Source organism: Maribacter luteocoastalis, from assembly GCF_048890225.1.
GTDB lineage: Bacteria > Bacteroidota > Bacteroidia > Flavobacteriales > Flavobacteriaceae > Maribacter > Maribacter luteocoastalis.
In genome coordinates, this window is record NZ_JBMFZG010000012.1 from 57672 (window position 1) to 158858 (window position 101187).

Below are 101187 nucleotides of genomic sequence, written 5' to 3' on the forward strand. Positions count from 1 at the left end.
TTGTAGGTAGGGCAAGACCTTTTGCCCCATCTAAAATGGCATATTCCCCAGTGAGCAGTAATTTTCCGTTACTATAAAACTCTTCCATTACTTTTTTCTGATAGAATCCAGTTCATTGACTACGCCACTGTGCGTTACCGTATGTGTTTTAAAATGTTCAATAACCGTAACTTTTTCTTGCTCGGTAGCCCCATATTGATTTAGTATATTCATTAAATGCATTTTCATATGGCCTTTTTGAATACCGGTGGTTACTAATGAACTTAGTGCGGCAAAATTTTGTGCTAAACCAGCAACGGCCATAATTTGCATTAATTCCTTGGCAGACGGATTTTGTAAGATCTCTAGATTCAATTTTACCAAAGGATGTAGTTTCGTTAAACCACCTACGGTACCCAAAGCCAAAGGAATTTCTATATAAAATTTAAAAATCCCATCTATAATTTCAGCATGTGTTAGACTGCTATAGGACCCATTTCGTGAAGCATAGGCATGCACTCCTGCTTCAACGGCCCTAAAATCATTTCCGGTAGCAAGGACCACTGCATCAATTCCGTTCATAATACCTTTGTTGTGTGTTACTGCACGGTATGGTTCTATCTTTGCTATGTCAACAGCTCTAACTATTTTTTCGGCAAATGCTTTAGGTGAAATTTCTAGTGAAATGGTTAAAGCGTCCACAGGGCAGCTCACCTCGGCATATGCCAAACAATTAGGGACATAATTGGATAAGATACTCATTACCACTTCTATTTCCTTTTCTTTCGCATTAAACGCATCATATTGTAGCGCTTCGCTCTTGAAACTATTGGCGAACTGCTCTAAACAACTATTGATGAAATTTGCACCCATGGCATCTTGGGTCTCAAAAGTACAGTGGAGCTGATAATAGTTGTCCAACCTACTTGTTTTATCCCTTAATACAATATTTACAATGCCACCACCTCTTTTAGACATGCTGGTGGTCAATGAAAAGGCATCGGCAATTAATTTTGGTTTCGTTTTATTGAAAAATTGTTCAAGTTTTTCAAATTCGCCATTAAAAATAAAATGGACTTGGCCTACCTTTTCTGTACCAATTATTTTGGTTTTAAAACCACCCTTTTTTAACCAAAACTTAGCGGCTTTGCTAGCGGCGGCTACCACAGAACTCTCCTCAATAACCATAGGGATGGCATAAAGTTGGTCATTAATGAGAAAATTGGGAGCTATGCCCATGGGCATGTATAGATTACTGATGGTGTTTTCTATAAACTCATCGTGTAATTTTTGTAAAGAGGTGTCTTGGTTCCAATAGGATTCCAATATTCTTATGGTATCCTTGGGATCATGGGTATAATGGGTGGCAATCCAATTTATTTTTTCCTCTTTGGTGAGTTTTGAAAAACCAGCTATCGGCTTTGTCATTTATACGGGGTTTCTTCTTAAAATTGTCGTGGCTGTACTTTGTGTTTTTGTATAAAATACTAACCAGAACAGGGTCTTACTAAGGTAAAGATACTAATAATGCGAAGAAATGAAACCAAAAGGCAATCATCGATAAAATTGACCTCTTTTTTAACCTAAATTGAGGTTTTTTAGAGAAATAGTGGTAAACTTGAAAGATTTAACAATATTCAGTTTTTTATGCAGAAAATACACATTTCAGTTCTTTGTTTTATTAGTTTTCTTACGTTTTCCATTGCTCAGAAAAAACAAATATCAATAGAGGAAATATATAGAGGGGCATTTAGAACCGAAGGTTTGGATGTGCTTCGCTCCATGAATAATGGTACACAATATACCGTGTTAAATAGTAACCGTGCCAACGGTACTTCTACAATAGATAAATATGACTATAAAACCCTTGAAAAGGTAGAGACTATAGTCGCTTCGAGTAACTTGTCCGATATTAAGAACTTCACTTCATATGGGTTTAGTGATGATGAGACAAAAATAGTATTGGCTACAGATGTAACATCAATTTATAGAAGGTCAACCTTGGGGATTTTTTACGTGTATGATATTAAATCTAAAAATCTTACGAAAATAAATGATGACAAAATACAAGAACCAACTTTGTCGCCAAATGGAGCCAAAGTGGCGTATGTAAAAGATAATAATCTCTATTTGATGGATTTGAAATCGGGGAATACCACCCAGTTAACCAAGGATGGTGAAAAGAATAAAATAATAAACGGGGTTACAGATTGGGTCTATGAGGAAGAATTTGCTTTTGTAAGGGCTTTTGAATGGAATGTAGACGGTACCAAAATAGCATTTTTGAGATTTGATGAGACTAATGTACCAGAGTTTTCAATGGATGTTTATGGAACCGCAAAATATCCAACCCAACATGTTTTTAAATATCCAAAAGCTGGTGAGAACAATGCAATTGTGAGTTTACATGTTTATGATGTAAATTCAGATTCGGTTTCCGATATTAATTTAGGTGACGCATATTACGTGCCACGTATTAAATGGATGAATGATAAAAATTCTTTGAGTGTACAAACGATTAACAGGCATCAAAACCATTTAAAACTTCATATGGTTGAGGCTAAGACTGGTACTGTTTCAACCTTACTGGAAGAAAAAGATGAAGCCTATATAAAAATTACGGATAACCTTACATTTTTAAAGGATGATAGTTTTATTTGGACAAGTGAACAAGATGGTTGGAACCATATCTACCTTTACAATGCAGATGGTGGGTTAATGAACCAAATTACAAAGGGTAATTGGGAAGTGACCCAATATTATGGATATGACCAGAATGAGGATAGAATTTATTATCAATCTACAGAAAACGGCTCAATAAATAGGGGTGTTTACAGTGTTGATAGTAGGGGCAGGAAGAAAAAAGCACTTTCGGTAGAAGCGGGTACCAACAAAGCTTCCTTTAGTACTGATTTTACCTATTACATCAATACATATACCAATACAACTACACCACCAGTGTTTACCTTGCATAAAGCGCTGTCGGGAAAAAAAATAAAGGATATAAAGGATAATCAGGGGCTGTTAAACAAATTAGAAATGTACAAAACCAGTCCTAAGGAGTTTTCTACGATAAATGTCAATGGAAATGATCTAAATATGTACATGATCAAACCAAACGATTTTGATCCATCAAAAAAGTATCCTTTGTTTATGTACCAATATAGTGGGCCAGGTTCACAAAATGTCTCCAATAGCTGGATGAGTGACAGGGATTATTGGCACCAGTCACTTGTGGCACAAGGTTACATAGTTGCTTGCGTTGATGGCCGAGGCACAGGATTTAAAGGAAGGGACTTTAAGAAAGTAACCTATCTTAATTTGGTTAAATATGAAACTGAAGATCAAATAGCCGCTGCAAGGAAATTAAGTGAGCTAGATTATATAGATGAGGATAGAACGGGAATATGGGGATGGAGTTTTGGAGGCCACATGTCAACCAATTGCCTACTTAAAGGGAATGATGTTTTTGAAATGGCTATTGCGGTGGCGCCAGTGACTTCTTGGAGATTTTATGATACCATTTATACGGAACGTTTTATGAGGACTCCATCAGAAAACCCTAGTGGTTATGATGATAATTCCCCCTTTAACTATCCTGAACTTTTAAAGGGTGATTATTTATTAATTCATGGTTCGGGTGATGATAATGTACATGTGCAAAATACCATGCGCATGGTAGAGGCTCTTATCCAAGCCAATAAACAATTTGACTGGGGTATTTATCCGGATAAAAACCATGGTATCTATGGGGGTAACACGCGAATCCACTTGTTTAACAAAATGACCAATTTTGTTAAAGAGAATCTTTAAATCTTAAACCAACTCAATTTTTATATGTCTGATATCATAAAACCAGCAAGTGAAAAACAAATTTTAGGACATCCTCAAGGTTTGTTTTACTTGTTTTTTGCAGAATTATGGGAGCGTTTTAGCTTCTACGGAATGCGCGCATTGCTTACGCTTTACATGGTAGATGTAATTTTTCAAGCATTGGCCGAAAGAGATTATGCCACAGCAGCGGTATATTCTTCTTATGGATCATTAGTATATGCTTCTACAGTGATTGGAGGGAAAATATCAGACAAAATTTTTGGAATGCGAAATTCAATTTTTTTGGGTGGTATTCTTATGGCAATAGGACATTTTGTTTTAGCAATAGAAAATAACATGGCTTTTTTTCTAGCCTTGTCATTAATTATTGTGGGAAATGGATTCTTTAAGCCAAACATATCCACATTTGTTGGTACGCTATATGAAAAAGGGGACCCAAAAAAAGATTCAGGGTTTACTATTTTTTATATGGGAATTAATATAGGAGGCTGGGTGGCACCGCTTTTGTGTGGGTGGTTAGCCGCTACATATGGATGGCATTATGGTTTTGGCTTAGCAGGTATAGGAATGTTAACCGGTTTGATTTTCTTTTGGAGTGGTATTAAAAAAAATGTTTTTGGAAATAGAGGTCTTCCCCCAAATGAACAGGTAATGGAAAAAAAGGTCCTTGGTATTAAACAAGGAGTACTTATTCCAATGTTAGCGGTGCTTGCAGCGCCATTAGTTGCTTTTTTATTATCATCTTACAAAGCCGTTGCAACGGAGGGAATTTTTGCTGACCAAAATATTGTAAATATAATTTTCACAGGAATAGGGATAGCTGTTCTTGCATACTTAGCTTATGAAATGTTTAGGGCTACCCTAGTAGAACGAAAAGAATTGTTCGTAGCGGTACTGCTTACCTTTTTTATGACCATATTTTGGGGTTTTCACGAATTATCAGGTAGTGTAATTACTTTGTTTGCAGCTAGAAATATAGATTTGGATGGTATAATGTCTGCAGCTCAAACAAATTCATTGAACTCTATGTTTATTATTATCCTGGCAATTCCAATTTCTTTAATGTGGACTTGGTTAAGTAAGAGAAATTGGAATCCGAGAACACCATATAAATTTGGTTTAGGTTTGCTTTTTGCGGGTATTAGTTTTTATGTACTTGCCTTAAGTGGAGGAAGCGCCAATGAAAATGGATTTGTACCTTTTACATATCTTTTATTGATGTATTTCTTGCTGTCCGTCGGTGAGTTGTTTATGTCACCAGTAGGATTATCGAAAATGACTGATTTGGCACCATTACGGTTAATTGCGTTTATAATGGGTGTTTGGTTTTTGTCTTCTGCTTTTGCATTTCAAATAGTAGGTTTTATTGGCAAACAGTTGGCTATTGAGAGTACGGATAAAAACGTGGGCGGGTTTGACACATTAACCGTTTACACAGATGGTTTTATGTTGATTGCTAAATATGCCTTGGGTGCCGGAATAGTGGTAATTTTAGCTTCTCCCTTAATCAAAAGATTAATGGGTAAAGTACATTAATTGGTATTCTTAAAATAATAAGCTCCCTTTTCACCGGTATAGTGGAAAGGGATTTTATTTTTTAGACAGGTTTTTTTCCATCTGTCCGTGTAACTTTTGTAATTGCTGCCATCGGCAATAATCTTTTTTGGTGCTGTAGTTGCTATTAGCCTTTCTAAGTTAATTTTAGGAGATCCGGTAAGTAATATGGTTTTATCTTTCTCCTCATTGTTATATAGACCAAGACTGTCTATTATTAATAATTGTTTGTTTTTGTAGTGATAACTATTAGCTAGGGAATCTTGTTTTATGTTATTGATACGCTCACCAATTTTATAATTATCTAGTATAAACTGGGCCTTATTCAAATCCATCGCCAATACATCCATAGTGTTACCATATCTATTGATAACTATGGTGTTTTTAGTTTGATGTGGAATTAGTAGTTCTACTTTTTTGTCTGCCTTAATTTCCTGTATAATAGTCCATGTTTGAAAGCAAAGTAAACATGTCAATAAAAATATCGCTCGTTTAAAACTGGAGCGGTAAGTAATCAGAATGGCAGTAATCAAGACAAGATATATCAAAAGTAGCTGAATACCATCAAACGAAATTGATTTAAGTAAGAAACGCTCCTGTTCAGATACCCATCCCACCAAGGAATTCATATAATAAATAAGTGAATTGTAATATGTTACTAGCCAATCTGGAATTAGGTGTGTCATAGCGAGTAGTATGGCTAAAATTCCTGTTGCAAGGATTAACCCCAAAAAAGGAATTATTATAAGGTTGGATATAAAGAACAGACCTGGAAATTGGTGAAAATAGAATATACTAATGGGTAGTACGCCAAGTTGTGCTGAGATACTAACGGTCAAAAGTTGCCAAAAATAACGAACTATTATTCTTTTGGGTGTCCATAGTTTTTGAAATTTGGGGTAAATCCAAACAATTGAAAAAACAGCGGCATAACTCATTTGAAAACCTACATGAAAAAGTAAATAGGGGTTTATAAATAATAAAACAAAAAACATGGACAAGGCCAAAATGTTAAAATGGTTACTTGGCCTATTGAGGAATAATCCATAGGCAACAAAACTGAACATTGTACAAGCCCTAATAACAGAAGGGGAGAGTCCGGCAAGAAAGGCATAACCCCAAAGGATAACTACAGAAAGTATCAAGACTATCATTTTACCTTTAGGAAGATAGTTTAATGGCCTTAGTAAGAACTGGATTAACAATAATAGAATCCCGATATGTAACCCGGAAACCGCCAAAATATGTACTGCACCTGCGTTTTTATAATCGGAATAGGTTTGTTCGGTTATATTAGAACGTTCTCCAAGTAATAAAGCTTGGATAACTCCAAGCTCATTTTTGCCGAAGTTTTTTTGTTCTAGTTGTGAGATAATATGGTTTCTTGCGTTTGCTGCATAACCTATAATCGTTTTAGAAGGTGAGTCAAGTATTACATAACTATTGGTTTCACTTCTAATTTGATGATAAACACCTTGTTTTTCCATAAATGCCCTATAATCAAATTGATGCGGATTTAGCGGAGGGGCGATTAACTCAGTTTTAGAAAAAGTAATAAGCTCATCATCAACCTTTAGCACCGCAGAAGAGGAATCCAGAGTTGTATTAAAAAGAATTCTGCCTGTACAAGAAATGCCATTAACTTGCATTACATTGGCTATGTATCTATTTGAGAACCCCGTAGGTTTTAATACTTCAGTAATTTTAAGTTCCCAAGGCATTATGCCGCTAAAGGCTTTATTGCTATAATGTGATTCGTGTTGGTTGGGTTGGTTATGTATACTAATAAATATGCCAAGGAAAACTGTAGTAAGTAAGGAGGCAAAACCAAAAGGTATCTTTCTTTGATGGTCTTTTTTAATGAATAACATAACCAACACCGAAAAAAATAAAAGTAATAGTGCAAATGCCCAGTTTAAATCAAATGGGAAATAGTGCCCAATTAGAATTCCAATTATTAATAGCAGCGTTAGTTTATTGGGAACGAACGCTAATATTCTCATATTAAAGGATTCTGGTGGCCTTTACAAATGCTTGATTCCAAAATCCCTCATGAAGGGAGGAAACAGTTACGCCTCGTGATGTGGAGGCATGAATAAATTTTATTTCGTCGTTTTCTACTTTAACAACCATCCCAACATGATTTATACGTTTGGAGCGTTTGTTGGTTTTGAAGAAAAGTAAATCGCCCTTGGTTACATCTTTTATTTTTATTTTTTTTCCTTCTTCCGCCATATGAATAGATGTTCTAGGCAATTTTACATCATGTTCGCCAAATGACACATATAATAATCCAGAACAGTCCATGCCTTTATTTGTAGTACCACCAAATTTGTATCGTACACCAGAAAATGTTAGCGCTGTATTTATAACTTCATCTGCCTTGGTAAAATTTTCATGCTCAGTAATGCTAGGAGTGTCCGTTTTTGTTTCTTCTTTAGGGGTTTCACCTCTTCGTTCCTTATCCGCAGCGGCTACAGAAATGGTACGTTCAGTTATGGCCTGGCTTTTCTTGCTGGCACCACAACCAACAATAGTGAGCACCCATAAAATTAAAAGAAGTCTTCGCATAAAATTTAGGTGGTATATTTCTTACTTGAACTATAAAATTATGCAAATATTTTATAACCAGTGTATTTTGGTTATAATTTGGCATTTTCAATAATTAAGGCAGCTGCCTTTTCACTGGCTCCTGCACCACCTAGTTTTACTCTTAAATCCTGATAGTTAGAAAGTATTTCCTCTCTTTTTGCACCTGCTAAAATAGCTGTAAGCTCATTTTTTAAATTATAATAATTTAAGTCGTTTTGAATAAGCTCCCTCACCACTTCTTTTTTCATTATCAAATTCACTAAGGAAATATATTCTAAGGTAATGATGCGTTTTGCAATTTGATAGGAAACCCAATTAGCCTTATAACAAACCACTTGTGGAATGTTGAAGAGTGCCGTTTCTAAAGTGGCTGTTCCACTGGTAACCATAGCAGCCGTTGAAATGGATAATAGGTCGTATGTTCGATTATTTACAAATTTTACGTTTTCATTCGTAATAAATGGAGTGTAGAACGTCTTATCTAAACTTGGTGCACCCGCAATCACAAATTCGTACCCTTCAAAATCCTTTGTTAGCGATAACATAACAGACAGCATTTTTTGAACTTCTTGCTTTCTACTGCCCGGTAATAAAGCTATAATTGGTTTTGAGGTGTCTATTCCGTATGAATGTCGAAATTCAGCCTTATCTAAAGGAGCTCTATTGGATATGGCATCTATTAGGGGATGTCCCACGAAATTTACAGGATAACCATGTTTATTCTCGTAAAAATCTTTCTCAAAAGGAAGGATGACATGCATAGCATCAATATCCCTTTTGATTTTTTCAATACGTCCTTCCCGTGATGCCCATATCTGAGGCGATATATAGTAATTTGTTCTGAATCCGTTTTCTTTTGCCCATTTGGCAATTCTAAGGTTAAAGCCAGAGTAATCTATAAAAACAATAATATCGGGTTTAAAATGGGCTATATCCTCTTTGCAAAATGTAATGTTTTTGAAGATGGCATTTAGGTTCATTATCACTTCCAAAAAACCCATAAATGCCATTTCCTTATAATGCTTTACCAATAAACCACCAGCTAATTGCATTAGATCACCGCCCCAACAACGAATATCCGATTCTAAATCTTGTTTTTTAATTGCTTTTATGAGATTGGAACCGTGAAGGTCACCCGAAGCCTCACCCGCAATGATATAATATTTCATACTAGAATATCTTGTAATAGAGGATGAGCAAGGCCGTAAAAAGTGTAGCAATTAAAACACCCTTCGCCCTGTTGTCGCGTTTTATTCTTAAAAACCCAAAGAATGCAACTAAGTTTAAAATGGCACCGAGCGCCAGTAAACTGCCAACGTGACCTTGTGATACTGCTACGTCATAGGTTTCTATAATACCTAGGTCAGAGAATAGTAAAATATATAATAGCGTACCAAGTGTGTTTGCTATAAAACCTACAAGTATTCCTATGGCCAGTTCTTTCTTAATGTTCATTTAAATTCCAATTATTTATGTCTTGTATTACGTGGTGGGCGGTTAGGTCAAATTGTGTGGGTACTACGGAAATATAGCCGTTGGCCAATGCCCACTCATCTGTATCATCACCTTTATCCAATAACTCAAATTCTCCTGTAAGCCAGTAATAATCTTTACCCATAGGGTTGGTACGCTTATCAAACTTTTCTTTCCAATTGGCTTTTGCCTGTCTACAGATTTTAATTCCCCTAAGTTCTTTTTGTTTTATCTTGGGTATGTTCACATTGAGAACCACCCCTTTGGGAATACCATTCTTAAGAGCCTCTAGCACAATTTTTATTATATGGTTTTCAGCATGGGAAAAATCGGCATCCCAGCTATAATCGCATAATGAAAAACCAATTGCAGGAATGCCCTCAATACCAGCTTCTATAGCCGCACTCATGGTTCCAGAGTAAATAACGTTTATAGAAGAATTGGAGCCGTGGTTTATGCCGCTTACGCAAATATCCGGTTTTCGATCCAAGAGTTCCTGTAAAGCAAGTTTAACACAATCTGCAGGTGTGCCACTGCAACTATATTCCACTATATTGGCATTGCTTAAATCTACTTTCATCTTTTTAGAATAAAGTGTGCTGTCCAAAGTAATGGCATGGCCCATTCCAGATTGGGGACTGTCTGGAGCTACCACAATAACATCACCTAAATCCTTCATAAAAGACACGAGTGCGCGAAGACCGGGCGCGGTTATACCATCGTCATTGGTTATTAGGATCAAAGGTTTTGCCATTGCATATACTTTAAGGAGCAAAAATACGTTTTTATATAGATTTGAAAATTTCGGCGTTTAACAAAAAATTAAATCTGCGTTCCTAAAATGGCATGGTTTTTTCTTTATCTTAGGGAATTGTGATGTAGATACATGATTGTTAATTTCAAATTACAAGGTTTTGGGTAAAAGAGTAAAAGATAATTTTATGAAAAGAAATTTAGCATATTTTTTAGTGGTAATGTTGGTGGCGGTCGCTTCTTGCAGTTTTACCAATAAGACATTTGAAAATGATGATAAGGACAAGTTATTACTGGATTTGATAACCTATGTTCTTGAAAAAGGGCACTATGAGCCCAAAGATATTAATGATGACTTTTCGGTAAGTGTTTTTGAAGACTTTATTGATGTTGTTGATCCAACTAAAAGATATTTTTTGGCAACTGATATTGCGGAATTTGAACAATACAAGTTTCAGATAGATGATCAAATAAAAAATACGGATATTACCTTTTTTAATGTTGTTTATGAAAGGTTAATGGAGCGTATGAATGATGCTAAGGCTATTTATAAAGAGGTGCTTCAAACACCATTTGATTACTCAGAAGATGAAAGTATCAGTATCAAATATGATGAAGAACCATTTGTTTCAGACAAAAATGACTTAAAAGAGCGTTGGAGAAAGCAATTAAAGTATGCTACTTTGGGAACCTATGATTCGAAAATTTCTCATATGGAAAAGGATAATTCAGATGTATCGGATGATCATGACCATAGTGCCCATTCACCAGAGGAGGCTGAAAAGGAGTCTAGAAAATCTACAGAAACCACTTTGAACGAGTTTTTTGATTTTGTTGATGACCTTGAGCGTAAAGATTGGTTTGTACAGTACATAAATACTATTGTTGACGAATTTGACCCACATACATTCTACTTTGCACCTGAGGATAAGGAGAAGTTTGATGTTAGTATGTCTGGTAAATTTGAAGGTATTGGTGCTAGATTGCAAAAAAAACCTGAAGGTGCCAAAATAGTAGAGATTATTTCAGGAGGACCTGTTTGGAGAGATCAACGTTTAGAAGTAGGGGATGAGATTATAAAGGTAGGTCAGAATGGAGAAGAGCCAATTAATATTGTTGGTATGCGATTGGATGATGCCATTAAATTGATAAAAGGTGCTCAAGGTACAATTGTAGATTTAATTGTACGTAAGGTAGATGGATCCTTAGAAGAAGTTTCGTTAACAAGGGATGTTGTAGAACTAGAGGAGTCATATGCTAAATCTGCAAATATTATTAAAGGAAATGAGCAGTTCGGAATAATTAACCTACCTAAGTTTTATGTTGATTTTGAAGATTATAACGAACGTAATGCGGCAACCGATGTGGCCAAGGAAGTAGAAAGACTTAAACAGGAAGGTGCAGAAGGACTTATTCTAGACTTAAGGGATAATGGTGGTGGTTCCTTGAAAACTGTAGTGGAAATGGCGGGTCTGTTCATAAAGGATGGTCCAGTAGTCCAGGTTCGCTCTAGTGGAAAGGAAAAGGATATTTATGATGATAAGGATGAAAGAATTCAGTGGGAAGGCCCGTTAGTGATTCTTGTAAACGAACTTTCAGCATCTGCCTCGGAAATTTTGGCTGCAGCAATGCAAGATTATAAAAGGGCTATTGTTATAGGGAGTAAGCAAACTTTTGGTAAAGGTACCGTGCAAAATGTAATACCGTTGGACAATATTGTGAGGTCCAATGAGCATGGAGACCTTGGTGCCATTAAGTTAACAACCCAAAAGTTCTATAGAATTAACGGAGGTTCTACACAGTTAGAAGGTGTTAAGAGTGATGTAGTTGTGCCAGACAAGTATAGTTATATAGATCTTGGGGAGAGAGACCAATCCAATCCTTTAAAGTGGGATAAAATCACACCTGCAGATTACACCGTTTGGGATGGTTATATTGATTATGATAAAACTATAGCTAATAGTAAAAAAAGAATGGCAGTTAACCCTCAGATTAAGTTAATTGAGGAGAATGCAAAATGGTTGAAGTCCGAACAGGATGAAACTCAAATTTCCTTAAATTATGAAGTTTATAAGGATGAAAAAGTAAAGGACAAAGAACAATCGGATTTCTTTAAAAACATTTCTGAATATGATTCTAAGCTTACCTTTAAATCTCTTAAATATGAGCAAGAACTTTTTACAAAAGATTCAGTGCTAAGAGAGAAGAGAGACCGTTGGCACAAAAATCTGGCAAAGGATGTTTACATAGAGGAAGCGGTAAACGTACTTGAGGATTTAAAAATGAGTAATATGAAGAATATCAAATTAGCCAGTAGTGTAAAAAACTAATTATTTGATAATTACAAATAACAAAAAACCACTCCTAGGAGTGGTTTTTTTGTTTTATTAAAATAGATTATTGTTCTTAATTTCCAATCTCCATCACTTTCTTAGGTACAATTCAAAATAAGTATATTCAAGTAGAAAATTTTCATTGGTCAAATAAATCTATACGTGATGTTCTTTATTAAGAAAGTTTATCACTATGCAGCTTTCTTAATTTAGCTAATTTAGGGTTAATCACTGCTTGGCAGTAGCCTTGTTGTGAGTTGTTCCTATAGTAATTCTGGTGATAATCTTCGGCTTCGTAAAAAATCTTTAAAGGACTCAATTCTGTAATAATTGGATCTTCATAGACATTTTGTAATTGTTCTATAACATTTTTAGCAATACCCTGTTGCATTTCATTATGAAAATAGATGACAGACCTATATTGGGTACCACGATCTGCCCCTTGCCTGTTTAAAGTGGTTGGGTCATGGGTAGTCATAAACACTATCAGTATATCTGCATAGGAAACAACTTTTGGGTTAAAGGTTATCTGCACCACTTCGGCATGACCAGTTAATCCAGAGCATATTTCACGATAGGTTGGCTTACCAGGGGCATTGCCACCTGTATATCCAGAAACTACACTAATAACACCTTTTAATTCTTGGAAAACGGCTTCAGTACACCAAAAGCAACCGCCACCTATTGTAGCTACTTCAAATGTATTATCCATGAACATCCTCCTTTTCCATTTTCATTGAATCAGAATTTATACAATACCGTAATCCGCTAGGAGGCGGACCATCAGGAAACACATGGCCCAAATGGGCATCGCAAGTGTTGCACATCACCTCTACCCGTATCATGCCATAAGAAGTATCCTTGTGATATTTAATTGCATTTTCTTTAATAGGTTGGGTAAAACTTGGCCATCCGGTACCAGATTCAAATTTTATGCTAGAATCAAACAAAGGTATTCCACAGCAAATGCATTCATATTTACCTGCATCATGTATGCTACAAAGAGCACCAGAATGTGGTGCTTCAGTACCTTTTTTTCTCGTAATTCTATATTGCTCAGAAGTTAGTTGAGCTTTCCATTCTTCTTCTGTTTTTTCTACCCTTTTGTCGGGTGTTGGATTTCCATTTACAGCAAAATGAATGACGTCTTTCCAAGTTAATCCCATAAGTTCTCCCTTTCTTTATTTTGATTAAAATAACAAATGCTTAGTCGAATTTATCCATTGTTTCTTACAAAATTGGGCTAAATTTGATTGGTGCGTAGCAATAATAAAAATAGGACGATTTATTCTGTTTTAATAATCATTTGTATTGTTGGTTTTTGGATATTCGAGAATTTTTACACACCCGATACTCATTCCAATAAAAAAGTATTATTTACAGGATATGAATTTCCTGATACGTATTTACCATCTTCAAAATCTGGGGAGATTATACATCATACCTATTATTCATTATCATATAGCGAACCATATGAGCAAGCCGAGTGGGTTGCTTATATGTTAAGTTCGGCGCATTTAACCTATGATGATCGCGTGAGACCTTATTTTATTGAAGACCCGTATGTGGGGTCTAAATCTGCAGATTGGCGTAATTATAGAGGTTCCGGATATGATAGGGGGCATTTGTGTCCTGCCGGTGATCGTCGTTTTTCCGAACAGGCATACAACGAAACATTTTATACAAGTAATATAAGTCCACAGGATAGGGAGTTTAATACTGGTATTTGGAATGATCTAGAGCAACAGATACGCCGATGGGCAAAGAAGTATGATGAATTGTTTGTGTTTACCGGTGGGGTTTTAGAAAGAGGGTTGGAGGAAATTGGAGACGAAGATGTTGATGTGCCTAATTCGTTCTTTAAGATTATTGCCCGCAGACAGGGAAACAGGCTAAAGACAATAGCGTTTTTAATCCCAAACAAACCCCAATCGGTTCCTTTAAGTAAGTTTGTGGTTTCTATCGATGAAATAGAATTAGATACCGGAATTGATTTTTTTCAGCAATTAAGTATACATGAGCAAGATGCCATTGAAAAGGGAATAGATAAAAATGGATGGCAATTCTAAAAATTTTCCTTTAATCTATTGGTATCCAGTTTTAAGAAGATAAAAAGCAAAATTGTAAAAAATAATAATCCAGATCCCCCATAACTAAAAAATGGTAGCGGTATGCCTATGGTTGGTAAAACGCCAATTACCATGCCTATATTAATAAAATAGTGTATTAAAAGAATGGAAATTACACCATAGCCGTACATTCTTGCAAAATCATTTTTCTGCCGCTCTGCCAAAGATATAAGCCTTAAAAAAAGGATAGAGAACAGAATTATTACGGTGGCGGTGCCTACAAATCCCCATTCTTCCCCTACGGTGCTAAAAATATAGTCTGTATGCTGTTCTGGGACAAAATCTCCTTTGGTTCTAGTGCCTTCCAAAAAACCTTTTCCAAAAAAGCCCCCAGATTCAATTGCTTTTTCTGATTGGTAGGTGTTATACCCAATAGTTTTTCTAATTTGTTCTAATTTTTTTGGGTCTTTTTCCAATCGCAACCAAAGACTAAACCGGTCTCTATGTCTTTGTTCAAAAACATTATTGAACACGAAATTAACCGATAGGGAAAATAATATGACAATAATAAAAGTTATAGCCAATGGAATTTTTGGCACTTTTAATGTTTTACGCTTAAAAAGAAAAAACAAAATAGTAAATATAATAAGACCTATAGTTAACCAAATAGTGCCATATTTAAGTGTTATGACAAATATCAATATAAATGCAAAACCTATAGCAAGGTAAAACAGAGGTAGACCTTCTCTAAAAATAACAAATATTAGCGCAAAAAATACCAATGCACTGCCAGGGTCTGGTTGTGGAATAATGAGAAAGGCAGGTATAAGAATAATTAATAGTGCAGAAAACTGGTCTTTCTTTCTTTTTATATCAGTCTGAATATCACTTAAATACTTTGCTAATGCTAATGCTGTTGTTACTTTCGCCAACTCTGAAGGCTGAAGATTGAAAAAACCTAAATCATACCAAGATGTGGCGCCAGCAATAGTTTTTCCAAAAACAAACAGTCCCAATAAGGAAACCATTGATATTAGATAAAAAACAGAGGAAAAGCGTTCGTAAAAACTAACCTCCAACGACATAATTAAAATGATTGCCAAGAAACTGACGCCAATAAAAAATAATTGTTTACCGTGAAGTGTTCCAAAATTAAAAATGGATTCTTGGGTCTCCGTAAAAGTGCTAGAATATATGTTTGTCCAGCCAATAAGGACCAAGGAAAAGTAAATTACTACAGAAAGCCAATCTATTCTTTTTAGTATTTTACCAAACACGTTCGTTTATTTTAAATTCTTCCCCACTATAAGGTTTTGCGTATTCGTGTTCCAAGGTTTTTTCAAGCATTCTTTTTTCTAGGTCTGTTCTGGAAATTTCGCCTTTTAAATACTTCTCTATCATTAGAGAAGCAATATGACCGGCATATCTAGAGCCAAAGTAGCCATTTTCAATATACACTGCAATTGCTATTTTAGGGTTTTCAACGGGTGCAAAGGCAACAAATACAGAGTGATCAGTTAGCTGTGTGCGTACACCATCTATTTTGGTAAAATTTTCCGCTGTTCCGGTTTTACCTGCAATATCAATACCAGGAATTTGTACCCATCTGGCCGTTCCTTTTTTGTAAACATCAGCCATGCCCCTTACAACCGGTTCAAAATATTTTGGGTCTATGGTAGTGTGTTTTGCCTCTGTAAATTTTGGTTCGGTAATATCTTTTCCTTCAATTTTCTTTAGAATATGAGGTGTGTAATAAAAACCCCTATTGGCAATTGCGGCAGTCATGTTTGCCAATTGAACAGGTGTCGCTAAAATTTCTCCTTGTCCAATAGAATTTGAGATGATGAAGGAAGAACTCCATCTATTATCGCCATACCATTTGTCATAATATTCCTTGTTGGGAATCCTTCCTTTTTGTCCAAATGGTAAATCATAACCTAGATAGTCGCCAAGACCAAAACTACGCATGTGTTTCTCCCAAACATCCATGCCTTCATCAGTAGAATCGAACTTTTCAAAAATCTTTCTAAAAGTTCCCGCAAAATAGGCATTACAGGATTGGTAAATTCCACTGTTCATATTTCTAAGGCCACCACCACAATGACATCCTCTTTTCTTTTTCCCTACATAAAATCCATTATAACACCTTATTGTTGTAGATTCATCCATAACATCCTCTTGTAATGCTATCAGGGCATTTAGTGTTTTAAATGGCGACCCAGGGGGTTGTTGTGCATGTATGGAGCGATCCCATGTTGGGTTTGCAATAGTGTCATTATAGAGTTCAGTATAATTTTTAGAACGTTGTCTACCTACTAATAATGATGGGTCATAAGTAGGCCCCGATATCATGGATAGTATTTCACCGGTGGCTGGTTCTATGGCAACAATACCGCCTCTTTTTCCTACCATTAATTGTTCGCCGTATTCCTGTAAGACTTTATCTATAGTGATACTGATTTGTTTTCCTTGTTCTGGAAGGGTATCCAAGGTGCCATTTTTATAAGGCCCAATATCTCTGTTGAATCTATCTTTCTGAATATATTGAACACCTTTTCTACCACGCAGTAAATCTTCATAATAGCGTTCTACACCGGTTCTGCCTTTAAGTTCGCCTTGTACATAATATTTGTTCTTGACAAGGTCGCTTTCATTTACTTCGCTAATGTAGCCTAATACATTCGCCGCACTTGGTGTATCATAGTAGCGTAGCGAGCGCTTTTGTATATAAAAACCCTTGTACTTTCTCATCTTTTCCTGAAGCTTTGCATAATCTTCTTTTGAAAGTTGAGGTACCAAAACTGAAGGGAGTCTTGGGGAGTAGACGTAGGCTTTTCTTAATTTCTCTTTAAATTTTTCTTTATCTAAACCAATTAAACTGCAAAACTCCAAGGTGTCTAAAGGCTTAACTTCCCTAGGTATTACCATGACATCATATGCTGGATCATTACCTACTAATAGTTTCCCATTACGATCATAAATATAGCCTCTTTCAGGATAATCATAAATGGCTTTAATTGCAGGGTCTTCCATAACCTGATCTGTGGAAAAACTAAATATCTGTAAGTAGGACAATCTACCTAAGAACGAGAGCCCAATAATAATAATGATCGATGAAAGAAGAATTTTCCTCATTGTTTTTTGGTGCTGAATAAACTACTGAACAAAAGACATAAAATTAAGGTGGACAATCCTACAACTAGCGTTTTTTGCAAAATCAAGAGCATATTGCCAAGGCTGAATATTTCCAAAGTATAGTATGTAAAGTGGTGTATTACAATTAATAACGCCAAAAAAGTAAATTGTTGTGCCTTTGTAGTATTGTTTAACTTAAAACTTTGAAATTCGTAGTTAACGCCAAAAACAAACCGCATTATAGCAGGCCTAAGGTACGCAATAGTGATAGAGGAAGCTGTATTGATTGCTAATGTATCAGAAAAGATGTCTATACATAAGCCTAAGAGAAAGCTGATAAAAATGAAGGCAGTTCTGTTTTCCTTTATTGGAAACCAATACAGGAAAAGAACATAGACCATAGGATTTATATAGCCAAAGAAATTTAATTGGTTAAATACCAATACCTGTACTAGGACAAGCAAAATAAATCGCACACTATTTGTTAAAAACGAACTATTGATCATCGGCTATTGTTTCCTCCTGTAGTTCTATGATTTCCTCTCTTTTTTTATTTTTTACGATATATACATTCTTAATATTTGTCATATCATTAAAGAGTGCAACATCTATGAAATAAAAACTTTTAGAAACATCCAAATCAAATTTTTTAATGGTCCCAATAGGAATATTCTCTGGAAAAATACTACTCATGGCACCTGTCACAATAGTATCTCCTATGGTAAGGGACACCAATCTCGGTATGTCTACTAGTTGCACAGTATTATAATCTTTAGAGTCCCATTCCAATGAGCCGAAGTGATTTGAATTTTTAATTTTAGCGTTGATGCTGGAATTTTCATTAAGGATGCTTTGTACTGTTGCAAAACGATTAGAAGTGTTCTCAACAATACCAAGAATTCCTTTATTGGTAATGACACCCATATCTTGTTGTATACTATCTGAACTACCTTTATTTATGGTGATATAATTCCTTTGGTTAGAAAAACTATTCTTTACAACTTTAGCCTGAACGACGGTAAATGTACTAGAACTGTCTGTGGGATAAGTACTATTACTTATATCTTTGCTGTTGTATAGTTGGTGTCTTAATCTTCTATTCTCTTCAATAAGGGTATTGTTTTCTTCACGAAGATTAAAGTAAGATGTAAGATTGTTCGTTATATTATAAATGCCTCCTGAGAAATAATTGGCAGAATTTAAATACTTAGATTGGTGATATGAATGTGTTTGTATTGTAAAAAGCAATGAAATAAAAAGCAAAAAAATGTACAGCAAAAAAAGCTTATACCTTATCAGAAAGTTAATAATCTGTTGCATGTACTGCTAATTTTCAAATGCTTCTTTCCTTATTTAAAAAACCCTCCAAATTTAAGGATGGTGAAAAGAAACATTACTTAATCAAAATACTTTTGTAGCGTTCTAAGTTTTTAAGTGCTATACCAGTACCTCTAACTACTGCACGTAAAGGATCCTCGGCAATGTAAACGGGTAAGTCAGTTTTTTGTGATAATCTTCTGTCCAAGCCCCTTAGCATAGAGCCGCCACCTGCTAAATATATTCCAGTATTGTAAATATCAGCGGCCAATTCTGGAGGTGTCTGCGATAACGTCTCCATAACGGCATCCTCAACACGCAAAATAGATTTATCCAGTGCCTTGGCAATTTCCCGATAAGATATTTGTACTTGTTTTGGTTTTCCCGTTAATAAATCCCTTCCTTGAACAGATTTTTCGTCTGGTGGGGATTGTAAATCTTCTGTGGCCGAACCAATTTCTATTTTTATAGCCTCGGCAGTACTTTCACCAACATATAGATTATGTTGCGTACGCATGTAGTAAATAATATCATTTGTAAAAACATCACCTGCAATCTTTACAGATTTATCACATACAATTCCACCAAGGGCAATTACGGCAATTTCCGTAGTACCACCACCTATATCCACGATCATGTTTCCTTTTGGCTGCATGATATCCAATCCTATTCCTATTGCCGCAGCCATTGGTTCGTGGATTAGATAAACTTCTTTTCCGTTTACTCTTTCAGCAGATTCCTTTACAGCGCGCATTTCCACTTCTGTAATACCTGAAGGGATACAAATGACTAATCTTAATGCAGGTGGAAACCATTTTTTCTTTAATGCTGGAATATTCTTAATGAACATCATCAACATTTTCTCAGAGGCGTCAAAATCGGCAATTACCCCGTCTTTTAACGGCCTAATGGTTTTAATGTTTTCATGGGTCTTGCCTTGCATCATGTTGGCCTCTTTGCCAACGGCAATTATTTTACCACTAATTCTATCTCTGGCAACAATAGATGGACTGTCTACAACAACTTTGTCCAAGTGAATTATAAGAGTGTTAGCTGTACCTAAATCTATGGCTATCTCTTCGGTCAAGAAATCAAAAAATCCCATATAAGTTTGTTTGTTTATGGATTAGGGGGTGTATTTCATCGACAAAAATAGTGAAATTAATGCTTAAAATGACGCGTGCCTGTCATCACCATAGAAATTCCATTTTCATTGCAATAATCAATACTCAATTGATCCTTTATGGATCCTCCTGGTTGTATTACACTTGTGATACCTGCATTGCCCGCTATTTCTACACAATCAGGAAAAGGAAAAAATGCATCGCTCGCCATTACAGCTCCATTTAAATCAAAATTAAATGTACCTGCCTTATGAATTGCTTGGTTTAAGGCATCTACCCTTGATGTTTGCCCAGTTCCACTAGCACAAAGTTGCTTGTTTTTGGCTAAAACAATGGTATTGGATTTCGTATGCTTACATAACTTAGAAGCGAACAATAAGTCTTCAAGTTCCCTTTCGGTTGGTGTGCCTGTAGTGGCGTTTGATAAGTCTGAAATGGTATCGGTTTTTCCATCCTTCTCTTGTAAGAGAAAGCCATTTAAACAGGTTCTAACTTGGTTTTGAGGTAGTTCAATTTCATTTTGAACAAGAATAATCCTATTCTTTTTGCCTTTAAGAATTTCTAAGGCTTCAGCATCATAACTTGGGGCAATCACTACTTCACAAAACAACTTGTGTATTTCTTCTGCTGTAGCTATATCAATGCCCTTATTACTAATTAAGACACCGCCAAATGCAGAAACAGGGTCTCCTGCCAAAGCATCTACATAAGCTTGGTGCAATGAATTCCTTGTGGCCAACCCACAAGCATTATTATGTTTCAGTATCGCAAAAGTGGGGTCGTCGTTTTTGAACTCGCTCATTAGGTTCACCGCAGCATCAACATCTAGTAAATTGTTGTACGATAATTCCTTACCATGAAGTTTATTGAACATAGCATCAAAATCTCCAAAGAAATATCCTTTTTGATGCGGGTTCTCCCCATATCTTAAAACCTGACCTTTGGTCGCACTTATTTTTAATGCGGCCAAATCATGGTTTTGATTAAAATAATTAAAGATGGCAGAATCGTAATTTGAGGATATATTAAACGCTTTTGCTGCAAATAATTTACGCGTTTCAAGAGATGTTTTTCCTGAATTTTCCGAAATAACATTTAAAAACTCATCGTAGTCCTCCATAGAAGAGACACATAGTACATCTTTAAAGTTTTTTGCCGCTGCGCGAATTAGGGATATGCCTCCTATATCAATCTTTTCAATTATATCCTGTTCTGGAGCGCCACTGGCAACTGTCATTTCAAAAGGATATAGATCTACAATAACAATATCCAATTGTGGAATTTCAAATTCCTCCATTTGGGCAACATCACTATCGTTATCTTGACGGTTAAGAATGCCTCCAAAAACTTTAGGGTGTAAGGTCTTAACACGCCCACCTAAAATAGATGGATAGCTGGTGACATCTTCAACCGGTACTACAGGAATACCTAAATCAGTAATGAATTTCTCTGTTCCACCAGTAGAGTATAGGGTAATCCCTATCTCATTTAATTTTCTAACGATCGGTTCAAGACCATCTTTATGGAATACAGAAATTAGGGCCGATGATGCTTTTTTAATGCTACTCATTTTATGTGCTTAGTGGTTTCTATTGTAAGCGTACAAAAGTAATTTTTTTAGGGTTAAAAACGCATTTGTGTTATTAACAAAAAATGAAAAGTTTTAAAGAATTTTAGCCACTTCAGCATTTATAAATTCAAGAAACCTTTCATCTGACCTTGTAAATGGATCGGGTGTGTTTGAATCTATATCTATTTGGCCAACATTCTTGCCATTAACAAATAATGGAACCACTATTTCTGCTTTTACCGTTATACTGCAAGCAATATAATTGTCCTGTGCCTTTACATCGGGTACTACAAAATTCTGGTTACTGACTGCAACTTGCCCACAGATTCCCTTTCCAAATGGAATAATGGTATGATCTGTTGGTTCGCCCGAATAAGGCCCTAATTTTAGTTCATCTTTCTCGCCATTTTTAAAATAGAAACCCACCCAGTCATAATAAGCTACATTTTCTTTTAAAAGGTCACAAATTGCTTGAAGTTTTTCAACTACGGTATTATCCTGGTCAATAATGCTAATGACCTTTGAGCGTAAATTATCTAACATGAAAAATAATTATAGTATGTGTCAAAAGTCGAGTTTTAAAGCAAGACTTACAATACCATAAGGCTTAAATTATACATAAAAAAGTATTCGATGTGAGTGTTTGGGTACTATGTTAAAACCACTTTTGACCGAAGCTAAATGTATTAAGAACACCAGAATGCTATTCATGGCTTTTAAAATGTTGTCTTGATATGTTTATTGTAAGTTAAAACATTGATTTTCAAATGGTAGTAATTCCATATTGCTTGGGCTTAAACTATTTTAGTTAAAATTTACCTAACAAAAATATCACAGATCAAAATCTGAAATACATTAGCTTAAGTTTTATTTTAAATTAGAAAATAATGGCACAATCAAAATCAGCTGGGAAACCAGCTGCAAAGCCTCTACCTGCAAAAGCAGGCAAAAAGGCTGCTCCAAAGGCTGCTCCTAGAAAGAAGTAGTTGGTGTAGGTTTATAAGATAAGCCTAACACATTTGGACCAATGAACCACCTTTTTAAACTAAAGGTGGTTTTTTGTTTATAAAGGGGATTAAATAAAAAACCGCTCTTGAATTTTCAAGAGCGGTTTCATTAAAATTTATTTAAGCAATCAAACGAATAATTGCCTAATCGTACTATAGGTTACATCATGCCTGGCATTCCGCCGCCGCCCATTGGAGGGCCAGCTGGAGCATCTTCCTTAATATCTGTTAAAGCACACTCGGTAGTTAAGATCATGCCTGCAACGGAAGCAGCATTTTCTAATGCAACCCTAGTTACTTTCTTAGGATCAATGATGCCTGCTTTGGTCATTTCTACATACTTCTCAGATTTTGCGTCATAACCAAAGTCGCCCTTGCCTTCAAGTATTTTGGCAACAACCACGGAACCTTCGCCACCTGCATTCTCTACGATAGTTCTAATAGGTGCTTCAATAGCGCGTGCTACAATCTGCAAACCAGTGGCTTCATCTTCGTTGTCGGTAGTTACTTTGGCTAAAACGGACTTGGCTCTAACTAAAGCAACACCACCTCCCGCAACAATACCTTCTTCAACTGCAGCTCTAGTTGCATGTAAGGCATCATCTACACGGTCTTTTTTCTCTTTCATCTCAACTTCAGAGGCAGCACCAACATAAAGAACAGCAACGCCACCAGCTAATTTAGCTAAACGTTCTTGTAACTTTTCTTTATCGTAATCAGATGTAGTAGTCTCTATTTGAGATTTTATTTGATTAACACGTGTTTTAATGTCTTTGGCAACACCACCACCATTTACAATAGTAGTATTGTCTTTATCTATTTGTACTTTCTCGCAGGTACCCAACATGTCAATCGTAGTATTGTCCAAAGAAAAACCTCTCTCTTCTGAGATAACGGTACCTTTTGTAAGGATAGCTATATCTTCTAACATTGCTTTTCTGCGATCTCCAAAACCAGGGGCTTTAACTGCGGCTATTTTTAATGAACCTCTTAATTTGTTTACTACCAAGGTGGCCAATGCTTCACCATCAACATCTTCGGCGATAATCAATAATGGTTTCCCAGATTGTGCTACCGGCTCCAATACAGGAAGTAAATCTTTCATTGAAGAAATCTTCTTGTCAAACAATAGGATGTAAGGGTTTTCCAATTCGGCAACCATTTTTTCTGAGTCGGTTACAAAATATGGTGAAAGGTAACCTCTGTCAAACTGCATTCCTTCAACAACATCTACATAGGTATCTGTACCTTTAGCTTCTTCAACTGTGATAACACCTTCTTTTCCAACTTTTCCAAAAGCTTGGGCAATTAAATCACCAATAGTCTCGTCGTTGTTAGCGGAAATAGAAGCTACCTGCTTTATTTTCTCAGAAGAATCACCAACTTTTTTAGCTTGTTTGGCCAAATCTGCAACAATGGCTTCTACAGCTTTATCAATACCTCTTTTTAGGTCCATTGGGTTTGCGCCAGCAGCAACGTTTTTTAAACCTTCTTTTACAATAGCTTGTGCCAAAACAGTTGCAGTTGTAGTTCCATCACCTGCCAAATCATTAGTTTTGGAGGCAACTTCTTTTACCATTTGTGCACCCATGTTCTCAAGAGGATTTTCTAATTCTATCTCTTTTGCAACGGTAACACCATCTTTGGTTACTTGTGGCGCCCCAAATGATTTACTGATAATTACATTTCTACCTTTTGGTCCCAATGTAACTTTTACTGCATTTGCCAATGCATCAACACCTCTTTTAAGGCCGTCTCTTGCATCAATATCAAATTTTATATCTTTTGCCATTTCTGAAATATTTTTATGATTTAATTTTTAAGGTCAGCTAATAGGCTTTAGTGTGACTAATTAGCTGTGTTTGTTGTTGGATTTTAATTAGATGATAGCAAGTATATCGCTCTCTCTCATCATCAAATAGTCGGTCCCTTCAAGTTTTAATTCTGTACCGGCATATTTACCATAAAGTACGGTATCGCCAACTTTAACAGTAACTTTTTCGTCTTTTGTTCCAGGTCCAACGGCAACAACTTTTCCTTTTTGCGGTTTTTCTTTTGCCGTATCTGGAATGTAGATTCCTGAAGCAGTTTTTGTTTCAGCTGCCATTGGCTCAATAAGAACTCTGTCTGCCAATGGTTTGATATTTACTTTAGCCATAGTATTAAAATTTTAAATTGATTTTTTAAGTTTCATCTTTAACAGTCAGAAATTATGCCATTGCAATAAAACTGACATATTGTAAAATAAAAATGCCAGCTTGTCATAAGCTGGCATTTGTAAGCGTGTAATTTGATTTTTTTATAAACTATCTGAAGGTGTAGCCTCATTGGTTGTTGGAGGTGTGACTTCTTCGGGAAGTGTCTCTGGTACAGTGGTTTCTAGATCATCACCTTGTAAAAGTCTAGAATCTGCCTCTCCAAAGTTTCCTTTAAGTGCAATGTTTGATGCTAGTATCAATATAACCAACAAACCTGCCAATGTCCATGTGCTTTTGTCTAAAAAGTCGCCGGTTTTCTTTACCCCGCCTACAACTTGATTTCCACCACCGCCAAAGGAAGATGATAATCCGCCACCTTTTGGATTTTGTACCATAATTACCAAAATCAGCAAAAAGCAGACGATGATAATAAGGATCAAGAATATTGAAAATGTACTCATTATTACTTATTTGTTTTCTTGTTGAATTTTTTCTACCGCTTTAATTCGGTCTGCAAAGAAACCACTTTTTTCCGGATATTTCAAACTTAAAATTTTATAGGCCTGTATTGCTTTTTTATACTTTTTTTGTTCAAGATATACACGTGCAAGTGTCTCTGTCATAAGCTCATTTTTGTCCAATTTAATAGAGCTTTTTACATCAATAGTTGATTGTGGACTTGCTTTAGGGACTATTTTGGGGTTTTGGGCAATAAATTTATCAATCCTATCAAAATTTTGTTTTTGGACAATGCTTTTTAGAGGTGCTCTCTTATTTTCAGTGCTATCCTTAACATTTTTTTCTCCCCTTTCAATTGGTTTTTTAGAGGCTAGTTGTAGCCATTCTGTAAAAGAGTATTTTTCTTTTTTATCAAACGTAAGGGGCTGCCCTAGTTCCAAAGTTTCTTTAACTTCTTTAAGAGGTGCCTTAGATTTAAATAGTTCAGGGTCTAATATTTGTTCGGCGTCTTCTTTGTCTTGAGGTAATGGCTTGTCCTCAGATTCTTCTATTAACACCGGTTTTTGTTCAACTTTATCAAAAGTTTTGGCCTCTTGTGCTGTAACGGTATCTGAAACTGAGTTTTTTTTATTGTAGTGTAGAAAATCCTTTGAGGTTATAAAGTTGAAAAGAACATCGCGATCTGTGGTATAGGCGGCGGTGATTTTAAGCGTTTTGTTGTATTTGTAACTGTTTAGATTTTTTAAACCTTTTAAATGAAGTGACCTAGCTGCTTGAAAATAAGGATATTCATCTATGATGTCCTCCAACTGTTTGATTTGTAGAGGGTCCTTTACCTTATGAGGGTTTTCTAAGAGATATGTAAAATCAGTAATTGTCATTGTAGTTTACCAATCTGCAAGTGATGTGTTAAATATGTCCTGGGTTATACGTTCAAAGATTACCTCGTGTGCTTCACTTTTAACAGCTGCTAACTGAGAGTTGGCGGGATAATCATAAAAAAAGGAAAAGCTCTGTTCAAAGTCGGCATCTTCTTTTGTCTTATTGTAAAAACGAACCTTTACCCTTATTGAAAGTCTGTTTTGGTTAGCAGTCTGTTGTGCTGTGGCAGACATGGGTGATATCCTATATTCCGTTATCTCCCCTTCGTATAGTAAATCTGCATTGCCATTATTAACCAGGTCTAAACTTGTTTGGTTTAAAATTCGATCTTGTAATGCTAAGGTGAAATCACGGTCCATTCCTGGTTCAAAAGTAGATCCAGGGCTTTGTGTAGCGTAATTTTGGAAATAATTTACCTGAAAGGTTTGCGCGTCCCCTACATTACCACCTGTGAAATTGTAAATCCCACAACTATTTAAAAGTAGTGATGAAAACAAAAGTGTTAAAATTGTAATTGTTTTGTTCATTTTTCTAATTTCACCAGTCAACGATCCTATAAGTCGTATTGTTTAATTTTCCTGTATAACGTTCGTTCAGAAATGCCCAATTCTGAAGCTGCGGCTTTTCTTTTGCCTTTATTTCTTTCTAGGGATTTTTTAATTAATTCGATTTCCTTTTCTTGTAAAGATAAGGTTTCCTCTTCTTGAATTTCCTCTGCAAAATGGTATTTGTCTTCTTGAACAGTTGGTTTAAAAGTTCTTTCTAAAGGTGGTTCTGGTAACTGTAATACTTCTAAGGATGCATCTTGTTGTTCGATGTCATCATCTTCACCATAAATTTTTCGAATTAGATTCTCGTTTTCTTTCTGTACTTTTTGGGAATCATTGTTCTTTAAAAGCTCCATGGTGAGTTTTTTAAGATCATTAAGATCTCCTTTCATGTCAAACAATACCTTATAGAGTATTTCCCGTTCATTGCTAAAATCACTTTTAGAACTAGTGGAACTAACTACTGCGGGTAAATTAGAGCCTACATAATGAGGTAAATAACTATTAAGTGTAGCTGCAGAGATGGATCTTTTTTCTTCTAAAACAGAAATTTGTTCGGCGATATTCCTTAACTGACGAATGTTGCCTGGCCATCTGAATTTTAATAGCAATTCTATAGCATCATCCTCTAGTCTTATTGTGGGCATTTTGTATTTCTGTCCAAAATCCGATGCGAATTTCCTGAACAATAGGTGTATGTCGTCCTTTCTTTCACGTAACGGTGGAATGTTTATCTCTACCGTGCTCAAGCGATAGTACAGATCTTCCCTGAACTTTTCTTTTTTAATGGCATCGAACATATTTACGTTTGTTGCTGCGACAATACGAACATCTGTTTTCTGAACTTGTGATGATCCTACTTTTAAAAATTCCCCATTTTCAAGTACACGCAAAAGGCGTACCTGTGTGGTAAGGGGCAGCTCCCCAACTTCATCCAAGAAAATGGTACCGCCATCCGCTACTTCAAAATAACCACTTCTGGTTTGGGTGGCTCCGGTAAAGGCTCCTTTTTCGTGACCAAAGAGTTCACTGTCTATAGTGCCTTCTGGAATAGCGCCACAGTTTACCGCAATATATTTTGCATGTTTTCTGTGGGATAAGGAATGTATTATTTTAGGAATGGATTCCTTACCAACACCGCTTTCTCCGGTAACAAGTACTGAAATATCTGTTGGCGCAACTTGAATGGCTTTTTCTATGGCCCTGTTTAATTTTGGGTCTTGCCCAATAATTTCAAAACGCTGTTTTATACTTTGTATATTTTCCATGTAACTTTTCTCTTAATTGTGGAAAAATTAATTATTTGGGGAATGCCCTATAGCTTCACCGATTAACGTAGCGGAAGTACAGTCATTTATTTTAACGTTCACAAAATCCCCGATTTGGTACTTTTCTTTTGGGAAAACTACTACGGTACTTTGGGAGTTTCTCCCCATCCATTGTTGGTCAGATTTTTTTGAAGGCCCTTCAATTAACACTTCTTGTACTTTTCCTAAATGTTTTTCTGTCCTATATCTGCAATGTTCCCTTTGTAATGCAATTATTTCTGATAATCTTCTTTTTTTAACAGATTCTGGCACATCATCTTTCATTTTTCTACCAGCCATGGTACCAGGTCTTTCAGAATAGGCGTACATGTATCCAAAATCATACTTAACATAGTCCAAAGTTTTTAAAGTGGCCTTATGGTCTTCTTCTGTTTCGGTAGGAAAGCCTGATATGATGTCTTGTGAAATAGCACAATCTGGCAAAATTTCCCTAATGTCATCAATCAATTTAAAGTATTCTTCAATGGTATGTAATCTGTTCATCTCGCTAAGGATGCGATTACTGCCACTTTGAACTGGTAGGTGAATATGATTACAGATATTGTTATATTTGGCCATAACCTTAATCACATCCAGTGTCATGTCTTGAGGATTGGAAGTAGAAAATCGAATACGCATTTTAGGTTGTGCCAATGCGGCCATTTCCAATAAATTTGAAAAAGTAATAGCTGTAGCTTTTTGCATTTCAGAGGCTTTTTCAAAATCCTTTTTTAAACCGCCGCCATACCATAAATAGCTATCTACATTTTGGCCCAAAAGCGTTATTTCTTTATATCCTTTCTGCCAAAGTTCATTGATTTCCTCAAGAATCGAGTGTGGGTCTCTACTACGTTCTCGGCCCCTAGTAAAAGGAACTACACAAAAAGTACACATATTATCGCAGCCACGGGTTATGGATACAAATGCTGTAACACCATTGGAGTTTAACCTAATCGGTGCAACATCGCCATAGGTTTCGTCCTTGGATAGGATTACGTTTACGGCATCTCGACCGGAGTCTACTTCCTTGATAAGGTTGGGTAGGTCTTTGTAGGCATCTGGACCAACGACCATATCCACGATTTTTTCCTCGTCTAGTAACTTATCCTTTATGCGTTCTGCCATACACCCTAGTACACCAACTTTTAAATGGGGCCGGGTTTTCTTCACCTTATTATATTCTGTTAATCTCTTGCGAATGGTCTGTTCGGCCTTGTCCCTTATAGAACATGTGTTTACTAAAACTAAGTCCGCATCATTTAGGTTTTGTGTGGTATTGAAACCTTCGGTGGCAAGGATGGACGCCACTATTTCACTGTCGGAAAAATTCATGGCACAGCCGTAACTCTCAATATACAAATTTCGTTTATTGATGTTTTTATTTTCTGTCTGTAAAGTAGAACCTTGTATAGCTTCGTCAATTGTTTTCTCCATATACTAAACCAAATATCTATTGGGGCGGTAAAGATACCATTATATTCAAAAATATGACAAGTTGGCAGTTTATTTTAGCTTAAATTTAGGCTACATTTATAAAAATATGGACCAAAAATTATGAGTGACTATGGAATTTGAAACAACTATTCAAAAAATAAAAGAGAGGGAACGCCTTGAGTTTGGTGTTATATTCAGTCAGTCAATAGACTTGTTCAAAAAAATATGGTTACAAGGATTTATAGTTTTACTACTTACCATGGTAACTGTTTTGCCTTTTTATTTAATGATTTACATTCCTATGTTGGCCGCTGGCATTACAGATCCGGAAATATTTAAAAGCGAGGAACCACCAGTAATGGTTATCATTAGTATGTTTGTTCTTGTGCCAATTGTTTCCATTGGTGTTATGACATTTGGAATGGCCTTAAATGCGGCCTTTCTAAGAATATGCAAACAAAATGATTTAAATGAAGTTGGAAGCGATGATTATTTCTATTTTTTTAAACAAGGGAGGCTCGGTAGAATAGTAATAGTATCCTTGATAATGTTGGGATTAACTTTGGTTGGTGTATTTACCTGCGGTATTGGAATGATTTATTTAGTGGTCCCTATGTCCTTATTTCCAGCCTTCATAGCGTTTAAAGAGGAGCTATCTGCATTGGAAGTCGTAAAAGCCAGTTTTGAATTGGGAAATAAAAACTGGTTCGTGATTTTTGGTTTAATCATAGTGCTATCAATTATTGCGGAGCTAGGTGTTTTATTATGTTGTGTAGGCATATTTTTTACTGCGATGCTGTCTAAAGTACCCATGTATTTTATGTACAAGCACGGTGTTGGTTTTTCAGATAGCGAATGATTGAATTTTTGGTACTTGACGCAACTTTTTTAAAAGAGTGCATCTACTCAATACACCAATAAAATACTCAGCTATGAAAAGGATATTGTTTTTACTTGTTGTTTTGATACTAATTAGTTCCTGTGATAAAAAAGATGATGGGGATTATGAAGATTATCTAGTTGCCAGACCTTTAAAAGTTAGTATTGAGGAATTTAAAAATGGGGTTGATGTGGTTTCTCCATTACCCATAAACGAATCTGGAAAAATATATGCATACAAGGATTATATATTTATAAATGATAAATATAAAGGAGTGCATGTTATAGATAATAGAGTGCCATCTTCCCCACAAAAAATAGCTTTTATTAAAATTGCTGGAAATGTGGACATTTCCATAAAAGATGATTATTTATATGCGGATAGCTTAATGGATTTAATTGTCTTGGATGTTTCAGATATAAATAACATTTCTATAGTTAGTAGAATGGAAAATGTTTTGCGGGACAATGTGATATGGCCTGCTCAAGCAGATTTTTTTGAGAGTGGCGAGATAGATTATGCAACCGAAGTCCTGGTAGGTTGGGAACTTGTTACTGAAAGAAGGTTGAAATCTGAATATGAGGGGCGGTTTGTAGATTTTGCTTTTGCGGAAGCCACGAATGATGCATCTGTAGGGCAAGGTGGTTCATTGGCAAGATTTAAAATAGTGAATGATTACCTATATGCAGTGGATAGCCACAACATCAATATTTTTGATATCTCTGACATGGAGAACCCAAAAGATTTGGAAGACGTATATGCCGGATTTGATATAGAAACCATTTTTAATAGGGGCGAACAATTATTTCTAGGGAGCATGAGAGGTATGTATATATATGATATCTCTACTCCAGCAAGTCCAACACTAATTTCAGAATTTCAACATGGTACTGCCTGTGATCCCGTTGTTGTAGATGGAGACTATGCCTTTGTTACCTTACGTGGTGGTAATGCATGTGGTGCTACGGAAAGCGGATTATTTATCATTGATATTTCTGATATTACTGCGCCACAACTAGAAATATCCTACAGTATGGATGAGCCTTATGGTTTAGGTGTTAAAGATGAAAAATTGTTTGTTTGTGATGGCGCATCGGGCCTAAAAATATTTGATAAGACAGATGTAAATAGCTTAAAGCCTCTAAATCATTTTAAGGACATCATTGCTTTTGATGTTATTCCATTGGAAGAAAATTTACTCATGGTAGGGGATGATATCCTATATCAGTATGCTTATTTAGAAAATGATATACGCTTAATAAGTACTTTGAGATTGAACTAAGTATACTATAAAATTTACTAAAACACCCTTGGTTGCAAGGGTGTTTTTTTTGTGTATAATAGGAATTGGATAAGGCAAATTAAAAAATTCAACTACTTTTGTTGCTCATAAAAAACACTACATGGCTAAGAATTTAGTAATTGTTGAGTCACCCGCTAAAGCGAAGACTATTGAGAAGTTTCTTGGAAAAGATTTTAAGGTAGAGTCCAGTTTTGGACATATCGCAGATTTGCCATCTAAAGAACTAGGGGTCGACGTGGATAATGATTTTGAGCCTAAGTATATAGTAGACAAGGAAAAGAAGGCCTTGGTTAAAAAATTAAAGGACCTTGCCAATAAAGCGGAAACCATATGGCTGGCAAGTGATGAAGACCGTGAGGGAGAGGCAATTTCTTGGCATTTGGCTGAGGAGTTGAAATTGGATAAGAAAAAAACAAAAAGGATTGTCTTTAACTCGGTTACCAAAAGTGCAATACAAAAGGCAATTGAAAATCCTAGGGAAATAAATTACAATTTAGTAAACGCCCAACAGGCAAGAAGGGTATTGGACCGTTTGGTTGGGTACCAGTTGTCTCCCGTACTTTGGAAAAAAATAAAACCAGGACTTTCCGCTGGTCGTGTACAGTCAGTTGCCGTACGTTTAATTGTTGAGCGTGAAAGGGATATAGAAGCATTTAAGCCAGAGGCCTCATTTAAGATTTCAGCGGAATTCAAAACAAGCTCAGGGAATGTGTTTTCGGCTAAATTAAGTAAGGCTTTTGACTCAAAAGAGGAAGCAAACGCTTTTTTGGAAAAAAATATTGGAGCAGATTTTTCTGTTGCCAAATTAGATAAAAAACCGGCAAAAAAATCTCCTTCAGCACCGTTTACAACATCTACTTTACAACAAGAAGCATCTAGGAAATTATATTTCTCGGTGGGTAGAACCATGCAAGTTGCACAACGCTTATATGAAGCTGGACTTATAACCTATATGAGAACAGATAGTGTAAACCTTTCTGGGGAGGCCATTGACGCTGCCAAGGAAGCTATCATAAAGAACTACGGTGAGAAATATAGTAAGGTAAGGAGCTTTACCGGAAAATCTAAAGGTGCACAGGAGGCTCACGAAGCAATTAGACCTACAGATATGGGCAACCAGTCTCCTTCATTAGAAAGGGACCAGTCCAAATTATATGATCTAATCTGGAAACGTACCATCGCTTCCCAAATGAGTGATGCGCAATTAGAAAGGACCAACGTTAGGATCAAGGCAAACAAACATGCGGAAGAATTTACGGCTAACGGAGAAGTGATCACTTTTGATGGGTTTCTAAAAGTTTATATGGAAGGTGTTGATGACGAGGATTTAGCAGAAGAACAAGAAGGAATGCTTCCGGCAATGAAAGTAGGTGAGAGGCTTCATAACAATTATATCACCGCAACAGAACGTTTTACAAGGCCACCTTACCGATTTACGGAAGCCTCCTTGGTTAAGAAATTAGAGGAATTGGGTATAGGTAGGCCATCTACCTACGCCCCAACAATTTCTACCATACTCAATAGGGGTTATGTGGAAAAGGGGACCATTGAAGGTATAGAAAGAAAGTATACGCAGTTGGTTTTAGAATCAAATCAAATTAAGGAAAAGAACCTCGCTGAAAATGTGGGTTCCGATAAAGGTAAAATGGTGCCTACGGATATAGGTATGATCGTTACCGATTTCTTAGTGACCAACTTTGGTAATATTTTAGACTACAATTTTACGGCTCAGGTAGAAGAGGATTTTGATGAGATAGCCACGGGAGAAGAAGATTGGAAAAAAATGATGAAAAACTTTTACAAGGATTTTCATCCTACCGTTCTTGATGTGGAAGAAAATGCCGATCGTGCCAGTGGTGAGCGTATACTTGGTATGGACCCTAAAACGGGTAGACAGGTTTCTGTACGTTTGGGACGATTTGGGCCTATGGTACAAATAGGTACCGTAGATGATGAGGACAAGCCCTTATTTGCAAGTTTATTGCCAGATCAGTCTTTAAATACAATAACGTATGAGGATGCTATGGAACTTTTTAAACTACCTCGTAAATTAGGTGTTTATGAAGGTGAAGAGGTAGAGGCAAATGTAGGGCGGTTTGGTCCTTATGTACGTTTCGGTAAAAAATTCATTTCGTTATCTAAGGACGAGAGCGCTATGGAGGTTGAAATGGACCGCGCTATAGAGCTCATTAAAGAAAAACAAAAAGCAGATGCCCCCATAACTACTTATGAAGGTAAAGATGTAACTAAAGGAGTAGGTAGGTTTGGCCCTTTTATAAAATGGGATGGGATATTCATCAATGTGAACAAAAAGTATGATTTTGACAACCTTTCAAAAGAAGATATAGTTGAGCTTATAGAAGCAAAAAAACAAAAAGAGATCGAAAAGGTAGTGCAAAACTGGCCAGATGAGGGTATACGTATTGAAAAGGCCAGGTGGGGTAGACATAATATTATTAAAGGTAAGGTAAAGGTAGAATTGGCAAAAACAGTTGATGCTGCCAATATGAGTTTAAAAGAGGCGGCGGAACTTATTGATAAAAAGACCCCTAAAAAAAAGACAAAAGCCAAACCTAAATCAAAAAAGTAATCTAATTTTGAAATAAGGCCGTTTGTTGGCCATCTTATTTTCCATAAACAGCCAAAAACCAACATTTATCATGGCTTTTGATTTTTTAGTACCTGTATCAGACAAAGTTCTAGCCCACTGTGAATTATTGCCTTCACAAGCAATTGGTAGAAATACATATATACATACTGAAAAGGATGGGCTGCCAGTTCTTGCAAACGCAACCGTTGCCATATTTGGTGTTAAGGAATCTAGGAACGCTTACGAGAAAAAACTCGAAAAACTAGACGTATCCGCTATTAGGCTTCAATTGTATAGATTAATGCTTGGTAATTGGGATTCTACCATAGTGGATTTGGGGGATTTAGAGGAAGGGGAAACAGTAGAAGATACCTACTTTGTTGTTAAGGAAGTAGTGGCCGGTCTGTTGGAGGAAAATATTATTCCTATAATTTTAGGGGCAACACAAGATATAAGTTATCCGGCTTATCGTGCTTTTGATGGAATTAAGAACATGATTAATCTTGTTTCCATAGATAGTAGGTTTGATTTTGGGATAGAGGATGAGCTCATTTCTTCACATTCTTACATGAGTAAAATTATTACCGATAAACCCAATAACCTTTTCAATTTTTCCAATTTAGGGTATCAAAGTTATTTTAATGCCCAAGAGGAGGTAGATTTAATGGAGCGTCTATTTTTTGATGCTTATCGTCTTGGAGAGATTGCCAATGATATCTCTTTGGCAGAGCCTGTGCTTAGAAATGCGCATATGGTAAGTATGGATATGCGCGCTATAAGGGCAAGTGAAATGTTGCTTTCGCCCAATTTTTCACCAAATGGTTTTACTGGTAGGGAAATCTGTGCCATAGCAAGATATGCCGGTATAAGTGATAAGGTGTCGCTGTTTGGAATTTTTGAAATGGAGAACAGTACTCAATCTCAACAATTAATAGCACAAATTATTTGGTATTTTATTGAGGGCATAAATTATAGGATAAAGGAATCTCCATATTCGCGAACAGAAGATTTTATTAAGTATAACGTCCCAACAGGGGATGATGAGCTTGTTTTTTACAAAAGCCTTTTAACAGAAAGATGGTGGATAGAAGTGCCATCTATTTTTACTTCACATACTAAAGAGAATACACCTGCGTTATTACCTTGCACCGAAAAGGATTATTTGGATGCTTGTAATCAAAACGTTCCCGAACGGTGGTTTAAAGCCTATAAGAAAGGTTTTAATTAAAATTAAAATAAATTAATGCTTAAGCGATTTTAATACAATAATTTATTCAAATCGTAGTTTTAGAAGTTAGAATATATTATTGTATTTTCAGTTTATAACCATAATCGAAATTTAACCTAAAGTATGAAGAAGCTATTGTTATCATCTATAGCGTTTGTTTTTTTACTCACGAGTTGTGGGTCAAAGACTAAAGGAGAGCTAACCGGAGTCCAAGGAAAAAAGTGGTATCCGGAAAAACCTTATGGAATGGAACTTATACCAAGGGGTTCTTTTATAATGGGTAAGAGTGAGGAAGATCAAGCCAAAATTTTGAATGCTCCAACCAAAACAGTTACCGTACGTTCATTTTATATGGATGATACCGAGATAACCAACAGCGAGTACCGTCAATTTGTGGAATGGGTCAAAGACTCTATTACCAGAACAAAATTAGCAATACTTGCAGATGAATTGGGCATTGGTCCAGAAGAAGGAGGTATTGGTGACTATGCATTTAAAGATGCAGATACCACGAGAGCATCGGTTTACGATAAGTATATGTTGGATAATTACTCTGGCATGGGTGAAACGGGTTATGAAGGTAGGGCATTGAACAAGGATGAAAACTTAATTTGGGATACTTCAGATTATCCAGATGAATATTATGCAGAGGTGATGGATTCATTGTATATACCAGAAGAGGAATCTTACAATGGTCAGCGTAGTATCGATGTTACTAAATTGAAGTATAAATATAGCTGGATGGATATTGAGGCTGCAGCACGTGCCTCTAAAAAAGGGAAAGGAAGTAGGAAAGATTTTATCCGTACCGAGGAATTGGAAATTTACCCGGATACCACGGTTTGGATCAGGGATTTTGAATACTCTTACAATGAGCCAATGCATAACGATTACTTTTGGCATGATGCCTATAGTGAGTACCCAGTGGTAGGGATATCTTGGGAACAAGCAAAAGCATTCTGTAACTGGAGGACAAAGTTTAAGAACGATGATCAAAAAAGTCGTGGAAGGCAGTTTGTTAATCAATTTAGATTGCCAACAGAGGCAGAATGGGAGTATGCAGCAAGAGGTGGTATTGAAGGTGGAACCTATCCTTGGGGTGGTCCTTACGTAATCAGTGATACGGGTTGTTTTATGGCCAACTTTAAACCTCAGAGAGGCGATTACGCGGCAGATGCGGCACTTTATACTGTTGAGGCCAAGTCATATGAGCCAAATGATTTCAACTTATATAATATGGCCGGTAATGTTTCTGAATGGACAAATTCCAGTTATGATCCAAGTGCATACGATTATGTATCTACAATGAATCCTAACGGTGGAGACCAATCGAATACCAGAAAAGTTATTAGAGGTGGTTCTTGGAAAGATGTTGCCTATTTCCTTCAAGTAAGTACAAGGGATTATGAGTATGCAGATTCGGCACGCAGCTACATAGGATTTAGAACAGTACAAGATTATATGGGAGAGGAAGACTCTACCCAATAAGATAAATAGTAAATAATAATAGTATTTTATAAATAATTTCAAATCAAATTTTAACCAAATCTTTTTTATTAAACCTTAAATTAAATTAAAATCATGGCACAGTCAAAATCAACAAAAAAATTATTTAATATGGCCTATGGCCTAGGAGCATCGGTAGTAATTATTGGTGCATTGTTCAAGATTCTTCACTGGGAATTTGGCCCACTAACAGGTGGTCTATTATTAGCAGTAGGTCTTATTACAGAAGCACTTATTTTTGCAATTAGTGCATTTGAGCCGGTAGACGATGAATATGATTGGTCTTTGGTTTATCCGGAATTGGCTGGTGGAGCAACTTCTGCCCCTAAGAAAAACCAAATGTCTGAAATTAAAGAAGCTGAAACATCTTTATCTAAAAAATTAGATGACCTTTTAAAGGAAGCTGGTGTAGATGCCAACTTAATGGAAAGCTTAGGTTCTAGCATTAAAAACTTTGAAGGTGCGGCAAAAGGTATTGCCCCAACAGTAGATGCAATGGAATCAACTAAAAAATATTCTGATGAAATGGTACAGGCTGCAGCTCAAATGGAGTCTTTAAATAGTCTTTATAAAGTACAGTTAGAAAGTGCAAGCAGACAAGCTTCTGTTAACGAAGAAGTAGTACAAAACGCGAGTGCTCTTAAAGAACAAATGGCTTCTTTATCTACAAACCTTTCTTCATTGAACGGTGTATATGGTGGTATGTTATCTGCAATGAACAGAAACTAATTGGATTTTAACCAACCCAAATCAAGAATTAATTAAAATCTAATTAAATAAAAAAACCCATGGCAGGAGGAAAAGCAACACCACGTCAGAAGATGATCAACTTAATGTATTTGATCTTCATCGCTATGCTGGCGTTAAATATGAGTAAAGAAGTGCTAGCGGCATTCGGTATAATGAATGAAAAGCTAGAGACTTCTAACGCAAAGACAACCGCAAGTAACGAAGCGTTCTTAGGTAGTCTTGAGACTAAAGCATCTGAAGATGCAGCTAAATATGAAAAGCTGTACCAGAATGCCCAGAAAATCAAGTCCATGTCCCAAGAGTATTTTGAATATTTAGAGTCGCTTAAAACAGGTATGACCGAAGGGTTGGAAGATCCAAAGGACTATGCCCGTATGGACAACGCTGATTATTTGGACCAAAAGTTTTTTCAAGGTGACAACCTTTCAGATGGTGGACAGGAATTCATGAAGAGACTTACAGAGTATAGAGATCAAGTAGCTGCAATTGTTCCAGCATCTTTAAAGAGTTCTGTTATTGAACGTTTCCAAACGGGAGATGAGAACGGTAAAGTTGAAAAAAGAGATGGTACAAAGCAAGATTGGATCAACTATCATTATGAAGGTTATCCTTTAGTAGCCTCTTTGGCTAAATTAACGCAGCTTCAGGCAGATGTTAAGATTACTGAGGAAGCAGCTTTAAAATCGATGTTGGAAGGTGAGTTGACTAACCAAGTTTCTTTAAAGAACTTTGCTACTTCATTATCCGCAACAAAATCTGCTTATTACACAGGTGAAAAGTATGATGGTAAAATTATCATTAGTAAAACTGATAATTCTTCTACACCGGTGAGGGCAGAGTTAACTTTGGATGGCAGAAAACTATCTGAAGGTTCTGATTATAAGCTAGAGGCAGGTGGTATAAAAATGTTGATTGGTTCCGGTGCAGCTGGAGACCATGAAGTAAAAGGTACTATCTACTTTATGCAAGATGGCGAGGAAATTCCAGTTGAGGTTAACAATAGCTTCGCGACCATTAGTAAGCCAAACGCGGCTCTTATCGCAGCGGACAAAATGAATGTTGTTTACCGTGGCGTGGCCAACCCAATGTCTATATCGATCCCTGGTATTCCAGATAATAAGGTAAGTGCTTCTGCTCCCGGTTTAAAAGCGGTAAGTGGTAGTAAGTATATCATGAACCCTGGAACGGGTAGAACCGTAACTATCACAGCTTCTGGTACATTGCCAGATGGTCAGCGAATTTCAACTCCGGCAGAGTTTAGGATTAAAGATATTCCGAGACCAGAAGGTACATTGAGTAAGCAACCAGGTAGTGTGAAATTGCCGCGTAAAAATGTAGAGATCGCTACTATTGGAGCAGATTTGGCTGATTTCGATTTTGATCTTAACCTTGCGGTTAGTGGTTTTAAATTTAAAGTGCCTGGACAACCAACTGTTAGCGTAAATGGTAACAAAATGGATGCAAGGGCCAAGTCCGCACTTCAACGTGCAAAAAGAGGTGATGTAGTTCAAATATTTGATATTGAGGCTTATATTACAAATAACAAAAGTTATAAATTGAAAAAAGTATCTCCGGTAGTTGTGGAGATTACAAACTAATTAAGTACTATAAATATACCGGACAGGTTAACCTGTCCGGATAATTTTAAAGTGTAACAAACATGAATTGGAAGAATGTTTTAGTAATAGGAGCCGTAACAATATTGCCGGCTTCCATGATGGCCCAAGCAAATATTTTAAATGCTAAAAGGCCACAGGATGTAGGTATAAGAACCGAAGAGCAAAAAATGGTGGATAATGATGCGCCTTTAGAATACGGTTATGTAGATGATAGGGATATTCTTTGGTCTAAAACTTTATGGGAAACCATAGATTTGGATGAGCGTGTAAATTTCCCATTATACTACCCTACGGATACAATGGACATAGGAAAGGATAGAAGGTCTTTATACCAAGTGTTGATCAAAAATATTAAAAGTGGCAACCTAGAAGTTTATGCAGATTCTTATTTCACTGAAAAAAGGAAATTTAGTGACCTTTCTGCTTCTTTGCAACTAACAGATACATTGGATTATGGTTATGAGCAAATGAACGCTGGTGAGCAAGTTTCAGAAGAGTTTATAACCAGAAGGGACATCACTGCAGCGGATATTGAAGAATACCGTATAAAGGGTATGTGGTATTTTGATAAACGCCAAGGAGAATTGAAATATCGTTTGTTAGGAATTGCTCCTGTTGCACCAGATGTTAATTTTATTGATGATGAGAATCCAGATAAAGTTGAATTATTCTGGGTATGGTATCCAGATTCTCGTGAAATATTACATGAGGCAAAAGTATTTAACCAACTTAATTCTGCTCAGCCTATTTCTTTTGATATGCTACTTAATGCGAGAAGATTCAATGCAGTTATTTATAAAGAGGATAATGTGCATGGCGATCGCAAGGTAAGTGATTATATTGCTGATAATGCTTTATTTCAATTATTGGAAGCAAAACGCATTAAAGAAGCGATCCGAGATAGAGAACAAGATATGTGGGCTTACTAAGCTCGCAAAACAATTCCAATTCAATAAAACAAAGGCTCCGATAATTTTATCGGAGCTTTTTCTTTATACTTACCTTTGCAAAATGGTAGATTATATTGTCGTAGGATTAGGGCTTGCAGGTACTTCTTTTTGTGAGACCCTCAGGAAAAACAATAAAGAATATGTTGTTTATAATGATGATTCGCAGACTTCTTCGTTGGTAGCTGGGGGGATTTCCAATCCAGTAATCTTAAAGCGATTCACACTTGCTTGGCATGCAAAGGAATTATTGCCTATTGCAAACTCTTTTTATGCAAAATTTGAAAAAGAGTTTTCAGTTAAACTTAATTCTGAACTGCCAGTGTTAAGAAGATTAAACTCAATAGAAGAACAAAATAGTTGGTTTCAGGCAACTGACAAACCTAGTTTAAAACGGTTTCTCGCAACTACCTTAGTTCATAATAAAAACCTAAACATAGATGCCCCATTTGATTTTGGGGAAGTGTTATGTACTACAAAGTTGGACACACGTCTACTCATAGAAACCTATAAAAAATATTTGCTAACCAACCATCAATTGGTAACAGAATCTTTTGAACATGGTAAGGTGGTTATCAATAATGATTATGTTGAATATAAAGAATTGAAGGCTAGAAAAATTGTCTTTGCGGAAGGTTATGGCCTCAAGTTTAATTCCTATTTTAATTATTTACCACTTCAAGGCTCTAAGGGGGAATACTTAATTATAAAATCCAGTGCACTCAAAGAGATCAATGCTGTAAAATCTTCCATTTTTATTATCCCTTTAGGTGATGATTTATATAAAATAGGCGCAAATTATGAAAGGTGGGACAAAACCAACCTTCCAACAAATGAAGCTAAAATGGAATTGTTGAATAAGTTAGACGCAACTATAAAATGTTCATATGAAGTTGTTGGTCACGAAGCTGGGATAAGGCCAACTATTAGCGATAGAAGACCATTGTTAGGAAAGCATCCAGAACATGATAAGTTTGCAATCTTAAACGGCTTTGGTTCGCATGGTGTTATGATTGCACCTTGGGCATCAGAACATTTATATCACTATTTGGAAAACGGAAAACATTTAAATCAAGAGGTGGACATTGAAAGGTTTAAGTCCAAATCTAATCTCTAGTTTTCACTGCATTTTTATCGTAAGAAATAAAGAAGTTTATCCAAATATTTCTAGATAGTCTTATAATAATAGGCATAAACGCTATCATTGTAATCACAATGGCTATAAAAGCAGTAGTTAATGTAGTGCCTAATACTAACCTAGCTATTACAAATGCCGCTACCGCAAACGCAATTCCTACTCCGTAACTTACATACATAGCTCCATAAAAAAAGGAAGGTTCAATTTTGTATTTGGTATTACAATGACTACATCTGTCATGCATTTTGAACAAGTTGCCTATATGATAGGGTTTTTTATCCACATACATGCTTTCTTCATGACATTTAGGACAACTTCCTGTTAAAATACTGTAGAGTTTGTTTCCTTTTTTTAACATTTGCAAAACTTTTTACAAAAGTACAGGATTGACCTGTTATTGAATTAATTTCTACATTAAAATGCTAAACATTCACAATCTCTCGGTTTCCTTTGGAGGCGAATATTTATTTGAGGAAATATCTTTTAGGTTAAATGCCGGCAATAGAGTGGGGCTTGTGGGTAAAAACGGGGCTGGTAAATCTACATTGCTTAAACTGCTTTCTAAGGATATGCAGATAGATTCAGGTACCATTGCTATTGAGAAGGACATAAAAATAGGGTTTTTACGTCAAGATATAGATTTCGTACAAGGTAGGACCGTATTGGAGGAGGCATACCAAGCATTCGAGGAAATTAAGGTCTTAGAGGAAAAACTAGACCATATTAATCATCAATTGGCAGAACGTACAGATTATGAAAGTGAATCATACAACCAACTAATTATAGACCTTAGTGACATAACCAGTCATTATGAAATTTTAGGGGGATATAATTACCAAGGGGAAACAGAGAAGATACTTCAGGGTTTAGGTTTTAAGCGAGAGGATTTTGATAAAAAGACCGAAACTTTTTCTGGTGGTTGGCGCATGCGAATTGAGCTTGCAAAATTATTGCTTCAAAGTAATGATGTTTTGTTGTTAGATGAGCCAACAAACCATTTGGATATTGAGTCTATTATTTGGTTTGAACAATTTTTAAATGGGTATACCGGTGCGGTAATGATTGTTTCGCACGATAAAATGTTCTTGGATAATGTGACCAACAGAACCATAGAAATTTCTTTGGGCAGGATTTATGATTATAATAAACCGTATACCCAATATTTGGTTTTGCGTAATGAAATCAAACAGCAGCAGTTAAATGCACAAAAAAATCAAGAAAAAGAGATACAGCAGGCAGAGCGCTTAATCGAAAAATTCAGGGCCAAATCCACCAAAGCCTCTATGGCTCAGTCACTAATAAAAAAATTAGATAAAATAGAGCGTATAGAGGTAGATGAGGATGACAATAGTGTAATGAGCCTTCGCTTCCCTGTATCCGTAACTCCAGGTAAGGTTGTCGTGGAAATCGAGGAGCTTGCAAAAAGTTATGGCGAAAAACATGTATTGAGCGATATTAATCTATTGATAGAACGTGATAGTAAAACTGCTTTTGTGGGTCAAAACGGACAAGGTAAATCTACGTTGGCCAAAATTATAATTGGTGAGCTGGAGCATAAAGGGCATCTGAAACTCGGACATAATGTGCAAATTGGATATTTTGCACAAAACCAGGCAGAATATTTAGATGGAAATAAAACCATTTTAGATACTATGATTGATGCTGCCAATGAAAAAAATAGAAGTAAGGTCCGGGATATTTTAGGTTCCTTCCTGTTTCGTGGAGATGAGGTAGAGAAATATGTAAAAGTGCTTTCTGGGGGTGAGCGCAATAGGTTGGCATTGGCCAAGATGCTATTACAGCCATTTAATGTCTTGGTAATGGATGAGCCAACAAACCATTTGGATATTAAATCTAAGAATGTGCTAAAACAAGCTTGCCTTAATTTTGAAGGTACTTTAATATTAGTTTCTCATGACAGGGATTTTTTACAAGGACTTACTAATAAAGTCTATGAGTTTAAGGATCAAAAGATTAGAGAATATTTAGGGGATATAGATTTTTATCTTGAGCAAAGAAAGGTCGATGATTTTAGGGCTATAGAAAAAAAGCAGACGGTTATCCCTGAAAAAAAACCGCAACAAAAGAACAACACTTTTGAAGAGCAAAAAAAAATAAAAAGTTTAAAAAATCAATTAAGTACCTTAGAAAGTAAAATAGCCAGTTTAGAAAAAGAGATAAAAACTATTGATCATGAGCTATTGTTGAATTATGATAAAACAATTGCCAAACCAAATTTCTTTGATAAATACCAAGCAAAGAAAGCATCGTTGGAGGAGAAGATGCAAAAATGGGAAAATCTTACTATTCAAATAGATGGCCTAGGATAACCTTCACATACATTTTTATTGTGTTCACCACACATTTATAGGTTTTTACAACAATCAAATCGCATTCAACGATAATTTTTGACTTTTAGACGTTATTACAATAGATTTGTAGGATAATTCCTAAAAATATGTTTAAAGCAGGTCTATTCCTAAACTGATTTAAGATGAAGAAAATTTACGTAATACTTTTATTGACGATGTTCGCTACTAGTGTAGGCTATGCTGAGGTGTCCAAAGCGGAGAAGAAAGCCCTTATTGGCTTATATAATAGCACTAATGGAAACCATTGGGTAAAAAAATGGGACCTAAATGCTCCTGTAACAAAATGGTACGGGGTAAAGGTTGTAGAGGATAAGGTTGTTGAGATCAATTTGTTCCACAACAATTTAATGGGCCAAGTCCCAAGCGTTATAGCTGAGCTTAAACATTTGGAGGTCCTTAATCTTGCTTTTAATTCACTTACCGGGGAATTGCCGTCAGAGATCGCATCGTTATCAAAACTTAAGGTATTGAAATTGGAAATGAATAGAATTAAAGGCGAAATTCCTACATCAATAGGTAATTTGGTGGTCTTAGAAGAATTTTCAGCTTTCAACAATTTTCTTAGCGGTGAGATACCTGAGAGTATTGGTAATATCAAAAATTTAAAAATATTAAATCTTTCAAGTAATACGCTTAAAGGTGATATACCCAGCTCGTTAGGTGAGTTAACATCTCTAGAATCATTAGGTCTTTTTGAAAATACCTTAGAGGGTGCAATACCTAAAGAAATGGGTAACCTTAAAAATTTGAAGGAACTCGTATTGGCAAATAATAGTCTTAATGGTGAAATTCCTAAGGAATTTGAACAGCTGGCAAGTTTAGAAGTATTTCAAATACAGAACAATAAATTCTCTTCCTTCAAGAATTTGGAAATGATGGAAACTAAGGAATATTTGGTGTTTGATTATGACAAAGAAGACAGGAAAATAGACTTTAGGGATCTTAAGTTTAAGGAGACAAGAATGGCCGATACAAAATTTGAAGATATTGAAGAATAAGAGTAGTTTACACTTTTAGTTAGTTTGGTTAAAAAAGAGATATGTTAAATATCTCTTTTTTTTTATTGCTAAGTCATATTTATGAAAATGTCACGTTATAGATAAGTATGTGTCATTTAGATTGGCACCCATAAAGAATTACAGCCAAAAATAGGTTTTGTATGGTTAAGGTTAGTTTGTTAATTATGTATAGTATGAAACGTTTTTTAAGTTATTTTCTATTCTTTGGTTTTTCACTTTTTACTATTTCCCTTAGAGCCCAGGTATCACAGTTAGAAAAAAGTGTCCTTAAAGAATTTTATAAGAAGACAGACGGAGACAACTGGCATGTGAAATGGAATTTAGAGGCTGGCATAGAAACATGGCATGGGGTTGTATTAGAAAATGGACATGTATCGGAAATTAATCTACACAGAAATGGCTTAAAAGGTAATATTCCAAAAAGTATAGGGGGATTAAAGCACTTAAAGGTGCTAGATTTATCTTTTAATAATTTGACTAGTAGTATTCCACCATCTTTGTTAAGTATTAAAAGTCTAACAACGGTCAAATTAGAAATGAACAATTTAACTGGTGAAATTCCCAAAAATTTTGACAAAGACAATAGTTTACAGGAATTAACACTATTCAATAATTCTTTGAGCGGAAAAATTCCGGAGCAAATAGGTGAAGCCATTACATTAAAAGTATTGAATCTTTCAAGTAATTTCCTAGAAGGTAGTCTGCCAAAATCAATAATGAATTTAGAAGATTTAACAATGTTGGAGGTTTTTGGTAATAAGTTGCATGGAAGCATAGAAATAGATTTTGAGGGATTGAAAAAACTTGAAGACTTAGTGCTTTCAAATAATCAATTTGAAGGGAATTTACCCCAGAGTATTGCAAGGCTTAAAAATTTAAAGTTTGTTCAATTACAAGGGAATAACTTCAAATCTATCCGCTCATTATTAAATTCTAGGTCTGAAGGTATTGCCACTTTTGAGAGTGATGATGAGTTTTTGAATATGAAATTTAAAAATGATGCCATCAATCGCACTAGACTGGCAAAAACACAATTTGAGGATTCTAATAATTAATTCCGTTAGCATATTGGTAAAAGGGATGTACACGCATCCCTTTTTTTGTGCCTGAGTTTTAGAAGATGTTAAATTTTTATGAAATTTTTAACCTAGCATCTTCCGTAGTGCAGTACTGTTTTTTTGTAGCTTCGCCCATTGATTGTAAGGTCAAACCAATATTTATAGAGTATTGTGCCATACGCGGGCAAATTATTATTTGGGAAGATTTGAATGTTAATAAGGTTCGTCCTAATTGTTTATATATCCGCATAGATTCAATAGGAACAATGGTTATAATGAACGTAGGTCTTTTATAATTCCAATTAACATGAAATTAATTTGATTCTGCATTTAAACCAAATTTGTTAAGCGTAGTCATAACTAAAGTTTTAAACCAAAACCAAATGCGAAAAATTATCTTTACCGGTCTAGGTATTGTACTGATTGTGTTATCATTATTCATGGCTAAAATGATTGTAGATAACAAAAAAACATTTAAACCCAGAGCTCAAAAAGTGGTAAAAACAGTTTTTACCGAAGTGGTAGAAAATAAGACTGTGCCCATTATTGTTACTGCCAATGGGAATTTATCTGCTAAACAGCGTGTTGAGCTTTATGCTGAGGTGCAAGGTGTTTTTAGAAAGGGAGGTAAGTTATTTAAAGAAGGTCAATCTTTTGTCAAAGGGGAGACTGTAATAAAGATTGATGCTGAGGAATATGCGGCAAGTGTCCAATCTGCAAAAAGTAATTTTTACAACGATCTAACATCAATAATGCCAGATTTAAGATTGGATTACCCAGCAATATATCCTAAATGGCAAGAATACTTAAATTCATTTGATTTAACCAAAAGTGTACCTAGCCTTCCAGAAATGTCCACAGAGAACGAACGATTTTTCATTTCGGGCAGAGGAATTTTAACAAGTTACTATAATGTTAAAAATTTAGAACAGAGGCTTTCAAAGTACAGAATAGTCGCCCCGTTTACCGGTGTGTTAACTGAAGCTTTGGTAACAGAGGGGACCTTGGTTAGGTCTGGTCAGAAATTGGGAGAATTTATTAATCCAGATGTATATGAGTTGGAAGTTTCCGTTAGTAAAACATACACCGATCTACTTAAGGTAGGGGAATCTGTGGAACTAACCAATTTAGATGACAATAAAACCTATACTGGTACGGTTGCCAGAATAAATGGTAGGGTAGACCAAGCGTCACAAACAACAAAAGCCTATATAGAAGTAAAAAGCAAAGATCTTAAAGAGGGTATGTATCTAGAAGCGAACCTGGATGCAAAAAAAGAGGAAAATGCTATAGAAATAGATAGAAGTTTATTGCTAGAGGGCAATAAAATATTTGTTGTTCGGGATTCCATACTTGATTTAATAGATGTTAAACCGGTTTATTTTTCTAATAAACGTGTTGTTCTAAAAGATGTTCCAGACGGTCTTACCATAATGTCCAAGCCCTTAATAGGTGCTTACACCGGTATGTCTGTAAAAGTATATGAAGACAAAACTGATAACACCAAAGGTTGATGCGAAAAATTATTGAATACTTCATTAGGTACCACGTTGCTGTAAACGTTGTGGTCATCTCGTTTGCGTTGTTTGGAATTGTTGGGGCAAGATCACTTAAGTCTTCTTTCTTCCCATTGACGGATTCTAAAAACATTTCTATAAGCATAACTTACCCAGGAGCTTCGCCGCAAGAGGTAGAAGAAGGAATCGTCTTAAAAATTGAGGATAATCTTAAAGGGCTGGAAGGAGTAGATAGGGTAACGTCAACTTCAAGGGAAAACAGCGGTACTATCAATATAGAAATTGAGAAAGGCAGGGATATAGATTTTATGCTACTAGAAGTGAAAAATGCAGTAGATAGGGTGCCCACTTTCCCAACAGGTATGGAGCCACTGATTGTTTCCAAATTAGAGGCTGTTAGGCAAACCATAAATTTTGCTATTAGCGGTGAGGATATACCTTTGGCAACTTTAAAAAGTGTTGGTAGGCAAATAGAAAATGACCTAAGGGCCATAGATGGTATTTCACAAATTGAGATTTCTGGTTATCCTGCCGAAGAAATTGAAATTGCGGTTAATGAAAACAGTTTGTTGGCATATGGAATTTCATTTTCTGAAGTTGCCCAAGCCGTTGGCAACGCTAATATTTTAGTGACCGGTGGTAATATAAAGACAGATGCTGAAGAGTACTTAATTCGGGCAAATAACCGTTCTTATTATGGCGATGAACTATCTAACTTGATAATTAAGGCAGATCCATCTGGTAGTACCATCCGATTAAAGGATATTGCCGATATAAGGGATAGGTTTGCAGAGAATCCTAACGCCTCATATTTTGATGGTAATTTATCGGTCAACACCTCTATTACCAGTACAAATACTGAAGATTTAATTGGTTCTGCTGATAAGGTAAAAGAGTATATAGCAGATTTTAACCAGAAATATAACAATGTCACTTTAGATATAGTATCGGACCAATCCACTACTCTGGTGCAGCGTACTCAGCTATTAACCGAGAACGCTATCATGGGTATGATTTTGGTGCTTATTTTCCTTTCCCTGTTTCTAAATACCCGTTTGGCATTTTGGGTTGCCTTTGGTCTTCCGGTGGCTTTTTTAGGGATGTTTGTTTTTGCAGGATTTTTTGATGTTACCATAAACGTACTTTCCTTATTCGGTATGATTATCGTAATAGGTATTCTGGTAGATGATGGTATCGTTATCGCGGAGAATATTTATCAACATTATGAAAAAGGCAAATCACCTGTTCAAGCGGCGGTAGATGGCACTTTAGAGGTATTGCCTCCAATTATTTCTGCCATCATCACCACAATTTTGGCATTCTCTATTTTCTTGTTTTTGGATAGTAGGATTGGTGAGTTTTTTGGAGAAGTGTCTGTAATTGTAATCCTAACACTGGTAGTGTCATTAATAGAGGCGTTGATTATTCTACCGGCTCACTTGGCACATTCAAAAGCGCTACAACCATTGAATAATAGGCCAAAAAAAGGCTTGGCAAAAGCTTTTGCCAAGCTTCGAATTATCAATGAGTCTGGAGATCGTTTTATGACTTGGATGCGAGATAAGTTATACGCCCCTTCCTTAAGGTTTGCCATGAAGTACAAGGTACTTACGTTCAGCTTTTTTGCAATGGCCCTTATATTGACTTTTGGCTCAGTAGGTGGTGGTATTATCAGAACTGCATTTTTTCCGCGTGTTGCCAGTGATAGGGTAAGTATTGAGTTGCAGATGCCTAATGGTACTAATGAAAAGATTACAGATTCTATTATTACTCTGATTGAGGATAAAACGGAAATTGTAAACCAGGAATTAACGGAGAAATATCTGAAGGGAACGGGCAAGGTGCTTTATGAAAACATTATTAGGCGATTAGGTCCAGGATCTTCTACCGCACAACTTACAATTAACCTGTTGCCTGGTGAAGAAAGACCAGATGAAATCGTATCTGATATGATTACAAATAGGGTGCAAGAATTAGTTGGCCCTGTGATAGGTGTTGAGAGTCTAATATATGGTTCTGGTGGTAATTTTGGAGGTTCACCTGTATCTGTGTCCCTTTTGGGGAATAATATTGAGGAATTAAAGGCGGCAAAAAGTGAGTTAAAGGGTGTGTTGCAAAATAATTCAAGATTAAAGGACATATCGGATAATGATCCTGCGGGAATAAAAGAAATTCGCTTACAGTTAAAGGAAAATGCGTACTTGTTGGGCTTAGATTTAAGAACGGTCATGAACCAAGTAAGGTCTGGTTTCTTTGGGGTACAGGCACAGCGTTTTCAAAGAGCTCAAGATGAGATTAGGGTTTGGGTGAGGTATGATCGTGAAGATCGATCTTCTATAACCAATTTGGATGATATGCGAATTGCAACACCTACCGGCGAGCGTGTGCCACTTAAGGAAATCGCGGACTACACGATAGAAAGAGGCGATGTTGCGATTAACAGATTGGAAGGGAGAAGGGAAATCCAAGTTTCGGCCGATATGAAGGATATTAAGGATAGTCCGACTGAGATTATGACTGAGATCCAAAATGTAATTATGCCAGATATACAATCTAGATATCCTACGGTTACGGCATCCTATGAAGGTCAGAATAGGGAGTTGGGTAAGCTTACAGGTTCTTTAAAGCTTGTTGGCTTTACTGTAATATTACTCATTTACATCACCATAGCCTTTACATTTAGAAGTTTTAGTCAACCGCTTATGTTATTGCTTTTGGTGCCATTTAGTTTTACGGCTGTAGCCTGGGGGCATTGGATACACGATTTTCCAATTAATGTAATTTCACTTTTAGGTATTATAGCACTTGTTGGTATTATGGTAAATGATGGATTGGTGCTAATAGGTAAATTTAATAGTAACTTAAAAGAAGGTATGACTTTTGACAATGCTATTTTTGAGGCAGGCAAATCTAGGTTCCGTGCCATTTTTCTAACTTCAATAACAACCATTGCCGGTTTGGCACCATTGATGGCGGAAACTAGTAGACAGGCGCAATTTCTTAAACCTATGGCCATATCCATAGCATATGGCATTGGTATCGCAACCATCTTAACCTTACTTATGTTGCCTCTTTTCTTATCATTTAGTAATAATCTAAAATCTAAAAATAGAATGTTGGCCTCAGGGCATAAGATTACCAAAGAGGAAGTGGAACGTGCCATTAAGGAACAGGTGGAAGCTGCTCATTTAGAGGGTCATAGCAAACATGGTTCTAACGGTGTTACTGGCGTAATTGGACAGCATTCAAAATCACAAAAAGAATTAGAAGGAAAATTGTAATGATAAGAATTAAAATTACTGCCTTAATTTATTTGGGCACACTTTATAGTGCATCCGCACAAGAAGATTTACTTTCTAAAGAAGAGGCGGTTGCTAAGGCTTTGGAAAATAATTTTGGTATTGAGATTGCTAAGAATCAAGTAGATATTGCAGAGAATAATGCAAGCATGTTAAATTCTGGGTATTTACCAACATTAACGGCCACCGCTGGAGCTAATTATAATAGAGATGATTCTAATATTGAATTTCCAGGTAGGTTTGTTTTGGATTCACTAAATAATGTGGTTACGGACCCAAATACAGGGGGACCACTTCCGTTTCCTGATGTAGAAATTAATAAAGCAGAAGCGCAAAGATATAGTGCGGGTTTAAATGCGAATTATACTTTGTTTGATGGTCTTGGTAGATTGTATAATTACAAGAGATTAAAAGAACAATATCAATTAAGTGGATTACAAGCGCGTGAGACCATCGAGAATACTATAGTTCAAATGTTCAGTATTTATTTTGAGATTGCCAGATTAACCGAAAACAAAAATGTACAGGCACAAGCTTTAGAAATTTCAAAACAACGAATTACTAGAGCGGAATATGCGTTTGAATTTGGACAGAATACCAAACTTGATATTTTAAATGCCCAGGTTGATGTAACCAATGATAGTATTAATTTGTTAAATACGAATCAACAATTGACTAATGCCAAAAGGGATTTGAATGTTGTTTTAAATCAAAATTTAAATGAAAATTTTCGGGTAGACACTACAGTAATATTTATTCCAAAACTAAAAATTGTTGAATATATGGATGAGGTTATTTCCAATAACGCGGCAATTTTGCAAACGGAGAGGAATTTAAAGATTAATGAATATGATATAAAAGTAAGTCAGTCTGGTTTTTTACCAACCATAGGCTTAACAGGGTCTTATGGATGGAACTTAAACCAAAGTGCTGCCTCTGCATTTTTTCCTGGGACTAATAATCAAACATATAGTCTAGGTTTGGGAGCTAGTTTAACTTGGAATTTGTTTGATGGTGGTGGTACTATGATACGGGTTAAAAACGCTAAAATCACCTATGCAAATCAAGAATTGTTAAAAAAGCAAGTAGAGCTAGAGGTAAATAGGGACATGCAAAATGCAATGGCCATCTACGAGAATAGGCTGAATATTTATAGGATTCAAGAGCAGAACGTGATTACCAATCAAAATAATTTTGAACGTTCAAAGGAACAGTTTCAATTGGGTAGAATAACATCAATAGAGTTTAGGCAAGCGCAAATAAATTTGTTGAATGCACAAACCAATAAAAATTTGGCCAAGTATGATGCTAAATTAGCAGAATTACAATTGCTTCAGCTCACAGGTCAATTATTAAATGTAGCATTTTAAGTTCCATAAAATTAAAGTATAATACATGTACAGTGAAAAATCGGACAAGGAGCTTTTAGAATTACTGGAAGATCATGCTTTGTTGACTTTTGAGTCGCAATTATGTCTAAAGGAAGAATTGGCAAAAAGGAATCTAAACGAGAATATTTCAGATTTAGATCAAGCCATATCAGATAAATTAGCGGGAATAAAAAACCTTGAGTATCTTAAGGACTATGGATTAAGCGCCAATAGGGACGAAAATGGCCTAGTAATTACAAGAACAACCAAAGCCATGTTAACTGATATTCTTGCTGTGATTTTAGGTTTGATAGTTTTTTTTATTGGTATATATGGCATTGTAAACCTAGTTATGACATTTGTAAATGGTGAAGAGCTGGATGTTTTTACCTTGGCATTTAAATTTGCCGTTGCAGCATTGGTTTTTATAGGTTTAAGTTTTCTTGGCGGACTAAAACGTTTGTTTGATTATTCTGGTTTTGAACTATCAAACAGGGGAGATGGTATTACCTTAAGAAAAAGGTTTGATGTTAAATTGGAAGATTTAAAAGCCAGTCAAGATGATCTTTATTTAGATTATGAAGATGATTCCCTACAACTTAAATTGAGCGATGAGGTTATACTTACATCCACTACAGAGAACTTGGTCCAAAAAATGACGCTGGAAGAGCTGACAAAACAATTAAAAAACGGCTAAAAAAAGTAGCTTTATTTAATACCATGTTCGAACATTTTTTTCAATGTCCTTATTGTTGGGAAGAGATTTCCATGTTAATGGATCCTTCTGTTTCTAAGCAATCGTACATAGAAGATTGTGAAATCTGTTGCAATCCTATAGAAGTAACCCCTCAATTTGAAAAGAGGGCGCTGGTTTCATTTGATGCTATGGCCATAGGTCAATAACATTAATCTACTTCCGTTATCTTACCGCCAAAAACTTTATCCTTTGAAATATTCTTTGGCTTACCATGAATATATATAGAGCCGCCCGCCTTTACTTTTGCGTTAATAGCATCAGTGGCCCTAACATCTGCTCTGCCACCAGCCATTACTGTTACTACGGTCTCCTTTGTGTTTAAATCTTTGTTATAGGCTTTACCTCCCGTATTTACAGAAATTTCTTGTTTATTACTTTTACCTGTTAGCGTTATTTCGCTACCGGAAACAGACCTAATGAAAACATTGTCTAAATCTACTTTTAAATCAATAATGCCACCTTCTTGGCCTTTGATTTCAACAGAATTACCTTTGAAGGTCTCATCAGAGATAATTTTGGCATTTTCATTTACGTCCAATAGGGTTAGTTCTTCGGTATAATAAAGCGTTGCCTTTGCCTCGTCACCATCCATGAAATTATCAAACGCCATCTTAATTTTTAATAATCCGTTTTTGTTGGATATATTAACTTCATCTTTGTCGTCCCCAGAAATGACTAGTTTGTTTTCGTTGCTTTTTACCAATGCTACTATGATTCTATCGTAGACCTTTAGTTCCTTGAATTTATCTAAGGTTTTTGTGTTTGTGCTTTGGGCAAGACAAGATGTAGAAATTAGTAGTAAAATGATGGATGGTAAATATTTTTTCATTTGAATTTATTTATGGTAGTGATAAAGTCATGGGAAAATTAATATAATTTCCTCAATTAATATACCAGGCAAGTAGATATTCTGGAATGGCAGGTTATAACGTAGTTTGCCTCATAAATGTTTTAGCTCCAAGCTGAGGTTGTCTGTTTTTTCAATAAAATTCCATTTAAATTTAAAAATATAGTATTATTGTTATAAATTGAGACAATAAAGAATTAACCAATTAAAGACAATGAAAAAGCTCATCTTATTTTTAGTTTTGATACAACAAATTAATGTTATGGCACAAGATAAAAATGCATTTGCCGTACAAGTAAAATTAACCAATGGCATAATTGAAGGCAACTACAATTCACATGATAACATTCAGACGTATTTTGGTATACCATTTGCCAAACCACCCATTAATGATCTTAGATGGAAAGCACCACAGCCATTGGATCCTTGGGAAGGGGTAAAGGAAACCAAAAGCTTTGGCCCAAGACCAATGCAAACCATGGTTTTTGGCGATATGGATTCCAGATCTGCAGGACTAAGTGAAGATTGCCTGTATTTAAACGTGTGGACACCTGCTAAACGAAATACAGAAGGATTGCCAGTATTGGTTTATTTCTATGGAGGAGGTAATGTTGCAGGGGACGCTTCTGAACCTAGATATGATGGCAGAAGCATGGCTAAAAAAGGTATGGTTGTTGTTACCACAAACTACCGTTTAAATGTCTTTGGTTTCTTGGCTCATCCTGAACTAACGAAAGAAGCATCATATAATGCATCGGGAAATTATGGCTTATTAGACCAAAATGCAGCCTTACAATGGGTACAGGACAATATTAAAGCTTTTGGGGGTAATCCAAAAAAAGTTACCATAGCAGGGGAATCTGCAGGTTCTATTGGAGTTAGCCAACATATGGCGTCGCCATTATCTAAGAACCTAATTGCTGGTGCTATAGGTGAAAGTGGTGCAAGTATACATCCGACAATGCCACCAATTCCTTTAGAAGAAGCGGAGAAAATAGGGTCTGAATTTATAGCAAAGGCCGGTTTTAGTTCAATAGCGCAATTACGTAGTCTTTCTACAAGGGAAGTATATGAAATATATAATGAATCTGGCAGATTTGGATTCTCTCCCGTGATTGATGGTTATTTCTTGCCAAAATCATTGCCAGAAATATTTGAAGCTAAGGAACAAGCGCAAGTCCCACTTTTGTTAGGTTGGAATTCCGCAGAGATTCCCGGTGGGGCCTATATGCAAGGTAAACCTTATACTGAGGAGAATTTTGTAAGTAAGGTGAAAAATGATTATCCAGACAATGCCGATGAAGTTTTGGGACTATACCCACATAGTTCTGAAAAAGAAGTTGAGCTTTCAGCAACTGCTTTGGCTTCCGATAGGTTTATAGCGTATAGCACTTGGAAATGGTTCGATTTACATCGAAAAAATAGTAAGCAACCTGTTTATCGCTATTTATATAGTAAAATTAGACCATCATTAGTTGATAATACTAGGGTGTCTGGTTTAGCTGGTGGGACTATAGAAAAAAGCGGTGAGGAAGAATCATCAGCTCCAAAACCAGTTGGCGCACCACATGCTTGTGAGATTGAATATTGTATGGGGAATTTACATTTAATTGATGATTATGCATGGACAGCTGAAGATTATCAAGTCTCTAAGACCATGCAAGCGTATTTTGCAAACTTTATTTTGACTGGCAATCCTAATGCGGAAACATTACCAGTATGGAATTCTGCAGAAGCAAAGGATCCAACTCCTCCCGTAATGATATTGGATACGGAAAGTAAACAGATTGAAATAGATACCGATAATCGCTATTTATTTTTAGATGGAGTTTATAGTAAGGCCAAAAAATAAAAATCTTGGGTTAGAATCTGTCAATAGGTAGTAGTTGATAAGCTATTATAAAACTACACATTCATACTTTCTATGCAATCCCTTACCAATGCGTTATTGGTAAGGGTACTTGCAAAATTAAAGCCATGTTTGCTAAATTTTATGTAAAGCCCATATAAGGTAGCCCTAGTTAAAGCGCAAACCGTTTTACAGTGTAAAGCTTCCATATTGGTCATTATGTGTTGTACAATGTAGTAAGACAAATTCTGTTGGCATGGAATACATACAGAATAGTTTTTAAGACACCTAACTTAGGATAGGAAGGTGTTTTTTCATCTTTTTCTATAGACACGGTCTTGTAAGCTCACCAAATCCAATACTTTTACTTACGATCGTACGGTTTAAAGAAAATGTCTCATCCAATATGGCTAGATTAATCTCAAATTCCCGTAATAGGAAGCCAATTTATTCTTGTTCTAGCCTTCATGTTTTTTGTACTTCTTTCCAGTTATTGACCTGTAATGCAATCATAATTCCATTAGTATAAGAACAATTTCATCAATGGCAAAAATTAAATATTTACTGAACTAGTTTTCAGTTAGTAGTTTTTGATGAATTTTTCTAAAGAAGTTTATCAATGGTCAATACTGGTTAATTATTTCTAAGGTACTAAATACATGAACCATTAAATTTTTGCTAACAGTTTTAAAGGTCAAACATCCAGGTATTTACCTATTGATAATCGATAGCTATGGCCACAACAATACTGATAGCTCCCACGAGCAATATCAACAATGTTGGTTTTAAGGCAAAACGCAACCATTTATTATAAGAAATTCCACTAACCGCCAACACGGCCATAAGTGCACCGTTTGTTGGCACAAACATGTCTGCCATAATAGCGCCATATTGGTAGGCCAGTACACAAGTTTGTCGTGAAAGTCCTATTAAATCTGAAAGGGGCACTAAAATTGGCATGGTCAACACTGCTTGGCCCGAATAGCTAGGAATGGGAAAGTGTAAAATGGTATGGGAAACCATCATTAATACGGCCGATATGGATGCAGATACATATTGCAATGGTCCAAATAGACCATATACTATAGAATCAATAATCATCCCATCTTTTAAAAGTAATGAAATACTGTTGGCTAGTCCTATAATTACGGAGGCAAATATCATCTCTTTAAACCCAGATATGTAGGCTTCTCCGGTTTGGTTTACACCAAGTTTTCCTATAAGACCAGAAAAAATACCCAAAGTAAAAAAACAGGCAGACATTTCCATAAATCCCCAATCAAGTTCTAGCAATCCATAAATGACGATACCAAAGGTGAGACACAATAAGGAAAGGATTATTTTAGACCTTAAGTCCATTGTCTCGCCAGTTGTAGACATTTCAATTTTATCCACTCGATTTTTATTGGCGTATCGTATAAGATACCATACCCACAACAGATAGGCAATGACTAAAACAATCAAGCGAAATTCACTTCCCGAAAGTAACGCTACACCAGCTTCTTGCTGGGCAATTACAACCCCAAACGGATTTGAGGGACTAAAGGCACTGCCCAAAACCGTGGAGCCATAACTCATGTAAACTATGGTATAGGTATTATAACCTAAACTTTTACCAAAAAGAAGAAGTACCGGAATCATGGCTATTACCTCCTCTTGCATTCCAATGGTAACTCCTGCAGCTGTAAAAATGAAGGATACAATAACCAACGCAAGCACCTCTTTCCCTTTTAAAAGCTCTACAAGTTTACTCAAGCCTTGGGACAGTGCTCCTGTTTTTTCTATGACATAGAAGCAACCACCCAACAAAAGAATTAAGACAATTACGTCTGCCCTTCCTTCAATACCTTTAGGAATGGCCAATATAAGGTCAAAAGCAGAAAGATGATCCTGTTCAATTTGTTGATAGGAATTACTTACCACTTCTGTAATTCCGGATTGCTCATCAGTTATTCTTTCATATGTCCCTTGCGGAATAACATAGGTAAGAATCCAAGAAAAGAGGATTACCCCTATAATGATTACAAAGGCGTTTGGAAATTTAGTCATGTTTTAAAGTATTTGGTTAACTGGTTTAGCGGCATAGTTGTAGATATCTTGAGTAAGATTTTTAATTATAAGTCTCTAAGTGTTCAATTAGTTTGGTGGTTTCTTTATGGATATTCTGTAGCGAAGGTATCAAGCCATGGTAATCACTATATTTAACACCAATAAGGCCATTAAATTCTGCCCCAAGGCTGGTAAATGAGGCTTTTGACCAAATACTATCTGCTAATTTCGAATTAGAATCGATGTGGCCATAATCATTGAAGGTATACTTTCTGGAATATAAAATGGTATTGTCTAAATAAATACCTACGTCGTTCGTGAAAACTTGCAAATATCTATCTTGAAGTGCATTTAGGAGCAATAATTGTTGTTGGACTGTTTTTGGCAATAAATTAATATTTCCGGTTGACAATAGGCTGATAGCGGTATTTTTGTTAAAGGAGATGCCGAGGTGTATAAAAGGATTAAATTCAAAGCGGGCAATATGGATAAGTGTATCGAGAGTAATATTCTTATCGGAAATTTTCTTTCTTAACCTCCCTAAATCCGTACTATCTTTAATGGAATTCTTTATAACAGTCTCTAGGGTTTGTATGTCCTTGGCTAAATCAAATTTTAAGGCATTTATTGATTGCTTGGCTATTCTGTCTTCTTTTTTATTTTCATTCCAATTATTTATTTGAAGCGCAATTAAAATACCAATAACCACCAATATAATTTCACCTAAGGCGTAGAGTAAGTATTTTGAAAATTTATTTTCAGCGAGTAATCTTTGGCGAACTTTTCTAAAGAAGTTTATCATTGGTCAAAACTGGTTACTTAAATGTAAGTGATACAAGGGCCTTGAGCAAGTTTTGAGAAGCTTTTGTATTAGAAATCTACCTATAGAAGGTTTATTTAGGTTTGGTAATAATAAACGAGTATCAATTAAGCATACCGCTAATTTCCTTAAAATAGTAAGCGAAGTAATTATTTTCTTAAATGCTTTGTCCAAATGTCAACAGGTTATTATCTGGGTCCAGAACAGAAAATTCCTTTTGACCCCACGGTTTAGTTTCCAATGGCCCATTTGGATGAATATTTGTGTTATTTTCTAATGCTGATTGATAAAAATCATCAATGTTATCAGTTCTAATATACACTTGTCCATAGTTGTTTTTAGGGTCAATTGCTTTGAATTCAAAGAAGTGAATTTGAATTTGGTCCTTTTCCATCATCAAATAGCCATCAAAGTCGGCACTTCCAAATTCTTTAAATCCAAGTTTAGATATATAAAATTCCCTGGTAACATTTTTGTCACGCATTGGTAATTTAGGGTTAACTGCAGTAAGCATAAGCAGACTATGGGTTTTTGTAGGTTCTACGTTTATAATTTTAAAATTCTATTTAGTTGCGTTATTGAAACAAGACATATCTTGGAGGAACAAGCCCGTTTAATCTCATATTAACAAGCATTTGTCCTCTATGATGCGTAACATGGTCAGCAAGCAACATGAAAATTTGACGTTTGGTCCTACGCAAGCCAAAATAGTCTAGCTCGTCATCCAATTGAGTGGTATCAAAATGAGAAATAAGCGCTGTAGTTTCATCAAATGTCTTGTTTATAGTTGTTATCATTAGGTCTTTTGATTTATTGGCGGTCTTAAATGTGGTATCCGTATTCCAATCCCTGGATTCCCGACCACCTAACAATGTCTGGCTATGCCAGTCCAAGGCAAATCCTATATGCATTAAATTTTCAGCAAAGCTCAATGATTCTGGTGTTGCTTTGAAGTCAAATTTATCCTCAGGCATCGTTTCCGCCACAAGTACTAGATACTTACGGGAGTTTTCCAATCGTTCTAAAAAGTCATTTACAAAATTATCCTGTTGGGCAGATAGGTGGGAAATAGTAGTACAACATATTATAATTGCTATGAGAAAAATCCTTTGTTTCATTGTATTCAATTTTGCTTAGATGGTCATGGATTAATATCAATTGTTGTTTTAGTTTTAGCACTTTTACGGGCAGCTTCAAGAATTTCCATAACTATCATGTTGTTCTCTAGTGTGGAGGGGTCAAAGGGATTTAAAGTGATTTCATTTTTTATTACGGCCGCAAATAGGGCAAAAGGGTCGTTCAAAGGTGCTTGTCGTTCTTCTAAATTATATGACTCTTCCTTGTAGCCGTCATAGCCCTCTGCTATTCGAACACGAAGATCGTTGCGATTATCGGCATAAATTGCTCCATGTAAGCCATAAATTTCCATGTCTTTCCGTCCAATGGGCCAGTCCCACGATGCTTGTATTATGGCATTGGAATTGTCATACGTCAAAATTATGGTGGCATCATCATCTACTTTTGGATTGTTTTCTCGTTGTTGTTGTTGGGTCACCGCAGTCACTGTATTTGGTTTTTTACCTTTTTGTAACCAGGTCATTAAATTTGCACCATAACATCCAAAATCCATAATAGCGCCTCCTCCATTCTGGATAGGATCTATGAGCCATTCTAAAAATTCACTGTTTACCCCTATTTTTTTCGGTCCCTTATGGCCATCACGAATAACAACTTTACGTAAATCCCCAACTGTTCCAGTTTTCAGTAAGTCATTAGCTTTATGATTGGTAGGATACCAAGTTGTCTCATAATTAGTAAGTAGGTGGATATTGTGGTTTTTGGCAAGCACCTCCATTTTTTTTGCATGTTCCAGGCTTACGGCCAAAGGTTTCTCTACCATAACATGAATGCCCATGGGAGCACATATTTCAACCACTTTCAAATGATCATAAATAGTACCAAAGGCAGTAACCGCTTCAGGTTGGGTTCTACTGATCATTTCTTCTATGGTGTTAAAGACAATACCCATAGAATATCCGTGTTGTTTTGAATACCGTTCTGCTAACTCTCTATTGGGTTCAACAATACCAACAATTTGAATATCTTCACGATCTTCACTGCCAAGAATCCAATGTACATGGGAATGGGTAAGGCCTACAATACCAATTTTAAGAGGTTCTTTTTGTGCCAAAATTGTAAATGACATTAAAATAATTAAGCTTAAAGTGACTAGAATTTTGGGTTTCATGATTTTGGATTATGATGTTCTTATTACCTCCAACAACTGCACTTGGAAACGAGTTTCTACAGTGCTATTTTTTAATTTTGGCAGGAGGGAATTACTTTAAATATCCAATAAAAAAATTAGATAACCAACACAGATAGATGCAATTAAAACATTGGCTTCCAATTCTTGGAAACCAAATGTTTTAAAATAAGGATTCTTGGAAACCGAGTGGATATGAAGTACATCGAAGTAGGTCAATACTAGTTGAAATTACAATAGGATTTTAAATTATTTGACTTAGGCTCGCCTCAGGTACCGCGTTTATTGTTTTAGAACTGGCCACATTTACTATGCCCTTTGTTGGGCTATTCTTGTTTCTGTTTTATTGTTTTTCCGTAGAATCGGCAAAAGTCCAATCTTATAAGCCTATATTGTATGTAGATTAAATTAATAGCGATGCCTATATATATGGATAGACACGATGTGTCTAAAGAAGTAACTGCCGAAAATGTGGCACAGCTACACCAGGAAGATCTTAAGGTTCAGGATAAGTTCAAATGCCGTGGATTAACGTATTGGTTTGACGATAAACGAAAAACTGCATTCTGCTTGGTTGAAGCTCCAAATGCGGAATCAGTACATGAAATGCACAACCACGCACACGGTGAAGTTCCCCATTCAATTATTGAGGTAGATGAACGTCTGGTAGAATCATTTCTTGGAAGAATGGAGGATCCAGAGGCCAAGCCTGGTGATGAACTGATTGTGATTGACGAACCTGCATTTCGTTTTTTGTTATCTATCCAAATACGAATTGGTGAGCTAAAAGAGAATCCAGTTGAAGGATTAACATCCACGCTTAAAGAATTTAAATATAAGCTCATCAAAGTGGTCAATGAAATGAACGGGACCGTTGTTCGCCAAGATGGTCGTAACCTATTGGTTTCTCTAAGAAATGTTCAGGATGCCATACATTGTGGTTCAGCCCTTTTTGGTATGTTAGGCAAGCGATATCCCCATTTGGGTTTAAGTATAGGTTTGGATGCAGGCCTCCCAGTAGAAGGGAACAAATCTATTTTTGAAGACACCATTAAGACTTCAAGGAGATTATGTGAAGTAGGTAGGGGGTTTTCGGTTTCACCCTTGGTACAGGATATGTATAAGGAAGAAGAATCAAGTGTTGTTGCTACTAATGCAATTGCAATGAACACCGTTGGTGCAGCTGAAATGATTTTCCTTTATAACTTCTATGGTTCTCTAGAGACTATCTTTTCCAACTCCGAATTGAGAATTGAAATGCTCTCATCCAATCTTGGATTCAGTAGGTCCCAAATGTATAGAAATAGTATAGCTATTTTAGGTTGTTCACCCAATACATATCTTAACAAATATAGATTGGAAAGGTCATTGGATATGTTGATGCATGGAAAGAACTCCGTATCCGAAACTGCTTTTTTATGTGGATTTTCCAGTTCCTCATATTATTCAAAATGTTTTCATAGAAGGTATGGGATCCCACCCAAAGAATACATCAAAGCCCTTCATATGTAAAAAGGCTATAACTCTAACTACATAGGCAATTGGTCAAATTTTACATCTTTTTGGGCTATTTGTACTTGAAGAACTTAGGGAAAGGCAATAGTTTTACAAGAGTAAACCATTAGCAACAAAATAAATAAATCCAGAGTTATGGCAGAGTCATTATTTGAAAGATTAGGAGCTGAAAAAGGCATAGTTAAAATTGTAGATGATGTGGTTGAGGCACATATGAACAATCCGGCAATTTCCGCCCGGTTTACTCCCTATTTAGAACAGCCTGAAAATTTGGCGAAGGTTAAAATGCATACGGTCAATTTTTTTATTACGGGAAGTGGAGGTCCACAGGTTTATGCCGGTAGGGATATGGAAACAACACATCGAGGAATGAATATTAGTGCCGCAGAATATATGGAGACTATGGACGATATTTTCCTAGTATTGGATAGACATGGAAAAGATGCCCAAACCAAAAAAGATGTTCTTGAAATTCTTTGGTCACTAAAAGGGATGATAATAGGTAAGTAGACGTTTATATAGAAAAACTAAGCTAGTAAGGTAGTCGTCTTCATAGCACACCTTTTATAAAAACATGCCATCGTTTAAATCCTGACCAGCATATAATTCTTATAGTTGCCATGGGTTAAAACCAAATTTAAAGTTATAGAATTAATGTGTCTTCGCTTGCTTCGACTACGCTCAGCACAGGCTGCTCACCTACCGTTTACTCATAATTTTAACGGTATGGTGGTTACCTTTTAGAGTATCAATTCTTCTTTTAATTCATAATGCTCAGCTTTCTTATCATATCTTTTTAAGACGCGCTTTGCATTTTCAGGAATATAGGCCTGTTCAAAATTATCACCTGCAAAGGACTTAACAGCGTCAAGAGATTCAAATTGAAGCGTAAGAAAAAATTCTACTTCGTCTATTTTGGTTTTTGTGGAAATACTTACCTTCTCAAGTCCAATAACGCCATTCTTTTTTACTGTAGGGAATACCTCATTAATTAGCATATCTTTATAAATATAAGCATTTTCCAATGTTGTCCAACCTTTCCAAGTTCTTATAATTTTCTTTTTGTTGTTCATATTGTTTTAATTTAACCAACGGCTTCAGATTAAGTCATGTATAAAAACCTAATTCAAGAACCATAATAATTAGGGTCAACCATCAATGATTTTTTCAACTTAGCACAACTATTACGTATAGGCTGTCTTTTTAATGACTTCTAAATTCGGTTATAATACGTTTTTAAAATAGTTTCAATTGCGGTGACCACACGTTCTGCGTTTTCTTTGCTAAAACATAAAGGTGGTTTTGTTTTAATAACATTATCAAAAGGCCCATCCGTACTAATTAAAATATGCCTGTTTCTTAATTCATTCTTAATGTGGTTTGCTAAAGCAGTATCCGGAAGTTCTGTATTTGCCTGTACAATCTCGAGCCCAATAAATAATCCTGAGCCCCGTACATCTCCAATACAAGGATATTTTTGCATAAGCTTCTTTAAAAGAGACCTATAATAATTGCCCACCAACCGGGCATTTTCCTGTAGTTTTTCCTCTTCTACGACCTTTAAAACTGCAGATGCCATAGCACACGACACTGGATTTCCACCAAACGAGCTAAAAAACTCAACGCCTTTTTCAAAGGAAGCTGCAATTTCTGCCGTACATACTACAGCGCCCATGGGATGGCCATTGGCTATGGGTTTACCCAAAATGACCATATCTGGGGTAACACCTTGTAATTCAAAACCCCAAAAGTAATCACCAAGACGTCCAAAACCAGTTTGCACTTCATCACTTATACAAACACCCCCTTTTGCCCGTATAGCCGGATATACTTCTTTCAAGTAACCCTTGGCTAATGGCACTTGACCTGCACAGCCCACTATGGGCTCACTTATAAATGTAGAGATAGGGAAAGGACTATTCTCAATTTGGGCAACCGTATCTTTTCCATAAAGTGTACCTGCTTTCGGTTGGTCCATTTTATATTTTCCTTTATAAGTATCTGGCAAAGGTGTTTTTATGATGTGGTTTTTTTGCCCTTGCCCTTTCGGGTTATTGAATTTATAATCGCTAATATCTATGGCCATCTGAGTGTTGCCATGATAACCTGCCTCCATTACCATGATGTGTTTGAACCCCGTATGACTATGGGCCATTCGCATGGCCAAATCACTGGCGGCACTTCCTGAGTTCACAAAAAAAACTTTGTTTAATTCAGGTGGAAAATAATTTAATAATTGCTCTGCATAATCTGCTAATTCATCATAAAGATATCTGGTATTGGTGTTTAGTTTTGCCAATTGTTCTTGTCCGGCCGTAACCACGGTAGGGTGGGCATGTCCAACATGTGGAATATTGTTATAGGCATCTAAAAATGTATTTCCCGATGTGTCATACATGTATTGAAATGCAGCCCTGACCATATGTATGGGTTTTTCATAACTCAGGGATAGGATGGGGCTAATATACCTATGCCTTTTGGCGATGACACGGTCAATAGCAACGGTAGGTATATCAGAAATACCAGCTGCTTTTCTAAATTCATTTTCAGCATGTAATGGATTAATCGTCAACCAATGATATAGCATTTTCCAAGCTGATTTTTCACTTACCGAAGTATACTCGTTGGAAGGCGCTACTATGCGGGAATGCGCAGAATTACATACACTTATGCAGAGCCTTGCCGCTATGAGGTAGTATAAAATATGGATTTCTTTTTCTTCTAATGGAAGAATATAATGATAGGATTTTACAATGATGACGGCCCACTCTAAAGGGTTTTCTTTGTCATAACAGGCATAGGTAATGGCAATGGCAAGTTCATTGATAAGAAAGGAATGTGCAAGGTCTCCAAAATCAATGATACCAGAAATCTTCCCATTTTGCGCCAGTATATTCCATTCATTGGCATCATTGTGTATGATTTGTTTTCTTAATTCGGGGAAGTAGGGCCTAACGACCTCTTCAAATTGGTTGAAAAAATAGGTGACAATATTTCTATCTTTTGCATTGGGTATAGCATTACTATATTTTTTGTTAAGATCTACATATTGTAGGTCCCATTCCCACTGTCTGGCTTGTATGGTATAGTTTTTAAGGCCTTTGAGTTGTACATCTAACTTAGCTAAAAATGTGCCCAAAGATTCAAATAGGGAAGTGGAATGTTTAACAGCTCCCATGAATTCCCCCTCTAAGAAGGATAACATACGGCAGACTTTCTTTTCATCCCCTGTCCCTATCAACTTTACGTAGGAATGGTCTTTAAATGGGATGGGTTTCGGAATTTTAGTGCCATACTCCTCCGCTAAGAATAATAGCGTTTCAGTTTCCGCTTTTACCACATCATAAGTAGAACCTGAATTTGGATAGGTTTTATAGATGTACGTGTCTTTTTCTGTGGATATTAGATAATTGGCATTATCGTAACCATCAAGTTTTTTACGTTTAGTTATAGAAATGCCAAATTCTTTTTCAAGAAAACTATCCATTTAGTAGCGTTTATTATTTTTTCCTATCCGAAAAACGAACCGATCCGTTATTGGATATTTTACGAAATATTTGAACGATGTATTTTTATTTGAATACATTCTCTTCATTAAAAATACTTTAAATTCTGTTGGATATCCATTAAAATAGGACCCAAACATCTTTAAATGTTGGTTGGCTTGGTGTTGTGTCTTCGCTAACTTCTTGGTGCCTGAGCGGAGTCGAAGGCACCAAGAAGTACTGGCCGCTCAGGTATCTGGAAGTACTGTACCCTCAGGCGCCTTTTAATAAAGGGCATAATATGAAAATTAAGTCTAAATATTCCCTGTTATAATTATAATTAAAAAGACCTTTCGATTATCTCCTAAAGTCCGCATTACGTTTAGGTTTTGTTAGCGTTTGTTGTTTGCGCATGAGCGAGTAATTCGTTAAAGGAGGCCATTTTTTTATTGAGATGGCTTGGCTAAGTTCCATTCAAGTGGTTGTCTTATTGTGCTACAATCTAAATCCGGTTTCTGGAATGGATTGTTAAGAAAATCTTCAGCAATTTTAAGGAAACAGGGGTTGGCCAAATCATGACTTTCATCTGGGAAATCGACCCGGTAACCATTTTTCAAATGCTTTAAAGCTTCGATGGAATTACTAATGGGAGTGACTGGGTCTAAACTGCCCGAAACCATCAACGTTGGAACATCTGAAACCACGGGTTGGTTTTCAAGGACCGAAGCCCTAAATGGATGCCAATCGGATAGAGAGTTAAACCCTTCAAAGGTTGTAATGTCAAACCTTAGTTCCGATTTTCCATGAGCATTAATTATTTCAAGACTATCGATAAAGGGCAGTTCTTCATAGGCCATGACCGAATTGTTCATAGGCCAATTGACAAGATTGTAAATCAATTCAATATATTGCAGGGCATTGTTGATGGGTTCCAATTTGCCCTTCTCCATCGCTTCAATAATTTTGGGGATATTTGCTATTGACTGGCGACTGTAAAGGGAGTGGTGTAACAATAGTAAAGCATCTCGACGGTTTAGAACAAAAAGTTGTGAATCGTACTCTAAATGCAAGGGTTCAGACTTTAACTTTTTTAGGATTTTTAATAAACGATTTTTAAGATGGGGATAGCGGCTATTACATTTCTCACTTTGTTCACAACGCCTGAGAACTTCAAAAAGAGATTTTTCAAAATCGATAACAGTTTCTCCAGATAATTGAGATTCTGGAGCAAAAACGCCTACAAAGATTGAGCTACGAACACTAAGTGGAAAATCGCGCATGATAGTAAACCCCAACCTTGAACCATAGGAAGCTCCAAACAGATTCCATTGTTCATATCCCAAGTCTTTACGTAAGTCCTCAAAATCAGCGGCATTTTCTTGGCTTGTATATCCGGCCAAATCAACACCTTTTTGATTGACCGCCTCCTTACATTGGTTAAAGATTAAGTCCAAGGCCAATAGTTCTTCTTTAGGGCCTAAGTCTTGTCTTGCAATTGCAATGATGGCTTTACCCATATCAATGCAGTTTGCTCCAGATGCGCCTGTTCCACGTTGATCCATCAGTACAATATCTCTATCGTTTCTGAGAAGATGATTTTTCCAGTACTCCTCCATGATTAAGGTTGAAGCTCCTGGGCCGCCTTGTAAATATAAAATAGGCGCCTTTAACGAATCGGCTTTTTTTGCCTTAAGAACTTTATATACCAATTTAAGAGTTCGAGAATCGGAATCTAGTCGGTTTTCTGGGACTTCTAGAATGCCATCTATGACTTCATTCTGGGGAGTTGTATTACAAGCGTGCAATAGAACTACAAAAATTAAAACTGTCCATGAGCGCATACATATATATATATATTAAAGTGACTATTAGATTTCGTCAAAACTCGATATATTAGATATTGAAATTTACCAAATTGCTTTTTTACAATAAACGCTACAATTGTATAAAGACCAAATGGTCTTTATACCTGTTAACTATATACTGATATTTATGAGGGAATTCTCTAAATATCCTACAAATAAATTAGCCAAACAACTTATAGTAGTATGAATGCTATATAATTTGTAAGATACATCTTAAAATATTCTGCCGAGGTTGGGATTGCTACCAATAAAAAAGCCCTGCAAACTGCAAGGCCTTTTCATCAACAATCACTAACAATCAAAAATCAACTATTCTCTACGAGACTTACGTTCTTTCATCTTTCCTTTGCCATGCTTGCCCCTATGATGCTGCATTTTTTCCCATTTGGCATATTGTTCATCGTTCAAGATCTTTTTCATTTCTGCCTTATGGGCAATCTGTGCATCTAAACGCTCATTCTGCATGGCAAATTTTTCATCTGCAGTTGGTTGTTCGCCATTTTCCTTTTTCGCTTTAAATTCTTCCATCTTCGCTTTGCGCTTTTCTGCTTGGCTAGCCAATAAAGATTTCATTTTCGTCTGTTGGGCCTCGGTTAGATCTAAAGCCAAGGTCATTTTTTTAGTGTGCAAGGTGGCTACCTGTTCAGGGGTCATATCTTGCATTCTTTTATGGTCTTTTCCTTCTGGTCTTTGTGCCATTGCCAAACCACATGCAAGTACCAAAGCAGCCATTATCATTATTTTTTTCATCGTTTTATTTTTAAGGTTTACACATCTTTGACATGGACTTTACTTTTTGGTTTAATTTAAAATTTGGTTTTAATAGAATTTTAACGAAGGGTATCTTAAATTTTGGGCAAAAAAAAACGCGGCACAAGGCCGCGTTATGTATACAGCGTGGGTAAGATCATTGGGTTCTGTCTTGTGCTATATCTTGAGTAAATGGGCGGATGGTTATGTCTGCTTCCGCCAGTTCCTTATTTGTAGAGAGCGCATTGGTTTCTGGCGCTTCCATTTGTCCGTTGTAAACTATCGCCGCGATCATAAAAGCGCCGAGGTATAAAAGACTTTTTAATTTTTTGTTCATGATGTGGGGGTTTTTTTATTTGACTCTAAACTAAAACTTATAGGCATGCCATATGGGTCGTTGTTGTAAAATGGTCATTTATTGATGGCAAATGACCTTTTTCTGTGGTAAAGTCAAAACTTTCATCGGATTTTTTGGTTTTTGGTCGACGTTCGCCTATAAAACAGTTTTAAAACTGTGGTGAACTTTTTTGGTAATTGGTGTTTTTTACCATGGATTTTTCCGTTGTAAAGGATGATTTTGAAACCATGTATGGTTTATCAGTTTTATGGTAGATAATAGACATGATTATAAAAACAACCAAAAAAAGTAGACTTTTAATATTCCTGTTCATGGGACGCAATGTTAATGATAGTCCAAAAATAGCCCAGGAAAATGACTCTTATATGCTAGGAGAGGTGAGGAAAAATAGACTATCGGTCAACGGGGGATATCCAAAGACCGACGGTTATTACGCAATAATCGCGATTAAAATCTTGCGAGGCTTGCCTCGAAATTTAAGATCAACATCTTGTACATGTTCTATACACGTACTTTCAGACGCTCTCTAAATTAGTATTATTAATGTTTGCCTTTTAAGGTGTTCAACATTGCTTATACAAAAAAATGATAATGGTGTAACATTTCACTTTTTCTTGCGTCTATTACATGGGGAACGACATTTTTTAGTTTCTGAATTAGTTAAGTATAAAGCCCTTGTTCTCGCAAGGGCTTTATCTTTTTATCTAAAATAGGAGGGGTAGCACAAATTGAAAAAGCACTATTAACAATAGTACAGCAATTAGGTTTAGGAAAATACCGGCTTTCGCCATTTCGTGAACTTTAATATAACCACTTGCAAACACAATGGCATTTGGCGGCGTGGCCATAGGAAGCATAAAGGCACAACTACTGGCCATGGTAATAGGGATTAGCAAATACACAATGGGAAGTTCTAAACCTATGGCAATTCCGGCTACTACGGGAGCCAAGACTGCTACCAAGGCTACGTTACTCATGAGTTCCGTCATGAACAGCATTAGAAAAATCAATAGGGTTGCGGTGAAAAGAACACTGATGTCACTTGCAGCAATAGCGGCGGCAACCAAGTCCACTATTCCGGTAACACTCATGCCTTTGGCCAATGCCAAACCACCACCAAACAAAATAAGAATGCCCCACGCCAATTTAGTAGTGTCTTTCCACTCTAAAATAAAATCTCCCTTCTTTATGTTATAGGGAATAGCGAACAAAGAAATAGCGGCGAACATACTGATCATGGTATCCGATAAGCCCAGTTCAGGTATAAGGGAATTGATTACCGTTCTAAAAATCCATAAAAAAATAGTTATTCCAAAAATAACGAGTACCATTTTTTCCTTTCCATTGGTAGGCCCAAGTTTGTGTAATTCTTGATCTATAATTGCTCTTGAGGCATTAAATTTTAAATCCCTGTTAGGGTAAAGGAATTTCACCAAAACAAGATAGCAAAAGGCAATCATGATAATTGAAAAAGGTAGCCCAATGATCATCCATTTTATAAAGGATATTTCTATAGAATATTCATTTTCCAACAAACCAATAAGGACAGAATTTGGTGGTGTGCCTATAACCGTGGCAATACCTCCGGCATTGGCACTAAAGGCAATGCCAAGCATAACACTTAAGGCAAAATTACGGTCACGCTTTGTAAATCCGTCAGCGTCATTTATCAATAACTGAATAACGGACATGGCAATGGGGAGCATTACCACCGTACTTGCCGTATTACTGATCCACATGCTCAAGGTGGCGGTAGCAATCATAAAGCCTAGGATAACCTTATTGGGTGTGGTGCCTGTACGTTTAATAATGTTTAATGCAATTCTACGGTGTAAGTTTACCTTTTCCAGTGCCAGTGCCATAACAAAACCGCCAAAGAACAGAAAAACGATGGGACTGCCATAGTTGGCACCTACATCGCCCATAGGCATAATTTTAAGTAAAGGAAATAGCAATAGGGGCAATAGTGCGGTTACGGAAATGGAAACGGCTTCGGTAATCCACCAAACAATCATCCAAATGGCTACTGCAACAACTGTATCTGCTTGCCCAGAGATGAGTGCTTGTGGTAGGTTAATAATTACCAAAAAAAAGATGGGCCCTAAAATAAGGCCCAGTTTGTTACTAAGTGCCATAAAACCGTATTCTGGTTCTAAGCTATGTTATTTTGCTTTTCTTGGCAAAAAAAATCTAGTCTGCTATAGAAACAAACAAAGTGTCTTGCTCCTTGTCTACTTTGGCCAAGTTTTGCTTAGTCAAACTTTTGATGCCTTTATCCCAAGCCTTATTACTTAATTCTGACTTTGTTTTAAGGTCTTCCAAGGTCATTTTGTTCTCTTTTTTCAAGATGTCATAAATGATTTTTTCATTATCTGAAAGTTGTACTGGTTTTTTCTCTGGACGCATTTGCGGGAAGAACAACACTTCCTGAATTGATGAGTTATTGGTCATCAACATCACCAAACGATCTATTCCAATACCAATACCTGATGTTGGGGGCATGCCGTATTCCAAGGCTCGTAAGAAGTCTTGATCTATGAACATGGCCTCATCATCGCCTTTTTCAGAAAGTTTCAGCTGGTCTTCAAAACGCTCGCGTTGATCAATTGGGTCGTTCAACTCAGAATAGGCATTTGCCAATTCCTTACCGTTCACCATTAGCTCAAAACGTTCTGTTAAGGCAGGGTTTTCACGGTGTTCTTTTGTCAACGGACTCATTTCTTTTGGGTAGTCCGTAATAAAAGTAGGCTGTATATAGTGATGCTCACATTTCTCGCCAAAAATCTCATCTATCAATTTGCCAACACCCATAGTCTCATCTACCTCAAGGCCTAATTTTTTAGCTGTTTCACGTAGTTCCACTTCACCCATTCCAGCAACATCAACCCCTGTATGAATCTTTATAGCTTCTAAAATAGGAACCCTAGCATATGGTGCCTTGAACTCAATTTCATTTTTACCTACCGTAATTTTTGTAGTCCCATTGGCATCTATGGCAATTTTTTCAAGCAGTTGCTCGGTGGTATCCATCATCCAATTATAGTCCTTGTAGGCTACGTAAAGTTCCATTACGGTAAACTCAGGATTATGGGTTCTGTCCATTCCCTCGTTACGAAAATCTTTAGAAAATTCATATACACCATCAAAACCGCCAACTATCAATCTTTTTAAATACAGCTCGTTGGCAATACGTAAATACAATGGAATATTAAGTGCGTTGTGATGTGTTAAAAATGGACGTGCCGCAGCACCACCTGGAATAGGCTGTAAAATGGGTGTTTCTACCTCCAAATACCCACGCTCATTATAAAATTCACGGATACTGTTGGTTATTTTGGTTCGCTTTACAAAAGTCTCCTTTACTTTTGGGTTTACTACCAAGTCTACATATCGTTGACGGTATCTAAGCTCCGGGTCGTTAAATTCGTCATGGGTATTGCCTTCGGCATCTTGTTTTGGTAAGGGTAATGGTCTCAATGCCTTACTGAGCATTTTAAAGTTTTTCACCATCACTGTTTTTTCACCTACCTGGGTGGTAAACAGTTCGCCCTCAACGCCTATGATATCGCCAATATCCAACAACTTTTTATAAACATCGTTGTACAGGGTTTTATCCTCTCCTGTACAAATTTCATCCCTGTTAAAATATACCTGTATACGACCTTCACTATCCTGTAACTCTGCAAAAGACGCCTTTCCTTGTATTCTTCGCGACATTAACCTACCGGCAATGGTTACCTTTTTGCCCTCTTCATAATCTTGCTTGATACTTTTTGATGTAGCATCTACGGGGTATAACGCGGCTGGATAGGGATCAATACCTATCTCTCTCAATTTTGCTAATTTCTCTCTTCGAATAAGCTCCTGTTCGGATAACTGCATGGTATACTATTTAAAGCCGCAAATATAGTTACAATGCATTAATCATACTATATACAAGGTGTAAAAGGTGCTTAGTTCATATTCTTAATATGAGTACTACATAACTTTAGTCAAAATGATATGATTTTGCCTTTTTGGATTGATACCCTTCATTGGAAAGAATTTGAAGCATATCAGATTCCAAGGAATTGTTGGGCGATTCAATAATTCGGTTAATTTCCCTGCCATTTTTGTAATAAATGATTGTTGGTACCCGTAGAATATTGAGTCCCCATTCTTCCCCATTCGGACTTTTTTTATACTTGCCATCTCTACGGTCCAATGCTACAATTTTTAAATTCTCCATGGGAAAATCCAAGGCTTTTAATAGCTTTATAAATCGAGGTACTTCCCGTTGGCTATCGCCACACCAAGTCCCTAAAAAGAGTAGAATTTTATAGTTGTTTAGTCTGGGTTTTATTTGGGTTAGAAGGTTTTTATCTACAGTATAACTATCATAATTGGTCTTGAACCAAGTGGCGTAAGGTTGCTCCATTAACTTTCCTTGGGAAATGGGCCCCACTAGCATTTTTTGATTGTTTTCAAGTGTGATTTCCTGATTCATTTCTTGACCTTGAAGGGTTAAACTAACCCAAATGCCTAGTAAAAGCAGCAAAATAGTTTTCATATGTTTTTGTTTTAATTGAAAAACTAAATTCTGCTGAAAAAGTGGTCAAAGTAAGTATAAGAGGTTTGATTTAAGAACTAGACCCCGGTGGAAATTGGTTTATTGTTTTTTAAACTCGTCCCTTGAAGTTATTTCCAATTTCTTGTAGATGTTGTTAATATGGGTCTTTACGGTACTTAGGCTGATGAAGAATTGCGAAGCAATTTCCTTATTGGATTTTCCATTGTTGATGGCTTCAAAAACTCTGAACTCTTGGGGTGTCAATTCCTTTTTTGCCTTTTTTAAAATATTTCTTGTTCTCTTTTTAAAGATACCATAGCAAAATTGAGCAAGGAATACCGCAATTCCCCCATATAGGAAATAGTGCCATGGGTAACTACTTGTTTCTTGCCTGTTAGCAATAACCGCGTCTGCCAATAATTCTTCTTGGTACTGTGCGGTGAAGGGCGTGTTTGGATATACATTGGTTAACCTTTCCAATAGCTCCGAGTAATACGAACTGGCAACTAGGTCCTTTTGGTAAAATGAATGTGTTTCGTTGGTCCGGTCCGAAAGAAAATCGTAAATGTAGAGTTCAACCAGTGGTTCATTGGTGCTTCTACCGTACTGTTGTAAAATACGAAACCACTTTCTAAAATTCACCTCCTGTTTGGCCTTACTGTCGGAAATGGAGAAATCTAGGATCATTTCCTCTTTTAGTGCATCAATCTCTAATAAATAGCTGCTTTTGTCATTAGTAGATATAACATTACATAAAGCCTGGTTGTTTTGTAGTAAGGGTAGTTCTAGGGTGTCTTTGTTATTGGCGATAAATAAAATACTTTGACTGTAATAGCACTCCCTTAAAAAGTGATTGGCCAATTTTTCATTAATATGGCATTCATCCGTATGTATTCTATATATTCTGTTTCCCGATAATAGATGACTTCCTTTGAACGTAAAAAAGCCTTCTTGGGTAACCAGTGTTTTTTGAATGATCTGGTCTGTGTAGATGCGTGATGATTTACGATAATTTTCAACCAATGACAAATAAACGGTCTCACCTTCTTTTTCAGGTGATAATTGTCCGCTAAAATTATATTGCGCAGGCATGGATATACTTGCACATAGAAAAATCAGGAGTAAAAAGGGATTTATACTATTACACATACCGTAACTGTAATATTTTATGCTAATTTACGACCTATAAAGCACATCAATTAGCCGAAAGGCAGTATCAATCAAAAAATCATAAATCAATGAGTATTCTAAGAGTTATATTGGCTATTATCTTCCCGCCACTTTCTGTAATTGGGAAAGGTTGTGGTTCTTTTTTAATTGTTCTACTTTTAACTTTTTGTGGCTGGGTTCCTGGAGTCATTGCCGCACTGGTCATTTTGAACAACCCTAATTAGAACTTTTTAATGAAAAATACCAAAGTATTGCTGGCGATAGTAATCGCCATACTGTTTGTTGCCTGTAATTTTACCGAAGAAATTTATTTTAAAACAGATGGTTCAGGAAAGTTGAACATTGGCTTTGATGGTAGTGAAATGATGCAGATGATACCCGAGACCGATAGTATTGTATCTGAAGGAGTAATAGATTCAACTTTGGTATTCAAGGATTTTTTAAGGGAAAAAAAGGATAGTATTGCAAAACTGCCGTTGGAGGAGCAGGCAAATCTTGAAAAATTAGAACCATTTAGCTTGCATATGCAGGTTGATGCCACTAACGGAATCATGAATTTTGAAATGTTTACCAATTTTATGGAGGTTTCAGAAGTAAATGACGCTTTTAACACATTTCAAAATGCAAGTACAATGGGGCCAGCAGCAAGTGGCAAGCCAATGGCAAAAAATGGGGGTAATGAAGCCACCCAAGTAGATTATACTTTTACGGGAAATACGTTTAGTCGTAAGACCGTTATTAAGGACCAAAAATTGTTTCAGAAAAGTATTGACAGTCTGCAGAGCGCGGAAATGTTTCTTTCTGGTTCTACCTACACTTTTAGATATCATTTTCCTAAAAAGGTGAAATTTACCAATGTAGATGAGGCTACGTTTTCCATGGACGGGAAAACAATGATTTATGAAGTGAATTTCTTGGAGATGATGAAAGATCCGGAGTCTATTCACATTGAAGTGGAATTAGAACAATAGCAAGCCCTTTTTGTATCTTTGTGCTATGAATAAAATAGTGCAACTACAAGATTTAGGGCATAAGGATTATAAAGAAACTTGGGACTACCAAGAACAGTTATTCAAAGAAACCCTTGATTTAAAAATACGGAATAGGAGAGAGGAACTGGCCTTGGAAACCCCAAACCATTTTTTGTTTGTTGAGCATCCGCATGTATACACACTTGGAAAAAGTGGCGATATCTCTAATTTATTGGTAGATGAAAAAGCTCTGGAAGAAAAAGGTGCCCAATTTTATAAGATCAATAGAGGCGGTGATATCACTTATCATGGTCCAGGTCAAATTGTAGGTTATCCAATTATTGATTTGGATAATTTTTTTACCGATATTCATAAATACCTTCGCTTATTGGAGGAAATGGTCATACTGACTTTGGCGGACTACGGATTAAAAGCAGAACGGTCAAAAGGAGAAACAGGGGTTTGGCTGGATGTAGGCACCCCTTTTGCTCGTAAGATTTGCGCCATGGGCGTAAGGGCCAGTAGATGGGTGACCATGCACGGTTTTGCCTTGAACGTAAATGCCGATCTTGGTTATTTTGACTTGATGATACCTTGTGGGATCAAAGGTAAGGCGGTAACCTCGCTAAATGTAGAATTAGGATGGACAGAAGTGGATATAGCTGAGGTAAAGCAAAAACTTTTAAAGCATTTTGGGGTCCTGTTCGAAGCGGAAATAAAGCAAAAAACCGAGGCATGAGCCCCGGTTTTATTTTTATTAATACTCTAAACCAAAATAATCCATTACGGCGTAGTAGTCGTTAATATCTACGCCTGCTGATTTTAATGATTCACGAATACTTTCTTTTCCACTTTTTCCTGTAGTTGTATTGGTCGATGCGGCTATAACAATTTTAAGTTTGCCCAATTCTACGCTCGTTACATCCATGAATGTCTGCGTACCAACTTGGTAAAAATGAACCCAATATTTTCCTACTGCAATGTCTGAAGCAACATCATAAAATCCGCCAGTACCATTCGGCCAGACACTTGCAGGTACAGGGTAATACGTTCCACTTCCGGCACCATTCTGTAGATAACCGATAATAAGATCATTATCGATTACATCTTGAGTAAGTTCAGGTAAATCTACGGGAATTGAACTACCTGATTCGGAAGAAAGGTCGTAAACATAGGTATTGACGTTGGCGTTGCCGTCTTCGCCGTTTACGCCTGCGGGCCCTGCTGTGCCGTTTATCCCGTCTACACCATCCATGCCATCTTTCCCATCACAGGAAATGATAAAAACGGTAAGTAAAAACATTAAGAGGTGCTTTGAAAATTTAATCGCATTTTTCATGGTTATTGTTTTTAAGATTATAATAATTTAATGGTGGGGAGCTTTTAATGTTATCATTTGGCCGTAAAAAAAGCATTAGCCTTGGTTTTTTGCGCCAGTAGCCATTCAATTCTAATACTCCAAGTAGAAGTAATCCATCACTTGAAAATAATTGCTTACATCAACGCCTTGATCCTTAAGTTCTTGGCTTATGGAATTGGTTGTGGATTTGCCGGAAGTACTTGACGTTTCCTCAATGAATACTAGTTTTAAGGTGTCTAAATCACCGCTGGCTAAAGCAAAAGGAGTTCCATTTCTGTGAAATTCGAGTCCAAATAAATATTGGCCTCCACTGCCGGACATATAAGTAGAAATATCTATAATTCTTAGGTTACCGGTCAGTATTCTTTGGTTTGGCAATTGATACCAGTCGTTTCCCGCTTTTATATAGACAAGAACAACGTTGTTCTCGACCTGATCTACGGTCAATGGATAGGAGAGAAGATCATAGAAGGTACCACTGACGGCACTCACATCAAAGGTCATCGAGGTCACATTGGCATTCCCGTCGACGCCATCTTCACCATTAGTGCCATCTGTTCCGTCTACGCCATTGGCGCCGTTCAATCCTGTTGGTCCGATAGGACCAATATCGCCCTGAGCACCTTCTTTGGTACATGATGTAAATAGTATCATAAGCAATAGTAATCCACTCCTGAAAATTGTCACCGCTGTTTTCATAATTTTTTGTTTTTTAAGTTTATACCTTCTTTATGGATGCCCCTTAAAGAGGTTAACATCCAAACAAAAAAAACCAAGTGTGACACTCAGTTTTTATACTTATTTAATATTCGGATTAGTCTACGCTATAGATGTTATTGGTCAGAATACTTGCCATGGACCCATCGGGACGATATCCGCCGAATATCCAGAGTTTGTCTTTGTAAACTAGGCTTTCATAACTGTGTAAGCCTTTGTAGAAAGGCGGTTTTTCGTCATACTTTGACCAATACTTCATATTTGTGGAATACCAAATATCCCCATAAAAAGTGCGCGAACCCGAAGCATCCCAACTTTCTCCTCCCATAACCCAGACCTTTCCATCAAATACAGTTGCCGTATGGTTGATTCGAGCGTCAAATATAGCGTCGGCCGGTCTCTTTTGATACCAATAGCTTCCGTCGGGGCTTGCCCATACTTCATTGGTTAAATCACCTCCGCGGAGCCAACCGCCAAAAACATAGATAAATCCGTTGAATACTATTGTTTTATAGTGACTTCGTACAGGGAAGGCATTGTCTGTTTCCAAGCGCCAATTGTTTCCATCCAAAGAAGACCAAACTTCCTCATTCACGCGGCCATTTCCTAGAAAGACATATATTCTTTCATTGAATACTACGGAACTGTTTTGGCCAATGTCCAATAAGGGATTCAAAGAGTTTACGCGCTTCCAATGAATACCATCTTTCGTATTCCAGATATCGCTCAATACCTCCCCGTCATTGTTGACGCCGCCGATCAGCCACATTTTATCTTTGAAGACGATTAAGGAATGATTCCTACGTTCATCGAAGAGGTTAGAAGTAATGAGTTTCCAGTCAATACCATTTGGACTTCTCCTGACCTCTGAATTCAATGTCCATGGTGGTGTATTGCCATTATCTCCACCTACTAGCCACAGATAGCCATTGAATAAGGTCATGGAATGCCCTGCAAATCCGCCCATAGTACTTTTTGAGCTTTCAAGAGTGAAATCCAATGTGAGACTCGGGTACAGCGAAGCGCTTCCGGCTACTACCTTATTTTCTGGTAGGGTATTGGTCGGTTCAACAAATAGTTCTTCTTTTTGACAAGACCATATCACAAATGTCAAAAGGGTCAATGTAAATAGTTTTGATAGTTTCATGGGTAGTGGATTTTAACTGTTTTTCTTTTATACTTAATGTTGGTTCCAAATGAAGGTTAACATTATCATTCATTATTTTAAATATGAGTAATACATTGTAATGAATTCAACAAAGCACAAATCCCTTGCTTTGAAATTTGCAAGGGATTTGGCTTTATATTATAATGGCAAGTCTACTTTTAGAAGTTTATGGGTATTTTCTTCCCATGATCTTGCACTTAACCAAAAATTAACGCCATCAAAGGTAACTCCATCAATGGAATGACCTTTGACTTCATAGGTTTCCAAAGCTTTAAATTCTGGTGTAGTCTGGCATTTGTGTATATAATTTCGTTCGGAGATATAGAGGTAGCCATTTCTATAATCAAGTCCGCCAGGCACTATATCAAGAGGAATGGTTTCTAAAATTTCACCGGGAGACAAGGATCCATTTGATTTATAATGGTATAATGCATTCATACTTGAGCTGGAAGCCCAGAGTAACCCGGGTTCGATTGAGGCAATACCCCGAATCCAACTTCCAAGATTTTCCGAAGTATAGTACAAACTGTTAGAGGAATAGACATAGGAGAAAAAATTGGAACTACCATTACTACTCTGGAACAACTGTCTTGTTGGAGCGTCCGATTTTTCGATTTCGACGGCATAGGCAGAACGGGAGGTAGCTATATTATCGACAATTGTAAAATCAACGGGATTGATCTTTAAAATACTACCTTCATTTTCATCGAACCCCAAAAGATACTCGCCATCAAAGGCTATATCTACCTCCCTGTCCCATGGTACTTCCCCCTCATCCAGAATGGTTAGGGATTTGACCCATTCAGAAGGGTTTGGACCATTTTCAACTTTTTGCAGCACTGTAGGTTCGGCTTCTCCCGGAGGAATTATGGTCAATATGTCATTATCCAATATATAATTGTTAATGGAGACTCCGTAAGATTCGTCTCGCATGGTAATCTGGTCGGTTGTAATCGTAATATTGGTGGTATATGCTCTTTTAAAGCCCATTTTATCCTCGGAGAGAATATTTATGGTATTGTCTTCATTTAGATACAGTAATTTAGATGCATCAACACCTAATTGTCCCGCTATGACTTCCCATTGTCCAAATATTGCGATTTCTTCAACCTGGGTAGTATCCCCGGGATCTCCTTTTGGTCCTTGTTCTCCCATTGGCCCTTGTGGCCCTATAAGTCCATCGATCCCATCTGCCCCATCTTTGGCGCATGAGATCGCTAATACCATTGCCAATACTACGACTATGTTCATTGATTTGTAAAAGACATTTTTCATACTATTTTGATTTAAAGGTTTATTCCTTTATGGCGCCAATTGGGAATGGTTAACACGAGATGTAATTTTGATAGTTGAAAAAAGCCAGAATCATATATTCTTTAAAAAAATAGTGTAATACGAATACTACAGATACCTGGGACTACCACAATTGTATTAAAAGAAGTGGGCATAAGGGTATAAAAATGTTAAATTAGCTAAGTGAGTAGTTAACCTTTTTCAACCTGACCTATTAAAGTGCAAGAAGAGCAAATACAAATAACGCTAGAAGAACTCAAGAAAGGTTCCGATAAGGTATTGCGGAAGGTGTATGAGGAGAATCGGGATAAGTTTTTGAACTTTGCACGCAGATACAATTTGTCTGATGAAGAAAATATTGATGTCTATCAAGATGCGTATATTATTTTCTATGACAACATTATGACCGGAAAGATCGAAAGCTTTACTAGCAGCATTTCTACCTATCTTTTTAGTATTGGCAAATACTTGATTTTTGACAGGATGAAGAAAAACAAGAAAAAAATAAGTTCTGAATACAATCTATCTTTGGTAGGCAAAGAAGATGAACTTATTACGGGCATTGCGCTGAATGAACCGGAAATGAGCCATGAGCAAAAGTTGTTGCAAAAGTTTTTTGGAACGCTTGGGAAACAATGTCAGGAACTATTGACTCTTTTTTACTATCGCGGATTTACCATTCAAGAGATTATGGAGGCTGAAAATTATAATAGCGAGAATGTGGTTAAAAGTGCCAAGTCGCGCTGTATGAAAACGCTTAAGGAACGTATCCAAGCACAAACCGATTGATTCATGGATAAGGAAGAATTATTATATAAGTTTTTTTTAAACCAACTCACAGAAGAGGGGAAAAAGACGTTCCACCAGTTGTTGGAGACCGATGTTGAGTTCAAGGCCCAATTCGAATTTGAAAACGATCTAAAGCACGTTATCAAAAAAGGTAATAATGAAAATCTAAAACAGAAACTGGTTGGTTTTGAAAAGGAGATCAACGCGAAGGACAAAAATAAACCTTCAAAATGGACCTTTCGGAATTGGTCGATTGCGGCTTCCATAGCGTTGTTAGTTGGTTTGGGATGGATTGCCTACAACACTTTTTCTGGACCGGATTACAACGAATTGTATGCGACCAATTTTGAAGCTTACCCTAATACGGTTTACACGATTACTAGAAGTGATGGTGACCAATCCCTAGAAAGGGATGCTTTTGCAGCCTACGAGGCCAGTAATTATGAAAAAGCGGTCACTGCTTTTTTGGAACTAAAAACCGTGGGCAGATCTACCCATACCGACTTTTACCTAGCACAATCTTATATGAATTTAGGAAAGGATCAAGAGGCTATCGAAGCATTGAAAAGTACTATTTTAAACGACACGGAATTTAAGGCGGAAGCCCATTGGTATCTTTCCTTGGCCTATCTTAAAAGCAAGGATGAGGTAAACGCCTCGGCTACTTTAAAATATCTTATTGAAAATTTCGACTACAAAAAGGAAAAGGCACAAACGCTGCTCAAAGAGTTGCATTAAGCCCTTTTTCTTCCGAAGTAGATAAAACCACCCGCCAATAATATGATGGCACCTATAATGATCCAGGTCCAATTATAGGTAAACGCCAATGGCGTGGTGTTGCCTGAAATCACAAAACCGGACCAATAATAGGGATGTGAAAAACCGTTTTGTCGGTTGACGTCCAAAAAATCGACCTGTGCTTCTTGTAAAGCTACATCCTTGGCATCTCCCTTGGAAAGATTTTTATAGAAACCGGACATTAATGTGGTGGTACTTGCATCGTTGATCTTCCACAAGGTGCTGGCAATGCTTGCTGCTCCACTATAAAAGAAGCCTCGTGCCAAGCTCAGAAAGCCTTCGCCGCGCTTAAGATCTCCTATTCCACTTTCGCAGGCACTTAAGGTTACCAGATTGGCATCTAATTGTAGGTTATAGAGATCGGCTACGTAGAGTAGATTCTCTGTAGTGTTACCATTTTGGGAAAAGGCCAAATAGGAATATTCAGGTGAGGTATCGTCAAAAATAGCGTGTGTGGCCAAGTGTACTATCCCAAAAGAGGATAGTTGGGATTTAAAGTTGCGTAGGGAAGCCTCCCCATCAATATAAGCACGGCCATGGAAAGATGTTAAGATCTGCTCCACTTCTTTTTTGTTGTTCGGCAAAGGGAGTAATTTTCCGCGGTCTGCATTGCTCACGTTTACTGTACCATCAAAACTGGGGGCAAAGGCCAAAATAGTCTGTTCTTTAGGTTGCCGCTGTCTCAATTCGGAAAGCAGCGTGGCCGAATTAACGTAACTGATGGCATGGTTTTCTACCAAATAGCTTATGCCTCTGGGATTTGTATTCAAAGCCGCGAAGGGAAGGTAATTTAACAGGCCATCGGGAATAATTATTAGTTTCTTATGATCGCCAGAATTTAAGATCGGTTTTAGGAGAAGTTCATAAATTTCATGTGTAGCGCTGCCCAATGCCATTACATCAGATTTGGGATCGGAAAGCATTTCGTAGACTTTTTTAATCTTGCCCTCCAAGTCCGCATCAATAGGTATCCGAAACATTTTCTTTTCTCCTCCTTTTAAGGCAATGGCAAAAATAGCCTTATTGCCATAGAAATAAGAAATTATAAGTTCGTTTTTGGACAAGGATTCTTGGGTCTCTTTCAGCGAAACGGTAGCGGTATTGTATTTTAAATCGTAATAGCTTTTATGGTCGATCTCCAATTTCCGGACTAACTGGCGGTATTCTTCTTTTAGGCTAAAAAGTGCATCTTTTTGATCAATTAGATCTTCTTCGGAATTTTTGATCAGTTTTTCCAAATAGGTGATTTCAGATTTTAACTCGCTTTCTCGTTCCAAGACATCACTTGGCATATTTGCAAATTGGGTGGCTTTGGCTTCCAATAGGGCCTCAAGCAATAAGACCGATTTACTTTTTTCGGAATACCAAAAAGCGAGATCAATATAAGAATCGTCATTAGTTGAAATGTATAGTTGGTAGGCAGCATCCAGTCCAGCTTCAAATAAGGGAAAGGCATCTTCAATAAGGAACAGTTGATCTGCCTTACTTCTAAAAGTAGGTTTAAGTGTATCTAGGGTATTTATACCAAGAATTAAGGTTTCTATCGTTGTTTTATAATTATCGATGCCGCCTAGTCTGTTCAGGGAAACGGATTTGTTTTTTAAGAGTTTTAAGGCCGTGGTTCCTTCTTCTTTAAAATCTTCAATCTGATCCAATCCCAAATTATAATTGGATATAGCACTCGCGTGTTGTCCGAATGCTGCCTGCAACATTGCAATTTCATTATATATTATGGCTATACCCTCATTATTGGCATTATTCCATCTATCCTTGTCCAATTTAAGCGCCAAATTTAATTCGTTAAGGGCTTCGTCGTAATGGTCCAATTTTTGTTTCAATTTTGCTTGAACCCTATGATGATATGAGGCAAAATGATGTTCTTTGCCCAAATAATCATTAGCCAAATCAAGATAATGTTGAGCGCTATCCGTTTTAGATAGTTTAAGGTAATTTTCGGTTAGGTTATGGGCTGTTGCAATTATGCCATTAGTACCCGATGGGTCTTTTAGGTAGAACCCAAGTGCCCTTTTAAAATAGGTATTTGCAATTCCAATCTCCCCTTTTTTACCGTAAAGCTCCGCCACTAAGCTATAGTTCGTATTTAAGGAACGAAGGTCATTTGGTTTTTTTTGGAGAATATACCTTATGTTCTTATCATAAAATTGTTCGGCAAGGTCGTATTTGCCTTCCTCTGTATACATCTTGGCAATAAAACTATAAGAAACCGATAATAGGTCAATTAGGTTTTCATCCATCGCCAAATCGGGCAATGTTTCAAGGGAATCGATAATTTGCACAAAAGTTTGTCGCGATGCTCTATAATCGTTAAGCTGAAAATAATAATTGCCCTTATCGTATAATACTGAATTAGTGAAGAGCTGTTTTTCCGGAAGAGAATCCAGATATGTTTTATGTACAATAAATAATGAATCCAAACAATTCAGATTGTCCCTTAATTTGTTGAGGTCATAAAAAGATCCTGCATGTCTATTAGAAGTAATCAAGGTTTCGAAAACGGTTGCCCAGTCTTTGTTTTCTTTGGCTAAATCTTCTATTTCCTTAAAATAACGGTAAGCGGAATCCTTGTTAATATACAGATGCTCGTAGGCCTTGGCAAATAGACCATCGATTTGTTTTTCATAGGGTGCTTCTTGGGCAAAAGCCACAACTGTAATAAGCGCCAATAACAGGGAAGTATACCGGTTCATACAAAAAAGCCCTAGGGGTTACCTAAGGCTAATATATACAATGCATATTTAATAGTACTATTGGTTTTCCAAGATGTAACTTCTAGCGATTCCATTTACATCAAAAACCCTTACCGATATAGAAATAGGGTCTTCATAGGAATCAACTTTTAACTCACTAAATTTAATTTGGCCTCCCGTACCGGATAAGGGTCTTAAATTATCTATGACGCCACCACCGACGGTTTTGCCATTCGCATCTAAGATCAAGATTTCAAGTTTCTCTATCGTACTTGCTGCCAACACAAATTCCAAGGCCGTAAAATCACAGTTTCTTGGTTGTGGGCAAGGTGGTCTTGGTTGTGGAATTATCCTTCCCACTTGACCCAGTGATTTAATTGTAGCTCCTTCTGAAATAAAGATTTCCTTGGCCTGCTCTGCCTCCTTAAGATCTTCAAGTGTTGTCTGATCCGCTTGGTTATTGGCTATAATATCTTGCAGTGTTGCAATGGTAACGTCCAGTTTTGCCACCTCCTGATCAAGGTATACGCGGTAAAGATGTCCCTCATATAAATAATTGTCCGAGGTAAGCTCTATTTTATTACCTACATGGCCAACATAGTCCTTTATGCAGGAAGTTATTAGAAGCGCTGTAAATGCAATGATAATAATTGGTTTTGTTCTCATATTTCCGGTTTTAATAGTTAATATTTTTTACTGTTGAATATTGGCTAATTTTCATGTAGAATGGTCTATGCCGTGCCCATTTGAGCCTTTTTATAGTCATTTTTAAATCTTAAAATAATTGTTTAGCATTTATTGCTTAGTGCTGGTTTTTTTCTTTTTCAACTTTAATTGTAATGGTATATTTTCCTTTCATACGATAATCTGTATCCTGAAAATAGGATACTTTTTTTAAATATATTTTATAACCTAAATAGGTGGCTGTATTGGTCATTGGTCCTTGAGATCTGCGAGATAAGTCACCATGGCTAAGTGCAAATGAATTAACGTTATCGACTTTTAATTCAATGGTGGCAAGCCCTGCCCAAATACAAGTTGCTTTAGGTGGGCATCTAGATTCTTCGATCAAATCGGTGAATTGAAACACCAAGGTAGTTCCCTTGTCATTAAGGGTAGCTAGGCTGTAGAAGGGAATATTGACTTCTTCCCCGAGCTCAAAACTTTGGTTCTCTTTTTCATATATAGGTATCGAAATAGTAAAAAATACCATGCTTAAAAGAATGTAATTGATCATTATGATTTTTATTTTTTAACGTATCACCCCCTCACAATTGAACTATAAGCAATACATAGATCAATAAGGCGTCACCAAAATCTCTACCCTTCTGTTTTTGGCCCTATTTTCATCGGTATCGTTCTGTACAATGGGATTCGTTTCCCCATAGCCCATTTCCTTCCATTTAAAAGCGGGTTTGTTGATCACTTTTTTTAGTTCGGCAAAACCAAAACCTCTACCCTGCGGTTCTTTGCCCTGTTTTCGTCGGAATCATTATCGAACAGGGGTTTTTCTTCGCCATAACCTTGCTCTTTCCATTTAAATTTCTGGCTTGGTAACAGTTTTTTAAGTTCCGAAGAAACGCTTTTGGCCCTAGCCAAGGAGAGCTGTTTGTTGGATGTTGTACTGCCCACATCATCGGTATGGCCTTCAACGATAACATTCCCTCTTTCCAAAATCTTTAAACTTTTTACCAATTCCTTGAGTGCCTCTTTTCCGGCAGATTTCAATACCGATTTGCCGGTATCGAAAAGTACTTGGCTGTCCAAGTTTAAACGTACAGCTGATCCAATGGCCGCAATGGCATCCACATCGGCCCCCGGGATGCCGCTCGAGGTCTCCAGGTCGGTCAACCGAACGTAATAGTACAGTTCATCGCGCTTTACGAAATCGTGGATATCGACTTCGGCCACCCCGCCCGAGATCTTGCCAACAGCGATCCAGGTTTTGCCATCCTTAGAAATGTCGAGATTGGTAGGTTCAATTTGTCCCAGTTCAAAAATATAGAGGTCGGGGCCGTTCACATCGACCAAGGCATTGTCTTCGAACTTCACCACAAGCTGCCCTTTTAGTCCCATGCTATGCACGTTCATTACCGAATTCATTCCAGTGGTATATGCATCTGGCTCGCCCAGACTAAAGGTTGCAGTTTTTTTATTTTCCGGATGATCAACCGTGACCACCTTATCAGCAAAAGAGAGTTTGCCCAGTGGCAGGTACACGGCCTTGCCCCGGTTGCCAAAATAGGTAAAACCCGCTTCCTCCCCAAAATAAAGATCGGGGTTCAATTTCTTGAATGTAAGCTGCGCTTTGGTCACTTCCTGTTTTTTTGTGGCCAGCCGCTTCATGATGCGGTCGAATTCATTGCCCTGCATTTGGGCGTACCTTTCCGTTATCTTGTTTTCCGCTGCCATTTTATCGAGGTCGGTACCTGCGATCATCTGATGCAACTTGTCCAGTTCAGCTGTGTTGTGAAGGTTGCTATGCGCTCGTGTAAAGGACCGCATCATGTCCATTTCGTCATCGGTCATTTTGTCTTTTTGCGCCGTTTTTTTATAGGTGGCATTCACAGCACTTTTTGCTTTTTCAGATAGTTGATCGATGGTCTCTTGATCCATATCGAGCACCTGGAAACTGTCTTGTCCGGTTATTGAATCTACTTTTTTCAGCTTGCCGATGGTGGCCTCCACCCCGGATTCGGCATTCAGTTTTTCAAAGGCGGCGGTGAGGTCGTCCATGTTGCCGCTTTGCCTACTTTGGCGCTTATGTGTTAAGTTGTCTTCGCCCTGTTCCCGTTGAATGGCTTCTGCCATTAAGGTTTCTAGTAATTGTACCATTTCCGATGAATCGCCTGGCATGCTTTCCAGTTCCTTTAATTTTTGAAGGTATTCCGCTTTAACCTCTTCATCTGCACCAATCGATTCCAAGAATGCTTCGGTGGTCTCACCAAAGGTCTTTTGATCTAATTTGGGCTTGGCCGTTTTTTCGGTCACGGTTGAAGTTGACTCATTGGTATCAGTTCCTTGTTCTTTGGGGTCGATTTTGCAGGCAAAAAAAATGCATACCAGGAAACATATTAAGCTTATTTGCTTATTCATGGTGTTCTATTTATAGGAGGCGTAACGCACCTTCATGAATTCATAATAAATAAAGCCCGATTGGCTATACCAGTTTTCGTATCCCAACTTGAGCTCACATTCATCGATCTGGATTAAGCTGTCATACAATCTATCAATGAGTTCGTTGTATTTGTTGGTATAGGTGACATCGAATTTGTCTATTGATTTTAAAATTTCTGCCCGTTTTGTTTGCCATACCAGACCAGAAACCCCATGGACCCCGGAAAAATCATCCCCAAAGGAGATTCCGAAATCAGTTACTTTTTTAGTGTGTTGGCCTATCTTCAACAATTTCTCTAGCGAAAATCGATGTTTCTGAAGATTTGCATAGGCCTGTTCCAAGCATTTACAGCCCGCTTCTTTTTTCTGGTCCCTGCCGCCGCCCGAATTAGGGGACCCTCCTGATTCGACTGGCGGATCTGTACCCTCACTTTGTTGCTCTCCTTCGTCTGGTTGTTCATTATTTTCTCTAGAACTCTGGCCACCTTGGTCAGTCCTTCTAGCTTTTAAAGCTGCCAGACGGTCATCTTTCTTTTGTTCTGCTAGTCTATAACCCATTTGCTGCTCATTCTCCAAAGGAATACTTCGTTCCTCATATTCTCTTGCAAGTCTGGTATTTTTCTGCTCTAGTTCTGTTTGTAATTCTAATGCCCGTTCTGCGTTGTCAGGATCTTCGGCAAACTTTCTATTAAATTCTTCCAAAGCTTTTTGAGATCCAGTCGAATAATAGTCTGCAGCCTTTGTCATTCCTGTAACAAACACTTCACGAACTTTTGCCATTTCAATAGCGTATTCGTTATAAATTTTCGTACGTTCTGCTTCATAGTCAAAATCTTCGCTATCTATATCTGATCCTGCTTCCGAACCGCTCATGCCGCCAATAGTACCACCCCCGGTACTCATGGTTTGAGATATGCCACCATCCTCATTTGTGGGGTTTTTTGCTCCGGAAAAACCTTTGCCCGCAGTACCTCCCGAGCTTCCCGAGCGACCCATACGCGCTATTTCATAACAACTGGAAGGCAAGGAAGGCTGTCCTCTAGGATCAAGCGTGGGTTCATGGCCTTTATCATCTTCGCCTAGGGGATTGTCGCCACTAAAGTCACCTCTTGCATAACGTTTGCCCATGGAATCTATAAGAAAATTGGCTAAACCGGCCGTTGCTTTGCCGTGAGGACTATTTCCTAAACTTCGCACAAGCCCAGCATCTGCGGATATGGAGAATAGTAAAAATAGAATCATGCTAGCAGTCCCTTTCCCTTTTTTCTTAAATACCAATATGGCAAGTAGCACCAATATACCCACTAAGGCTACGGCCATAATAATATAGAGTAGGTTGTTCGATTCTCCTGATTCATCCTTAACCAAATCCACTTCAACGCTTGCTGCACTTGGACGCATTGTACTGGCATCTACAAAAAGGTTGGAAGAAGGAAACAATTCAATTCCTGCAGATACTGCAACAACAAAGGGTATGCCTTTTTCCTGAGCACTAATTTTAATCCCAAACTCCATCGCCGTTTTAAAGGAGCTTTCAAATTTGCCTTCTATGGTTTTTCCATTACGAACCACATCGTCCCAATTCTTTTTGACCAGTTCAATGGCCAACTCGCGACCATCCTCTGAAATGACCTGAACCATGGCGGGCCTTATGATGTAGCCTAAATTTTTTACCGCAATCCTACTTTCAACCCCATCGGTTATGCCTTTGAAGTATTGAACCACATAATCCTTACCTTCATTTGGTACGGGAAGTTCGGTTATTGCCACGGGGATTTCCTCATTATCGTCTATAGAAGGAGGGATATGACCCGGCTTTTTCTGCGCTTGTGTCATAAAACATGAAGCCAAAGCAAGCCCAATAAATCCGAATTTTAAAAATGTGAATGATTTTGTCATAGGATTGTCTTTTATGGCCTATTTATTAAACATCTTTTTTAAATCATCCGTATCGGAATAGGGCACCCCCGAAAAGTTAAGATCGGAAATGGTGATAAGCAGGTCCGAGGCATTACCAAGTCTGTCCTTTTCAAAGTCGTTCTGTACCGTGAAAACGGCAGTACCGGCAGTGACCCGTTCGTCTTCGTCCAGGGAGACGGTGCCGGACATACTGGCTTCGGGATTTCGATCCAATTGGTTTGCCGATTGGTTGTAGAAGTTGGTGAATAAATTGCCCTCTTTATCTGGCCGTTTTAACTCTGCCAAAACGCGGGTAAGTGTATTTTTATCTACATCGTATTCGAGTTGTACCGACTCACTGCCCTTGGCCAGTTTTTTGACAAAGGTGATCGTAGCCGTACGAACGTTGGTAGAACTGTTGCGCGATACCAGACCATCGGCCGTGGTATACCCCCAATCTTCCCCGTTGATCTTGCACAACAAGGTGGTATTGTCAGCGCTTTTTGCTGTTGTTTTTTCTTCGCTTTGGGTGGTGATTTCGGATGCGCCTTTCGCTGTGTCCTGTGCTTTTTTATCTGATTCTCCACAGGACATGAAGAAGGTCAATAGTACGGTAATCAAGAGTAGTTTTTGCATGGGTATGTGTTTTATGAAAGTTTCTAGTTAGCCATTATTCAATGGTTTCTTTTTTTTGATTTGAGCAAATTTTTTAGGGGATTCGCCGCAGGCAATGAACAGCAGAACTATAATTGAAATGGGTATTGATTTTTTCATGGGTTCGTATTTAAAAGGCACTTTTGTATTCAGTTGATTTTAGGGTCAACTCGGTTATCCCAAGCTCAACACAGCGCATATGTACTTTTTGGAGTTTCTTTTTGGAGGTCACGGTCATATCCATCTCCAAGGCTAATCCGTCGATCATCGTCATCCATTTGTGATCAATGCCCGAATTCTTCGCATTTTTAATCTGTAACTCTGAAAATCCCTTAGGATAACGGATTTCGGTCTCATCGGTTATCCAGACGGTGCCTTGGTATTCCTTGCCTTCCACCTTGTAGCCCTTGCACTGGTAGCCCAATATTTCTTTTTGTTCTCCCAAAGGTTCAATGCTCACCCCGTCGCTATCGGTCATATCTTCGATTTTGTTCGGAGAAAATCCGATGCTCGTTTTTGTTTTTTGGTCACCAAACTCCATAAAACTGTGTATCTGGTTCTGTTTGAGGTCGATGACTGAAATGATTTTTTCATTGGGCCGCATCTCTATACTACTGCCCAACACATCTTCATCATCACCGAAATAGGAGGTCATAAAAAGTGTATCCCGTTTTTGAACCAACTCCATGACATAGTAGCTATTAAAGTAATAGGGTTGGGTCGTTTCAGGAGCTTCACCATCGTTAGTCTCTTTCTTTTCAAAAACCGAATCAATTGTTTTATCGGTTTTCTTTGAGGTTTCTCTTTCAACACGCCTTTCTACAGTGCGCTCGGCGGCCTTTTGGGCGCTATTCTTAAGTTTCTTAAGGAATTGCGCATTGCCTTGCGTTATTGTGCAGGATATGAGCAATAGTAGTATTATTTTAATCGTTTTCATGAGGTGTATTTTTAAAGGTTCTACACTTGATGTTTTCTCTATTAAAAGGTTAACATGAACGATGGGTTCAATTTGGATTTTCCATTGACTTCGCCATGGCTTCACTCAATTTTTCATTGAAGACCAATTTTAGGGAATCTTTTTTTCTGGGATTAAGGCTAAGCTCATAGAGTTTATATTGATCTAGAATGGTTTTTTTGATATCGGGCGGAAAATTCGCTTGCTCCACAAGATCAAGGTAGCTGTCTACATCTTTCAAAGCCCTCCCTTCTTCCGTATCCACGTTTCCGAATACTTTAGACAGCATCTTTGCCTGTTCATCCAAGAGGTTCATCTGCTTCACGGTATCTTTCTTGGCTATTGCCGCTTCAACTTTGGGCACTATCGCCTCTTCTGGTTTTTTTGCATTTGAATCCTCGCAACTTGTAAGGAAAATGAATAGTATAATAGCGATAAAAATCGGTTTTAAGGTTTTCATTGTAGCTTGTTTTAGTGTTGTTACTTTATGCATAAGGAATAAATAGGTTAACATCATTTCTTTTTTTTAAAAGAGGTTTTTTTTATCACCTTATTCTTGTGTATGATCTTCAAAACGTAGGTACCATCATTCAAATGATTGATGTTCAGGTAGATTTGGTTTTCAGGGATACGCTGTACAGTACCCTTTACGTCGTTTTGTTTGTTCTTCATGTTCAAGAAACATACTGGGGTATTCAAATGTTACCCATAGTCAAAACGAATGTAGTTTTACCTAGTAAAAAAGGCTATGAATTATGTATCAAGGATTATAAAATATGTAACAAGCCTGTGATTAGGGCTATTAATAGAGGTGGATATAGAAAAATATCAACCTTTTTTAACGAATTCGGAAGGCGTACACTGGTAGGTTTCCCTAAAACATTTGGTAAAATAGGCATGGTCGTTAAAACCAACAGCATATCCCACCTCGGAAATATTGATTTGTGATTGCTTTAATAAATGGGTGGCAAGTTTCAATCTTTGGGATCTGACGAACTCAGAGGTAGTCAAGCCGGTCAGTGCTTTCAATTTACGATGCAATTGCATACGGCTCATATGCACAGCCTTGCTAAAAGCTTCTGAGTTAAAGCTCGACTCGATCAAATTTTCATCCAAAACACGCTGTACTTTTTCCAAAAAACGTTCATCAACCGAGCTTATCGCAATATCCTTGGGTCTAAGAACCACTTCTTGGCTGTAACGTAATTGTAGTTTTTTTCGAAGCGAAATGAGGCTATTTACTTTGGACAAAAGCAGCTTTTTGTTAAACGGTTTGGTGATATAATCGTCCGCACCCACATGAAGCCCTATAAGTTCGTTGTCATCACCTGCCTTGGCCGTCAGCAATACTATGGGGATATGACTACTGCGTTCATCCTCTTTAAGGGTTTTGGTAAGTTCAACACCATCTTTGATCGGCATCATGACATCCGATACAATAAGGTCTGGAATATGTTCTAAGGCCAATTCAATTCCTTCGGCCCCATTTTTTGCCGTTATTACCTGAAAATTTGGTTTGAAGGTATCGGATAACAAGAGCCGTACATCGGCATTGTCCTCAACAATCAAGAGAAGAGGCATACCATTATCAATTGGCGGTTCACTTTCCGTATCGATATTTGGGTTCAGGACCATAGAAGGTATCTTCTTTTGGAATGCAGATGGGTTTTTCAGGACTGCATTTTTAAACTGGGACTTATCGGTACACATGGTTACATCAAAGCTGGTCCATGTATCCTTTACACTTTTTACGGAAATTGATCCTCCATGCAGTGCTGTCAATTCCTTGACCAATGAAAGTCCGATGCCCGCTCCTTCATTTTGTTCATTGGTCTGGTGGAATCTATTGAAAATGTTGTCTATTTCATCCTTGGTCAGCCCTTGCCCTGTATTCTTTACGTGCAGTTCCAAAAAGTTGTTTTCAATAGAAGCCCTTACTTTTATTTCACCTTTGGTTGGTGTATATTTTATGGCATTGCCAAGGAGGTTCACTATTATTTTTTCCAGGACATCCTTATCAAACCAAACTTCGGTTTCCTTATCCTGTATGTCAATATCCAATGCTATGGCTTTTTGTTTGGTCAAATAGGAAAAGGAATCACTCCATGCAGCTATCAATTGGGTGATCTTTCCTTTTTCAAGCTGTAAGGTTCTGTTTCCACTATCAATCTTGGAAAGATCCAACAATTGATCCACTAGCGATAAAAGCCTTTCGGTATTTCTTGAGGCCATTTCAAAATGGCTTCTTTTTTCAGGCGAAAGGTCCGGTTCTGCCAAGATCTCCTGTATAGGTGAGGAAATCAAAGTCAGGGGAGTTCGGAACTCATGTGTGATGTTGGTGAAGAAATTCGACTTTAAGGCATCCAATTCCTTGAGTTTTGTATGTGTTTTAGTACGGTTTCTAAAAATGACGAAAAGAAATAGCCCCACCAAGGAGGTCAGTCCCAACCCCCCGATCAGTATATTGCGCTGGCTTTTTTTTTGCTGTTCGGCCAACTTGTTCTTAGATTTCAAGATTGCAATTTCTTGTTCTTTTTTTTCGGTGCGGTATTTTGTTTCCACCTCGCTAATACGCTCAGAATTCCGAATATTGTACACTTCTTCCTGTAAATCTTTTGCCATGTTAAGACTGGCAAGTGCTTTTTTAGGTTCGTCAAGACTTGAATAGGCTATGGCCAACTCGTTCTGTATTTCGTAGGGGTACTCTTTTCTAACATTGGGTAACGCTTCGATAATGCGCCAAGCTTTTTCTAAATGCTTTTTTGCCATTTGAAATTTAAAAACCTGATTGTAAAATTGACCGATGTTGTAGTTGGCCTCGGCAATATCGATAGAATGATCTGTCGCCTCGATGAGTTCTAAGCGCTTTTCATAGTAGTATGTCGCGGAATCGATATTCATTTGTTTGAAAAAGACTTTGCCCATACCATCATAAATAGAAGACTCTCGAAGGGTATAATTAATGTTTTGGCTCATTTTCAGCGCTTTTTTTAAAAAATAGAGCGATAATTCTAGAGAGTCTTTGAGTTGAAGGTAATGTCCCTTTTTTTCAAGTAGGATGGAGCTGCCTACAGGAAAATCAATGGAATCGGCAAGTGCAATACCCTCATTTATATAGGGCAGCGCTTGATCAAATTTCTCGGCATCTGTCTTGTAATCCGATTTCATCAGCACATTTGCAATTCCAACTTTTATCATAACGGCTAACCACTGTTCTTGGTTGATTCGCTGTAAAATGGAATCGGCCTTGATGAAATTGATTAAGGCATCACGATCATTAAAGCTTTCAAAGTATTTTCCACCCAAGGAATAGTGAATATGAGCTAAATTCTTGTAATTTCTATTCTTTTCTTGGTACGCTTGTTCTTTGGTTAATAAGGCGATGGCATCGTCAAAATTTTCAGTGAGTATTGCAAGGTTCGTAACATGTTGAATACGTAGCTCGTCAGAAATGTTTTGCTTTGGAAATTCTTCAAGCTTTTTTGAGAGGCTAAGGGCACTATCTAGTTTACCTTGATCTCTAAGGAAAATGGATTGTTCAAGAATAGAATCGAACAGGGTGATACTTTCGTTCGATTGTCCGAATAAAACCACACTTGGAAAGAATAGCAAAATGGCTAATAGTGATTTCATTTTAAGGTAGTTAGCTCCTTAAGGTAATTAAAATATAATAGCTAGAACCCAGCAATTTCGTTGAGTAGCACAAAAAACCGAGGTTTAAGCCTCGGTTTTTATAATTTCCTTAGCTTGTTTACTTGCTATATGCTGTAAGAACAGTCGTACCTACAGCTTTGCCGGCTTTATTATAGCTTTCTTGTTTGATCATACCTACACCTTCGGCATACCAAACCCGCGAAGGCATCGATTGTTTTACCATCATGGCTTTCATCATATTATCGCTGTAGATTACATAACAATTGAAAGTGCCTGCCGGTGTGGTAACACTTTCCTGCTTTTCAACTTTTCGGTTTACCATATCTACCGTCGTGTTCATGTTAATACCCCCCATACTTATTTTAACGGTAACATTGGCATCCGATAGTTGCTGACCCACACTGAGGTCATTGGGCAATTCAATATCAGTGCCCGAGATATCCATTTCCATGCCTTCATACTGTTCAAACATACTACTTGGTACAAGGGACTCATAGTCAATGGTGACCATATTTCCTGAGCAAGTAAAATTATAATCTGTTTTGTAGATTTCCTTTCCTTTTTCATCTTTTAATTCAATGGCCATGGTAGCATTGGTGACATCACCTGAGGTTTCCACATGAGTGACCTTGTAGGTGGCGACACCTTCAGGTTTCTCTTTTTTATTGTAGTTGGTGTACTGCAACGTGGCCCCTTCTATCATAGGATAATACTTGCTACACTCTTGGGCGGTGGCTATTGTGGTCATTGCTAAAACAAGGCCTATTAGGAATATTTCTTTTTTCATAATCATGATATATAGATTGTCTTTTAAAGGTACATATAAAAATAACTTGATCCAAAGGATTTCGCTTTCGATATTGATGAAAATCCATACCCTGGCCCAACCAATTTAAGAATGAATTTACGCGAATAATCCGTATTGATATGGTTGGAAGCCAGAAATTTATAAACGGTAGGTATACATGTATGGCCGGTAAAAAAACCTAATTCATCTGATACACAATAATCGAATTTTTCTGGTCTTGCGTAACCACTTCAAGCTTTCTATCATTATCCATATCGGTCATATCTATGATAGATGTTCCATAAATGGGAAAATCGGGGATTGACTTTGCTTGACTATCAAATAGGTATAATTTCTGGTTTTGGATATCGGTTACGGATATATAAATTTTATCATTGAGATAAAATATAGTGGGTTTGGAATATACGCCAAGCTCTAAGTCAACTTTTTTATCCCTTATGCTTAGGATATTATCGTTCATAATTACCAATGTTTTAGCTGTAGCATCCAAACCGTGATCAGGATTTAATTTTAAATCAATTTTTTGCATTTTACCATTGGTGTCAATATGGTAAAGAATGCCTTCGTTAGAGGTGATTGTAAACTGATTATTATACACCTGAACATCATTTTCTGAGAAATGTATCTTTTCAGCTACCTGAATTCTGTCCTTTCCAACCCTATTTAAAATTTTTAATGTTCCATTAGCTAATTTAAAAACTAAAAAGTCCTTTTGGGCTATTCTAAAATGTTGTGGGGCATCTAAAATATCACTTTCTGCATTGGTATAGGTGAAGCCAGAAACTATTTTTCCTTTAGCATCATACATAAAAACCTTTTTGTTTTGTGTAACAACGAAACGGTAATTTTTTTTGCCTTCATAATCAAAAACAGCTAAAGGGTTTAAGTTACCACCTTCAAATTTGAAGGTAAAGGGTTGCACTTCCTTGCCATTACGGTCAACGATATAAAACCTATTATTTGTGGTAAAGGCTAATTGTAATTTACCGTTATTGTAAATGTCCACTTGGTGAATAGTGCCTTGAATGGCGCTTTCCAATTGCTTTTTCCAAAGAACCTTACCATTTGTAGAAATGAGATAGAGGATATTGTCTTGGTCTTGGAGCACAATCTCCTTCTTGTTGGTTCTGTGGTTAATTACAAATTGTGGGTCAACCAAAATGTCAGTATCCAATTGAAGCTTAAAAAAGGATGAGACGCCAGTTTTATTAGAGGTTTTGGAATTGTTTTTAATGAAATAAGTAGTGTGGAAAAAACCATCGTCCACAACTATTTGTGAGCCAAAAAGGTAATTCTCTAGCTTAACTGCATTTAAATCTTTGGATAGTTGGGAAAATCCCTGGTCCGCAAGATTGGTTTTAAATGCGCTATAATTGGATAAACTTAAGCTTGTAGACTCTTTAGCTAGAATATCTTCCGAATTGATATAAAGTGGGGATTTCTCAAAGGTAGTTCCGTTTTTTATATTAGCGATACACGATTGTAGTGCATCTAAATTAGTGGCAAATAAAACGGTATTTTCAATTATAGTGGCATATTTTGGGATGTAATCCTTTAATATGGGATTTAAGGAATTACTTAAATATGCATTTTCTTCCAATGTAACTATTTCACTACCCTGATAATCGGTCGTATTGGTTTCAATTTGTTTTATGTAATCAAAAAGTTGATCGGTACCATACGTTTTTAATAATAACAATTTTTCAGAACCTTGGGTAAAAAGGCCGATTTCTTCAACAGCACTCAAAAGAGAATCTGAGGCAATTTTATTTTGCTGATAAATGTTTTGATTTTTGGCGAATTGTCTAAATTCATGAATACCTATGGATGAATAGGAATCTGCAGCATCTGGTGTTAAAGTCAATGTGCTGTACGGCAATGGTTTTGTTTTAGAAAATAATCCCAAATAATTAGCGACAGAATCATTTGTTATGCCTACACCATTAAAGTACAAACCGTCATTTTCTATAGAAATATCCAACGAGAGCCAGTGTGCATACTGGGGTGTTTGAATTGTATCTGAGTTGTCATTAATTAATTTAAGCAGTTCATCACTTTTTTCTAAATTGAGCCATACATGTGCCAATTTTGACACGTTTTTTAATCTGAATATCTTCTTGTCGGGTATATTGTAAAATGCATTCTTTTGGTTATCCTTAATATTTTTAAGAAGTATCAGGGATGAGCTTAAAATTTCTTTATTCCTAATAGTTGAGGTGTAAAATACTGTTCCTTCAACATCAAACTTTTTTAATTCAATATCATTGTAGATTATGGTTTCTATTGTTTTGTTGGGAATGCTATCTAATGCCAAGTTCATGATACTGTCGTTAGATATGAATGTGAAATCTACCATATTGTCCTTGTTTAAGGATAGGGTAAAAAGACCATCTGTTTCTATGGTTAGATATTGTAAGGGTTTGAGTATTTGCTTTAATTCTTCAGAAAACGGCAATTTTTTTATTCTATCGATCAGGTCATTTTCCTTGATTTCAGAGGCGAGGGATTCAAAATCATTAATCTTTAAAATTAGCGTTGAGTTTTTAGGGACGAAATCTAAAAGTGAGTCGTTTTTTTTGTTTTTAGTAGAGCAATTAAAAAATAAAACTATAGAAAATAGAAGTAAGATTTTGAACCTCATAAAATTGCTTTTTACACAAATTTATACATTTATAATTCAAAGGAAAGTTGCTCTGGCAATTGTCTAAAACTTTTTCGGTGGTATTTGGTTATGCCATACTTTCTAATAGCTTCACGGTGTTCTTTTGTAGGGTAGCCTTTATTTTGTTTCCAATTATACACAGGGTATTCGTTATGGAGTCTTTCCATGTATTTGTCCCTATAGGTTTTGGCAAGTACAGATGCAGCGGCAATACTCATGAATTTTGAATCGCCCTTCACAAAACAAGTATGTGGTATGTTTTCGTATGGTTTAAATTTATTGCCATCTACTATAATATGGGGTGGTTTGCTGTTGAGTTTGTTAATAGCTTTATGCATGGCCAATATAGATGCATTTAGGATGTTGATTTCATCTATTATATCTGGATTTATATGGGCTACTCCAAATGAAATGCTTACTTTTTCAATAATTGGTTTTAATAGATCCCTTTGTTTGGTAGATAGAAGTTTTGAGTCATTTAATAGTGGATGTTCAAAATCTTTTGGTAAAACTACCGATGCAGCTGTGACCGGCCCGGCCAAACAACCTCTTCCTGCTTCATCAGTTCCGGTTTCGTTAAAGAAAATGTGAAATTTTTGTAACATCAAGTTTTTGTCAACTATTGCCAAATATAAAGTAAAGTTAAATGTTTGGTTTAGATTTAGTAAATAGGTTGTTGTTATCCAAAATTTGCAAAAACCATTTTTAAACAACCAATGGTCTTGACTTGAGGCAGTTTTTAGAAGAGTTAGAGTATTAGTTAAATTATTGATAAAAGATATATTCTGACATTGTGTATTAGGTAGGATTTCTAATAAGAAACTTTCACATTAAGTTAGGAACAATTATTTTAACTTTGCCTTTGAAATAAATATGCATGAGATATTTTTTTGTTCTTCCCTTTCTTTTTTTTAGTTGCATGGTTGTGTCACAAGTGACAGATGATATAAAACGAGAAAAAGATTCATTAAGGTTAATTAGGGAATCTCAAGGTTTGGGAGTTTTAAATTCCAATGATTCATTACCCGCAAAGAAGTCGTTTAAAAAACCTGAAATCAAAAAAGACTCAGCACAGGAAGTGACTATTCGTGATTACAGAATAATTAGCTTTCAAAGAGATACTACCTATTTAGATACCACATTATCCATTCAAAAAGAATATAAGTACAATTATTTAAGAAAGGATGATTTTGAACTGATGCCCTTTTCTAATATAGGACAGACCTATAATACACTTGGCATTGACTTGGAAAGGAAGACTTTATATCCAAGAATTGGGGCAGTAGCCAAACATTATAACTATAGGGAGGTTCAAGATATAGAGTATTATAGTGTTGCTACACCAATGACCGATATTCTGTTTAAAACAACATTGGAACAGGGTCAGTTATTGGATGCAATGCTCACATTTAATACTTCTAGAAGATTAAATATTTCTATTGGATATAAAGGGCATAGGTCTTTGGGTAAGTATAATTCCAATCAAGTTCAATCCGGTAATTTTACTACAACTGCAAACTATCAATCTAAAAATGGAAGATATCAATTACGCGCGCATATCGCAGCCCAAGATATTTTATCCCAAGAAAATGGGGGTTTGTTAGAAAAGGAACTGCAGTTTGAATCTGGCGATGATAATTTTAAAGATCGCCCTAAAGTAGATGTTCGTTTTTCCGATATGGATAATAAGATATTAGGCAAACGCTATTATCTGGACCATCAATATAAATTAATAAGAAAGCGTAAGGATTCCAGTTATGTGGAAAAAACATCATTAGCCTTAGGCCATGTTTTTGGGTATGAGACCAGGTATTATCAATTTATGCAAAATTCGGCAAACAATTATTTTGGGGAAGAGATCATTTCACCTGTTAATGATAAGGCAAGTTTAAAGACAACCTATAATCAGTTAAATGCAGAGTTTTATAATAGAACGCTTGGGAAGTTAAAAGGGAGTCTTAATATATATGACTATAATTATTTCTTCAATAGTTTATTTATTTCAGAAGAAGGAGATAGAGTAGAAAGTCAATTAAAGGGAACGGAACTTGGATTAGGTGCTGATTATAAAAAACAAATTGGGCGATTTAATGTTGAAGGCACCTTTACGTATAATCTATCAGGTAAGTTAACAGGCAATATTTTAGATGCCTCTATGGGTTATAGTATTAAGGAAAAGCATAAGGTACAGTTTGCGTTACATTCTTCTGCTAGAATGCCTAATTATAACTTTCTTTTATATCAGAGCGAATATTTAAACTACAATTGGCAGAATACTAGTGTTTTTGAAAAGGAAAGGATAAACAGTTTTAGGGTAAGTCTTGATTCTGAAGTTTGGGGAGACCTTTCCCTTAAATATACTAATATTGATAACTATACCTATTTCAAGAGTAATCCAGATGTGGAAATTATAGAAGGTTTTGAAATGGCAAATATAAAACCGTTTCAAGAAGCATCTGGCATATCGTATATAAAGGCAAAATATGCCAAGGAATTCAAGCTGGGAAAATTTGCTTTGAACAATACCATTATGTATCAAAGTGTAACGCAAGATGCTAATGTGTTGAATCTGCCGAGTATGGTGACAAGAAATACCCTGTACTTCTCATCAGATGTGTTTAAAAAAGCCATGTATCTGCAAACTGGTGTAACCTTCAAATACTTTACTGAGTATTCTATGAATGCGTACAATCCGGTTCTAGCGGAATTCTATGTGCAAGATTCCGAAAAGATTGGCAATTATCCCTTGTTGGATTTCTTTATTAATGCGCGTATAAAACAAACTAGGATATTCTTAAAAGCAGAACATTTTAATTCCCTGTATGATGATTATGACTATTATGCAGCACCTAATTACCCTTATCGCGATTTTGTAATTCGATTTGGCTTAGTCTGGAATTTCTTCTCTTAGGTTAGTGACTGATTTATTAACCAATTGTATTTTAATGGGTTATGGGATGCTATTTCTTTGTTGTTTTTTAATTAACTGATTTTCAGTATTTTGCAAAACAAATCATCAACTTAAATCTCTTTTAAATTTATTTGTAGGCTAAAATTCTGTAAAAGAGGGAGTTGGGTTTTAGATATAAAAATTTTGCAATTTTTTTAAAAAAAAGTCTTGTGGGAATGGAAATAGGGTGTACATTTGCAGCCCGTTACGGAGGAAGGGATTTCCGGATTCCATGCAGGG

Annotated in this window: 85 protein-coding genes (1 of these 85 cut by a window edge); 30 read left to right on the top strand and 55 right to left on the bottom strand. The window is 36.7% G+C overall.

Annotated elements, in window-relative coordinates; translation table 11 throughout:
• Together ACOCEA_RS16935 and ACOCEA_RS16940 are read right to left on the bottom strand one after the other, a co-directional pair.
• Nucleotides 1–88: the 5' portion of a GYDIA family GHMP kinase gene (locus ACOCEA_RS16935; protein WP_420757460.1), read on the bottom strand. The gene continues 818 nt to the left of window position 1, outside the view; 88 of the gene's 906 nt are visible here — the first part of the coding sequence; its start codon is at nucleotides 86–88; its stop codon lies beyond the left edge, outside the window.
• Nucleotides 88–1407, bottom strand: coding sequence for a hydroxymethylglutaryl-CoA reductase, degradative (locus tag ACOCEA_RS16940; RefSeq protein WP_420757461.1), 1320 nt, complete (start codon nucleotides 1405–1407; stop codon nucleotides 88–90). The genes ACOCEA_RS16935 and ACOCEA_RS16940 overlap by 1 nt, the downstream gene beginning before the upstream one ends.
• Before the next feature lie 219 nt (nucleotides 1408–1626).
• Here ACOCEA_RS16940 and ACOCEA_RS16945 point away from each other — a divergent pair, with 219 nt between their 5' ends.
• Both ACOCEA_RS16945 and ACOCEA_RS16950 read left to right on the top strand, forming a co-directional pair.
• On the top strand, nucleotides 1627–3792 hold the full coding sequence (locus tag ACOCEA_RS16945; RefSeq protein ID WP_420757462.1) for a S9 family peptidase: 2166 nt from the start codon (nucleotides 1627–1629) through the stop codon (nucleotides 3790–3792).
• Nucleotides 3793–3816: 24 nt separating this feature from the next.
• The gene (locus ACOCEA_RS16950) at nucleotides 3817–5349 is read left to right on the top strand and encodes a peptide MFS transporter (RefSeq protein WP_420757463.1); all 1533 of its coding nucleotides are present in this window, start codon (nucleotides 3817–3819) and stop codon (nucleotides 5347–5349) included.
• Here ACOCEA_RS16950 and ACOCEA_RS16955 read toward each other — a convergent pair.
• The 5 genes from ACOCEA_RS16955 to surE all read right to left on the bottom strand — a co-directional run bounded on the left by ACOCEA_RS16955 (nucleotide 5346) and on the right by surE (nucleotide 10186).
• The gene (locus tag ACOCEA_RS16955) at nucleotides 5346–7370 is read right to left on the bottom strand and encodes a ComEC/Rec2 family competence protein (RefSeq protein WP_420757464.1); all 2025 of its coding nucleotides are present in this window, start codon (nucleotides 7368–7370) and stop codon (nucleotides 5346–5348) included. The two genes, ACOCEA_RS16950 and ACOCEA_RS16955, sit on opposite strands and share 4 nt — an antisense overlap.
• Before the next feature lies 1 nt (nucleotide 7371).
• Entirely contained in the window at nucleotides 7372–7938 is a 567-nt protein-coding gene (locus ACOCEA_RS16960; RefSeq protein ID WP_420757465.1) for a C40 family peptidase, read from the bottom strand.
• A 71-nt stretch (nucleotides 7939–8009) separates the two neighbouring features.
• Nucleotides 8010–9128, bottom strand: coding sequence for a lipid-A-disaccharide synthase (lpxB, locus tag ACOCEA_RS16965; protein WP_420757466.1), 1119 nt, complete (start codon nucleotides 9126–9128; stop codon nucleotides 8010–8012).
• Nucleotide 9129: 1 nt separating this feature from the next.
• Nucleotides 9130–9414: a hypothetical protein gene (locus tag ACOCEA_RS16970; protein WP_420757467.1), complete on the bottom strand. Its 285-nt coding sequence runs from the start codon at nucleotides 9412–9414 to the stop codon at nucleotides 9130–9132.
• Entirely contained in the window at nucleotides 9404–10186 is a 783-nt protein-coding gene (gene surE / locus ACOCEA_RS16975) for a 5'/3'-nucleotidase SurE (protein WP_420757468.1), read from the bottom strand. The genes ACOCEA_RS16970 and surE overlap by 11 nt, the downstream gene beginning before the upstream one ends.
• 187 nt (nucleotides 10187–10373) lie before the next feature.
• Between surE and ACOCEA_RS16980 the strand changes: the two genes are divergently transcribed.
• Nucleotides 10374–12515 carry a carboxy terminal-processing peptidase gene (locus ACOCEA_RS16980; protein ID WP_420757469.1) on the top strand — a complete coding sequence of 714 codons (2142 nt, stop codon included), beginning with the start codon at nucleotides 10374–10376 and terminating at the stop codon, nucleotides 12513–12515.
• 178 nt (nucleotides 12516–12693) lie between these two features.
• Here the strand turns inward: ACOCEA_RS16980 and msrA are convergent, their stop codons facing one another.
• Both msrA and msrB read right to left on the bottom strand, forming a co-directional pair.
• Complete coding sequence (gene msrA / locus ACOCEA_RS16985; RefSeq protein WP_420757470.1) at nucleotides 12694–13230, bottom strand: peptide-methionine (S)-S-oxide reductase MsrA; 537 nt, start codon at nucleotides 13228–13230, stop codon at nucleotides 12694–12696.
• Nucleotides 13223–13684 carry a peptide-methionine (R)-S-oxide reductase MsrB gene (gene msrB / locus ACOCEA_RS16990; protein WP_420757471.1) on the bottom strand — a complete coding sequence of 154 codons (462 nt, stop codon included), beginning with the start codon at nucleotides 13682–13684 and terminating at the stop codon, nucleotides 13223–13225. The genes msrA and msrB overlap by 8 nt, the downstream gene beginning before the upstream one ends.
• Before the next feature lie 90 nt (nucleotides 13685–13774).
• Between msrB and ACOCEA_RS16995 the strand changes: the two genes are divergently transcribed.
• The gene (locus ACOCEA_RS16995; RefSeq protein WP_420757472.1) at nucleotides 13775–14587 is read left to right on the top strand and encodes a DNA/RNA non-specific endonuclease; all 813 of its coding nucleotides are present in this window, start codon (nucleotides 13775–13777) and stop codon (nucleotides 14585–14587) included.
• On the opposite strand, the gene rodA is transcribed toward ACOCEA_RS16995, so the two are convergent.
• The 13 genes from rodA to miaB all read right to left on the bottom strand — a co-directional run bounded on the left by rodA (nucleotide 14584) and on the right by miaB (nucleotide 29568).
• Nucleotides 14584–15864, bottom strand: coding sequence for a rod shape-determining protein RodA (rodA, locus tag ACOCEA_RS17000; protein ID WP_420757473.1), 1281 nt, complete (start codon nucleotides 15862–15864; stop codon nucleotides 14584–14586). The two genes, ACOCEA_RS16995 and rodA, sit on opposite strands and share 4 nt — an antisense overlap.
• The gene (gene mrdA, locus ACOCEA_RS17005) at nucleotides 15854–17722 is read right to left on the bottom strand and encodes a penicillin-binding protein 2 (RefSeq protein ID WP_420757474.1); all 1869 of its coding nucleotides are present in this window, start codon (nucleotides 17720–17722) and stop codon (nucleotides 15854–15856) included. The genes rodA and mrdA overlap by 11 nt, the downstream gene beginning before the upstream one ends.
• A 495-nt stretch (nucleotides 17723–18217) precedes the next feature.
• Nucleotides 18218–19042, bottom strand: a complete 825-nt coding sequence (gene mreC, locus ACOCEA_RS17010) for a rod shape-determining protein MreC (RefSeq protein ID WP_420757475.1) — start codon at nucleotides 19040–19042, stop codon at nucleotides 18218–18220.
• Between the two features lie 73 nt (nucleotides 19043–19115).
• On the bottom strand, nucleotides 19116–20144 hold the full coding sequence (locus ACOCEA_RS17015) for a rod shape-determining protein (RefSeq protein ID WP_420757476.1): 1029 nt from the start codon (nucleotides 20142–20144) through the stop codon (nucleotides 19116–19118).
• A 56-nt stretch (nucleotides 20145–20200) separates the two neighbouring features.
• Nucleotides 20201–21733: a bifunctional phosphoribosylaminoimidazolecarboxamide formyltransferase/IMP cyclohydrolase gene (gene purH / locus ACOCEA_RS17020; RefSeq protein ID WP_420757477.1), complete on the bottom strand. Its 1533-nt coding sequence runs from the start codon at nucleotides 21731–21733 to the stop codon at nucleotides 20201–20203.
• 93 nt (nucleotides 21734–21826) lie between these two features.
• On the bottom strand, nucleotides 21827–22276 hold the full coding sequence (locus tag ACOCEA_RS17025; protein ID WP_420757478.1) for a GAF domain-containing protein: 450 nt from the start codon (nucleotides 22274–22276) through the stop codon (nucleotides 21827–21829).
• A 624-nt stretch (nucleotides 22277–22900) separates the two neighbouring features.
• On the bottom strand, nucleotides 22901–24532 hold the full coding sequence (groL, locus tag ACOCEA_RS17030; protein ID WP_420757479.1) for a chaperonin GroEL: 1632 nt from the start codon (nucleotides 24530–24532) through the stop codon (nucleotides 22901–22903).
• 87 nt (nucleotides 24533–24619) lie between these two features.
• Nucleotides 24620–24898: a co-chaperone GroES gene (locus ACOCEA_RS17035; protein WP_099572506.1), complete on the bottom strand. Its 279-nt coding sequence runs from the start codon at nucleotides 24896–24898 to the stop codon at nucleotides 24620–24622.
• A gap of 141 nt (nucleotides 24899–25039) precedes the next feature.
• Nucleotides 25040–25399, bottom strand: a complete 360-nt coding sequence (gene secG, locus ACOCEA_RS17040; protein WP_420757480.1) for a preprotein translocase subunit SecG — start codon at nucleotides 25397–25399, stop codon at nucleotides 25040–25042.
• 6 nt (nucleotides 25400–25405) lie between these two features.
• Nucleotides 25406–26278 carry a hypothetical protein gene (locus ACOCEA_RS17045; RefSeq protein WP_420757481.1) on the bottom strand — a complete coding sequence of 291 codons (873 nt, stop codon included), beginning with the start codon at nucleotides 26276–26278 and terminating at the stop codon, nucleotides 25406–25408.
• 6 nt (nucleotides 26279–26284) lie between these two features.
• Complete coding sequence (locus ACOCEA_RS17050) at nucleotides 26285–26806, bottom strand: LptE family protein (protein ID WP_420757482.1); 522 nt, start codon at nucleotides 26804–26806, stop codon at nucleotides 26285–26287.
• Between the two features lie 26 nt (nucleotides 26807–26832).
• Complete coding sequence (locus tag ACOCEA_RS17055; protein ID WP_420757483.1) at nucleotides 26833–28095, bottom strand: sigma-54 interaction domain-containing protein; 1263 nt, start codon at nucleotides 28093–28095, stop codon at nucleotides 26833–26835.
• A gap of 27 nt (nucleotides 28096–28122) precedes the next feature.
• Entirely contained in the window at nucleotides 28123–29568 is a 1446-nt protein-coding gene (gene miaB, locus ACOCEA_RS17060; RefSeq protein ID WP_420757484.1) for a tRNA (N6-isopentenyl adenosine(37)-C2)-methylthiotransferase MiaB, read from the bottom strand.
• A 130-nt stretch (nucleotides 29569–29698) separates the two neighbouring features.
• On the opposite strand from miaB, the gene ACOCEA_RS17065 reads away from it, so the two are divergent.
• From ACOCEA_RS17065 to ACOCEA_RS17105, 9 genes are all read left to right on the top strand, one after another.
• Entirely contained in the window at nucleotides 29699–30427 is a 729-nt protein-coding gene (locus ACOCEA_RS17065) for a hypothetical protein (RefSeq protein ID WP_420757485.1), read from the top strand.
• 73 nt (nucleotides 30428–30500) lie between these two features.
• On the top strand, nucleotides 30501–31730 hold the full coding sequence (locus ACOCEA_RS17070; protein WP_420757486.1) for an LVIVD repeat-containing protein: 1230 nt from the start codon (nucleotides 30501–30503) through the stop codon (nucleotides 31728–31730).
• 121 nt (nucleotides 31731–31851) lie between these two features.
• Complete coding sequence (gene topA, locus ACOCEA_RS17075; protein ID WP_420757487.1) at nucleotides 31852–34341, top strand: type I DNA topoisomerase; 2490 nt, start codon at nucleotides 31852–31854, stop codon at nucleotides 34339–34341.
• A 70-nt stretch (nucleotides 34342–34411) separates the two neighbouring features.
• Nucleotides 34412–35569: a formimidoylglutamase gene (locus ACOCEA_RS17080; RefSeq protein WP_420757488.1), complete on the top strand. Its 1158-nt coding sequence runs from the start codon at nucleotides 34412–34414 to the stop codon at nucleotides 35567–35569.
• A 123-nt stretch (nucleotides 35570–35692) separates the two neighbouring features.
• Nucleotides 35693–37057: a T9SS ring complex lipoprotein PorK/GldK gene (porK, locus tag ACOCEA_RS17085; protein WP_420757489.1), complete on the top strand. Its 1365-nt coding sequence runs from the start codon at nucleotides 35693–35695 to the stop codon at nucleotides 37055–37057.
• Between the two features lie 93 nt (nucleotides 37058–37150).
• On the top strand, nucleotides 37151–37804 hold the full coding sequence (porL, locus tag ACOCEA_RS17090) for a type IX secretion system motor protein PorL/GldL (RefSeq protein WP_420757490.1): 654 nt from the start codon (nucleotides 37151–37153) through the stop codon (nucleotides 37802–37804).
• 59 nt (nucleotides 37805–37863) lie between these two features.
• Nucleotides 37864–39423: a type IX secretion system motor protein PorM/GldM gene (gene porM, locus ACOCEA_RS17095; protein ID WP_420757491.1), complete on the top strand. Its 1560-nt coding sequence runs from the start codon at nucleotides 37864–37866 to the stop codon at nucleotides 39421–39423.
• A gap of 62 nt (nucleotides 39424–39485) precedes the next feature.
• Nucleotides 39486–40373, top strand: a complete 888-nt coding sequence (gene porN, locus ACOCEA_RS17100; protein ID WP_420757492.1) for a type IX secretion system ring subunit PorN/GldN — start codon at nucleotides 39486–39488, stop codon at nucleotides 40371–40373.
• An 82-nt stretch (nucleotides 40374–40455) separates the two neighbouring features.
• Nucleotides 40456–41508: an NAD(P)/FAD-dependent oxidoreductase gene (locus ACOCEA_RS17105; protein WP_420757493.1), complete on the top strand. Its 1053-nt coding sequence runs from the start codon at nucleotides 40456–40458 to the stop codon at nucleotides 41506–41508.
• Here the strand turns inward: ACOCEA_RS17105 and ACOCEA_RS17110 are convergent.
• Nucleotides 41498–41887, bottom strand: a complete 390-nt coding sequence (locus tag ACOCEA_RS17110) for a DUF983 domain-containing protein (protein ID WP_420757494.1) — start codon at nucleotides 41885–41887, stop codon at nucleotides 41498–41500. The two genes, ACOCEA_RS17105 and ACOCEA_RS17110, sit on opposite strands and share 11 nt — an antisense overlap.
• Nucleotides 41888–41948: 61 nt before the next feature.
• Here ACOCEA_RS17110 and ACOCEA_RS17115 point away from each other — a divergent pair, with 61 nt between their 5' ends.
• From ACOCEA_RS17115 to ACOCEA_RS17150, 8 genes are all read left to right on the top strand, one after another.
• Nucleotides 41949–43859: an ABC-F family ATP-binding cassette domain-containing protein gene (locus ACOCEA_RS17115; protein ID WP_420757495.1), complete on the top strand. Its 1911-nt coding sequence runs from the start codon at nucleotides 41949–41951 to the stop codon at nucleotides 43857–43859.
• 164 nt (nucleotides 43860–44023) lie between these two features.
• On the top strand, nucleotides 44024–44899 hold the full coding sequence (locus tag ACOCEA_RS17120) for a leucine-rich repeat domain-containing protein (RefSeq protein WP_420757496.1): 876 nt from the start codon (nucleotides 44024–44026) through the stop codon (nucleotides 44897–44899).
• Between the two features lie 194 nt (nucleotides 44900–45093).
• Complete coding sequence (locus ACOCEA_RS17125) at nucleotides 45094–45975, top strand: leucine-rich repeat domain-containing protein (protein WP_420757497.1); 882 nt, start codon at nucleotides 45094–45096, stop codon at nucleotides 45973–45975.
• 386 nt (nucleotides 45976–46361) lie between these two features.
• Entirely contained in the window at nucleotides 46362–47492 is a 1131-nt protein-coding gene (locus ACOCEA_RS17130) for an efflux RND transporter periplasmic adaptor subunit (RefSeq protein WP_420757498.1), read from the top strand.
• The gene (locus tag ACOCEA_RS17135; protein WP_420757499.1) at nucleotides 47492–50776 is read left to right on the top strand and encodes an efflux RND transporter permease subunit; all 3285 of its coding nucleotides are present in this window, start codon (nucleotides 47492–47494) and stop codon (nucleotides 50774–50776) included. Before ACOCEA_RS17130 ends, ACOCEA_RS17135 begins: the two co-directional genes overlap by 1 nt.
• The gene (locus ACOCEA_RS17140) at nucleotides 50776–52164 is read left to right on the top strand and encodes a TolC family protein (protein WP_420757500.1); all 1389 of its coding nucleotides are present in this window, start codon (nucleotides 50776–50778) and stop codon (nucleotides 52162–52164) included. Before ACOCEA_RS17135 ends, ACOCEA_RS17140 begins: the two co-directional genes overlap by 1 nt.
• A gap of 25 nt (nucleotides 52165–52189) precedes the next feature.
• Nucleotides 52190–52861 (top strand): hypothetical protein, encoded by a 672-nt coding sequence (locus tag ACOCEA_RS17145; protein WP_420757501.1) that lies wholly within the window; start codon nucleotides 52190–52192, stop codon nucleotides 52859–52861.
• A gap of 23 nt (nucleotides 52862–52884) precedes the next feature.
• Nucleotides 52885–53067, top strand: coding sequence for a CPXCG motif-containing cysteine-rich protein (locus ACOCEA_RS17150; protein ID WP_420757502.1), 183 nt, complete (start codon nucleotides 52885–52887; stop codon nucleotides 53065–53067).
• Between the two features lie 2 nt (nucleotides 53068–53069).
• Here ACOCEA_RS17150 and ACOCEA_RS17155 read toward each other — a convergent pair whose 3' ends face one another.
• Nucleotides 53070–53750, bottom strand: a complete 681-nt coding sequence (locus ACOCEA_RS17155) for a head GIN domain-containing protein (RefSeq protein ID WP_420757503.1) — start codon at nucleotides 53748–53750, stop codon at nucleotides 53070–53072.
• Nucleotides 53751–54030: 280 nt separating this feature from the next.
• Between ACOCEA_RS17155 and ACOCEA_RS17160 the strand changes: the two genes are divergently transcribed.
• Nucleotides 54031–55620: a carboxylesterase/lipase family protein gene (locus ACOCEA_RS17160; RefSeq protein WP_420757504.1), complete on the top strand. Its 1590-nt coding sequence runs from the start codon at nucleotides 54031–54033 to the stop codon at nucleotides 55618–55620.
• A gap of 711 nt (nucleotides 55621–56331) precedes the next feature.
• On the opposite strand, the gene ACOCEA_RS17165 is transcribed toward ACOCEA_RS17160, so the two are convergent.
• The 5 genes from ACOCEA_RS17165 to ACOCEA_RS17185 form a co-directional block, all read right to left on the bottom strand.
• Nucleotides 56332–57666 carry a YfcC family protein gene (locus tag ACOCEA_RS17165; RefSeq protein ID WP_420757505.1) on the bottom strand — a complete coding sequence of 445 codons (1335 nt, stop codon included), beginning with the start codon at nucleotides 57664–57666 and terminating at the stop codon, nucleotides 56332–56334.
• A gap of 61 nt (nucleotides 57667–57727) precedes the next feature.
• Nucleotides 57728–58468, bottom strand: a complete 741-nt coding sequence (locus ACOCEA_RS17170) for a DUF6090 family protein (protein WP_420757506.1) — start codon at nucleotides 58466–58468, stop codon at nucleotides 57728–57730.
• Between the two features lie 175 nt (nucleotides 58469–58643).
• Nucleotides 58644–59000 carry a bleomycin resistance protein gene (locus ACOCEA_RS17175; RefSeq protein WP_420757507.1) on the bottom strand — a complete coding sequence of 119 codons (357 nt, stop codon included), beginning with the start codon at nucleotides 58998–59000 and terminating at the stop codon, nucleotides 58644–58646.
• 61 nt (nucleotides 59001–59061) lie between these two features.
• Entirely contained in the window at nucleotides 59062–59604 is a 543-nt protein-coding gene (locus tag ACOCEA_RS17180; RefSeq protein WP_420757508.1) for a DinB family protein, read from the bottom strand.
• A 23-nt stretch (nucleotides 59605–59627) separates the two neighbouring features.
• Nucleotides 59628–60692, bottom strand: coding sequence for a Gfo/Idh/MocA family protein (locus ACOCEA_RS17185; protein ID WP_420757509.1), 1065 nt, complete (start codon nucleotides 60690–60692; stop codon nucleotides 59628–59630).
• Between the two features lie 477 nt (nucleotides 60693–61169).
• Between ACOCEA_RS17185 and ACOCEA_RS17190 the strand changes: the two genes are divergently transcribed.
• The gene (locus ACOCEA_RS17190) at nucleotides 61170–62264 is read left to right on the top strand and encodes a nickel-binding protein (RefSeq protein ID WP_420757510.1); all 1095 of its coding nucleotides are present in this window, start codon (nucleotides 61170–61172) and stop codon (nucleotides 62262–62264) included.
• A 138-nt stretch (nucleotides 62265–62402) separates the two neighbouring features.
• On the top strand, nucleotides 62403–62777 hold the full coding sequence (locus tag ACOCEA_RS17195; protein ID WP_420757511.1) for a group I truncated hemoglobin: 375 nt from the start codon (nucleotides 62403–62405) through the stop codon (nucleotides 62775–62777).
• 230 nt (nucleotides 62778–63007) lie between these two features.
• Here the strand turns inward: ACOCEA_RS17195 and ACOCEA_RS17200 are convergent, their stop codons facing one another.
• From ACOCEA_RS17200 to ACOCEA_RS17240, 9 genes are all read right to left on the bottom strand, one after another.
• On the bottom strand, nucleotides 63008–63340 hold the full coding sequence (locus ACOCEA_RS17200) for an antibiotic biosynthesis monooxygenase (protein ID WP_420757512.1): 333 nt from the start codon (nucleotides 63338–63340) through the stop codon (nucleotides 63008–63010).
• A gap of 140 nt (nucleotides 63341–63480) precedes the next feature.
• On the bottom strand, nucleotides 63481–65754 hold the full coding sequence (locus ACOCEA_RS17205; protein WP_420757513.1) for an aminotransferase class III-fold pyridoxal phosphate-dependent enzyme: 2274 nt from the start codon (nucleotides 65752–65754) through the stop codon (nucleotides 63481–63483).
• Between the two features lie 444 nt (nucleotides 65755–66198).
• A complete protein-coding gene (locus ACOCEA_RS17210; RefSeq protein ID WP_420757514.1) occupies nucleotides 66199–67593 on the bottom strand; it encodes an alpha/beta fold hydrolase in 1395 nt (464 codons plus the stop codon).
• Nucleotides 67594–67926: 333 nt separating this feature from the next.
• Entirely contained in the window at nucleotides 67927–68367 is a 441-nt protein-coding gene (locus tag ACOCEA_RS17215) for a hypothetical protein (protein ID WP_420757515.1), read from the bottom strand.
• Nucleotides 68368–68524: 157 nt separating this feature from the next.
• Nucleotides 68525–68704 (bottom strand): hypothetical protein, encoded by a 180-nt coding sequence (locus ACOCEA_RS17220; protein WP_420757516.1) that lies wholly within the window; start codon nucleotides 68702–68704, stop codon nucleotides 68525–68527.
• 725 nt (nucleotides 68705–69429) lie between these two features.
• Nucleotides 69430–70860: an SLC13 family permease gene (locus tag ACOCEA_RS17225; protein WP_420757517.1), complete on the bottom strand. Its 1431-nt coding sequence runs from the start codon at nucleotides 70858–70860 to the stop codon at nucleotides 69430–69432.
• A gap of 55 nt (nucleotides 70861–70915) precedes the next feature.
• Nucleotides 70916–72607, bottom strand: a complete 1692-nt coding sequence (gene lysS / locus ACOCEA_RS17230) for a lysine--tRNA ligase (protein ID WP_420757518.1) — start codon at nucleotides 72605–72607, stop codon at nucleotides 70916–70918.
• A gap of 106 nt (nucleotides 72608–72713) precedes the next feature.
• Nucleotides 72714–73274: a TlpA family protein disulfide reductase gene (locus ACOCEA_RS17235; protein ID WP_420757519.1), complete on the bottom strand. Its 561-nt coding sequence runs from the start codon at nucleotides 73272–73274 to the stop codon at nucleotides 72714–72716.
• A gap of 99 nt (nucleotides 73275–73373) precedes the next feature.
• Nucleotides 73374–74366 carry a response regulator transcription factor gene (locus ACOCEA_RS17240; RefSeq protein WP_420757520.1) on the bottom strand — a complete coding sequence of 331 codons (993 nt, stop codon included), beginning with the start codon at nucleotides 74364–74366 and terminating at the stop codon, nucleotides 73374–73376.
• 146 nt (nucleotides 74367–74512) lie between these two features.
• Between ACOCEA_RS17240 and ACOCEA_RS17245 the strand changes: the two genes are divergently transcribed.
• The 3 genes from ACOCEA_RS17245 to lipB are packed head-to-tail and all read left to right on the top strand — an operon-like array spanning nucleotide 74513 to nucleotide 76154.
• Nucleotides 74513–74668: a YqaE/Pmp3 family membrane protein gene (locus ACOCEA_RS17245; RefSeq protein ID WP_420757521.1), complete on the top strand. Its 156-nt coding sequence runs from the start codon at nucleotides 74513–74515 to the stop codon at nucleotides 74666–74668.
• 9 nt (nucleotides 74669–74677) lie between these two features.
• Entirely contained in the window at nucleotides 74678–75415 is a 738-nt protein-coding gene (locus ACOCEA_RS17250; protein WP_420757522.1) for a hypothetical protein, read from the top strand.
• Nucleotides 75416–75440: 25 nt separating this feature from the next.
• On the top strand, nucleotides 75441–76154 hold the full coding sequence (gene lipB / locus ACOCEA_RS17255; protein ID WP_420757523.1) for a lipoyl(octanoyl) transferase LipB: 714 nt from the start codon (nucleotides 75441–75443) through the stop codon (nucleotides 76152–76154).
• Nucleotides 76155–76172: 18 nt separating this feature from the next.
• Here lipB and ACOCEA_RS17260 read toward each other — a convergent pair whose 3' ends face one another.
• The 4 genes from ACOCEA_RS17260 to ACOCEA_RS17275 all read right to left on the bottom strand — a co-directional run bounded on the left by ACOCEA_RS17260 (nucleotide 76173) and on the right by ACOCEA_RS17275 (nucleotide 79935).
• Nucleotides 76173–76754: a hypothetical protein gene (locus tag ACOCEA_RS17260; RefSeq protein WP_420757524.1), complete on the bottom strand. Its 582-nt coding sequence runs from the start codon at nucleotides 76752–76754 to the stop codon at nucleotides 76173–76175.
• A 111-nt stretch (nucleotides 76755–76865) separates the two neighbouring features.
• Nucleotides 76866–77474: a hypothetical protein gene (locus tag ACOCEA_RS17265; protein WP_420757525.1), complete on the bottom strand. Its 609-nt coding sequence runs from the start codon at nucleotides 77472–77474 to the stop codon at nucleotides 76866–76868.
• A 115-nt stretch (nucleotides 77475–77589) separates the two neighbouring features.
• Entirely contained in the window at nucleotides 77590–78639 is a 1050-nt protein-coding gene (locus ACOCEA_RS17270; protein ID WP_420757526.1) for a Kelch repeat-containing protein, read from the bottom strand.
• A gap of 159 nt (nucleotides 78640–78798) precedes the next feature.
• Nucleotides 78799–79935 (bottom strand): hypothetical protein, encoded by a 1137-nt coding sequence (locus tag ACOCEA_RS17275; protein ID WP_420757527.1) that lies wholly within the window; start codon nucleotides 79933–79935, stop codon nucleotides 78799–78801.
• Between the two features lie 237 nt (nucleotides 79936–80172).
• Between ACOCEA_RS17275 and ACOCEA_RS17280 the strand changes: the two genes are divergently transcribed.
• Together ACOCEA_RS17280 and ACOCEA_RS17285 are read left to right on the top strand one after the other, a co-directional pair.
• Nucleotides 80173–80742 (top strand): RNA polymerase sigma factor, encoded by a 570-nt coding sequence (locus ACOCEA_RS17280; protein WP_420757528.1) that lies wholly within the window; start codon nucleotides 80173–80175, stop codon nucleotides 80740–80742.
• Between the two features lie 3 nt (nucleotides 80743–80745).
• Nucleotides 80746–81480 carry a tetratricopeptide repeat protein gene (locus tag ACOCEA_RS17285; protein ID WP_420757529.1) on the top strand — a complete coding sequence of 245 codons (735 nt, stop codon included), beginning with the start codon at nucleotides 80746–80748 and terminating at the stop codon, nucleotides 81478–81480.
• Here ACOCEA_RS17285 and ACOCEA_RS17290 read toward each other — a convergent pair.
• The 13 genes from ACOCEA_RS17290 to ACOCEA_RS17350 all read right to left on the bottom strand — a co-directional run bounded on the left by ACOCEA_RS17290 (nucleotide 81477) and on the right by ACOCEA_RS17350 (nucleotide 98602).
• The gene (locus tag ACOCEA_RS17290; RefSeq protein ID WP_420757530.1) at nucleotides 81477–84248 is read right to left on the bottom strand and encodes a CHAT domain-containing protein; all 2772 of its coding nucleotides are present in this window, start codon (nucleotides 84246–84248) and stop codon (nucleotides 81477–81479) included. The two genes, ACOCEA_RS17285 and ACOCEA_RS17290, sit on opposite strands and share 4 nt — an antisense overlap.
• A gap of 57 nt (nucleotides 84249–84305) precedes the next feature.
• Nucleotides 84306–84914 (bottom strand): hypothetical protein, encoded by a 609-nt coding sequence (locus tag ACOCEA_RS17295; RefSeq protein ID WP_420757531.1) that lies wholly within the window; start codon nucleotides 84912–84914, stop codon nucleotides 84306–84308.
• Nucleotides 84915–85050: 136 nt separating this feature from the next.
• The gene (locus ACOCEA_RS17300) at nucleotides 85051–85485 is read right to left on the bottom strand and encodes a hypothetical protein (RefSeq protein ID WP_420757532.1); all 435 of its coding nucleotides are present in this window, start codon (nucleotides 85483–85485) and stop codon (nucleotides 85051–85053) included.
• A 60-nt stretch (nucleotides 85486–85545) separates the two neighbouring features.
• A complete protein-coding gene (locus tag ACOCEA_RS17305; protein WP_420757533.1) occupies nucleotides 85546–85674 on the bottom strand; it encodes an OmpA family protein in 129 nt (42 codons plus the stop codon).
• Between the two features lie 5 nt (nucleotides 85675–85679).
• On the bottom strand, nucleotides 85680–87344 hold the full coding sequence (locus ACOCEA_RS17310; protein WP_420757534.1) for an OmpA family protein: 1665 nt from the start codon (nucleotides 87342–87344) through the stop codon (nucleotides 85680–85682).
• A 6-nt stretch (nucleotides 87345–87350) separates the two neighbouring features.
• The gene (locus tag ACOCEA_RS17315) at nucleotides 87351–89264 is read right to left on the bottom strand and encodes a hypothetical protein (protein WP_420757535.1); all 1914 of its coding nucleotides are present in this window, start codon (nucleotides 89262–89264) and stop codon (nucleotides 87351–87353) included.
• Nucleotides 89265–89282: 18 nt separating this feature from the next.
• On the bottom strand, nucleotides 89283–89900 hold the full coding sequence (locus tag ACOCEA_RS17320; RefSeq protein ID WP_420757536.1) for a hypothetical protein: 618 nt from the start codon (nucleotides 89898–89900) through the stop codon (nucleotides 89283–89285).
• Between the two features lie 148 nt (nucleotides 89901–90048).
• Complete coding sequence (locus tag ACOCEA_RS17325) at nucleotides 90049–90855, bottom strand: DUF4412 domain-containing protein (RefSeq protein WP_420757537.1); 807 nt, start codon at nucleotides 90853–90855, stop codon at nucleotides 90049–90051.
• A 67-nt stretch (nucleotides 90856–90922) separates the two neighbouring features.
• Nucleotides 90923–91333, bottom strand: a complete 411-nt coding sequence (locus ACOCEA_RS17330; RefSeq protein WP_420757538.1) for a hypothetical protein — start codon at nucleotides 91331–91333, stop codon at nucleotides 90923–90925.
• Nucleotides 91334–91701: 368 nt separating this feature from the next.
• Nucleotides 91702–94506 carry an ATP-binding protein gene (locus ACOCEA_RS17335; protein WP_420757539.1) on the bottom strand — a complete coding sequence of 935 codons (2805 nt, stop codon included), beginning with the start codon at nucleotides 94504–94506 and terminating at the stop codon, nucleotides 91702–91704.
• Nucleotides 94507–94624: 118 nt separating this feature from the next.
• Entirely contained in the window at nucleotides 94625–95314 is a 690-nt protein-coding gene (locus ACOCEA_RS17340; RefSeq protein WP_420757540.1) for a TapB family protein, read from the bottom strand.
• Nucleotides 95315–95513: 199 nt separating this feature from the next.
• Entirely contained in the window at nucleotides 95514–97976 is a 2463-nt protein-coding gene (locus tag ACOCEA_RS17345) for a ribonuclease HII (protein ID WP_420757541.1), read from the bottom strand.
• Nucleotides 97977–98005: 29 nt separating this feature from the next.
• Nucleotides 98006–98602 carry a ribonuclease HII gene (locus tag ACOCEA_RS17350; protein ID WP_420757542.1) on the bottom strand — a complete coding sequence of 199 codons (597 nt, stop codon included), beginning with the start codon at nucleotides 98600–98602 and terminating at the stop codon, nucleotides 98006–98008.
• A 272-nt stretch (nucleotides 98603–98874) separates the two neighbouring features.
• On the opposite strand from ACOCEA_RS17350, the gene ACOCEA_RS17355 reads away from it, so the two are divergent.
• Nucleotides 98875–100908, top strand: a complete 2034-nt coding sequence (locus tag ACOCEA_RS17355) for a putative porin (protein WP_420757543.1) — start codon at nucleotides 98875–98877, stop codon at nucleotides 100906–100908.
• The last annotated feature ends 279 nt before the right edge of the window (nucleotides 100909–101187 follow it).

What these genes read in the sequence shown, in the direction of transcription:
- ACOCEA_RS17165 (WP_420757505.1), bottom strand. Translation starts at nt 57,666, where the DNA reads ATGACTAAATTTCCAAACGCCTTTGTAATCATTATAGGGGTAATCCTC.
- lysS (WP_420757518.1), bottom strand. Translation starts at nt 72,607, where the DNA reads ATGCAGTTATCCGAACAGGAGCTTATTCGAAGAGAGAAATTAGCAAAA.
- porM (WP_420757491.1), top strand. Translation starts at nt 37,864, where the DNA reads ATGGCAGGAGGAAAAGCAACACCACGTCAGAAGATGATCAACTTAATG.
- ACOCEA_RS17065 (WP_420757485.1), top strand. Translation starts at nt 29,699, where the DNA reads ATGGAATTTGAAACAACTATTCAAAAAATAAAAGAGAGGGAACGCCTT.
- ACOCEA_RS17355 (WP_420757543.1), top strand. Translation starts at nt 98,875, where the DNA reads ATGAGATATTTTTTTGTTCTTCCCTTTCTTTTTTTTAGTTGCATGGTT.
- ACOCEA_RS17140 (WP_420757500.1), top strand. Translation starts at nt 50,776, where the DNA reads ATGATAAGAATTAAAATTACTGCCTTAATTTATTTGGGCACACTTTAT.
- mreC (WP_420757475.1), bottom strand. Translation starts at nt 19,042, where the DNA reads ATGCAACAGATTATTAACTTTCTGATAAGGTATAAGCTTTTTTTGCTG.
- ACOCEA_RS17290 (WP_420757530.1), bottom strand. Translation starts at nt 84,248, where the DNA reads ATGAACCGGTATACTTCCCTGTTATTGGCGCTTATTACAGTTGTGGCT.
- ACOCEA_RS17270 (WP_420757526.1), bottom strand. Translation starts at nt 78,639, where the DNA reads ATGAAACTATCAAAACTATTTACATTGACCCTTTTGACATTTGTGATA.
- ACOCEA_RS17170 (WP_420757506.1), bottom strand. Translation starts at nt 58,468, where the DNA reads ATGATAAACTTCTTTAGAAAAGTTCGCCAAAGATTACTCGCTGAAAAT.
- purH (WP_420757477.1), bottom strand. Translation starts at nt 21,733, where the DNA reads ATGAGTAGCATTAAAAAAGCATCATCGGCCCTAATTTCTGTATTCCAT.
- ACOCEA_RS17215 (WP_420757515.1), bottom strand. Translation starts at nt 68,367, where the DNA reads ATGAAAAAAATAATGATAATGGCTGCTTTGGTACTTGCATGTGGTTTG.
- ACOCEA_RS17320 (WP_420757536.1), bottom strand. Translation starts at nt 89,900, where the DNA reads ATGCAAAAACTACTCTTGATTACCGTACTATTGACCTTCTTCATGTCC.
- lpxB (WP_420757466.1), bottom strand. Translation starts at nt 9,128, where the DNA reads ATGAAATATTATATCATTGCGGGTGAGGCTTCGGGTGACCTTCACGGT.
- ACOCEA_RS17035 (WP_099572506.1), bottom strand. Translation starts at nt 24,898, where the DNA reads ATGGCTAAAGTAAATATCAAACCATTGGCAGACAGAGTTCTTATTGAG.
- groL (WP_420757479.1), bottom strand. Translation starts at nt 24,532, where the DNA reads ATGGCAAAAGATATAAAATTTGATATTGATGCAAGAGACGGCCTTAAA.
- topA (WP_420757487.1), top strand. Translation starts at nt 31,852, where the DNA reads ATGGCTAAGAATTTAGTAATTGTTGAGTCACCCGCTAAAGCGAAGACT.
- ACOCEA_RS17195 (WP_420757511.1), top strand. Translation starts at nt 62,403, where the DNA reads ATGGCAGAGTCATTATTTGAAAGATTAGGAGCTGAAAAAGGCATAGTT.
- ACOCEA_RS17250 (WP_420757522.1), top strand. Translation starts at nt 74,678, where the DNA reads ATGAAAAATACCAAAGTATTGCTGGCGATAGTAATCGCCATACTGTTT.
- secG (WP_420757480.1), bottom strand. Translation starts at nt 25,399, where the DNA reads ATGAGTACATTTTCAATATTCTTGATCCTTATTATCATCGTCTGCTTT.
- ACOCEA_RS17325 (WP_420757537.1), bottom strand. Translation starts at nt 90,855, where the DNA reads ATGAAAACGATTAAAATAATACTACTATTGCTCATATCCTGCACAATA.
- ACOCEA_RS17160 (WP_420757504.1), top strand. Translation starts at nt 54,031, where the DNA reads ATGGCACAAGATAAAAATGCATTTGCCGTACAAGTAAAATTAACCAAT.
- ACOCEA_RS16945 (WP_420757462.1), top strand. Translation starts at nt 1,627, where the DNA reads ATGCAGAAAATACACATTTCAGTTCTTTGTTTTATTAGTTTTCTTACG.
- ACOCEA_RS17185 (WP_420757509.1), bottom strand. Translation starts at nt 60,692, where the DNA reads ATGTCATTTACAATTTTGGCACAAAAAGAACCTCTTAAAATTGGTATT.
- ACOCEA_RS17190 (WP_420757510.1), top strand. Translation starts at nt 61,170, where the DNA reads ATGCCTATATATATGGATAGACACGATGTGTCTAAAGAAGTAACTGCC.
- ACOCEA_RS17080 (WP_420757488.1), top strand. Translation starts at nt 34,412, where the DNA reads ATGGCTTTTGATTTTTTAGTACCTGTATCAGACAAAGTTCTAGCCCAC.
- ACOCEA_RS17025 (WP_420757478.1), bottom strand. Translation starts at nt 22,276, where the DNA reads ATGTTAGATAATTTACGCTCAAAGGTCATTAGCATTATTGACCAGGAT.
- msrB (WP_420757471.1), bottom strand. Translation starts at nt 13,684, where the DNA reads ATGGGATTAACTTGGAAAGACGTCATTCATTTTGCTGTAAATGGAAAT.
- ACOCEA_RS17015 (WP_420757476.1), bottom strand. Translation starts at nt 20,144, where the DNA reads ATGGGATTTTTTGATTTCTTGACCGAAGAGATAGCCATAGATTTAGGT.
- ACOCEA_RS17055 (WP_420757483.1), bottom strand. Translation starts at nt 28,095, where the DNA reads ATGGAAAATATACAAAGTATAAAACAGCGTTTTGAAATTATTGGGCAA.
- ACOCEA_RS17125 (WP_420757497.1), top strand. Translation starts at nt 45,094, where the DNA reads ATGAAACGTTTTTTAAGTTATTTTCTATTCTTTGGTTTTTCACTTTTT.
- ACOCEA_RS17285 (WP_420757529.1), top strand. Translation starts at nt 80,746, where the DNA reads ATGGATAAGGAAGAATTATTATATAAGTTTTTTTTAAACCAACTCACA.
- ACOCEA_RS17070 (WP_420757486.1), top strand. Translation starts at nt 30,501, where the DNA reads ATGAAAAGGATATTGTTTTTACTTGTTGTTTTGATACTAATTAGTTCC.
- ACOCEA_RS17300 (WP_420757532.1), bottom strand. Translation starts at nt 85,485, where the DNA reads ATGATCAATTACATTCTTTTAAGCATGGTATTTTTTACTATTTCGATA.
- ACOCEA_RS17240 (WP_420757520.1), bottom strand. Translation starts at nt 74,366, where the DNA reads ATGCCTGCGCAATATAATTTTAGCGGACAATTATCACCTGAAAAAGAA.
- porN (WP_420757492.1), top strand. Translation starts at nt 39,486, where the DNA reads ATGAATTGGAAGAATGTTTTAGTAATAGGAGCCGTAACAATATTGCCG.
- msrA (WP_420757470.1), bottom strand. Translation starts at nt 13,230, where the DNA reads ATGGATAATACATTTGAAGTAGCTACAATAGGTGGCGGTTGCTTTTGG.
- ACOCEA_RS16980 (WP_420757469.1), top strand. Translation starts at nt 10,374, where the DNA reads ATGAAAAGAAATTTAGCATATTTTTTAGTGGTAATGTTGGTGGCGGTC.
- ACOCEA_RS17295 (WP_420757531.1), bottom strand. Translation starts at nt 84,914, where the DNA reads ATGAGAACAAAACCAATTATTATCATTGCATTTACAGCGCTTCTAATA.
- ACOCEA_RS16950 (WP_420757463.1), top strand. Translation starts at nt 3,817, where the DNA reads ATGTCTGATATCATAAAACCAGCAAGTGAAAAACAAATTTTAGGACAT.
- lipB (WP_420757523.1), top strand. Translation starts at nt 75,441, where the DNA reads ATGAATAAAATAGTGCAACTACAAGATTTAGGGCATAAGGATTATAAA.
- ACOCEA_RS17330 (WP_420757538.1), bottom strand. Translation starts at nt 91,333, where the DNA reads ATGAAAACCTTAAAACCGATTTTTATCGCTATTATACTATTCATTTTC.
- ACOCEA_RS17155 (WP_420757503.1), bottom strand. Translation starts at nt 53,750, where the DNA reads ATGAAAAAATATTTACCATCCATCATTTTACTACTAATTTCTACATCT.
- ACOCEA_RS17210 (WP_420757514.1), bottom strand. Translation starts at nt 67,593, where the DNA reads ATGCGCTCATGGACAGTTTTAATTTTTGTAGTTCTATTGCACGCTTGT.
- mrdA (WP_420757474.1), bottom strand. Translation starts at nt 17,722, where the DNA reads ATGAGGAAAATTCTTCTTTCATCGATCATTATTATTATTGGGCTCTCG.
- ACOCEA_RS17345 (WP_420757541.1), bottom strand. Translation starts at nt 97,976, where the DNA reads ATGAGGTTCAAAATCTTACTTCTATTTTCTATAGTTTTATTTTTTAAT.
- ACOCEA_RS16955 (WP_420757464.1), bottom strand. Translation starts at nt 7,370, where the DNA reads ATGAGAATATTAGCGTTCGTTCCCAATAAACTAACGCTGCTATTAATA.
- ACOCEA_RS17135 (WP_420757499.1), top strand. Translation starts at nt 47,492, where the DNA reads ATGCGAAAAATTATTGAATACTTCATTAGGTACCACGTTGCTGTAAAC.
- ACOCEA_RS17145 (WP_420757501.1), top strand. Translation starts at nt 52,190, where the DNA reads ATGTACAGTGAAAAATCGGACAAGGAGCTTTTAGAATTACTGGAAGAT.
- miaB (WP_420757484.1), bottom strand. Translation starts at nt 29,568, where the DNA reads ATGGAGAAAACAATTGACGAAGCTATACAAGGTTCTACTTTACAGACA.
- ACOCEA_RS17220 (WP_420757516.1), bottom strand. Translation starts at nt 68,704, where the DNA reads ATGAACAAAAAATTAAAAAGTCTTTTATACCTCGGCGCTTTTATGATC.
- ACOCEA_RS17350 (WP_420757542.1), bottom strand. Translation starts at nt 98,602, where the DNA reads ATGTTACAAAAATTTCACATTTTCTTTAACGAAACCGGAACTGATGAA.
- ACOCEA_RS17275 (WP_420757527.1), bottom strand. Translation starts at nt 79,935, where the DNA reads ATGAAAAATGTCTTTTACAAATCAATGAACATAGTCGTAGTATTGGCA.
- ACOCEA_RS17265 (WP_420757525.1), bottom strand. Translation starts at nt 77,474, where the DNA reads ATGAAAACAGCGGTGACAATTTTCAGGAGTGGATTACTATTGCTTATG.
- ACOCEA_RS17340 (WP_420757540.1), bottom strand. Translation starts at nt 95,314, where the DNA reads ATGAAAAAAGAAATATTCCTAATAGGCCTTGTTTTAGCAATGACCACA.
- ACOCEA_RS17175 (WP_420757507.1), bottom strand. Translation starts at nt 59,000, where the DNA reads ATGCTTACTGCAGTTAACCCTAAATTACCAATGCGTGACAAAAATGTT.
- ACOCEA_RS17130 (WP_420757498.1), top strand. Translation starts at nt 46,362, where the DNA reads ATGCGAAAAATTATCTTTACCGGTCTAGGTATTGTACTGATTGTGTTA.
- ACOCEA_RS17180 (WP_420757508.1), bottom strand. Translation starts at nt 59,604, where the DNA reads ATGAAACAAAGGATTTTTCTCATAGCAATTATAATATGTTGTACTACT.
- ACOCEA_RS17235 (WP_420757519.1), bottom strand. Translation starts at nt 73,274, where the DNA reads ATGAAAACTATTTTGCTGCTTTTACTAGGCATTTGGGTTAGTTTAACC.
- ACOCEA_RS17110 (WP_420757494.1), bottom strand. Translation starts at nt 41,887, where the DNA reads ATGTTAAAAAAAGGAAACAAACTCTACAGTATTTTAACAGGAAGTTGT.
- ACOCEA_RS17200 (WP_420757512.1), bottom strand. Translation starts at nt 63,340, where the DNA reads ATGAACAACAAAAAGAAAATTATAAGAACTTGGAAAGGTTGGACAACA.
- ACOCEA_RS17315 (WP_420757535.1), bottom strand. Translation starts at nt 89,264, where the DNA reads ATGACAAAATCATTCACATTTTTAAAATTCGGATTTATTGGGCTTGCT.
- ACOCEA_RS17310 (WP_420757534.1), bottom strand. Translation starts at nt 87,344, where the DNA reads ATGAATAAGCAAATAAGCTTAATATGTTTCCTGGTATGCATTTTTTTT.
- ACOCEA_RS17045 (WP_420757481.1), bottom strand. Translation starts at nt 26,278, where the DNA reads ATGACAATTACTGATTTTACATATCTCTTAGAAAACCCTCATAAGGTA.
- ACOCEA_RS17205 (WP_420757513.1), bottom strand. Translation starts at nt 65,754, where the DNA reads ATGGATAGTTTTCTTGAAAAAGAATTTGGCATTTCTATAACTAAACGT.
- ACOCEA_RS17105 (WP_420757493.1), top strand. Translation starts at nt 40,456, where the DNA reads ATGGTAGATTATATTGTCGTAGGATTAGGGCTTGCAGGTACTTCTTTT.
- ACOCEA_RS17245 (WP_420757521.1), top strand. Translation starts at nt 74,513, where the DNA reads ATGAGTATTCTAAGAGTTATATTGGCTATTATCTTCCCGCCACTTTCT.
- ACOCEA_RS16960 (WP_420757465.1), bottom strand. Translation starts at nt 7,938, where the DNA reads ATGCGAAGACTTCTTTTAATTTTATGGGTGCTCACTATTGTTGGTTGT.
- ACOCEA_RS17260 (WP_420757524.1), bottom strand. Translation starts at nt 76,754, where the DNA reads ATGAAAAATGCGATTAAATTTTCAAAGCACCTCTTAATGTTTTTACTT.
- porL (WP_420757490.1), top strand. Translation starts at nt 37,151, where the DNA reads ATGGCACAGTCAAAATCAACAAAAAAATTATTTAATATGGCCTATGGC.
- ACOCEA_RS17150 (WP_420757502.1), top strand. Translation starts at nt 52,885, where the DNA reads ATGTTCGAACATTTTTTTCAATGTCCTTATTGTTGGGAAGAGATTTCC.
- ACOCEA_RS17120 (WP_420757496.1), top strand. Translation starts at nt 44,024, where the DNA reads ATGAAGAAAATTTACGTAATACTTTTATTGACGATGTTCGCTACTAGT.
- ACOCEA_RS16940 (WP_420757461.1), bottom strand. Translation starts at nt 1,407, where the DNA reads ATGACAAAGCCGATAGCTGGTTTTTCAAAACTCACCAAAGAGGAAAAA.
- ACOCEA_RS17050 (WP_420757482.1), bottom strand. Translation starts at nt 26,806, where the DNA reads ATGAACAAAACAATTACAATTTTAACACTTTTGTTTTCATCACTACTT.
- ACOCEA_RS17335 (WP_420757539.1), bottom strand. Translation starts at nt 94,506, where the DNA reads ATGAAATCACTATTAGCCATTTTGCTATTCTTTCCAAGTGTGGTTTTA.
- ACOCEA_RS17115 (WP_420757495.1), top strand. Translation starts at nt 41,949, where the DNA reads ATGCTAAACATTCACAATCTCTCGGTTTCCTTTGGAGGCGAATATTTA.
- ACOCEA_RS16970 (WP_420757467.1), bottom strand. Translation starts at nt 9,414, where the DNA reads ATGAACATTAAGAAAGAACTGGCCATAGGAATACTTGTAGGTTTTATA.
- porK (WP_420757489.1), top strand. Translation starts at nt 35,693, where the DNA reads ATGAAGAAGCTATTGTTATCATCTATAGCGTTTGTTTTTTTACTCACG.
- ACOCEA_RS17225 (WP_420757517.1), bottom strand. Translation starts at nt 70,860, where the DNA reads ATGGCACTTAGTAACAAACTGGGCCTTATTTTAGGGCCCATCTTTTTT.
- surE (WP_420757468.1), bottom strand. Translation starts at nt 10,186, where the DNA reads ATGGCAAAACCTTTGATCCTAATAACCAATGACGATGGTATAACCGCG.